This window comes from Microbacterium sp. NPDC090014, assembly GCF_044748285.1.
Taxonomy (GTDB): domain Bacteria; phylum Actinomycetota; class Actinomycetes; order Actinomycetales; family Microbacteriaceae; genus Microbacterium.
In genome coordinates this window covers 1635977-1746727 of sequence record NZ_JBIVFS010000001.1, presented here as the reverse complement: position 1 = coordinate 1746727, position 110751 = coordinate 1635977, and the positions used below count along the sequence as shown (strand labels likewise).

Below are 110751 nucleotides of genomic sequence, written 5' to 3'. Positions count from 1 at the left end.
GCCGATGTCGGATGCCGCACGCTTGCGCCCCTTCACCTCGAAGGTGTGACCGCCACCCTCGATCCAGACGACGCGGGCGTCCTGACACGTGGAGACGACGTCATCGAACTGTGTCAGAGGTTGGATGAAGGGGTCGTTCGTGCCCTCGATGAACAGCTGCGGCGCAGCGACCGCCGGCAGGTGCTCAGCTCTCGGCTTCTCCGGTCTGCCCGGAGCGTGCAGCGGGTAGCCGAGGTAGACGAGACCGTCGACCGCCAGTCCCTCGGCCACGGCCATCGATGCCATGCGTCCGCCGTAGGACTTGCCTGTGGCCCAGATGGCGGCCTCCGCGTCGAGATCGCGCGCGAAGGCCACAGCCGCGTTCCACGTCGCGATCGCGTGCGCCGCAGGCCCCGGCATCCTGCGCCCCTGCTCCACGTAGGGGAAGTTGAACCGCAGGGTGGAGAATCCCCGGTCCGAGAGCGCATCCGAGAATCCCACGAGGAATGGATGGTCCTTGCCCGCACCGGCGCCGTGGGCGATCAGGACTGTCGCGCCGTTGTCGCCGGGCGCCCAGTCGGCAGAGACCGTCGTCACCCCGGAGGGCAGCTCGACAGGGATCTCGATCATCAGGCCCGCAGGTACGGGATGGCGAACGGCACGCGCATGACCTTGCCGCTCGACGCACGCACCATGCCCACGATCACGAGCACGACGTGCAGCACCGAGAGCGCGAAATAGAGCGTGATGGGGATGCCGAGCGGGTAGAAGCCGGTGGTCGGCGAATCGGAGGTCAGCGCGAACAGCAGCACGAAGTGCGTGACCAGGAGCACCGTGGAGACCAGAAGGTACGTCAGCCCCCAGTTCAGCGCAGCGCGAGCGTTCTCACGCGCGACCCCGCCGTATCGACGGGACGCCCCGCCGCTCACGGCCATGGCGAGTCCGGACGCGAGTCCGCCGACGAACGGGAACGGGATGAGGATCAGCAGGCCCAGTGCCCACGGAAGCAGACCCCGCGGGGGGACGGCCGCAGGGTAGGCGCCGACGGGGTACCCCTGTACGGGGTAGGCCGGCGGCGCGTAGCCCGGTGCCGATTGCTGCGGCGCGTAGCCCGGCGCCTGAGGCGGCGCATACCCCGGGGCCTGCGGCGGTGCGTACCCGGAGCCCTGCGGCGGTGCGTACGCGGAGCCCTGTGGCGGTGCGTAGCCGTGCGACTGCTGCGGGGCTGAGCCGGGCGCCGGCGGCGGGGCGTACGGGTTCAGCGGACGGGCCGGCGCCGCGGGCTGCTGCCCGTCAGGGAAGGGCGGAACGGGAGGCACGGGCGGCGGTGCGGGCTGCGCCGATCGCTCGGACGGGGTCGACGGATCGCGGGGTGCGTCTGACATCAGGCGGGCTCCGCAGACTTCGGAGGAACCCCCGCGCCACCGGTCCCGGGCGCCGCGGGAGACGGCGGCTCCGGATCCGCGGGCCTCGGCGGGACGGCCGGCTCTGCAGGCGGAGTCTCACCGCCGCCCAGCGGCGGTGTCGGCTCGCTGCCGGGAGTCGGATCGGCTCCGGGCGTCGGCTCTTCGGGCGTCGGCTGTGTCGTGGTCGTCGGCTGTCCGGCCGGTTCGTGCGCGCCGGGGGTGATGCGCTCGCCGTACCGCGGCGGCTCGTCGAGGTTCACCGGTGCCCGCGCCGGTGCCGGCGTGGCCGCACCCAGGGCGAGACGGGCCTTCGCGAGCGAAGCGGCCTGGACGCGGACCTCGTAGTGATCGGCCGCGAACTGCGTGACGCTCGCGAAGTCGCGGCGTCGCCGCACGATCGCATACGTGACGAGGCTCAGAAGCATCCCGAGTGCGACGCCGATGAAGACGAATCCGACGAACAGCTGGATCGGAACCTCCGGGTTGCCGATCACGAGGATCGCAGAGAGGAAGAGACCGATGAGCACGCCGTTGATCGCTCCCGATCGGGCGGCTGCTGCATAGCCCAGACGCCCGGTGATGCGCTCGACCGTCCGGACGCTCTGTCCGATGATCGCGATGTCCCGGGCGGGCACCTCCTGGGCGATCAGTTTCGACACCGTCTTCTGGGCGCCTTCGTAATCGCGTGTGGAGGCGACGATCTCGCCCTCATCGCGGCTGTCGGCTGGACGGTTCAGCATACTCATCCCGCCATTGTTCCATGCCGTGTGGTGACAGGGCCGGGAGTGTGTCGTGCAGCGGTGCCGCCGGGGGCCACCCCTGCGACACCGGCGACTACGCTGGACGAGTGAGCACACAACGGGTATTCGCCGCGCGCCTTGCTGGCTGCGCCGTCTTCGACCCCGTGGGCGACCGGCTCGGCAAAGTCCGTGATGTCGTCATCGTGTACCGAAGTACGGGTGCTCCCCGCGTCATCGGCCTCGTCGTCGAGATCCCCGGGCGCAGACAGGTCTTCCTCTCCATCGGACGGGTGACGTCGATCCGCGCGGGCCAGGTGATCAGCACCGGTCTCATCAATGTGCGCCGATTCTCACCGCGCGCCGGCGAGGTGCGCGTTCTCGCCGAGCTCCTCGGGCGTCGGGTGAGCCTCGTCGACGGCAGCGGCACCGCCGTGATCGAAGACGTCGCCATCGAGCCGAACCGCATCGGGGAATGGGCGATCAGTCAGCTCTTCCTGCGTCGACCGAAGACCAGCGCCTCTCCGTTCGCGAAGGGACCGACCACGTTCGCAGCCTGGAGCGAGGTCGCCGAGCAGCACTCCCCCGGCGAGTCCCAGTCGGCCGAGCAGCTCGTCGCGTCGTACTCGGAGCTCCACGCAGCCGACCTCGCGAACACCCTGCTCGACCTCCCCCAGCAGCGCATGATCGAGGTCGCCGAGGAGCTCTCGGACGACCGCCTGGCCGATGCCCTGGAGGAGATGCCCGAAGACGAGCAGGTGCATATCCTCGATCGACTCGGCGACGAGCGCGCCGCCGACATCCTCGACCAGATGGAACCGGACGACGCCGCGGACCTCCTCGCGCAGCTTCCGCCGAATCGTCTCGAGCAGCTGCTCGAGCTGATGGAGCCCGAAGAGGCCGAGGACGTCAGGATGCTGCTCCGTTACGGCCCCGACACGGCCGGTGGACTCATGACGCCCGAGCCGATCATCCTGTCGGCCGACGCGACGGTGGCCGAGGCGCTCGCCCTCATCCGGCGCCACGAGCTGCACCCCGCCCTTGCAGCCGCGGTCTTCGTGACCCTGCCGCCGTTCGAGACGCCGACCGGTCGGCTGCTCGGCATGGTGCACTTCCAGCGGATGCTGCGCTACCCGCCGCACGAACGTCTCGGGGCCATCATGGACGACAGCCTCGAGCCGGTGCGGGTCACCGCGTCCGCCGCTGAGGTCGCCAGGATGCTGGCGAGCTACGACCTCGTCTCGCTCCCCGTGATCGATGCCGCCCACCGACTGGTCGGCGCGATCAGCATCGACGACGTCCTCGACTACCTGCTGCCCGATGACTGGCGCACGCACGACAGCGACGAGCCGACGGTCTCCAAGGAGGTGCGCTGATGCCCCGCTCCCGCTCGCGCTCGCCTCGGCTCGACGCACCCCTGGGCCGCGGCACCTCCCGCCAGCGCTCGACGTCGCGTGATCGCTTCGGCCGTTTCACCGAGTGGGTCGCCCGCGCCATGGGCACCCCCGCGTTCCTGCTGATCCTCACACTGTTCTGTGTGCTCTGGATCTGCTGGAACACACTGCTGCCCGACCACCTGCGCTTCGATGACGCGGCGCTCGGTTTCACGGCCCTCACCCTCATGCTCTCGCTGCAGGCGTCGTACGCGGCCCCTCTGATCCTTCTCGCGCAGAACCGCCAGGACGACCGTGACCGAGTGCAGATCGAACAGGATCGTCAGCGGGCCGAGCGCAACCTCGCCGACACCGAGTACCTCGCCCGTGAGATCGTCGCGCTGCGGATGTCGCTCGAGGAGCGCAACAACCAGGTCGTGACCCGCGATGTGCTGCGGCAGGAGCTCAAGTCGCTGCTCGCCGAGCTCGGAGACCATGACGACGAGCCGGTCGAGCGACGCCCCCGCGGCCGCGCCGCATCATCATGAGCACCGCTGATTCCGTGCGGGCGGCCGTAGCCGCGGTCACAGATCCCGAGCTGCGACGCCCCATCGGCGATCTCGACATGGTCAGGGAGATCGACGTCGACGGTCCGCGCGCGCACGTCGCGATCGTCCTCACGATCGTCGGCTGCCCGGCTGCCGCCCGCATCGAATCGGACGTCCGCGCGGCCGCCGCCTCCGTGCCGGGGATCACCGAGGTGGACGTCGAGGTCGGTGTCATGACGCCCACCGAGCGCAAGGCGCTCACCGAGAAGCTGCGCGACGGCCGGCCGCCGCGCCAGATGCCCTTCGGCCCGGACTCGCTCACGCGGGTGATCCTCGTCTCCAGCGGCAAGGGCGGGGTCGGCAAGTCCACGGTGACGGCGAACCTCGCGGTCGCACTCGCCGCGCAGGGTCTCGCAGTCGGTCTCGTCGACGCCGATGTGCACGGCTTCTCGATCCCCGGGCTCCTCGGCATCCCCGCGGGGACACAGCCCACGCGCATCGACGACCTCATGCTCCCGCCCGTCGCCCACGGAGTGAAGACGATCTCCATCGGCATGTTCCTGCGCGACGGCGAGGCCGTGGTGGCCTGGCGCGGTCCGATGCTGCACCGCACAGTGCAGCAGTTCCTGACGGACGTGTTCTTCGGCGACCTCGACATCCTGCTGATCGACATGCCCCCCGGCACCGGCGACATCGCGATCTCGATCGGGCAGCTGTTGCCGCACGCCGAGGTGCTCGTCGTGACGACCCCGCAGGCGGCCGCATCCGACGTGGCGATCCGCAGCGGGCTGGTTGCGCGTCAGACCGGTCAGCGGGTGATCGGCGTGGTCGAGAACATGGGCGCGCTCACCCTGCCGGACGGCACCGTGATAGACCTGTTCGGCTCGGGTGGAGGTGCTGCCGTCGCAGAGGCGCTGTCCGAGACGCAGTCCGTCCCGCTGCTGGCGTCGATCCCGCTCAGCCCCGCGCTGCGCTCCGGAGGCGACGACGGTGTGCCGGTCGTCCTGAGCGACGGCGCCGATGCGGCGGCGACGGCGATCCGTGATCTGGCCCGCACTCTCGCCGGACAGGGGCGCGGACTCGCCGGCCGGTCGCTTCCCATGAATGTCGGATAGGCCCGACCATGACTGTCACCGTCGATGAGCGGTTGCTTCGGGGAATGGCTCGAGATGCCGCGGTCTACGCGCTCACTCGTCCTGCGGCGATCGTGATGTGGATCGCCCTCGCTGCAGCGCTCGCGCTGAGCATCCTGAATCTGAGCGCGACCGGAGGCAACCCGGGGCTGTCGGATCTGCTCCCCGTCGCGAGCATCGGTCTGATGGTCTATGCCGTCGTGATGACGATCGTCGGAGCACGGCGTGCCGTGCATTCGGCGACCCCGCCAGGCACCGTCGTCTGGGTGCGACTGGGCGACACTGCCCTGCACATCGGCGCGGGGCATCGCTCGTCCGACATCGACTACAGCACCTTCCAGAGCGTGCGAGCAGGCGCTGACGCGGTACTGCTCAAGCTGCGTGGCGCGTCGGCGATCACCGCCATCCCCCGGTCACTGGTGACGGACGACGACCTCGCCACGCTGCGCGCGCGCATCGGCTGAGCCTTCGCAGCGGAGCTCCGCCGGGCGGAGACTCGGGCTATGTCGCTTCGGAATCGTACGGCGGAGGACTCGCGACCGAGAACTCCGGTCGCACCCTCGCCGTACGCACCGGTTTCACCGTCGGCTCCGCAACGACTGCCTCCGCACGGGCGGGACCGGGCGCAGCGTCGTCTTCGAAGAGCGCGTCGCGGATGATGCGCCGGGGGTCGTACTGCCGTGGATCGAGTTTGCGCCAGTCGACGTCGTCGATCTCGGGACCCATCTCGTCGCGGACACGCGATTTGGTGTCGCGGAGGAACTCGCCGGCGCGCCGAGCGAGCTTGGCGACGCTCTCGGCGTAGCGGGGCAGCCGCTCCGGTCCGATGAGAAGCACAGCGATCAGACCGATGAGCAGCAGCTTCTCGAAGGTGATCCCGAACTGCATCTGTCCAGGCTACCGCCGCGCCTGCCGTTGTGCCGCGCACCGAGCGCATACCCTGGGAGAACACATATCTCAGTCGGGAGAATCAGGCAATGAGCGAGAACGATGCGAATGCACGTTTCATCCGCGAGTCCATCGCGGAGCCGTCGCCGATCGCCCGCGCGCGTGCGCACGCCATCGAACTCGGCGCGTCGCCGATCAGCGCGGCCGTCGGCTCGCAGATCGCCGTGCTGGCCGCCGCGACCGGTGCCAGATCGATCGTCGAGATCGGCACGGGCGCCGGAGTCTCGGGTCTCTGGCTGCTGCGCGGCGCGCCGCAGGCGGTGCTGACCTCGATCGACAACGAGCCCGAGCACCTCGCCGCCGCCCGTCAGGCCTTCTCCGACGCACGCGTCCCCGCGACGAAGGCGCGTTTCATCACAGGTCGCGCGGCTGACGTGCTGCCCCGCATGAACGAGGCGTCATACGACATCGTGCTGGTCGATGCCGACCCCGAGAACGTCATCGACTACGTCGAGCATGGCCTGCGGCTGGTGCGTCGAGGCGGAATGGTTCTCGTCCCCCACATTCTCGGAGGCGGCCGTGTCGCCGATCCGGTGCAGCGCGACGAGGTGACCTCCGCCTACCGCTCGCTCGTGCAGGAGACTCAGGAGTCATCAGCCGTGCTCGCGACCGTCTCTGCCTCCGGCGAGGGGCTGCTGCAGCTGATCAGCGTCGGCGAGAGCTGAGCCGAACACCGTCGTGAACGGACGGAAGAGGGCGACGGATCATCGATCCGTCGCCCTCTTCCGTGAATCCGCGTGCGCGAATTCGAGTTCGATCAGGCGGGCGTCACGACGGCTGCCAGCACGTCGTGAAGCTCCTTCGCCTCTGCGTCGTTCACGGAGACGACCAAACGGCCGCCGCCTTCGAGCGGGACGCGCACGATGATGAGTCGCCCTTCTTTCACGGCCTCCATGGGTCCGTCTCCGGTCCTCGGCTTCATCGCTGCCATCGTGGGCTCCTTTTCCTCCGGTGGTATGCGATCAGTTTATCGGGTGTTACCGGAACCTGGATGTCCCCTATGAAGAAATGCATCAAGCCTTAACATTCACGGCACCTGCCAGAAGGTGTTCCCCAGGGCGTAGATGTGGAATATCCACAGCCACTGCCCCAGCAGGCAGACGGCCAGGACCCCGAGCCGCCAGACGCGCGAGCGCGGCACCGCGAGTGCTCCCCAGATCGGGCTCACGGGCAGCAGCAGCCGGAAGGTGCTCGACTGAGGGAAGAACACCGCGAGCAGGTAGAGGAGGTAACTCGCGCTCCACAGCCGCAGGTCGGGACCCAGCGCACGCACCTGCGGCACGTAGAGCAGGGCGGCACCCGCTGCCACCACCAGGAGCGCGACGGCGACCGGCCCCCACGAGCCGGGGAGTCCCCACTGACCGAACCAGAACTGGGATGCCTGGACCCACCCTTCGAAAGGCACGAACCCGTCGACACCGCCCACGAGCCAGTTGCGACGCCAGGAGAGCTCGGTCGCCAGGTACGCACCGGGATCGCCGGTCACGACGCCGGCGATGACCTGCCACGAGAAGCCCGCGACCGTGGCGAGTGCGCCGAGCGCCACGATGTGCACGATCTCCCGCGGGGCGAGCGGATCATCCCTGCGATGCCACCAGCGGAGGATGCCGTGCAGACCCAGGTACAGCGCGAACGCGAGAATCCCCGGTCTGGTGAACGCCATCACGGGGATGAGGAGATACAGCCATGCGTAGTTCCGTCGCACCGTGGCATCGAGAGCCAGGAAGAGGAACAGCAGGAACAGGGTCTCGGCGTACCCCACCTGGAACATCGCCGCGATCGGTCCGGAGGCGAAGAACACCACCGCCCACATCGCCGCACGCGCGCCGATCCGATCGCGCAGCAATCGGTGCAGCGCGAGACAGGCGAGGTAGCCGGCCACGAATGACAGCAGGAAGGCGCCCATCCCCCAGGACCCGAACACGAAGCCGATCGCCTTGGCGGCGAAGGCGAACACCGGCATGAACGCCCAGGCGTTCTCAGCGACGTCACCCGATTCGGTGAGCGGCAGATCCGAGGGGTATCCCTCTTCGGCGACGAGCCAGTACCACTGCGCGTCCCACCCGACGATGAAATCGGCGAGGCCCGGTTCTGCGCCGAACCTCGACAGCGATGTCGACTGCGTCGCCGCCGCGATCATCATCGCGGTCGTCACCGCGCGAGCGGCGAGGTAGATCAGGGCCACGCGCAGCGCCAGTGGCGCTGCGGCCCACCGGCGGGTCGCGGTCAGCGCGAGCTGAGCCATGCGCGCAGTCCTCGCTCGACGGCGTCGATCTGCGCGAGCGGCACGCGCTCCTCGTCATGGTGCGCGAGGTGCGGGTCTCCCGGTCCGTAGTTCACGGCGGGGATGCCGAGGGCGGAGAACCGAGCGACATCGGTCCAGCCGTACTTCGGGCGAGGCTCGGCGCCGACGGCGGCCACGAAGTCTTGGGCGATCGGCGCGTCGAGGCCCGGCCGCGCGCCTTCTGCGGCGTCCGTGATCTCCACGTCGAAGCCGGCGAGGAGGTTGCGGATGTGCGCTTCTGCATCTGCTGCCGACTTGCTCGGAGCGAACCGGTAGTTCACCTCGACCTCGCAGGCATCGGGGATCACGTTGCCTGCGACCCCGCCTGTGATGCGCACGGCGCTCATGCTCTCCCGATACAGGAGTCCGTCGACCGCGATCTCTCGTGCACGGTACTCGGCCAGGCGCGCGAGGATCGGGGCTGCCCGATGGATGGCGTTCTCACCGATCCACGCACGTGCCGCGTGCGCACGCACGCCGGTGGTGCGCACGATCGCGCGCATCGTGCCGTTGCAGCCACCCTCGACCTCGCCGTTGGACGGCTCGCCGAGGATCGCGAAGTCGGCCTGGAAGAGATCCGGCCGCACCGCGGCGAGGAGCGCCAGCCCGTTCTTCGAGGCCTCCACCTCTTCGTTGTCGTACCACATCCAGGTGATGTCGACCGAGGGCTCGGTGAGCTCGGCGGCGAGCTTCAGCTGCACAGCGGTGCCGCTCTTCATGTCGACGGTTCCCCGGCCCCAGAGGTACTCGACGCCGTCGATCTCGACGTCCTTCGTCGGCACGTTGCCGTTGATCGGCACGGTGTCGATGTGTCCGGCGATCGCGACCCGCTGCGCTCGCCCGAGATCGGTGCGCGCGACGATCGTGTTGCCGTGGCGGATCACCTCGAGATGGGGATACGCGGAGATCGCCTGCTCGATGGCATCCGCAAGCGCCTTCTCGTCACCCGACACGCTCGGGATGTCGCAGATCGCACGGGTCAGGTCGACGGAGGACGCGGTCAGATCGAGCATCATGACCCCAGCCTACTTACCCCGACATCTGGACCATCCCCCGTCGCCGGTAGCGATACCGTGGAGGTATGACTGAGGCGCGCACCGTGTGGGGTACTGGACTGTCGACGATCGCCGGTGACGGCACCGTACTCGATGCCTGGTTCCCCGAGGTGACGGCCGTCGAGCCCGGTGCCGACGACGCGGCCACCGCGCTCGCGGCGCTCGAGGAGTTCACCGGTCCGGACGAACGTCGAAACGTCTCGGTGCAGACGGTACAGCTGCAGATCGATCTCGACGCGGCGCCGGCCTCGACCGCTGACGCCTATCTGCGGCTGCACACACTGTCGCACCTCCTGGTGCGACCGAACGAACTCAACCTCGACGGCATCTTCGCGCATCTGCCGAACGTGGCGTGGACGAACGCCGGCCCCATGCACCCCGTGGATGCCGCGCGGCTTCGACCCGTGCTCCAGCGCTCAGGGATCCAGGTTCAGGGGCTCGACAAGTTCCCCCGGCTCACCGACTACGTGCAGCCTGCCGGTGTGCGCATCGCAGATGCGTCGCGCGTCCGCCTGGGCGCGCACCTCTCCCCCGGCACGACCGTCATGCACGAGGGCTTCGTGAACTTCAACGCAGGCACCCTCGGTGCGTCGATGGTCGAAGGACGTATCTCCCAGGGCGTCGTGGTGGGCGACGGCAGCGACATCGGCGGCGGCTCGTCGATCATGGGCACCCTGTCGGGCGGCGGCGCACACCGCGTCTCCATCGGGGCACGCACGCTGCTGGGAGCCAACGCGGGCATCGGCATCTCGCTCGGCGATGACTGCGTCGTCGAGGCCGGACTGTACGTGACGGCCGGCACGAAGGTCGTGCTGGTCGACGGCCCGGCGACGCCTGACGGCGGCAGGAAGACCGCCAAGGGTTCCGAGCTGTCCGGACGCGACGGACTGCTGTTCCGCCGCAACTCGCTGAGCGGCGCGGTCGAAGCCGTGCAGCGCGCCGGCGTCGGTGTGACCCTCAACGACGCACTCCACGCCTGATCGCACGACTCGCTGAGAGCGGGCCGTCTCAGCCTTCTCCGGGACTGCCGTGATAGTGTCGCGGTGACGCCACTCGCACTGCGAGACGTCTGCGTCGTCGACACGCTCCCGCGCCACTTGCCTGGTTCTGGCCATTTCGAACGGCGAAACGATGCGCGATCCCGCGCCGTCGCCCACCTTCCGCACCCGGCCCCTCGGCTCGTGCGTGCATTTCTCGGAGATACTTCATGACTTCCTTCCTCGATCTCGGCGTGCCCGCCGACCTCGCCGCCGTCCTCGCGAAGGACGGCAAGACCGAGGCGTTCGCGATTCAGCGCGACACGCTTCCCGACTCGCTCGGCGGACGCGACCTCCTCGGCCGCGGCCGCACCGGCAGCGGCAAGACGATCGCCTTCGCGCTCCCCCTCGTCGCCCGCCTCGCCGCCTCGTCGCGCAAGAGCCGCCCCGGGCACCCCCGAGGACTCGTCCTCGCTCCGACCCGTGAGCTCGCGACCCAGATCGCCGCGACCATCGCGCCCCTCGCCGAGGCGAAAGGCCTGCGCGTCACCACCGTGTTCGGCGGCGTCAGCCAGCGTCCCCAGGAACAGGCCATGCGCAACGGCGTCGACATCGTCGTCGCGTGCCCCGGCCGCCTCGAAGACCTGATGAAGCAGCGGGTCGTGCAGCTCGACTCCGTCGAGGTGACTGTGCTCGACGAGGCCGATCACATGGCCGACCTCGGCTTCCTGCCGGGTGTCACCCGCATCCTCACCGCCACGCCCGCCGGCGGACAGCGCCTGCTGTTCAGCGCCACGCTGGACCGCGGCATCGACACCCTCGCCCGCCGGTTCCTCTCGAACGCCGTGAGCCACGAGGTGGACGAGGAGAGCGTTCCCGTCGGCGAGATGACGCACCGCGTGCTCGTCGTCGATTCCACCGACAACAAGACCACTCTCGTGCGCGAGCTCGCCTCGGGCACCGGTCGTCGCATCCTCTTCACCCGCACGAAGCACCAGGCGAAGAAGCTCGCGAAGCAGCTGACCGCGGCGGGCATCCCCGCTGTCGATCTGCACGGAAACCTCTCGCAGAACGCGCGTGAGCGCAACCTCGGCGCCTTCTCGTCAGATCCCGCCGACGGAGGCGTGCGCGTCCTCGTCGCGACCGACGTCGCCGCCCGTGGCGTGCACGTCGACAACGTCGACCTCGTCGTCCACGTCGACCCGCCCATGGAGCACAAGGCATACCTGCACCGCTCCGGCCGCACCGCCCGTGCGGGAGCCGCGGGAACCGTCGTCACGGTGGTCCTCCCCGAGCAGCGTCGTGATGTGAAGGACCTCCTGCGCAAGGCGTCGATCACCGCCGCACTCGAGCCCGTCACGTCGAACGCCGTCACCGAGCTCGTCCCCGAGCGTGCGCCGCACGTGCGTCCGGCTCCGGTTCAGCCCCAGCAGCAGCAGCGTCAGTCGTCGAAGCAGCGCCCCGCCGGCGGCGAGCGCAATTCAGCGGCAAACCCGCCGTCGCGCCGCAGCCGTCGTCCCCGCTCGGGCCAGGGCGGCCAGGGCGCCACGGCCGGCAGCCGTCAGGGTGGCCAGGGCGGATCCCGCTCCGGTGGCCAGGGCGGCCGTGGTCGCGGCTCGCAGGGCCGCTGACCCGAGAGACATACAGGCGGGTGCGCCGACGCTCAGCGTCGGGGCACCCGCCTTCTTCGTCCCGCCTGCGCGAGGTCAGCCGCGAACGGCGGCCAGCACCTGCGGGTCTGAGCACCCTCGGGCGAAACCGGCGATGCGCCGACGGATCTCGAACCCGAGCACGCGCGCGCCGATCCACTCGGCGATCGGCGCGAGCCAGGTCGGCTGACACGAGAAGTTGTACTTCCAGACGGCGAGCGTGCCCTCAGGCACCTCGGTGAACCGCCAGCCTCCGCCGAGCTTCGTGAAGAACCACGGCCCGGTCTCCATGACCATCCCGACGTTCCTCGGCGGGGCGTAGGACACATACCGGCTCACCATCGACAAGCCGAAGCGCTGCCTGGTGAACGTCCGCACATCCTTGGCCGCGACATCGGCGCCATCGAGGAAGTGCTGCTCACTGATGAACGGATCCCACCGGCGTCGGATCGCACCCGTCGTCTGTGAGACGGCGAAGGCCGTCGCCGGATCCACCGGCACGACGGCCTCCGCGCTCACGACAGGCATCGCGAGTCGATTCAGCGGGTCTGGAAGGTGCGCTCGGGAGATCCTGTGTAGAGCTGCTGCGGGCGACCGATCTTGGTCTGCGGGTCGAGCTGCAGCTCGCGCCACTGTGCGAGCCAACCGGGCAGACGGCCGATCGCGAACAGCACGGTGAACATGCGCGTCGGGAAGCCCATCGCCTTGTAGATCACGCCGGTGTAGAAGTCGACGTTCGGGTAGAGACGACGCTCCTTGAAGTAATCGTCGGCGAGAGCCAGCTCCTCGAGCTCCTGAGCGAGGTCGAGCAGCGGATCCGTGACGCCGAGCTCGGCGAGCACCTCGCCCGCCGCCTCCTTGACGAGCTTGGCGCGCGGGTCGTAGTTCTTGTAGACCCGGTGCCCGAAGCCCATCAGCTTCACGCCCTCTTCCTTGTTCTTCACCCGCTCGACGAAGCGCGAGACGCTCTGACCGGAATCGCGGATCTGCCCGAGCATGGTGAGCACGGCTTCGTTCGCACCGCCGTGCAGCGGGCCGGAGAGAGCCTGGATGCCGGCGGAGATCGAGGCGAACTGGTTCGCGCCCGTCGAGCCGACGAGACGCACAGTCGAGGTCGACGCGTTCTGCTCGTGGTCCTCGTGCAGGATCAGCAGCAGCTCGAGGGCCTTCGACATCACGGGGTTGACCTGATACTCCTCGGAATGCACGCCGAAGTTGAGCTTCAGGAAGTTCTCGACGAAGCCGAGCGAGTTGTCGGGGTACAGGAACGCCTGGCCGATGCTCTTCTTGTGTGCATACGCCGCGATGACCGGCAGCTTGGCCAGCATCCGGATCATGTTCAGCTCGACGTGCTCGGGGTTGTGCGGGTCGGTCTGACCCTCGTAGTAGGTCGAGAGGGCTGCGACGGCAGACGACAGCACCGACATGGGGTGCGCGGTGTGCGGAAGCGCCGAGAAGAAGCGCTTGAGGTCTTCATGCAGCAGTGTGTGCCGACGGATCTTCTCGTCGAACTCGGCGAGCTCGGCGGCGGAGGGAAGCTCGCCGTAGATGAGGAGCCAGGCGACCTCGAGGTAGCTCGTCGAACCGGCAAGCTGCTCGATCGGATACCCGCGGTAGCGCAGGATGCCCTTGTCTCCGTCGATGAACGTGATCGCGGACTTCGTCGACGCCGTGTTGACGAACCCGTAGTCGAGTCCCGTGTAACCCGTCTGCCGCGTCAGCGTCGAGAAGTCGATGCTGTCGTTGCCGGCCGTGCCGCGCACGAGTGGGAATTCAGCGGTCGTATCGCCGATCGTCAGCTTCGCCGTCGCCTGCTGCTCTGCCGCTGCGCTCACGCGGGCCTCCTCATGGATCTTCATCAAGTCGGATGTGGCGATGTCACGGCGCTGTGCACCAGGTCAGTTCGAGATCGTCGATACACGACCGAATCGCCTTTACAGCCTAGTAGGCACACAGGCCTACTGTGACAACCGACAAAAGAACCACTGATCTGAGGCCAGAACCTACACGGCCTGTGCGTGCAGACGCCGCGCGCCCTCAGCGATCCTGTCGGAGGGAGCCGTCAGAGCCAGTCGCACGTGCTGGGTCGAGAACTCACCGTAGAACGGACCCGGACCCGCCAGGATGCCGAGATCGGCGAGCCGCTCGATGCTCGCCCAGGCGTCCTGCCCCTCCGTCGCCCACAGGTAGAGCCCGGCCTCCGAGCCGTCGATCCGGAACCCCGCCGCCTCGAGCGCAGGCCGCAGCATGTCGCGTCGCGCTCGGTAGAGCGCCTTCTGAGCGGCGACGTGCTCGTCATCGCCCAGCGCCACTGCCATGGCGTGCTGCACCGGCTCTGGCGGCATCAGGCCCAGGTGCTTGCGCGCGGTGAGCAGTTCGCCGACGATGCGCGCGCACCCTGCGACGAATGCCGCACGATAGCCGGCGAGATTCGACTGCTTGCTGAGCGAGTAGACGCTGAGCAGATTGGCCCTGCTGCCACCGGTCACGCGAGGGTCGAGGATCGAGGGAATCGGCTCAGTCGCCCATCGACCGTCCCAGCCGAGCTCGGCGTAGCACTCGTCGCTCGCGAGCACGGCTCCCAGCTCTCGAGCCCGCTCGACCGCAGCAGCCAGTTCCTCCACGGTCCAGGTACGGCCGTCCGGATTCCCGGGCGTGTTGATCCAGATGAGCTTGGTGCCGTCAGGCCACTCCGTCGGATCGTCGGACGGCAGCGGGGTCGCTCCCACGACGCGAGCACCCACCTCATAGGTCGGGTAGGCGATTCGGGGATGCACCACGATGTCGCCCTCCCCCAGGCCCAGAAGGGTCGGCAGCAGAGCCACCAGCTCCTTCGAGCCGATGGTGGGCAGGACGTTGGCGACGGTCAGGTCGCTCACTCCCCTGCGCCGCGCGTACCACTCGACGATCGCCTCACGAAGGGCGGGAGTGCCGACGGTCTGAGGATAGGCGTGCGCATCGGTCGCCTCCGACAGCGCCCGGCGGATCAGCTCGGGCGTCGGGTCGACGGGCGAACCGACCGACAGGTCGACGATTCCGTCCGGATGACGCGCGGCGCGTTCGCGGTAGGGAACGACCGCATCCCACGGGTAGTCGGCGAGGTCGCGAACACTCACGGACTACTCGCCCTGCGGCGGGAGAGCGGCGATGATCGGGTGATCGTGTGCGATGACGCCGACCTTGGCCGCACCGCCCGGGGAGCCCACCTCGTCGAAGAACTCGACGTTGGCCTTGTAGTAGTCCTGCCATTCATCCGGCAGGTCGTCTTCGTAGTAGATCGCCTCGACGGGGCAGACGGGTTCGCACGCGCCGCAGTCGACGCATTCGTCGGGGTGGATGTACAGCGAGCGTTCGCCCTCGTAGATACAGTCAACGGGGCACTCGTCGATGCAGGCGCGATCCTTGACATCGACGCACGGGAGGGCGATCACATACGTCACCCCTCCAGTCTACGACTCGCCGCCGGTCCGATCGCCCAGGACGGGGGCACGAGGGGCGGTCGCCTCGTCTGCGCCGGGCGCCGTGCCGGATGCCGCGGCCGTCGACGCCTGCGCCTCGGTGCGAGTCGGAAGCCGCGAGAACGAGGGCCATGCGACAGCGAGGAGCACGAGCCCCGCGACGAGATAGGTCCAGATGCGACCGCTGAGCGTGTCTTCGACCACCACCGATCCCCCGGGCCCGACGCCGGAGATGAGCACCAGCATGCCGAGCATGCCGAGCCCCGCGGCGAGAGTCGCGCCTCGGTCGTGGGTGAGCGCGCGGATCGCGACGAGGATCGCGCCGCACGCGATCGCTCCGACGATGAGTCCGACGGGCACGGGACCCCACATGAGGCTGTGACCGATCGTCCCTGCGACGCCGAACACGCCGCCGACGAGAGCCGCGGCGATCCAGGAGAGCACCCGGGAGATCCATCCGATACGCACGAGTCGATCCTACGCGCGCCGCCGCGAGGGGGCGCTCAGACAGCGAGCCCGAACAGGCGCAGGAGAGCCGCGACGAGGGCGGCCGCGACCACCACGACGAGGAACGACTGACGCAGCCAGAGAAGCCCGGCCGCGACGAGCAGAGCGGGAACCCGTGCATCGACGACGACGGCCTGCCCTGCTCCGAGGGTCTGCACGGCCACGAGCGCGGCGAGCAGGGCCACGGTGAGCAGATCGGAGATGCGCGCCGGTCGCGGTGCCTCGAGCACCGAGGGCGGCACGAGGTACCCCGCGGCCTTCAGAGCGAGGCAGATCACCGCAGCGAGAAGGATCGCACTCCAGATGCTCACGCGGCGGCCTCCCCACCGTCGGGTGCGGAGGCATCGACTCGACCGAGCCAGTTGAACCAGCCCACGATGATCGCGACGACGGCTGCCACGAGCACGGGCAGCCCGGGCATGAGGAACGGCGTGAGGGCGGCCGCCACCACCGCCGCAGCCACCCCGACCGCTATGGCCTGACGTTCCTTCAGGCGCGGCCAGAGCAGAGCCAGGAACGCCGCGGCCGCCGCAGCATCCAGCCCCCAGGTCTTGGGGTCACCGAGCACGTCGCCGACGAGTGCCCCGATCAGGGTCGTGATGTTCCAGCCGATGAAGATGCCGATCCCGGTGACCCAGAAGCCGACCTGCCTCAGCCGCGGATCAGTCTGCGAGATGGCCACGGCGGTCGACTCGTCGATCGTGAAGTGCGCCGCCGCTATCCGCCGTCCGGTGGTCGTGCCGACGACGGGTGACATCCGCATGCCGTATGCGGCATTGCGCACTCCCAGCAGCGCGGCCGACGCGATCGCCGATGGCAGTGCGGACACTCCTCCGGCGGCGAAGACTCCGACGAAGGCGAACTGCGACCCGCCCGTGAACATCAGCAGGCTCAGCACGCACGCCTGCCAGACGTCGAGTCCGGATGCCACGGCCAGCGCGCCGAACGAGATGCCATAGGCGCTGGTGGCGAGCACGACTCCCAGCGCTTCACGCCAGACCTCGCGGTCGGCGCTCATTGCACGATCGTTCGCTGCGGTGAACACATGACCATCATTCTGAACGCGGTGTCCGGGATAGTCAAGCGAACGATCGTTTGACATGATGAACACATGGAGGAACTCCGAACGCGCATCGCCCGCACTCTGCGCAGAGAGAGGGAGAGAGCCGGACTATCCGTGTCGGAGTTGGCGCGTCGAGCGGGAATCTCGAAGGCGACCGTCTCCCAACTGGAGTCCGGTGCCGGCAACCCCAGCGTCGAGACGCTCTGGGCGCTCGGCGTCGCGCTCGGGGTGCCGTTCGCCGTCCTCGTCGATCAGCAGAGCAACGCGCCGACGCTCATCCGCGCCGATGACCTCACGGGTGTCCCGTCGTCGGTCGCCGCGTACAGCGCGACCCTGCTCTCAGCGAGCCCGCCGGGTGCGAGGCGGGATGTGTACCTGATCCACGCGGATCCGGGGGATCCACGCCGCTCCGATCCGCATCACGTGGGAACGACCGAACACGTGATCCTCATCTCCGGCCAGGCTCGGATCGGTCCGTCGGACGCCCCCGTGCTGCTGAACCCGGGCGACTATCTCTCGTACGCCGGAGACGCGCCCCACGTGTTCGAGGCGACCGTCGCCTCGACCAGTGCGGTGCTCATCTCGGAGCTGCGCTGAGCATCACTTCGGCGCGGAGCCCGAGACCGGTGACGGGTCCGGGATCTCGTCCGGCTTGTACTTCGGCAGCCGGGATGCAGGCAGGATCGCCACGGCACTGAGTCCCGCGAGCAGCAGCAGGCCGAGTCGCAGCGTCCCCAGACGCGACTCCTCGTTGACGGCCACCGCCTCGTCGACCTGCTCGGGCGTCGCATCCGTCTGCTCGAGTGCTGCGCGCAGGTCGTCGTTGCTGACGAAGTTCAGGTTGTCCATGTCGACCTGCGCGACGAGCGACGGCGGCAGCTCGGGGTGCTCGACGACCGCGCGGCCGATGCTCACCCCGAGGAGCGAGACGAGGAGTGCGCCGGCCAGAGCGGTCCCGACCGCCGAGGCGAGATTCTGCGTGGTGCCGCGCAACGAGCCGACATCACCCGCGAGCTCAGCCGGCGCCGCGGTGACGAGCACGTTGAAGACGAGGGTCACGAGCGCACCCTGACCGATGCCGAACACGACCAGCCCGAGGATCGTCGGAAGCGTCTCCCAGTTGTTGTTCACCACGAAGGACAGCCAGACGAGCGCGACCGTGGTGAGGATGAAGCCGAAGACGCCGATGACCCGCGGCGGGTAGCGCTTGTAGAACCGGACGACGAGTGTGGCGGTGATGAACACGGTCAAGTTGAAAGGCATCATCGCGAGCGACGTGTCGAAGGGCGTCCTTCCCTGCACGATCTGGATGTACAGGGGGATGGTGAAGTTCACGCACGCCTCGAGCGCCACGACGATGAACATCGCGTACACGGCAGCGCGCTCCTTCGACGAGTCGAGGATGCTGAGGTCGATCAGCGGCACCTTGCCCTCGGCCATCCGACGGCGAGTCCAGACGAAGAAGCATTGACCGAGCACGATCCCGACGACGACGAAGGCGGGCGCAGGCGAGAGCCCGAGGATGTTGAAGGGTGCGGCCTCGGTCGCAGCGACGGCACCCCACCCGTTGAGGTTGTTGAAACCCAGGGTCAGAAGCACGATGGCCGCGCCGATGAGGAGCGACGCCACGAGGTCGATGCGGATCGACGCGTCTCCCCCATCACCTCGCAGCGTGAAGCTGAACGCGAAGACGACCACGGCGATGCCGAACACGATGAAGAACATCGGCCGCCATCCGACCAGGGTGCCGAGCGTGCCGCCGATGAGGAACGCGGTGACTCCCGAAATGGCTCGGGCGGACCCGATCGCACCGATCGCCGTCGCCTGCTGCGCGCCCCGATAGTTCTCGGCGATCAGCGCCACGATCGAGGGGACGATGATCGCTGCGGCGGCGCCGGCGACCGCCTGACCCGCGATGGCCCAGCCCACGCTCGGAGACACGATCATCAGCACCGACGACGCGGCGAACAGGCCGATCACGATCCGGAAGATGAGGACCCAGCCGACCCGCTGACCGAGCTTCGCGCCGGTCATCACGAGGGCGGCCACGGCGAGGCCGTACATCACGATGGTGGTGCTGGCGACCGTCGGCGGCACGCCGAACTCACTGACCATGCCACCGAGGGATATCGGCAGGGCTGCCACGTTGAACGACATGAGCACCTGGGCGAGGAAGAGACTGACGAGCGGCATCCAGGAGGTCTTCGTGGATGCCGGAGAAGTGAGTGTCATGGCAGGGTCCTCTGAGCGGGAAGGAGGTCAGTCCGTCGACCGAGCGGTCGGCGCGGGCGCGGAGGCGAACAGGTTCAGTCCGAGAGCGCGGGAGAGGTGACCGATGGCGAGCTGCGATCGCACGGAGTTTCCCGCCGCGTCGAGGCGCGGTGAGAATCCGGCGACGGCACCCTTGCCCGGCGCGACGGCGACGATCCCTCCTGCCACACCCGACTTGGCGGGCAGCCCGATCTCGAACAGCCACTCACCCGAGGCCTCGTAGAGGCCCGTGGATGCCACCACTGCGAGAGTGTCGCGGCAGACGTCCGCAGAGACCACCCGCTCGCCCGTTATCGGATTCACGCCGCCGTCGGCGAGCGTCGCCCCCATCACCGCGAGGTCGTGGGCCGTGACGCTGAGAGCGCACTGACGCGTGTAGACGTCGACGACCTCGTCGGGGTCGCCGACCAGCCGTCCGTAGCTGCGGAGCAGCCAGCCCATCGCCCGGTTGCGCTCGTTGGTCGCGGCTTCCGAGGCGTACACCACGCCGTCGAGGCTCAGCGCGCGGCCGGCGAAAGCAGAGAGCCCCTCGCGCACGCGCTCCCACTGCTCGACAGCCGTCTGCCCCGGCATCAGTGCCGTCGTCGCGATCGCACCGGCGTTGACCATCGGATTCATGGGGTGTCCGCCGTTGAGCTCGAGCGCCATCAGGGAGTTGAAGGCGAGGCCGGTGTTGTTGACACCGACGATGTCGCGCACCCGCTCATGGCCGTTCTCCTGGATCGCCAGGGCGTAGACGAACATCTTCGAGATCGACTGGATCGAGAACGGATGCTGCGCATCCCCGGCGTCATGCAGGCCGCCGTCGACCTCGATGACCGCGAGACCGAACAGCTCGGGGTCGGCGTCGGCGAGGACCGGGATGTAGTCGGCGACCGCGCCGCCTTGGTCCTGCGCATACAGGCGATGAGCCTCACGCACGAGCTGGTCGACCCTGTCCCACCCGGGCAGCCCACCCGTCGAGACCTGCTGCGGGATGCCTGCCAGCGCCGCGACGTCCATGCGTTCTCCTTCGAGTCCACGACCCCCCAGCCGTCATCGCTCACCGTAGTGCCAATGCGTCGCGCTGCCTAGGGCAGGCAGTGCCCTGTTGCGACACATGTCCGGAGACACCGAGACCCACCGCCGCACGCAGGCGGGGTGGGTCTCGGAGGGAGGGTGTGCGGAGCTGCGACTCAGTACCAGTTCACCGACTGGGAGTGGCCCCACGCACTGCAGGGGGTGCCGTAGACCGACGAGATGTATCCGAGGCCCCAGCGGATCTGAGTGGCCGCGTTGGTCTGCCAGTCGGAACCGGCTGACGCCATCTTGCTCCCGGGCAGAGCCTGCGGGATCCCCGTCGCGCCACCCGAGGCGTTGTACGCCTTGTAGTTCCAGCCGGACTCCTTGGTCCACAGCGAGTTCAGGCAGGAGAACTGGTCCTCGCCCCAGCCGTACTCACTCGACGCGATGTCGCGAGCCGCGGCCTTCGCGCCGTCGACGGTGTTCGTCTGAGCGAGCGCCGCGGCTTCAGCCGCCGCCTGGGCCGCAGCCGCGTCCGCAGCGGCCTTCGCCTCCTGGGCCGCGACATAGGACGCCTGCAGCGCAGCGGTCTCCGCGACGATCTCGTCGGTTCCGGTGACTGCGTACGCGGTCAGGCTCGAGAGCTCCCTGTTCGAGAAGTCATCACGGTCCGCCAGCTGATCGACCCACGTGGTCACGTCAGCGGTGTCGACGCTCGAGGGTGCGGCGCCCAGATCGAGGCCCGATGCCGCGACCTCTGCGTTCAGCGCCTCAGCTGCCGCGACGGCATCCTGAGCGGCGACCATCGTGAGCGCCGAGTCATCCGCGCTCTTGGCCGGGGCGTCCGGCTCGCCGGTGACGAACGAGGTGACGCCTGCGACGGCGTCCGGCAGCTCGGCGCCGGCCGCGGGGGCGGACACGATGCCGACCGTCAGAGCGAGGCCGAGCACGCCGCCGGTGATCGTTCCGAGAATCAGTTTCGGGCGACGCGCCGTGATGGCGTTACGAGCTGTCGCCGCCGCGTGGGCGCGCCGAAGCGCACGGGTGGTGTGAAGCATTGGGTTCGACTTTCGGGTCGTCGTACGCCCGTCACAGGACACTCATCGGGAGATCGCCCCAGGCGCAAGGTAACGATTCTGCAACGGCACTCCTGGACGTTTCGTGAGAAAGGGGCCCTGTACCGCCGTTCCGGCGGTACAGGGCCCCTTCTCTCAGACGATTCTCAGACGTTCGCGTCCTGGCGCTTCAGGCGAGCGGTCTCACGCGCACGAGTGTTCGCGTCGAGATTCACCTTGCGGATGCGGACGACCTCGGGCGTGACCTCGACGCATTCGTCGTCACGGGCGAACTCGAGGCTCTCCTCGAGCGTCAGCTGGCGCGGGGGCGTCATCGACTCGAACGTGTCGGAGCTCGCCGCACGCATGTTGGTGAGCTTCTTCTCCTTCGTGATGTTGACGTCCATGTCGTCGGCGCGGGAGTTCTCGCCGATGACCATGCCCTCGTAGACCTCCTGCGTGGGCTGCACGAAGAACGACATGCGCTCCTGCAGGGCGATCATCGCGAACGGAGTCACGACGCCCTGACGGTCGGCCACGATCGAGCCGTTCTGACGGGTCGTGATGGAACCGGCCCACGGCTCGTAGCCGTGCGAGATCGCGTTCGCGATGCCGGTGCCTCGGGTCGTCGTGAGGAACTCGCTGCGGAACCCGATGAGACCGCGCGACGGGACGATGAACTCCATGCGCACCCAGCCAGTGCCGTGGTTCGTCATGTTCTCCATGCGGCCCTTGCGGTTCGCCAGAAGCTGCGTGATCGCGCCGAGGTGCTCCTCCGGCGTGTCGATCGTGAGATGCTCGAACGGCTCGTACGTCTTGCCGTCGATCTTCTTCGTGACCACCTGCGGCTTGCCGACGGTGAGCTCGAAGCCCTCACGGCGCATGTTCTCGACGAGGATGGCCAGCGCCAGCTCTCCGCGGCCCTGCACCTCCCAGGCGTCCGGGCGTCCGATGTCTACGACCTTGAGCGAGACGTTGCCGATCAGCTCCTTGTCGAGACGGTCCTTGACCATGCGAGCGGTGAGCTTGTGACCCTTGACCTTGCCCATGAGCGGCGAGGTGTTGGTGCCGATCGTCATCGAGATGGCCGGGTCGTCGACGGTGATCGCAGGAAGCGGCCGGACATCCTCGGGGTCGGCGATGGTTTCGCCGATCGTGATGTTCTCGAAGCCGGCGATGGCGACGATGTCGCCCGGGCCCGCCGAATCGGCCGGGTAGCGCTCGAGCGCCCGCGTCTTGAGCAGCTCGGTGATGCGTGCGTTCTGGTGCGTGCCGTCAGCGCGTACCCAGGCGACCGTCTGGCCCTTCTTCAGCGTGCCGTTGAAGACGCGCAGCAGAGCGAGACGACCGAGGAAGGGGCTGGAGTCGAGGTTGGTGACCCAGGCCTGCAGCGGGTGCTCGTCGTCGTAGGCGGGAGCGGGGACGTGCTCGAGGATCGCCTCGAACAGCGGCTCAAGGTCGTCGTTGTCGGGCAGCGATCCGTCGGCGGGGCGGTTCTGCGAGGCCGCGCCGGCACGGCCGGACGCGTAGACGACGGGAACGTCGAGCAGGGCGTCGACATCGAGGTCGGGCACGTCGTCGACGAGGTCGGACGCGAGGCCGAGCAGCAGGTCGTGAGCCTCTTCCTCGACCTCGGCGATACGAGCGTCGGGACGGTCGGTCTTGTTGACCAGGAGGATGACGGGCAGCTTGGCCTCGAGAGCCTTGCGCAGCACGAAACGGGTCTGCGGGAGCGGGCCCTCGCTGGCGTCTACGAGCAGCACGACGCCGTCGACCATCGACAGGCCGCGCTCGACCTCACCACCGAAGTCGGCGTGGCCGGGGGTGTCGATCACGTTGATCGTGATCTCCTTGCCCTGAGCATGCTTGCCCTTGTAGGTGATCGCCGTGTTCTTGGCGAGGATCGTGATGCCCTTCTCGCGCTCGAGGTCGTTCGAGTCCATCGCGCGCTCATCGACGTGGGCGTGTTCGCCGAACGAGCCGGTCTGACGCAGCATGGCGTCGACGAGAGTGGTCTTGCCGTGGTCGACGTGCGCGACGATTGCGACGTTGCGGAGGTCAGAGCGAAGGGCGTGCGCCATGCAGATGTCCTAAAGAGTGTGGGGTTTTGCCGAGAAGCCGACGTTCCAGACTATCGTATTCGGGCGAGTCGTTCCTGAGCGCTCTCGAAGTAGCATCGTGATCGTGACCGTCGCCGACCTCTCCCCCGCTCCCTCACGCAGTCGTCTGTGGTGGGAGGTGGCGATCGTCCTCGCGCTCGGCCTCGGTCAGTCAGCGGTGTATGCGGTCGTTCAGCTGGCGTACCGCCTCACCGACGAGACGCCGCTCGCCGACCAGACCGCGACCCTGAACCCCTCCCGGAGCGATCGGGAGATCTTCGACCTGATCTACCAGATCCTGTCGATCGGCTTCTCCCTCGTCCCGGTGCTGCTGGTGTGCTTCCTTCTCTGGCAATCCTCGAGGCCGCACCTCGCGCGCCTGGGTCTCGACGGCACCCGGGTGGGTCCGGACGTCGGTCGCGGGATCCTCCTGGTGGCAGCCATCGGCATCCCGGGCATCGGGCTGTATCTCGCCGGCCGCGCACTCGGGCTGTTCGTCGCGGTGAATCCCGCGGGGCTCGACAGCCACTGGTGGACCATCCCGGTGCTTCTCCTCGCTGCAGCGCGCGCATCGCTGCAGGAGGAGTTCGTCGTGCTCGGATATCTCTTCGCCCGGCTCAGGCAGCTCGGCTGGGGTCCGTGGGCCATCATCGTCGCCACATCGCTGCTGCGCGCGAGCTACCACCTCTACCAGGGGCCGGGAGCCTTCATCGGGAACCTGGCGATGGGACTGCTCTTCGGATGGCTGTTCCAGCGCAGCGGACGGCTGATGCCGTTCCTCGTCGCGCACTTCCTGATCGACGCGACCGTGTTCGTCGGCTACCCGTGGGCTGCGGCGACCTGGCCGGCGCTGTTCGGGTTGCCCGGCTGAGAGCCGAGGCGGGGTCAGCCGTTCGCGACCAGGATCGACGCCACGGCCCAGAGCACGATGACACCGAGGGCGATGAGCGCCCGATAGTCCCACGTGCGGCGGATCGGCGCGTCCGCACCGGAGAGAGCCGCCTGCCAGCGGTCACGGACGTCGGTGAGGTCGCGGAGCGCGACGGGGGCCTTGGCCTCGTCGTCGCCGGTCGCGCGTCGCACGGGCCGCGCTCGAGCCGGCCCTCCGTAGCTCGACAGGTCGGTGCCGTCGTCGAGCGAGAAGACGAGCTGCCAGCGCAGGTCGACGTCGCGCACGCGGCTCCAGCCGAACGAGGTGCGACGCAGCATGTTCTGCACCATCGCTCCCTGGTCGTCGATGCGGACGACCGAGACGAACGCGATCTCGTAGACCACCCAGAGTCCGAGCAGCACCCAGGGTGCGAGCAGGAGCATCTGGCCCCAGCCGGCGCGTACGACGGCGTCGCCGAGCAGGAAGATCGCGAGCAGCGAGCACAGCACGAGGGAGACAGGCCCGGAGGCCGCACGGAAAGTCCGTGCGGCCTCCGGTCGAGGGTCGATGCTCACTCTCAGTGACCGCCGAGGGTGATGGTCGCCCCGGGGATCGCCTTGAGCAGACGATCGGTGTACTCCTGCTGGGGATTCGCGAAGATCTCGTCGACAGTGCCCTGCTCGACGATCTTGCCCTTCTCCATGACGCACACCAGATCGCTCGACACTCGGACGACCGCGAGGTCGTGAGTGATGAACAGGTAGGTGAGCCCGAGCTCCGACTGGAGCTCGGCCAGCAGCTGCAGCACCTGATCCTGCACCAGCACGTCGAGCGCCGACACCGCCTCGTCGAGGACGATGATGTCGGGCTTGAGCGCGAGAGCGCGTGCGATCGCGACACGCTGACGCTGACCGCCCGAGAGCTCGTTCGGATACCGAGTCGCGAGGACGCGCGGAAGCGAGACCTGGTCGAGCAGCTCCTCGACCCGCTCGCGCTGCGAGGCGCGATCGCCGACGCCGTGGATCTGCATCGGCTCGGCGATCGTGTTGCCGATGTTGCGCAGTGGATCGAGCGAGCCGTACGGGTCCTGGAAGACCGGCTGCATGCGCCGACGCAGACCGAACGCCTGCGCATTCGACAGCCTCGACACATCCTGCCCGTCGATCTCGATGGTTCCGCTGGTCGGCTCTTCGAGCTTCAGCACCATCTTGGCGACCGTGGACTTGCCAGAGCCCGACTCGCCCACGAGCGCGAGCGTCTTGCCGCGAGGGATCTCGAAGGACACGTCGTCGACAGCGCGGAACGCTTCACTGCGGAAGTTCCCCTGGCGGATCCGGTAGTCCTTCGTGAGTCCGGCGACGCGCACCGTCGGCGGGATGTCGGCGAGGTCGTCGAGCGTCTCGATCCCCCGGTCCTCCACCACCGCCTGGATGCGCTGCGATGCGACGCTGGGCGCCGCGGCGACCAGTCGCTTCGTGTACGGGTGCTGCGGGTTCTCGAGGATCTCGCGGCTGGGACCGGACTCGACGATGTTGCCGCCGTTCATCACGATGATCTTGTCCGCACGCTCGGCTGCGAGACCGAGATCGTGCGTGATCAGGAGCACCGAGGTGCCCTTGTCACGGGTGAGCGACGCCATGTGGTCGAGGATCACGCGCTGCACGGTGACGTCGAGAGCCGAGGTCGGCTCGTCGGCGATGAGCAGCTTGGGGTCGGCCGCGAGGCCCATCCCGATGAGCGCGCGCTGGCGCATGCCTCCCGAGAACTGGTGCGGGAACTGGTGCAGACGCTTCTCGGCGTCGGCGAGTCCGGCCTGCTGCAGCACCTCGACGGTGCGCGCCTTGGCCGCGTCGCGCCCCTGGGCGATGCCGTTCGCACGGATCGCCTCTTTCACCTGGAAGCCGATGCTCCAGACGGGGTTGAGGTTCGACATCGGGTCCTGCGGCACGAAGCCGATGTCCCGGCCTCGGACGGCCTCGATCTCGCGACGGTTGAGCGTCGTGAGCTCGCGCCCCTCGAGGGTGATCGATCCCGCGGTGACCTGGCCGGTGCCGGGCAGCAGGTTCACGATGGCCGTGGCCGTCGTGGACTTGCCCGAGCCCGACTCGCCCACGATCGCGACGGTCTCTCCGGGCATGACGTCGAAGCTCACTCCGTGGAGCACTTCGCGCAGACCCTCCTGCGTGCGGAACGCGACGCTCAGGTCGCGGATGCTCAGCAGCGGGACCTGTTCGGTGATTCGCTCGCTCATCGGCGTGCCCTCGCCTTCGGGTCGAGGGCGTCTCGGATGAGCTCGCCCAGGGTGACGAACGCCAGCACCGCGAGGGTGAGAGCGATCGACGGATAGATGAGCGCCATCGGCGCGACACGCAGCGATGCCTGAGCCTTCGCGATGTCATTTCCCCACGACATCACGTCGCTGCCGAGACCCACCCCGAGGAACGAGAGCGTCGCTTCCGCGACGATCGCGGCGGCGAGGCCGAGCGTCGAGACGACGAGCAGCGGAGCGATGGCGTTCGGGACCACGTGGTTCAGGAGGATCTTGAACTTCGACTGACCGAGCGCCTGCGACGCCATCACGAAGTCCGCCTGACGCACACGGAGCACCTCGGCCCGCACGACGCGAGCCGTGGACGCCCAGGCGAACGCTCCGATGGCGAACGCGAGCGTCCACACCGAACGGGAATCCCGGAACACGGTCATCACGACGACGGCCGCGAGGATGTACGGGATGGCGAAGAAGATGTCGCCGATGCGCGAGAGCACCGAGTCGAGCCATCCGCCGTAGAAGCCCGCGAGAGCTCCCATGATCAGGCCGAGAACGGACGAGATCAGCGTCGCGATGAGGCCGACGGCCAGCGACGTCTGCGCGCCCCAGACGATGCGCGCATAGATGTCGCAGCCCTGGAACGTGAACCCGAGCGGGTGTCCATCCGTCGGACCGCCGTTGCTGTTCGACAGCTGGCAGTCGTTGTTCGGCGGCGTCGCGGTGAACAGAGTCGGCCACAGCGCCATCACGAGGAAGAACAGCGCGAGGACGACCGAGAACCAGAACAGCGGACGACGACGCAGGTCGAACCAGGCGTCACGCCAGAGGTTGCTGGGCTTGTCCGAGATCCGAACGGCGTCGACCGCGATCGACTCCGTCTCGATCGGAGCGACGTAGTGCTTCTGAGATGTGGGATCAGGCATAGCGAATCCTCGGGTCGAGCAGACCGTAGAGCAGGTCGATGAGAAGGTTCACCAACACGTACAGGATGACGAACACGGTCACGAACGAGACGACCGTGGGTCCCTCGCCGCGCTGGATCGCCTGGAAGAGCGTGTTTCCCACACCGGGGACGTTGAAGATGCCCTCGGTGACGGTGGCGCCCACGAGCAGCACGCCGAAGTTCGTGGCGGAGTTCGTGATCACCGGGATCAGGGAGTTGCGCAGCACGTGCACGGGCAGCACGCGGTTGCGCGAGAGCCCCTTGCTGTACGCCGTGCGCACCCAGTCCTGGTTCAGGGTCTCGATGACCGAGCTGCGCATGAGACGCATGCTCACCGCATAGAGGCTGAAACCGAGCACGATCGCCGGCAGCCACAACCCGCCCCAGTCGTTGTCCGCACCCACCGTGGGCTTGAACCAGCCGAGCTGGATCGCGAGGAAGTACTGCGCGAGGAACGCCACCACGAAGATCGGGATCGCGATCGCGACCAGCGCCACGACGAGCGAGACGTTGTCGAACAGCTTGCCCTTGCGCAGCGCCGAGATGGTGCCGATGACGATGGCGAGCACGAACTCGATGGCGATGGCCATGACTGCGAGTCGGCCGGTGACAGGAAGCGTGGCGGCGAGCACAGCCGAGACCGGGCGGCCCGAGTAGGTCGTGCCCAGGTCGCCCTGGAAGACGCCGGTGATGTAGTACCAGTACTGCACGATGAACGGCTGGTCCAGGTGGTACTGCGCGCGCAGCTGCTCGACGACCGCCGGGTTGGGCGTCTTGTCGCCGAACAGGGCGAGGATCGGGTCGCCGGGCATGGCGAACACGAGGAAGTAAATGAGCAGGGTGGCTCCGAAGAAGACCGGGATCACCTGCAGGAGACGTCTCAGAATGTAACCGAGCATCCGCTTGTCCCTTCTTGAGGGGAAAGAAAGCTACGTGAACACAAGCCTGTGAGGCGGTGACGAAGAATCGTCACCGCCTCACAGGTGAAGTGCCGTCAGACTTACTCGCCGGCCTTCGTGATCTCGTAGTACAGCGGAACCGAGTTCCAGCCGAACGTGACGTTGTCGACGTTCTCGCTGAAGCCACCGGTCACGTTCGAGTACCACAGCGGGATCGCGGGAAGGTCCTGGAACAGGACCTCCTGCGCCTTGGTGAAGTCCTCGATCTGAGCCTCGGCGTCGGGGTTGCTGATGCCGGCGGAGATGAGCTCGTCGAACTCGGGGTTCGTGTAGTCACCGTCGTTGGAGCCTGCGCCGGTGGCGTAGAGCGGTCCGAGGAAGTTGTACAGACCCGGGTAGTCGGCCTGCCAGCCCGAGCGCGCAGCCGTGGTGATGGTGCGGTCGTTGATCTTCGTGCGAAGGTCCTGGAAGGTCGGGTACGGGTCACCCGATGCCTCGATGCCGAGCGTGTTCTTGATGCTGTTGCTCACCGCGTCGACCCAGGCGTCGTGGCCGCCGTCGGAGTTGTACGCGATCTTGAACTCGCCGTCCCACGGTGCGATGGCGTCGGCCTCAGCCCACAGCTCCTTCGCCTTCTCGGGGTCGAAGTCGAGGACCTCGCTGCCGGGAACCGAGTCGGACCAGCCGTCGATGACCGGAGAGGTGAAGTCGGATGCCGGGGTGCGGGTGCCCGAGAAGATCGTCTCGGTGATCTCCTCGCGGTTGATCGCCATCGACAGCGCCTGACGACGCAGCTGGCCCTCTTCGCCGCTGAAGTGCGGGAGGAACTGGCCGATGGTGAAGGACTGGAACACAGCGGAGGGCTGGTTCACAGCACGGTCGCCGAGCTCGTCGGTGAAGACCGGGAGCGAGTTCGTCGGGATGGCGTCGATGACGTCGACCTCGTTCGACAGCAGGTCGGCGTATGCGGCCTCCTGCGTGGCGTAGAACTTGATGGTCAGACCGCCGTTGGCGGCCTGACGGCCACCGTCGTAGTCGTCGTTGCGGACGAGGTCGATCTGGACGTCGTGCTGCCACGCGTCTTCGCCGTCGATCATGTACGGACCGTTGCCGATCGGGTTCTGACCGAACGCTTCCATGTCCTCGAACGCGACGTCGGGGAGCGGGTAGAAGGCCGAGTAGCCGAGACGCAGAGCGAAGTCGGATGCCGGCTTGTTCAGCGCGATCGTGAAGGTGTAGTCATCGACCTGCTTGAGACCCGTGAGCTCGGAGTCGGTGTCGTAGCTGAAGCCCTCGATGTCCTCGAAGAAGTAGCTGGAGAGGTGAGCGTTCGACGCCTTGGCGCCCTCGTTCCACGCCTTGATGAAGTTGTCGGCGGTGACTTCTTCACCGTCGGTGAAGGTCAGGCCTTCCTTGATCTTGACGGTGAGGTTCTGCGGGTCCTCCGTGGTGATCTCCTCAGCCACGTCGTTGACGGGCTTGCCGTCGGCGTCGTAGTAGATCAGACCGGCGAAGATCTCGTCGAGGATCTTTCCGCCGCCCACCTCGTTGGTGTTGGTGGGGATCAGCGGGTTCTCGGGCTCCGAGCCGTTCGTGGTGATGATGGCGTCGGCGTCGGTGTTCGCACCGGAGCCGCCGTCGCCTTCATTGCCGCTTCCACCGCTCGCGCAGCCCGCGAGCGCCAGGGCGCCGATCGCGAACAGCGCAGTGCCCGCAAGGGCGATCTTGTTGCGCTTCACTTTGTGTCCTCCTGTGGACGGGTATTCATCAGACTGCGCGCTCATCGTCGAACGCGTAGGGATAGTTGACTGTAACCCGCGGTTTCGTGGACGCCGCTCTCGGCTAATGAACCGTTACTGAGTGGTGACCAACTGAAACATCCCCGAAACACGCGGAAATGCACGGAAACGAGTGACGGCGTCGTGTCCGCATGGACACGACGCCGTCACCCCTCAGGATTCGGTTCAGGCGAACGCCTCGATCGGCGGGCAGGCGCACACGAGGTTGCGGTCACCGTACGCCTGGTCGATGCGGCGCACGGGCGGCCAGTACTTGCCTGCCACCAGGGCGTGCACCGGATAGGCGGCGTCTTCACGGCTGTAGGCGTGCTCCCACTCCCCCGCGATCAGCGAGACTGCGGTGTGCGGAGCGTTGACGAGAGGGTTGTCGTCCGCGGGCCAGCGCCCGGCGGCGACGGCATCCGCTTCGGCCTTGATCATGATCATGGCCTCGATGAACCGCTCGATCTCGCCGAGGTCCTCGGACTCGGTGGGTTCCACCATCAGAGTCCCCGCGACCGGGAACGACATGGTCGGTGCGTGGAAGCCGAAGTCGATCAGTCGCTTGGCGACGTCGTCGACGGTGATCCCGGTCTCCTCGCGAAGCGGACGCAGGTCGAGGATGCACTCGTGCGCCACCCGGCCGTCCTCCCCCGCGTACAGCACGGGGAAGTGCTCGCCCAGGCGCGCGGCGATGTAGTTCGCGGACAGCACCGCGGCCGCGGTCGCGTGACGGAGGCCGTCGGCGCCCATCATCCGCACATAGGACCAGGAGATCGGCAGGATGCCCGCAGATCCGTAGGGTGCCGCCGACACCGCGCCGCCTTCGAAGACGAATCCGCCCGCATGCTCCGCCCGCTGCGCGAGCGGGTGCGACGGCAGGTAGGCCGCGAGGTGCGCCTTGGCTGCGACGGGGCCCACACCGGGGCCGCCGCCGCCGTGCGGGATCGCGAACGTCTTGTGCAGGTTGAGGTGCGAGACGTCGCCGCCGAGATCGCCGAACCGGGCGTAGCCGAGCAGCGCGTTGAGGTTCGCTCCGTCCACGTACACCTGGCCGCCGGCGTCGTGCACCGCGGTCGTGATCTCGACCACGTCCTGCTCGTAGACGCCATGCGTCGACGGGTAGGTGATCATCAGCGCCGAGAGCTCGTCGGCGTGCGCCGCGATCTTCGCCCGCAGGTCGTCGAGGTCGACGTTCCCGAGCTCATCGCACGCCACGACGACGACCTTCATTCCGGCGAGCACTGCGGAGGCCGCGTTGGTGCCGTGCGCGGACGACGGGATCAGGCACACCGTGCGCTGCGTGTCGCCGTTCGCGAGGTGGTATCCGCGGATGGCGAGGAGGCCGGCCAGCTCGCCCTGCGAGCCGGCGTTCGGCTGCAGCGAGACGGCGTCGTACCCCGTGACCTCGGCGAGCCACGCTTCGAGCTGCGTGATCATGTCGAGATACCCCGCGACATCGGATGCCGGCGCGAACGGGTGGATGCCCGCGAACTCCGGCCACGTGATCGATGCCATCTCGGTCGCCGCGTTGAGCTTCATCGTGCAGGACCCGAGCGGGATCATGCCGCGGTCGAGCGCATAGTCACGATCGGCGAGGCTCTTGAGATAGCGCATCATCGCCGTCTCGCTGCGGTGCGCGTGGAAGACGGGGTGCGTGAGGTACTCGTCCTGACGGAGCAGATCGCCGGGGAGGCCGCCCTGCGAACCGGAGCCGAAGAATCCGAATGCGCGCTCCCGGGCACCGCCGAAGACCTGAGCGACCTGATGGAGCTCGGCGACCGTCGTGGTCTCGTCGATCGAGATGCCGATCGTGTCGGCATCCGCGGCGTGCAGCAGGATGCCGAAACCGTGATGGGCCTGCTCCACGAACTCGGCAGCGCGCCCCGGCACCCGCACCTGGAGGGTGTCGAAGAACGAGTCGTGCACGACGTCCGCACCCGCATCGGCGAGCCAGTCGCGCAGCATCGCGGTCTTGGCCGCGACCTCCCGGGCGATCGCCTTCAGTCCATCGGGACCGTGGTAGACGGCGTACATCGACGCCATCACGGCGAGCAGCACCTGAGCCGTGCAGATGTTGCTCGTCGCCTTCTCGCGGCGGATGTGCTGCTCGCGGGTCTGCAGCGACAGCCGATACGCCGGCTTGCCGTCGGCATCGACAGAGACGCCGACGAGACGGCCGGGCAGCTGACGTTCGAGCCCTGCGCGCACAGCCATGTAGCCCGCGTGCGGGCCTCCGAAGCCGATCGGCACGCCGAAGCGCTGCGTCGTCCCGACCGCGACATCGGCCCCGAGCGAGCCCGGCGACGCGATGAGGGTGAGCGCGAGGAGGTCGGCCGCGACGACGGCGAGCCCGCCCGCGAGGTGCGCCGCATCGATCACGGCCGCCGGGTTCCAGACTCGCCCGGAGGCCCCCGGGTACTGCACGAAGACTCCGAACAGCTCGGCGGGCAGCTCTTCACCCGCCGCGAAGTCGACGGACACCAGTTCGATGCCCACGGCCTCGGCACGGGTCTCGAGCAGTGCCTTCGTCTGCGGGAACGCGTCGGCGTCGACGGCGAAGACGTTCGACGCCTTCTTCGACGCGCGGCGTGCCAGCAGCATCCCCTCGACCACAGCGGTCGATTCGTCGAGCATCGACGCGTTCGCGGTGGTCAGGCCGGTCAGTTCGGCGACCATCGTCTGGAAGTTGATGAGTGCTTCGAGGCGACCCTGCGAGATCTCGGGCTGGTACGGCGTGTACGCGGTGTACCACGACGGATTCTCGAGCACGTTGCGCTGGATCACCTGAGGGGTGATCGTGCCGTAGTACCCGAGACCGATCATCGGCCGGTTCACCGTGTTGCGGGACGCGAGCGCTCGCAGCTCGGCGAGCGCCTCGGTCTCGCTCGCTGCGCGCGGGATCACGGACTCCGTGGAGGCGGGGGTGAAGATCGAAGCGGGCACGGCCTGACGCATCAGCGCCTCGACCGGGCTCCAGTCCTCGAGCTTCGACTCGACGCCCAGCGTGTCGAGCATCTGGCGCTGGGCGGCGGCGGTGGTTCCGATATGACGATCGGCGAAAGAGACCACTGGACGATCAGCCCTCCGTGAGAGCGACGTACGCGTCGCGGTCCATCAGGCCCTCGAGCGCACCGGCGGCGACGGAGACCTTGATGAGCCAGCCTCCGTCGAACGGCTCAGCGTTCACGAGCGACGGGTCGTCGACGACGGCGTCGTTGATCTCGACGACCGTGCCGGTGACCGGGGCGTAGAGCTCGCCGACCGACTTGGTCGACTCGATCTCACCGACGACCGAGCCTGCGGCGATCTCGGTGCCGACGGCGGGGAGTTCGACGAACACGACGTCTCCCAGCTTGTCGGCCGCGTAGTCGGTGATCCCGATGGTGACGGTGTCACCGCCAGCGGCGATCCACTCGTGCTCGTCGGTATAGCTGAGTGCGTTGAGATCGGTCATTTGGTCCTCCGGTAGAAAGGCAGGGCGGTCACGGTCGCGGGGATCCTGGTCCCCCGCACATCAAGGAATACTGCGGTTCCCGCGGCAGCGGAAGAAGGTGCCACGTAGGCCATCGCGATCGGGTGGCCGAGCGTCGGGCTCAGTGCACCGCTGGTGACCTCGCCCAGCACGATGCCGTCCGCGTCGACCACCGAGTAGCCCGCGCGTCCGGCACGTTTGCCCTCGGCGACCAGGCCGACGAGCACCGGAGCGTCGGATGCGGCATCCACCGCTCCCTTGCCGATGAAGTCATCTTTGTCGGACACCACCACTCGCCCGAGACCGGCCTGAGACGGCTTCGTCTCGCGCGAGAGCTCGTGACCGTAGAGAGGCATCCCCGCTTCGAGCCGGAGGGTGTCGCGCGCGGCGAGGCCCGCGGGGACGAGCCCGTGCGGCTGACCCGCCTCGACGAGGGCGTCCCACAGGGCGGGTGCGTCGGCGGCTCTCACCAGAAGCTCGAATCCGTCCTCGCCCGTGTAGCCGGTGCGGGCGAGCAGCAGCGGTGCACCCTGAAACAGCGCATCGGCCCAGGCGTAGTACTTCTGTTCCGCCCATGGGGTGCCGAGATCGGTGATGCCCGGCGTCGACGAGACGATCGCCTCGGAGGCGGGGCCCTGGACCGCGAGCAGGGCATAGTCGTCGGAGACGTCTTCGACGTCCACGCCCCTGTCGCCGATGAACCCCGCGAAGCTGCGATCCTCTCCCTCGGCCCTGGCGGGCATCTCGCGTTCGATCCGCGATGGGAACGAACGGACGCGCGATGCGAACGCCTGGTCGACGAATCCGCGGTTTCCCGCGTTCGCGATCACCAGGAAGCGGTCGTCTGCGAGCCGGTAGACGATGACGTCGTCGATGATCCCGCCGTCGTCGGCGAGCATCAGGGAGTACTTCGCCTTGCCGACCGCCATCGCCGACAGCCGGCCCGCGAGCGAGTAGTCGAGGAACTCCCCGGCGAAGTCGCCGGTGACGAGGAACTCCGCCATATGGGAGATGTCGAAGATGCCGGCCGCCTGCCGCACGGCGTGGTGCTCGGCGAGGTCGGACGTGTATCGCACCGGCATCTGCCAACCGCCGAAGTCGGTGAACGATGCACCGAGCGCCTCGTGGCGCTCACGCAGCGGGGTGTAGCGGGGGTCGGACATGGAGTTCTCCCGGGCTGGATCGGGCGGAACAGCGACGCTGCTCCTGGGAACTCCCCCTCTGTCATGAGCCTGAGAGCTTCGCCCAGAGACTGGGCTTTCACCGTCGGCGGATCCGAGCTGACGCGGCGTCGCTCGAGATCGCTTTTCAGAGTGGCCGGAACCGCGCGGTACGCGTACCTGAGAGATTGGCGGGGAGGCTTGCTCCTTCGGTGCCCGGCTGCATTCGCCGGGGCTCTCCCGCGTGGGTCATTCGGCCTGTCTTCACTTGTGGCCTCAGTCTAGCGGGTCGACGTCGTCGGCACAGGCCGCAGAAAGCCGCGCTCCCCCGACGCCCCGAAGGTGGGGCGCCAGGCGAGCGCGGCGTCATCCACTGGAGGTCAGCGACCCGCCAGCTCGGCTCTGACCTCGTCTCGCAGACGCCCGAGGTTCTCGGGCTCGGGCGCGGCGCCCAGCAATGTCCTGGTGTACTCGTGCTGCGGATTGAGGATGACCTCGTCGGCGGGGCCGCGCTCGACGACATCACCCTTGTAGAGCACCATGATCTCGTCGCTGAAGTGACGTGCCGTCGCGAGATCGTGCGTGATGTAGAGCACGCCGAGGTTCTCCTCCCGCTGCAGGTCTGCCAGCAGGTTGAGCACTCCCAGTCGGATCGAGACATCGAGCATCGAGACCGGCTCATCCGCGACGATGAACCGCGCGCCCGGGGCGAGCGCACGAGCGATCGCCACCCGCTGCCGCTGACCACCGGACAGCTCATGCGGGCGACGTTCCGCGAAGCTCTCGCCGGGCGACAGCCGCACGCGCTCGAGCAGCTCGATCGCCCGCGCCCGCACCTGGGAGCCAGACAGCTTGGGGTGGTGGAGCCGGATCGGCCGCTCCAGGTGATGGATGATCGTGTGGAACGGGTTGAGTGACGCGAAGGGGTCCTGGAAGACCATCTGCACCTGGGAGCGGTAGTCCTCCACGGCGCGGCCTCGCATGCCCGAGTCCTTGCCGTCGAGCAGGATCTGCCCGCCCGTCGGCGTCTCGAGCTTCATCAGCATCCGGGCGATCGTCGACTTGCCCGACCCGGATTCGCCGACGAGAGCGACCGTCTTCCCCGCTTCGATGGTGAACGAGACGTCCTTCACCGCGTGCAGGACCGACGTCTTGAGGCCGGATCGCAGCGTGAAGTCCTTCACCAGGTTGCGGGCTTCGAGGGTGGGAGCACTCATCGGACCTCCTCCTGACTGGGCTGGTTGCCGGTGCGGACGAAATCTCCGCGCTCGCCGGTCAGACTCGGGAAGCTCGACAGGAGCTTCTTGGTGTATTCGTGCTGGGGCGTGCGGTAGATCTCCTCCGCGGTGCCCTCCTCGACGATCTGCCCCTGCAGCATCACGGCGATGCGGTCGCTGATCTCGATCAGCATGGGCAGGTCGTGCGTGATGAAGATCACCGCGAAGCCCAGCCGCTCACGCAACCGCATGATCTCGCGGATGATCCCGCGCTGCACGACCACGTCGAGCGCCGTGGTCGGCTCGTCCATGATCATCACCTGAGGGTCCAGCGCGAGCGCCATCGCGATCATCATGCGCTGACGCATGCCACCGGACAGCTCATGAGGGAAGCTCGTCAGTCTCGACGGGTCGACCCCGACCAGGGTCAGCAGCTCTTCGGCCCGCGCCTGCTTGTCCTTCTTGGACATGCCGGGGCGATGGGTCTCGAAGATGTCGAAGATCTGCGCCTTGACGCTGATGACCGGATTGAGCGAGTTCATCGCTCCCTGGAACACCATCGAGATCTTGTCCCAGCGGAAGGCCCGCAGCCCATCGCCGTCGAGAGCGACGATGTCGATGTCGTGGCCGTCGCGGTCATGGAACACGATCTCGCCGCTGGTCATGAGCGCAGGAGCCTTGAGCAGCCGATTCATGCCGTAGGCGAGCGTCGTCTTGCCGCAGCCGGACTCACCGGCGAGGCCGAGGATCTCGCCTCGGTTGAGTGTGAGAGAGACGTTGCGGACCGCCTTCACGGGCGGATCCACCTCGTACTCGATCGACACGTCGCGTGCGGTCAGCACGGCATCCGGAGCGCTCATGCGGCGACCCCCTTCGTCTTGGCGGCCTTGCGCACGCGCCGAGCGGCGTCGGGTGCATTGCGGAGCTTGGGGTTGATGACCTCGTCGATCGCGAAGTTGATGAGCGAGAGTCCCGCGCCGAGCATGGCGATCATGATTCCCGGTGGGACGAACCACCACCAGGCGCCTCGTCCGAGCGCCTGCCCTGACTGCGCGTCGTTGAGGATCGTCCCCCAGGTGATGGAGGAGTTGGGGCCGAGACCGAGGTATGAGAGTCCGGCCTCGCCGAGGATCGCGAAGATGATCGCGAACAGGAACTGCGCGGTGAGCAACGGCAGCAGGTTCGGCATGATCTCGACCAGGATGACGCGGAAGGATCGCTCTCCCGCGACCTTGGACGCGTAGACGTAGTCACGCGTGCGCAGAGATCGGGTCTGCAGCCTGAGCACGTAGGCGGCACCGGCCCAGGACGTGATGCCGAGCACGAACGCGACGAGCTGCCAGCTGCGCTGCGGGACGAAGGAGGAGATCACCATCACCAGCGGCAGGCCGGGGATCACGATCATCACGTTGGTCAGCAGCGCCAGGGTGTCCTCGCGCCATCCGCCGAGGTACCCCGCGAGGACTCCGAAGACAAGCGACAGGATGATGGCGATTCCGCCCGCTACCACGCCCACGAGGAGCGAGCCCTGGGCGCCGATGGCGAGCTGGGCGAACATGTCGTTGCCGAGCTTGGTGGTGCCCAACCAGTGCTCCGGCGAGGGCGGGAGCAGTGCGGGGTTGTCGGTGCTTCGAGGGTCCTGCGAGAAGATCGGCGCGATGATCGCGAACAGCACGATCGCGATCACGATGCTCGCGCCGATGATGAATTTCGTCGATGAGGTGGGAAGGACGCGGCGGCGTCTGCGGCCCCGCTGGGTGGCGAGAGAGATCGTGCTCGCAGGCTGGGTCATGGGCTGATCCTTCGTGATCAGCACTGTGTTCTCGGTGTCAGACATTCTGGCGAGCCCTCGGGTCGATGAAGCCATAGACGAGGTCCATGATGAAGTTGGCGGCGAGCACCGTGATCGTGATGACGAGGAAGAGTCCCTGCATCAGCGCGTAGTCGTTGTTCGTGACCGCCTGGAACATCAGCTTCCCGATGCCCGGGTAGGTGAAGACCTGCTCCATGACGATGGAGCCGGCGACAACGAATCCCAGGGTGATCGAGAAGCCGGCGATCGACGGGATCGCGGCATTGCGGGCGGCGTACGTCGTCATGATGCGACGCGGACGGAGCCCCTTGGCCTCGGCCGTGAGCACGTAGTCCTCGGCCATGGTCTGCACCATCATGTTGCGCATCCCGAACATCCAGCCGCCCACCGACGAGATCACGATCGTCAGTGCGGGCAGGATGGCGTGCGAGAGCGCATCCATGAAGAACGCCCAGGTCGGCTCGGGACCGTCCGGGAAGTCGAACACGTCGTAGCCGCCGAAGATCGGGAACCAGCCGAGCCCGACCGCGAACACCGAGACGAGCAGCAGCGCCATCCAGAAGTACGGGATGGACTGCAGCACGGTGGTCGCCGGGATGAGGTGGTCGACCCACGTTCCGCGCTTCCATCCCGCCCAGGCGCCGAGGACGACGCCGAGGATGAAGGAGATCACGGTCACCGTGCCGACGAGGATGAGCGTCCAGGGCAGCGCCTGCCCGATCAGCTCGCTCACCGGCGCGGGGAACTTGGTGACGGAGATGCCCAGGTCGCCCTGGAACATGCGCCCCCAGTACGCGATGTACTGATCCCAGAGGGACGAGTCATCACCGCCGAGAAGCAGCTTGATGTTGCGGATCGTGGTCTCGGAGACCTCGCCGCCCGCTCGCTGCATCTTGGCGATCATGATGTCCGCCGGGTTCCCCGGCATGAGCCGGGGAAGCAGGAAGTTGAGTGAGATCGCGGCCCATAGCGTGAACGCGTAGAACCCGATTCTTCGTGCATAGAACTTCATGTCACTGACCGTGCTTCCTGCTCCCCCGACTCCATGTGCTTAGTTCGCCGGCTCGAGCTGCGTCAGGACGTAGCCCGCCGCGATCGCACCCCAGGACGGCGGGAAGGCGTAGAGGTCCTCCTCCGTCGGCCATCCCGTGAAGTCCTTCGTGTTGTAGAAGGTCTGCGTCGCGTTGATCACGAGCGGGATGTAGGGCAGATCACGGACGATCTCGGTCTGGATCGTGCCGTACAGCTCCTTCTTCTCTGCCTCGTCGTTCGTGCTGATCGCGGCCTGGACGGCCGTGTCGACGACGGGGTTGCTGTATCGGCTGAAGTTCCAACGCCCCGCGGGCACCTCCGAGCCCACCGCTGCGGTCGAACCGACGGTCGTGCCGCCGAACCAGTCGCGGTAGATCTGGAACGGGTCGGCCACCGAGGTTCCGACCACACCGCCGACGATCAGCTGGAAGTCACCGCCCTGACGGGCGTCCGAGAATTCCTGCCACTGCACCGTGGATGCCGTGATCTTGATGCCGGCAGCCTGTGCCTGCTCGGCGATCAGCTTCGCCGCATCGTTGTAGTCGGTCCAGCCGTCGACCGAGATCAGGCTGAGCTCGAGCGGCACGCCGTCCTTCGCGTAGAAGTCGCCGTCCTTCGTGTAGCCGGCGGCCTCGAGGATCTCGCCCGCCTCGTCGGCGTTCGCCTCCTGGGGGCTGATCTCGTTGGCGGAGTCCGCGACCCACTTCTCGTCACGGGGCAGCAGCGCGAAGGTCGGCGAGATGTCGCCGGTCAGACCGACGAACGCCTTGTCCTTGATGGCCGTGCGGTCGATCGCGACGTTGAGCGCCTGTCGAACCGCGACGTCGGTCTGGGGACCCGTGCAGCCGAGCTCGGCGTTCGAGCACGTGTACAGGACGGTCGGGTCCTGCGGCGTGTTGATCCAATCGATCGCTCCGTTGCCCGTGACGTCGTCCGGGTTCGGGATGAACATGCCCGTCCAGTCGAGCTTGCCGGCGGCGAGCAGGTCCTGTGCGGTCTGGTTGTTGTCGACCGCGATGTACTGGACCTTCTTGACTCCGAGCTCGTCGGCGTCGCGGAAGTTCTCGTTCGCGACGAGCGTGTACGACTCGCTCGTCGTCTTGTCGACCACGTAGGCGCCGGAGCCGACCGGCTCTTCGTTGGCGAAGTTCGCGAAGTCGGTGACCTCCGCCCACACGTGCTCGGGGAGGATGTAGGTCGAACCGAGGCGCTGGAACTCGGTCGTGTACTGCGCGGTCGTGTACGTGAGGACGACCGTGGTGTCGTCCGTAGCCTCCGCCGAGACGAGACCGTTGCCCTCAGGGTTGTTGGCCTCGTAGGTGAAGGAGAACGCGACGTCGGCGGCGGTCAGCGGCTCTCCGTCGCTCCACTTGAGATCGGGCTTGATGGCGATCGTGATCACCGTGCCGTCCTCGTTGTATTCGTACGAGTCTCCGATCAGACCGACGGGCTCGGAATCCGCCGTCTTGTTGAAGAAGAACAGCGGCTCGTAGATCGGCCCGAGTGCACCGTGGAGCACGGTCGGGGCGAACGGGTTGTAGTTCGCGGTGATGGGGGTCTGGCTGCCGGCCCAGACACGAAGAGCACGGTCGCCATCGCCACCGCTCCCCTCGTTGCCTCCGCCTGCGCCACAGGCCGTCAGGCCCAGGGCGAGGACGGATGCCCCCGCCACAGCGGTGAGCGCGATCTTGCGCCTTCCGTTACGGATCATTCTGTATTTCCTCTCGGTGCTGCACTGCAGGAGGGATTTCTCCGGGTGGAGTCGAACTCCGGACGGAGTTCGCAACAGATCCCGAAAGGGATTTGTTAGGACAGTAACCTAACAAATCCCTTTCATAGCGACAAGAGTCCAGAACGCTGGTATATAACGTTTCGGCCTCAGGGGCGGTGGCGTCACGAAGATGCACTAACAGTCGAGATGACACTAAGATCAGAACAGGAGGTTAAGGTATATATGACCCAAAGCAGAGGCATCGACGTCGCCGTGTCGACCGTGATCCTCACCCTTCGACGCACCGAGAACGGCTCGGCGGTGCTCGCGCTGCCACTCGTGCTGCGCACGCGCGAGCCGTTCGCCGGCCAGTGGGCCCTCCCCGGCGGCTGGCTCACCGAGACCGAATCGGCTGTCGACGCCGCAGCCAGGACTCTGGCCGAGACGACGGGACTGACGCCGAGCTATCTCGAGCAGCTCTACGCCTTCGGGGCCGTCGACCGCTCCCCCACCCGCGTCGTGTCGATCGTGTACTGGGCACTGCTCCGCCAGGATGACGTCGACGCGCAGAGCGCGGCGCATCGGGCATCCGGCAAGGCTCCGGAGAACGTGCGCTGGGTCGACCTCGATGAGCTCCCGGCGCTGGCCTTCGATCACACGAAGATCGTCGAGTACGCCCTGTGGCGACTGCGGAACAAGGTCGGCTACAGCCGCGTCGCCCACGGCTTCCTTCCTGCCGAGTTCACCCTGGCGGATCTCCGCGAGGCGTACGAGGCCATTCTCGGCAAGCACCTGGATCCAGCCAACTTCCGCCGCCAGGTCGAATCCGCCGGCAACCTCCTTCCCACCGACCGGTTCCGCACCGGCAACCACCGACCCGCCCGCCTGTACCGCTACAACACCGACGTCGAGCTGGCCGATCACGGCCCCCTCGGCCCCGAGGAGACGAGCACCCGATGAGCATCACCTTCGTTCCCACACCGGTCGTCCAGCCGATCGACGCCTCTGTCGATCACGCGATCCAGTCGATCGTGTCCGGCGCCTCGACCGACGCGACGTGCGCGACCGACCTCGCCGCCGGCCCCTGGGACTTCGACTCCCGCCCCGGATACGGTCCCGGGTCGTCGATGGGCGACGTCATCCCCACCGGCGCTCCGCGGCAGGGAGAGCTCCCCGCCGAGTACCGAGAGGCCGGCGAGGCCGACCTCGACGAGCGCATCCGCATCGCGAAGGCCACCCTCGGTGACCGCGCCGTCGTGCTCGGGCACTTCTACCAGCGCGAAGAGGTCGTGCGGCACGCCGACTACGTGGGCGACTCGTTCCAGCTCGCGACCGCGGCGAAGGAGCGTCCGAACGCCGAGGCGATCGTGTTCTGCGGAGTGCACTTCATGGCCGAGACGGCTGATCTGCTCTCGGGACCCGACCAGGCCGTGATCCTGCCCAATCTGGCGGCCGGATGCTCGATGGCCGATATGGCGGACATCGATCAGGTCGAGGACTGCTGGGAGCAGCTCGCAGACGTGCTGGGCGACCTCGACACACCCGATGCGGGTGGACGGGTGCCGGTGATCCCCGTCACGTATATGAACTCGTCGGCCGCGATCAAGGGCTTCGTGGGGCGCCACGGAGGAATCGTGTGCACCTCCTCGAATGCGCAGACCGTACTCGAGTGGGCATTCGAGCGCGGTCAGCGCGTGCTCTTCTTCCCCGACCAGCACCTCGGCCGCAACACCGCGAAGGCGATGGGCGTACCGCTCGAGCGGATGCCGATGTGGAACCCGCGCCAGGCGCTCGGCGGATCCTCCGCGGCACAGCTCGTCGACTCGCAGGTGATCCTCTGGCACGGGTTCTGCTCGGTGCACCGCCGTTTCACCGTGGATCAGATCGACCAGGCGCGGGCCGAGCACCCCGGGGTCCGGGTGATCGTGCACCCCGAGTGCCCGATGGCCGTCGTGGACGCGGCGGACGAGGCGGGATCGACCGACTACATCCGTCGGGCGATCGCCGCGGCGACCACGCCGACCACCTTCGCGATCGGCACCGAGATCAACCTCGTCCGTCGCCTCGCGGCGCAGTTCCCCCAGCACGAGATCTTCTGCCTGGACCCGGTGGTGTGCCCCTGCTCGACGATGTACCGCATCCACCCCGGGTATCTCGCCTGGGTGCTCGAAGAGCTCGTCGCGGGCCGCACGCCGAATCGGATCACGGTGACGGCGGACGTGGCCGACCCCGCCCGCATCGCCCTCGAACGGATGCTGGCGGCGAAGCCGCCCGTGGCGGCGAGCGCCCGGTGAACGTCGTCGTCGTCGGCTCGGGCATCGCCGGACTCACGACGGCCCTGCACGCGCACGAGACCGGCCACTCGGTCACGATCGTGACGAAGGGTGCGCTGGGCGACGGCTGCACGGGGTACGCGCAGGGCGGCGTCGCCGGAATCTACGGCGTCGGCGACTCGGCGGCACAGCACGCCGCAGACACCATCGATGCCGGAGCAGGACTCTCGGATCCCGCCGCGGTCGATGTTCTCGTGCACGAGGGCGCGACCAGGATCGCGGAGCTGATCGCCCGAGGCGTCGCGTTCGACCGCTCACCCGACGGGCGGGTGCTGCTCGGGCGGGAGGCCGCGCACCGTCACGCACGCATCGTGCACGCCGGAGGGGATGCCACGGGAGCAGCGATCACCCGGGCGTTGGTGGCCTCGGTCCGCGACGCGGATGTCACCGTCGTGGAGGGCGCCTTCCTGGCCGACGTGATCGCCGAGGACGGCGTCGTGCGCGGCGTGCGTGTCCAGGTCGGCGGGGCGGTCTCGGAGCTCTCCGCCGACGCGGTCGTGCTCGCCACGGGCGGCGCAGGGCACCTGTATGCGCACACCACGAATCCCCTCGGCACCACGGGTGACGGCATCGCCGCCGCCGTGCGGATCGGGGCCGCGGTGGCCGACCTCGAGTTCGTGCAGTTCCATCCGACGACCCTGGCCGAGGGTTCCGCCTTCCTCGTCTCGGAAGCGGTCCGCGGCGAAGGGGCGACGCTGGTGGACGCCGACGGTCGGCGATTCGTCTTCGACAGCCACCCGGACGGCGAGCTCGCCCCGCGCGACGTCGTCGCGCGGGCGATCGCCCGCCAGTCCGCCCGACAGGGCTCCCCCGTGCGTCTCGACGCGACCAGGATCGGCGGACTCAGGCTCGCGCAGCGGTTCCCGACGATCGATCGAGTGACGCGGGAACGCGGTCTCGACTGGGGCTCCGCTCCGATCCCGGTGACACCCGCCGCCCACTATCTGATGGGAGGCGTCGTCACCGACCTCGACGGGCGCACCTCCGTCCCCGGGCTCTTCGCCGTGGGCGAGGTCGCGCGCACCGGCGTGCACGGTGCGAATCGTCTCGCCTCGAACTCGCTGCTCGAAGGCGCGGTCTTCGGAGCCCGCGCGGCAGCCGCGCTCGGCACGCCCTGGCAGCATCCTCCCGTCAGCTCGCAGCGCGGCTCGGCGCCTCGCGCACCTCTGTCCGAGGAGTCGGAATCCACCGGCGAGATCGCTGTCGGCGCCGACTTCAGTCGCGCAGCGCTGCAGCGCCTGATGTGGGACCACGTCGGCCTGCTGCGCTCGGAAGAGGGTCTGCGACACGCCGCAACCATCGTCGGCCGCTGGCTCGCCGCGATTCCCGAGCCGGCCACCGTCCGCGAGCGCGAGGATGCGAACCTCCTCCTGCTCGCCCGCGCGACCGCGTCTGCCGCGCTCGCTCGCACCGATTCCGTCGGTGCGCACTTCCGCGAACCCCTCGCCTCACCTCTCCTGGAGACAGTCTGATGCTCACCGCCGCCCACATCACCCGCGTCGTCAGCGCAGCCCTCGAGGAAGACGCCCCCTGGGGCGACCTGACGAGCGCGACCCTGCTTCCCGCGGATGCCACCGCCACTGCCGACCTCGTCGCCCGCGAAGCGGGCACCTTCAGCGGCGGCGAGGTGTTCGCGGCCGCGTTCCACCTCACCGATCCGGCGATCGCGGTCGACGTGCATGTGGGCGACGGAGACGCCTTCGATGCGGGCGACGTGCTCGCCTCGGTATCCGGCTCGGCCCGCGGCATCCTCACCGCCGAGCGCATCGCTCTGAACTTCACCCAGCGGATGAGCGGTGTCGCGACAGCCACCGCCGCCTACGTGCGCGCGGTCGAGGGGACATCGGCGCGGATCGCCGACACGCGGAAGACGACCCCGGGCATGCGAGCGTTCGAACGGCATGCGGTGCTCTCGGGCGGTGGTCACAACCACCGGTTCTCGCTGTCCGATGCGGTGATGGCCAAGGACAACCATCTCGCGGTGCTGAAGCGCTCGGGCGTCGACCTCGCCTCGGCTCTGCGGGATGCGCTCTCCCGGCTGCCTCACACGACGCACGTGGTCGTCGAGGTCGACCGGCTCGATCAGATCCCCGCCGTGCTCGACGGGGGTGCGCACACGGTGCTGCTCGACAACTTCTCTCTCGACGACCTGCGCGCCGGGGTCTCGATGATCGGCGATCGCGCGCAGGTCGAAGCCTCGGGCGGGGTCGCTCTCGACACGGTCGGGGCGATCGCGGCGACCGGGGTCGACGTCATCTCGGTCGGCGCCCTGACGCACTCCGCCCGGGCGCTCGATCTCGGTCTCGACGTGCGGATCGACTGACGGGGATGCTCTATCTCGATCACGCCGCAACGGCTCCGGTGCGACCGGAGGTCGTCGAGGCCATGCGCCCGTTCCTGACCGGGGTCTTCGGCAATCCGTCGAGCCACCACACGTACGGTGAGGCCGCGGCGAGCGCACTCGATGACGCACGGTCGCGGGTGGCCCGAGTGCTGGGCATGCGCGCGGGCGATGTGATCTTCACATCCGGTGGAACGGAATCGAACAATCTCGCGGTGAAGGGCATCGTGCTGGCAGCCCTCGCACGCGGTCGCCGGCATCTGGTCGTCTCGCCGATCGAGCACGAGTCGATCCTCGAATCCGCCGACCACCTGCGGCGCTTCCACGACGTCGAGGTGACGCCGATCCCCGTCGACGGCCTCGGCAGGATCTCCGTCGCCGCTCTGACGCAGGCCCTGCGCGATGACACCGCACTGGTCGCCTTCGGACACGCCAACAACGAGATCGGCACGGTCCAGGACGTCGCCTCCCTCGCAGCAGCCGCGAGGGAGGCAGGCGTCCCGGTGCATGTCGACGCCGTGCAGTCTGCGGGGTGGCTGCCGCTCAGCGGCCTCGGAGCGGATGCCGTCGCCATCGCCGGGCACAAGCTCGGAGCTCCGAAGGGGATCGGAACGCTCGCCGTGCGGGGGCGCGTCGCGCTCGAGCCGCTCATGCACGGGGGCGGCCAGGAACGAGGACGCCGTTCGGGCACCGAGAACGTCGCGGGCGCGGTGGCTCTCGCGACAGCGCTGGAGCTCGCCGACGCGGAGCGCGAAGAGGCGAGCGCCCGGGTCGCTGAGTCGACGGGGCGCTTCATCGCCGCGGTGCACGCACTCGTGCCGCAGGCGGCCCTCACCGGCGACCCCGTGGCACGGCTGCCCGGCACGGCGAGCTTCACGTTCGCCGGAGTCAGCGGGGAGGCTGTCCTGCTCGAGCTCGAGCGTCGGGGAGTGGTGTCGTCGAGCGGCTCTGCCTGCACCGCCGGAAGCGACGAGCCCTCGCATGTGCTTCTCGCATGCGGGATCTCCCCCGCGGTCGCGCAGACCTCTGTGCGGTTCACCTTCGGACGCGAGGCGCTCCCGCACGACCTGGCCGAACGGCTCGCCGGGCTGGTCGCCGAATCGGTGCGCGCGGTCACCCACCCCTGAACGACGAGCCCGACCGGCCGGCCATAGACTCGGCTCGTGACCGCCTCCGCCCCGATCGTGACCCTGATCGTCCCCGGCCGCGACATCGGCGCCTTCGCTCCTGCCGCACTCGAGTCGCTGCGCTCGCAGACCGAGACGAGGTGGAACGCGATCCTCATCGACGACGGATCCAGAGACGACACGGCGGAGATCTTCGCCGCGGCCGCCGCATCGGATCCACGGTTCCGGGCGGTGCATCACGAGGCGTCCCGAGGCCTGGGTGCCGCGCGGAACGTCGGCATCGACCTCGTCGACACTCCCCTGATCGGCTTCCTCGACGCAGACGACGAACTCACGCCCTCGGCCCTCGAACGACTCGTCGGGACGCTCGCCGAGACCGGCAGCGATTTCGTCGCCGGCGCCTACGTGAGGTCGCGCTTCGACGGCGAGCGCTACGTCGCGGGGCGCGTGCAGCCGTGGGTGTCGGCAGCGACGTCGCCCGAACGACTCGCCACCACGATCGCGGAGCACCCTCGAGCGAGCGCGAACATCGTGGCTTGGTCGAAGGTCAGCCGCACCGAGTTCTGGAACGACCTGAGGTTCCCCGAGGGCGTCGCCTACGAGGATCAGGTGGTCGCCCAGCTGATGTACACACGGGCGCGCAGCTTCGATGTCATCCCCGACACCGTGGTGCGCTGGCGCCTGCGCGCGGACGGCACCTCGATCACGCAGGGGCGTGCGAAGCTCCCCGTGCTGCGCGACTATCTCACGGCTCTGCGCGGAGGAATCCGCGTGCTGCACGAGGCGGGAGCACAGGCCGCCGTCACCGCCCGTCTCGAGCTGATCCTGGCCATGGACATTCCGCCGCTGCTCGAGATCGCGCGCACGCACACCGAACCGGACTACTCAGACGAGGTCGACGCGTTCGTCGCCGAGATCGAAGCACTCCCCGAGCACGCCGCCGCCCGCCCCGATCCCGCCCTCACCGCCGCGCTGGCGTGGTGAGACCCGCACTCTGGAGACCGATGAACCAGTACCTCGCCGACCTCTTCTCGCTCGAGGGGCGCACCGCCGTCGTCACGGGTGGCAGCTCGGGCATCGGACGCGGCATCGCGACGGCACTCGCGAGCGCGGGCGCCTCGACCGTGATCGTGGCGCGCGGTGAAGCGCGGATTGCCGAGACCGTGGCGGAGCTCACCCGCGCCGGATGCCGGGCGGCAGGAGTCGCCGGAGACCTCGGCACGCGGGAGGGAATCCGAGCCCTCGCTGAAGCGGCCGTCGAGCCGTTCGGCGAGCCGGACATCCTGGTGAACTCCGCAGGGATCAACATCCGCCCGCCGTTCGCCGAGATCACCGAGGACGACTGGGACGCGACGATGACGGTGAATGCGCTCGCCCCTTTCCTGCTCGGCCAGCGCTATGCCACCGGCATGGCCGAGCGGGGCTACGGGCGCCTGATCCACATCAGCTCCCAGCAGGCCCATCGCGCGTTCGTCGGCAGCGGCGTCTACGGCGCCTCGAAGGGAGCCGTGGAGTCGCTGATGCGCTCGGAGGCCGAGGCATGGGGAGGCACCGGAGTCACGAGCAACAGTCTCGTCCCCGGGTTCGTGCTCACCCCGCTCAACGCCCGGCTGCAGGAGGACCCCGAGCAGATCGCCGCCCTCGCCGCACGGACCATGATCGGACGCAACGGACTGCCGTCGGATTTCGCCGCCGCGGCCGTGTTCCTCGCCGGCGCCGGCTCGAGCTACGTCACCGGGCAGTCGATGTTCATCGACGGCGGCCTGTCGGTGCACTGAGCACGTCTCACCCCTCGGCCGGGTAGACCCGCTCGTCGGCACGGGACACGTCGAGCAGCGGAACCGGAGCGGTGAGCGCGTCGACCGCATCCGCCCCGGCGGAATCCTCCGGAGCCCGGTCGGCCCGACGGTGGGCGAGGGCCGCGCGCACGCCTCCCGAGACGGCCGTCTCGACGGCCCTCTCCGTATCGAGCACACGCGAAGCGGCCACCTGCTGCGCGGCGAGCTCGGCATAGAGACCGCCCCGCGCGAGGAGCTCTGCGTGAGTGCCCGACTCCACGATCAGGCCGGCTTCGACGACATGGATGACGTCGGCCCCCATGATCGTCGAGAGTCGATGCGCGATCGTCAGCGTCGTGCGCCCCTTGGCCGCTTCGTCCAACGCCTCCTGCACGACGCGCTCCGACACCGTGTCGAGAGCGGACGTCGCTTCGTCGAGCAGCAGCACGGGCGGATCCTTCAACAGCACTCGGGCGATCGCGATGCGCTGCTTCTCACCGCCCGAGAGACGGTATCCCCGTTCTCCGACCACGGTGTCATAGCCGTCTTCAAACCCGCTGATGATGTGATGGATGTTCGCTGCGGTGCAGGCGGCGATCATCTCCTCGTCCGTCGCGTCGGGTCTGGCGTACAGCAGGTTCTCGCGGATCGTCGCGTGGAACAGGTACGTCTCCTGCGAGACGATGCCGACCTGGTCGATGATCGACTCCTGCGTGAGGGTCTTCACGTCCGCTCCCGCGAACAGCACCGCGCCGCCATGCGCCTCGTACAGTCTCGGCGCCAGATACAGCACCGTCGTCTTGCCCGCACCCGAGGGACCGACGAATGCGACGTGCTGACCGGGCTCGGCCACGAAGGAGACGCCCTGCAGGGTGGGGCGAGCATCGGGTGCCGCGTCCGGATAGCGGAAGACGACGTCGGCGAACTCGATCCGTCCCCGTGGCCCCGGCGCTTCAGCGACCGTGATCGCATCCGGGGCGTCCTGGATCTCGGGCACCAGGTCGAGGTACTCGAAGATGCGCGCGAACAGCGCGGACGACGTCTGAAGGTCGAGCGACACCCGCATGAGGCCCATCAGCGGCTGCAGCAGACGGGCCTGAACGGTCGTGAAGGCGACGACGGTTCCCGCGGTGATCGCGCCGGTGCCGCCGGCGATCAGGTAGCCCGAGACGAGGTAGATGACCGCGGGGACGCTCGCCATCAGCACCTGGACGACCGCGAAGAAGCCCTGCCCGCTCATCGCCCGCCGTACCTGCAGCCTCACCTGGTTGCGGTTCTCGGCCTGGTATCGCTGCGATTCGGTGCGCTGTCGGTTGAACGCCTTCGACAGGAGCATCCCCGACACGCTCAGAGTCTCCTGCGTGATGGAGGTGAGCTCGGACAGCGACTCCTGGGTCTCGCCGGCGATGCGCGCACGGACCTGCCCCACGCGTCGCTGCACGATGATGAGGAACGGCATGAGCACGACAGCGATCAGCGTGAGCCGCCAATCGATCAGGATCATCGCGACGAGGGAGGCGATGACCGTCACGACATTGCCGAGGATGCTGGTCACGGTGTTGGTCAGGACGCCCGAGACGCCGCCGACGTCGTTCTGCAGACGCGACTGGATGACGCCGGTCTTCGTCCGGGTGAAGAATCCGAGCTCCATGGCCTGCAGATGCTCGAACAGCCGGACCCGCAGATCGCCCGTGACGCTGTTGCCGACGGTCGAGGTGAGCCAGGTCTGCGCGACGCCGAGGACGGCGGAGAGGAGGAAGAGCCCGACCATCGCCGAGACCAGCCAGATCAGGAGCTGCAGCTGGGGGCCACCGCCGTCGACGGGGAAGAGCGCGTCGTCGAAGATGCGCTGCACGATCAGCGGTGGGATCACGGCGATGGCGGCGCCGATCACGACCAATACGCCGGTCCAGAAGATGCGCCAGCGGTACGGACGGAACAGCGCGATCACCCTGGATCCGAGCCCGCTGATGCGCGGTGCCTCGGCGTTGAGCCGACGCTGTGCGCTCTCGTCCACACCGCGGAATCCCCCGCGTCCACCACCCATGCTCATGTCGCCAGCGTAGTCAGCACGCATGACCCCGGGACGCGCTCAGCGCGGGCGTCCGTCCGCTGAGAGCGGATTCAGAGGGATCCGGAATGAAATGTCCGAACCTGTGGTTACGCTGAGTGGTCCCCGCGCACTCGCGCGATCTCCCCCTCTCTTCAGTGCCTTGGAGGCCGTATGTCTGCCGTCGACACCGGGTCGATCACCACGCCCCCTCCCGCGCGCAGCGGCGAGATCGCCCGCAGCGACATGCGCGTGATCTGGCTCCTGCTCGTCGCCGCGTTCGTCGCGATCCTCAACGAGACCACGATGGGCATCGCGATCCCCCATCTGAACGTCGATCTGGGCATCCCGCCCGAGCTCGGCCAGTGGCTGACGAGCGCATTCATGCTCACCATGGCGGTCGTCATCCCGACGACCGGGTTCATCCTGCAGCGCTTCACGACCCGTCAGGTCTTCATCGCCGCGATGATCTCGTTCTCGCTCGGAACCCTGGTCGCCCTCGTGGCGCCCGGATTCGAGATCCTCCTCGCCGGCCGCGTCATCCAGGCCGCCGGCACGGGCATCATGATGCCGCTCCTCATGACCACCATCATGAACGTCGTCCCCGCCCAGTCGCGCGGACGCATGATGGGGCGCGTCGGACTCGTCATCTCGCTCGCTCCCGCGATCGGACCGACGCTCGCCGGTGCGGTCCTCGAGACGCTCCACTGGCGTGCGCTGTTCGCGATCATCCTGCCCATCGCGCTCGTCTCGCTGCTCATCGGCGTCAAGTGGATGACCAACCTGGGTGAGACCCGCGTGGTCCCCCTCGATGTCGTCTCCATCCCGCTCGCCGCTCTCGGATTCGGCGGCATCGTCTTCGGTCTCAGCCAGTTCGGCGGCGAAGGCGGATCCGGCGAGACCGCCGGTGTCGTCGCTCTCGTCGTGGGTGCCGTCGCACTCGCGCTGTTCGTGTGGCGCCAGCTGGTGCTGCAGCGGGTCGACGACGCACTGCTCGACCTGCGCGTGTTCCGCTCGGCGAACTTCACATTCTCGGTCGTCATCATGACGATCCTCGCGCTGTCGATGTTCGGGACGCTGACCCTTCTGCCGCAGTACCTGCAGAACGTCGCCGGCCTCAACGCCCTCGAGTCCGGTCTCATCCTGCTTCCCGGTTCGGTGCTGATGGGTCTGCTCGGCCCCATCATGGGTCGGGTGTACGACGCACGCGGCACTCGCCCGCTGCTGATCCCCGGAACGATCCTCGTGTCGGCCGCGCTGTTCTACTACTCGACCGTCGGCGAGCACACCGTGTGGTGGGTCCTCATCATCGTGCAGGCGGCCATGTCGGTCGGACTCGCGATGTCGTTCACGCCGTTGTTCTCCGCGTCGCTCGGGTCGCTGCAGCGTTCGCTGTACTCACACGGCTCCGCTGTGCTGAACACCCTCCAGCAGGTCGGTGGCGCGGCGGGCGTGGCGGTGCTGACGGTGACGTACTCCGCCATCCTGCACGCCGGAGAAGCCGAAGGGCTCCCCACGGCGGTCGCCGGTGCGCCGGGTGCCCGCATGGCATTCCTCATCGCCGCGATCATCTCGCTGGCTGCGGTGGCGCTGAGCCCCTTCGTCCGCAAGCCCGCTGACGACGTCTCCGGCGGAGCGCACGGCGGACACTGATCGTCCCGCTGCGGCGGCGTCTCCTGCTACTGCGTCTTCGGCGCAGGGAGGTGGCAGACGCCGCCGCTGCAGTACCCGGCGGCGTCGTCATCAAGCAGGTTCGGAGTTCCGGTCAGCGGCTGAAGCACGGTCGGTGCGTCCTGCTCGGCGGAGTCCTGTGTCTTGGCCATCATTCGATCGTACGCCTGTGGCGACGGCATGGCGCGGAAATGCGGCGGCGGCCGGGGCGGCTGATCATCAGACGTTCTGCCCTACGGTGGACGAGTGCTCAAACGACTCCTCGCCCGCTTCTTCTGGGCAGTCAGCCGCTGGACCCTCTCCGCCGAGGCCACTCCTCAGAGACCCACCATCCTCATCGGTGCGCCGCACACGTCCAACTGGGACTTCGTGCTCATGCTGGCGATCGCGTGGAGACTGGGCATCGAGGTGCACTGGCTGGGCAAGAACAGCCTGTTCCGCGGGTGGCGGGGTCCGATCATGCGTCGTCTCGGCGGCATCGCCGTCGACCGCGCCGACCCGGCGCGGGTCGTCAACGACGTCGTGGCGCAGGTCCATTCCGGCGGCGTCTTCGGCCTCGTGATCACGCCCGACGGCACTCGCGGGGGCAACGAGTACTGGAAGTCCGGCTTCTATCGGATCGCACGAGAGACCGGGATGCCGGTGACTCTCGGTTTCGTCGACCGCACCACGATGACCACCGGACTCGGCCCCACGATCGAGCTGACGGGGGACGTCGCCGCCGACATGGACAGGATCCGCGCGTTCTACGCAGACAAGGCCGGTCTCCGTCCCGAACGCCGCACCGTTCCGCGGCTGCGCGAGGAGCACGCGAACGGCGACAGCTGACAACGCCGTTTCAAGCCGAGTCCTCCTGCTCGATCTCCGACCGGGCCTCGGAACGGGCGTACTCCAGATCGTCGTCGGACAGCGTCTCGGCCATGCCGACCACAGCCCCGGTGATCGTCCTGATCTCATCCCGCGTCCGCTCGCCGAGGTGCGGCGCGGTGTCTCCGAGCACCTCGACTCGCGCCTCGAGCGACAGCCCGGGCCACCACTCGCGGATCGGTGGAAGCGTCATCCCCTGCTCCTCGAGTGCATCTGCGCAAGAGTCTGGACAGACTCCGAGCGGTGCCGCAAAACTGACTCCATGAAACCCGACCACCGATCTGCACCGTCGAGCGAGCTCGACGACCGACGAGACGGACGCGACGAGACTCGGAACGAGCGCGCCGACCGCAACTGGGAGGAACTCCTGCAGGAGCTGCGAGTCATGCAGACCGGTACGCAGATCCTCACCGGATTCCTGCTGGCCGTCGCCTTCACTCCCCGCTTCGAGGACATGGACGAGGTCCAGAGGGATCTGTACGTGGTGCTGGTGGCACTCGCCGCGCTGGCGACGATCCTGGCGCTCGCGCCGGTGGGCATGCACAGGGCGCTGTTCGGTCGCCGCCGCAAACCCGAACTCGTCCGGGTGGCCGCTCGGATCGTGAAGATCGACCTCGTGGCGATCTCCGCACTGACGATCGGTGTGACCACCCTCATCATCGACTTCACCGTCGATCGCGCCGCCGGGCTCATCGCGCTCGTCTCCTCACTGGTCGCCGTCCTCCTTCTCTGGCTCGTCCTCCCGCGCCTGGTCCGGCGAGAGGCCGACCGTACGCGGGAGGACGAACGAGAGTGAGACGTCAGCTCAGCTGGTCGCGGGAGTGCGGTTCTCGGCACTCACCATCCACGCGAACTGCTCCAGGCTCTCGAGCACCGCGTGCAGGATGTCGGCCGACGTGGGGTCTTCCTCGTCGACGGCATCGTGCACGTCGCGGATCGTCCCGATCGTCGCCTCGAGGCGCGCGGTGATGAGGTCGATCGTGTCGGTCGTCGAGACCTCGCCCATCGGGAACGCGGGAAGAGAGGTCGATTCCGCGATCGTGTCCGTGCGTCCGTCGGGCACCGCGTGCAGTGCCCGCATCCGCTCGGCGACCGTGTCGCTGAACGTGCGCGCGGCGTCGATGATCTCGTCGAGCTGACGGTGGGTGTCGCGGAAGTTGCGTCCGACGACGTTCCAGTGAGCCTGCTTGCCCTGCAGTGAGAGCTCGATCAGGTCGACCAGCACGAGCTGCAGGTTCGCGGCGAGGGTGGGCGACGCCGCGAATCCCTTCTCGGCGTTCTGCCTTCTCGTCGTCTTCGCTCCGCGCTTGGATGCGGTGCCGGTCTTGGACGCGCTCTTGGACGTGCTCTTCTCAGCCATGAGTCCTCCTGGGGTTGGAAACTGCGAGACTAGCTCCGCTCGCGACCCGTATCGAGGGGGTTGACAGTCCCCCCGGTCTCATCAGATCGTGGCGCAGTGACGAAATCAGAGAGAGCACAGACCGAGATCGACGACCACGCATCGGATGTGGTGATCGGCCCGACCTCGGAGTCGGATGCGGGTGAGGTGCTCACCCTGCAGCGCGCGGCGTTCGTGTCGGAGGCGCAGATCTACGGCAGCGCCGATATGCCCCCGCTGACCCAGACGCTCCCCGAAGTGGAGGCCGAGCTGCGTTCCAGCAGCGGCCTCGCGGCGCGGAAGGACGGACGGCTGGTCGGGGTCATCCGGTTCGTCGAGGACGACGGCGTGCTACTGATCGGCAGGATCGCGATCGCGCCCGACATGCAGGGAGAGGGCATCGGGCGCACGCTGCTCGACGCGGCGGAACGCGCGTCGAGCGCGGATGTGGCCGAGCTCTTCACCGGCAGTCTGAGCGAGGCCAACATCCGCCTGTACGAGTCATGCGGATACGAGGAGGCCGAGCGCGTGCCGCAGGGCGACGGAACCGAGCAGGTGTTCCTGAGAAAACCTCTGCATCAGGTGTGAGACCCCTCTGAACGGGCGCGTCGGGTTGAATCGTCCCGCCGAGTGCGGAATCGTGGCCCGTCACGCCGCACCCGCGTCGTGACCGCAACCGGAAGGAGAGTCTTGTGCTCACCCTCACCGATAACGCCACCGCAATCGTGAACACCCTCGTCAGCCGTCAGACCGACGCTGACGACGCCGGGCTTCGCATCCACTCCACGCCCGCCCCTGGACCGGATGGGGGTGCGCGCCTCGCCGTCCTCGTGACGCCGGACCCGGAACCCGACGACCAGGTCGTCGAGGTGTCGGGCACCCGACTCTTCCTCGATGAGACCGCCGCAGCCGCGCTCGATGACAAGGTGCTCGACGCCGGCGTCGATGACGAGGGATCCGTGTCCTTCGCCGTGCTTCCGCAGGTCTCCTGAGGAGATCCGCCACCGGATGCCGCGGCTCATCGAGCCGCGGCATCTGGGACTGCCGCGCATCCGCCTCGCGTAGGTTAGACGGAGACCCGTGATCGTCGCGGATCCAGAAGGACCGTTCCCCCGCATGAAGCTGGCATTGCTCCGTCGCTACGTCGTCCTCGCTGAGACGCTGCACTTCCCCCGAGCCGCTTCCCAGCTGGGCATTCCCCTGGCCTCCCTGTACACCTCTCTCGACAAGCTCGAGGACGAGGTCGGACACACGCTGATCAATCGCGAAGGGACGCCGCGACTCACGAACGTGGGAGAGCTGTTCCTCGCTGAAGCGCAGGCGACCGTGGCCGCCGCTCCCCCGCCCGCGCCGAAGACGGCGGGCCCGGCGGGCGGCAAGGCCAAGGCGTCCAAGGGCAAAGGTCGCGCGCCCATCGTGAAGGGTCAGCCGAAGCCCTACAAGAAGCGTCAGGGTCGCTGAGCCTCAGCGTTCGGTGACCTGGCCGCTCTCGACGGACCACCGCCGATCGGTCTGGACAGCCTCCAGCATCCGTCGGTCGTGCGTGACCAGCAGCAGAGTTCCGGTGTACGACTGGAGCGCCTGCTCGAGCTGTTCGATCGCCGGCAGGTCGAGGTGGTTGGTCGGCTCGTCGAGGACGAGCAGATTGACTCCCCGCGCCTGCAGCAGCGCCAGTGACGCCCGCGTGCGTTCACCCGGTGACAGGGCTTCGACGGAACGCGTGACGTGGTCTGCCCTCAGACCGAACTTCGCCAGCAGAGTGCGCACCTCGGCCGACGACATCTCGGGCACGAGAGCCTCGAACGCATCGGCGAGCGCAGAATCGCCGATCAGCAGCGACCGAGCCTGGTCGATCTCGCCGATCTGCACGCTGCTCCCGAGCGCCGCGGTCCCCTCGACGGGTTGCTGTCGTCCGAGGAGCCCACGGAGCAGTGTCGACTTGCCGGCGCCGTTGGGACCGGTGATTCCGATGCGGTCGCCGACGTCCACCTGCAGCGACAGCGGCCCCAGCGTGAACGCGCCCTGCTGGAAGACCGCCCCGTTGAGTGTCGAGACCACGCTGCTCGATCGGGGCGCCGAGCCGATCGTGAACTCCAGCTGCCATTCCTTGCGCGGCTCCTCGACCTCGTCGAGGCGGGCGATCCGGCTTTCCATCTGACGCACCTTCTGCGCCTGCTTCTCGCTCGACTCCGTCGATGCCTTGCGCCTGATCTTGTCGTTGTCCGGAGCCTTCTTCATCGCGTTCCGGACGCCCTGGCTCGACCATTCTCGCTGGGTGCGCGCCCGCGCGACGAGGTCCGCCTTCTTGTCGGCGAACTCGTCGTACTTCTCCCGCAGGTGCCGACGCACGACGGCGCGTTCCTCGATGTAGGCGTCGTAGCCGCCCCCGTAGAGACGATTCGATCCCTGGGCGAGATCGAGTTCGAGCACGCGGGTGACACTGCGAGCCAGGAACTCGCGGTCGTGGCTGACGAGAACGACGCCGCCGCGGAGACCGCGTACGAACGCCTCGAGGCGCTCCAGCCCATCGAGGTCGAGGTCGTTGGTCGGCTCGTCGAGGAAGACGATGTCGAACCGCGACAGCAGCAGTGCGGCGAGTCCGACGCGAGCCGCCTGGCCGCCGGACAGGCCGGTCATGAGCGCGTCCTCCGCGACGCCGCTCGTGCTCGGGAGTCCGAGGTCGGCGAGCACCGCAGGGATGCGCTCCTCGAGATCGGCGGCACCGCTCGCGAGCCACCGATCGAGCGCCTGAGAATAGGTGTCGGCGGGGTCCGTGCCCGCCGGGGCGAGCGTGGGATCGCCGAGCGCCGCTGCAGCGGCATCCATCTCACTCGTCGCCGTCGCGCAGCCCGTGCGGCGCGCGATGTATCCCGCCACCGTCTCGCCGTCGACGCGCTCATGCTCCTGAGGCAGCCAGCCGACGAAAGCGTCGGTGGGCGCGAGCGAGATCGACCCACCCATCGGCGCATCCACACCGGCGAGCAGGCGGAGCAGAGTCGATTTCCCCGCGCCGTTCGCGCCTACCACGCCGATGACGTCGCCGGGAGCGACGGTCAGGTCGAGGCCCTCGAAGAGGATGCGGTGGCCGTAGCCGCCTGCCAGGTTCTGGGCGACGAGGGTGGCGGTCATCAGACCAGTCTGTCAGGCTCACGGCTGGTCCACGCCCGCCCCGGCCCGGTGACCGTCAGGCCACGGCGCGGAAGAAGAGCGAGAACCAGAGGATGAAGAAGGCGACCTGAGCGAGCGTGCCGAGGATGCCGATCACCATCGCCCACCGAGCGAGGCCCCGGCCGGACTCGGTGTTCCCGGGAGCGTCCAGCTGTCGGCGCGCGAAGATCGACAGGATCACACCCGCGAGAGGGATCACGAACGCGGCGATGAAGCCCACCAGGGCGAGCAGGTTCGTCTTGGCCTGAGCTGCATACTGGGTCACGAGATCAATATAGGGCGCGACTCTCGTCAGAGCGCGACCTGATCATGCGTCGCGATCGCGAACTCCTGCCCGGGATACCGCAGTCCCGAGAAGTACATGTTCGTGTGCGCGACGATCTGCTCACCTGAGATCGGCACGCCGTCCCACTCCGTGTCGACCGTCGTGTGCGCGTCACTCACGAGGGTCACGTCATAGCCTTCCGCCGCCGCGCGCTGCATCGTGGTGCGTACGCAGAAGTCGGACTGCGCGCCGGTGATCACCAGTCGTGTCGCGCCGAGGGCGTCCAGGGTCTCGCGCAGGTTCGTGTCGGCGAAGGAGTCGCGGTAGCTCTTGCGAACCAACGGCTCTCCTTCGTCCCGCCGCAGCGGCGCGGCGAGCTCCCACTCGGGTGTGCCCACTCCGACGGGGTCGTGGTGGACCCAGACCACGGGAACCCCACCGTCGCGAGCGCGCTCGACGAGGCTTGCGGCACGCGCGAGCACACTGTGCTCGTCGAAGCATCCCGGCATCACGCCGGCCTGCAGGTCGATCGCGAGGACGACAGTGCGGCCAGATGATGGCATCCGAGTCAGTCCCAGTCCAGGTATTCCTCGATGATCACGCCGGTCTCGATCGGGTGGTGCATCGGGAACAGGTGGTCGCCGGCGATCGTCTTGATGCTGGAACGGTCGGGCATCGTGGCCTGCAACGCCTCGGCAGTGGCGGCGGGGGTGTCGGTGTCTTCGGTTCCCTGCACGATCAGCACGGGGATCGCCGGTGCGACGGCGATGTCGACGTCCTCGACGCCGAGCAGCAGCAGACCGTTGGCCCGGTCGCTGTGCGCTGCCACGAGGGCGCGTGCGATCGTCCCACCGAAGCCATGACCGCCGACCCAGGTGTCCTCGATTCCGACGTGATCGATCACGTCGATGACGTCGTCGACGCGCTCGTCGAGCGAGGCATCGGATGCCGCGCGGTGGCCGATCCGCAGCACATGGAAACCCGCCTCTTCGGCGAGATAGTGCGCGGCGACGCCCAGCACGTCCGCGGCGAGTCCCTTCTCCTGGATCAGAACAAGCTTGACCGGACCGTCTCCCTCATCCACGAAGGGGATCGCGCGGCCCTCTGGCTCGAAGATCTGGGTATCGGTCATGGGCGCGCGGCTCCTCGTTCGGATGTCAGGGATCGCTTTCCAGCGTAGTCGAGCCCGTCGGCGGAGATCCGCCCCGCCCACCTCAGGCGCGCAGGGGCGTAGAGTCAGGCCAGGAGCTGACTCTGGTTCCCCGAAGATGGGAACCCGTTGTCAGACACGACACGCTCGTCCGTCCATACCCAGACCTCCGGCCCGGAGCTTCTGACCCTCGGCCTGCTGGCGAACTCCTCGATGGAGAACGAACGGCGCCTCCCGATCCATCCCCGCCATCTCGACCGCATCGACGCGGATGTGCGCGCTCGCATGATCGTCGAGCACGGGTACGGCGCCGACTTCCAGCTGGAGCCCGGCTATGTGGAGTCCCGCGTGGGCCGGGTCGCCGCGCGGTCTGACGTGCTCGCCTCCGCTGACGTGCTGCTGCTGCCCAAGCCGCAGCTCGCGGATGTCGCCGAGATCAGCGCTGGCGGCATCCTGTGGGGCTGGCCGCACTGCGTGCAGGACGTCGCTCTCACGCAGACCGCGATCGACAGCCGTCTCACGCTGATCGCCTTCGAGGCCATGAACCACTGGACCCCGCAGGGAGACATGAGCCTGCACGTCTTCCACAAGAACAACGAGCTGGCCGGCTACTGCTCGGTCATCCATGCGATGAGCCTCGTCGGCTCGACCGGGGACTACGGCCCGCGCCTGCGCGCAGTCGTCATCGGCTTCGGGGCGACGGCACGCGGCGCGGTGACGGCATTGAATGCTCACGGGGTGCACGACATCGAAGTCCTCACTCAGCGCGGGGCGGCCGCCGTGGGCTCCCCCATCCACAATTCGCACCTCACTCAGCTGAACACCGACGACGGACCCACGCACCTCAGCGAGGTCGAGACGGAGGACGGCTCCGTGCTGCTCCCCGACTTCCTGGCGACGTACGACATCGTCGTGAACTGCACCCTGCAGGATGTCGCGGCGCCGTTGACGTATCTGCGCACCGAGGACCTGTCCCGTTTCGCCTCGGGCAGCCTGATCATCGATGTGTCGTGCGACGAGGGCATGGGCTTCGAGTGGGCGAGCCCGACGACCTTCGACGAGCCGATGTTCACGGTGGGTCAGGGCGTGAACTACTACGCCGTCGACCACAGCCCGTCGTATCTCTGGAACTCGGCCACGTGGGACATCAGCGAAGCTCTCCTGCCTTTCCTCCGCACTGTGCTCGAAGGCCCCGACGCGTGGGCCGAGAGCTCGACGCTCACACGCGCGATCGAGATCCGCGACGGAATGATCCAGAACCCGAGCATCCTGAGCTTCCAGGGACGATCGACGGATTACCCGCACGCCCTGGCGGTGTGACGCGCGCTAGATGTTCCGTTTGAGCCCGACGTGGGCCGTCTGGTAGCCGAGCCGGGTGTAGAACGCGCGGGTGCGATCCCGAGCCTCGTCTGTGGTGATCTGTGACAGCGTCGCCCCCCGCGCACGACCGAACTCGTGCGCCCACTCCAGCATCGCCGCGCCCAGGCCCCGTGATCGCTCCGCCGTCGCGACACGCAGTCCCTCGATCTGCAGTCGGGTCGACCCGCCGCGAGAGAGCCCCGGGATGACGGTCAACTGCATGGTGGCGACGATGCGGTCGGCGCTGTCCCGGACGACCCCCAGGTAGTTGGATGCGTCGCGGATGACGGCGCGGAAACCCGCCTCGTATCGGTCGAGTTCGACACTCTCACGGTCTGCACCGAATCGATCGTCCGACAGCAGCGCTGCGATCGCCTCGATGTCATCCCGAGTCGCCCGCTCGACACGGAAGGTTCGGCCCGCCACCTGCAGTCGTCCCCGCACTGAGGACCGCGCGTCGGCCTGCATCCTGGCTACGAGCAGGTCGAGCCATCCGCCGACATTGGTGCGAGCCTCTGCGGTGTCGGGATAGCGGCATCTCAGGTGCAGACCGGACTCGTCCAGGATGAACCACAGCATGACGCCGTCGGTGTCGGTTGCCGCGCTGACGTACTGGGCGTCGAGCCCGACGGAGTCGATCCGCACGGGCAGCCTGCGCAGATCCAGCCACGAGATCGCGAACATCCCTGGAGCCACCGGCATCCCACCCCACGGTGCGAGCACATCTGCGAGCGGCCACGCACCGAGTTGTACTGCTTCCTTGACGGCCGCTGCTGCGGCGTGCGGTTCGGCGAGCTCCGATTCGAGGACGGAATTCGTGATGAACCAGCCGACTGAGTCATGCCAGTCGTCCTCGAAGCGACTGTGCACGGGAAACACGGCTCGCAGCGCAGTACCCGCGACTTCGCGCGTCACCGCGGTCATCGCGACGACCGCAGATGCGAGCGTGGAGACGCCATCGTCACGGGCCTGCGCGGCGAATGCCGCGGCGTCGTCGACATCGAAGACATCGCGCACTTCCACGCGCTCGCGATGCGGCTCGGGTGCGCCGAGAGATAGAGGGAACTGCGGCATCACCCCGCCGCTGTCCGCGATGATCGCTTCCCATCGGCGCCGCACGTGGTCCGGTGCAGGGTCCTTGTCCAGCAACGCCTGCGTGTGTTCGACGAACGCCGGCGCCGACCTCGGCGTCGACATCGGCTTCGCGCCCGTCTTGCCCGCGTCCAGCGCGGACAGCAGATCGCGCACGATCACGAGCATCGACCACATGTCGACGTGCGCGTGGTCCGCCGCGATCACGACCGTGAGCCCCGCAGCGGTCTCCAGCACGCACAGCCGATGGGACGGACGTCCGTACGGGGAGCACTCCGCGTCGAGGATGTCGCGCAGCGCGTCATTGACCGCCTGACCAGGGCCCACCTGATGCTCGACCCAGCTTCCGGGGCTGATCTCGATCTCGTGAAGCGTCGGATCGCCGTCCGCACCACGTGCGAAGGCCGATCGCAGCGTGCCATGTCGAGCGACGACAGCCAGCCACGCATCCGCGATCGATTCACGATCGGTCTGTGCGGGCAACCGGAACGACAGAGCCATCCAGGAGCCGGGTCGGTCACCCGCCCCGACATGCAGTCGCTGGTCGAACGACACGGGCAGGGGTCGTCCGAGCGCGGACGCGCTGACGTCGTACCCCCAGAGCCGTCCGAAGGGGAGGCGGAGGTGCGTGACGTTGGTCAGTCGCATGGGTAGCACCATATCGTCCGGATAACCTGATCACTCAACACGACTGCCCGAGCAGACTCGCTCAGTCATCGATCGAGGAGCCTGATGCCCACCTTCGAGGTACCCGGAGCCGAGCTGGCTGTCGCCCTGAGCGATGAAGGCGGGCACCCCGTTGTCCAGCTGCATGGCCTCACGTCGAGCCAGGCCCGCGACCGGGTGCTCAATCTCGACCTCGGTCGCGGACTGAGCGGAACTCGACTCCTGCGGTACGACGCACGCGGCCATGGCCGTTCGACCGGGCGGAAGGTTGCCGACGACTATCGCTGGCCGAACCTGGCGGATGATCTTCTGCGGTTGCTCGATCATTGGTTCCCCGGCGAGCGCGTCCACGGGGTCGGCCCCTCGATGGGTGCCGCGACCCTTCTGCACGCTGCGTCGCTCGAGCCGGACCGCTTCACGGGACTCACACTCATGGTGCCGCCCACCGGGTGGAAGACCAGACCCGCTCAAGCGGATATCTACCGAGCCGCGGCTGCGCTGATCGAAGCCGATGGTGTGGAGGCGTTCCTCGCCGGCACGCGCGGATCGACGCCACCCCCGGCCACCGTCTCGGCCCCGGAGACATGGCCCGACGTCGCCGATGCCCTTCTGCCGTCGTTGCTTCGCGGTGCAGCGCTCAGCGACCTGCCCGCCCCTGAGATGGTCGCAGGGATCGATGTGCCGACGACGATATTGGCCTGGGTGGACGACCCCGGCCACCCGCTGTCGACCGCAGAATCCCTCGCCGAGCTGCTCCCGCACGCGACCCTGGCGGTCGCCCGCACTCCTGAAGATGTCGAAGCCTGGCCCGAGCTCTTGAGTCAGGATGTCGAGCGTCGCAGCTAGACCGGCTGTGCGCGCCGAGTTCGCTCGCGACTCCACGGCATGGCGATCATCGCCCGTCGCTGTCACGCTCGTATCCGCACCGACCGCGCAGTGATATCTTCATGCGGTGAGGCCAGAATTCGGGGATACCGCAGACGCGACTTTCGCCGTCACCCTCGTGGTGGACATGCCGATCACCAAGCTCCATGCGCTGGACGTCATCGCTTTCGCGGCCGACAGCGCCATCCGAGACGCCCGCACCGCGTCCCCTCGGGTACCGCTGTCGCCCGAGGCCTGGGCAGAGGTGCAGATCCCACGTTTCGCCGATCCGCCGCCGATCGCCATCGACGTCTGCTCTGACGCAAGCGTCGACGTCGCGAGCGCTGCCGCCGACCGCCTCACGGAGGCACTGACGCAGGTCGGCTGGACCGTGCGTGCTCGACGTAGCGACGAGATCTGATTCGCACCCCGCGGCTTCGTAGGCGCCGGTGCCGATCTCCTCAGCACTCGGGCAGAACCTCGCTCAGTTGTTGAAACGGAACTCCACGACGTCGCCGTCCTGCATGACGTAGTCCTTGCCCTCGAGGCGCGCCTTGCCCTTGGAGCGGGCTTCGACGACGGACCCGGTCTCGACGAGGTCGTCGAACGAGACGATCTCAGCCTTGATGAAGCCCTTCTCGAAGTCGGTGTGGATGACTCCGGCGGCCTGCGGCGCCTTGGATCCCTTGGGGATCGTCCACGCGCGCGCCTCTTTCGGGCCAGCCGTGAGGTAGGTCTGCAGACCCAGAGTGTCGAACCCGATGCGGGCGAGCTGGTCGAGACCGGACTCGTCCTGCCCGGTCGACGCGAGCAGCTCTGCGGCATCCTCGGGGTCGAGGTCGATCAGCTCGGACTCGATCTTGGCGTCGAGGAAGATGGCCTTCGCCGGGGCGACCAGCGCGGCGAGCTCCGCCTTGCGGGCGTCGTCGGTGAGCACGCCCTCGTCGACGTTGAAGACGAAGATGACCGGCTTGGCGGTGAGGAGTCCGAGCTCGCGGATCGGCGTCAGATCGATGCCCGCGACGGACAGCAGCACACCGCGCTCGAGCGCATCCTTCGCCGCGTTGGCGGTCTCGAGGACGACGGGCTCGATCTTCTTGCCGCGGACCTCCTTCTCGTACCGCGTGATCGCCTTGTCGACGGTCTCGAGGTCGGCCAGCATGAGCTCGGCGTTGATGGTCTCCATGTCGGATGCCGGATTGACCGCACCGTCCACGTGCACGACATCGTCATCTGCGAACCCGCGCACGACCTGGGCGATGGCATCCGCCTCGCGGATGTTCGCGAGGAACTTGTTGCCGAGTCCCTCTCCCTCGCTCGCGCCGCGCACGATGCCGGCGATGTCGACGAACGACACCGCGGCGGGCAGGATGCGCTCGCTGCCGAAGATCTCGGCGAGCTTGTCGAGTCGAGGATCGGGCAGGTTCACCACCCCGACGTTCGGCTCGATCGTCGCGAACGGATAGTTCGCCGCGAGCACGTCGTTCTTGGTCAGAGCGTTGAAGAGGGTGGACTTGCCGACATTGGGCAGGCCGACGATTCCGATAGTGAGAGCCACGGGGGTCGAGTCTACCGGTCGCAGGTGCGCAGCCCCTGCGGGTGTCCGCGTCAGGCTCGCACGGCGCGGAATGCGTGCGTCACGTAGGGCAGGTCGATCGTCCCCTCACCGTCGAGTCCGAGCTCGTCGAACAGCTCGTCCATCTGCCGGGTGATCTCTGAGCGTTCGTCGTCCGACGCCGCGATCAGGTAGCTGCGCGAGCGCGCCATCTGATGCAGCTGCGTCCGGCTCATCGCCCGGGTCCACCCCCACTGCTGCTTCTCGATCCCTGTGAAGGGGGCCTCGATGCGCGGGCCGTCGGAGCCGGGTCCGTTGACCATGTCCTCCGCCGGACTGCTGTGCATGATGTCAGTGAGACGGCGCACCCAGTCCGCGCGTTCGTCGCGGATGTTCCAGATCAGCCCCAGCACTCCCCCGGTGCGGACGACTCGTCCGAGTTCGAGGGACGCCGCAGACGGCTCGACCCAGTGCCAGGCCTGACCCAGCACGGCGGCGTCGAGGCTGGCGTCGGGCAGCGGCATCCGTTCGGCTGTTCCCTGGAAAGTCGGAACACCGGGAACGCTCCGCCGCAGTGTCGCGAGCATGGCGGCGTCCGGATCCACGGCGACGACCTCGGCATCCGGGGCCTGCGCGAGCACACGTGTGAGCTTTCCGGTGCCCGCGCCCACGTCGGCGATGCGACGGGAGCCGTGAGGCATCGGATCGAGCATCCACGACACGGCCTCGAAGGGATACTCGGGTCTTCCCGCCTCGTAGTTCGCGGCCTCGGCGCCGAAGGATGTCGCTCGGTCGGTACTCATGTCGCCAGCCTACGGCGCGTCATCCTGGAGCGTCTCGGATGCCGGGAGAGAGTGGGGATGTGCCACTGGATTTCACCGCAATCGACTTCGAGACGGCGAACTCCAGCCCCGCCTCGGCCTGCTCCGTCGGCCTCGTACGGGTGCGCGACGGCAGGATCGTCGCCACCGCCGGATGGTTGATCCGCCCGCCCGCCGGTCACGACGAGTTCCAGGAGTGGAACACCAAGATCCACGGCATCCGCGCCCACGACGTGATCGACGCGGCCACCTGGGCCGATCAGTTCGACCGCCTGTGCGCCTTCGCCGGCGCCGACGTGCTCGTGGCGCACAACGCGGGCTTCGACCTCAACGTGCTCCGCCGGGCGTCCGAGGCCACCGGCGGCGACTGCCCACCGTATCGCTCGCTGTGCAGCCTGCAGGTGGCTCGCAAGACCTACGACCTCGAGTCGTACCGACTCCCGAAGGCCGCAGAGGCTGCGGGCTTCACCGGCTTCTCGCACCATGACGCGCTTGCGGACGCGCTCGCGTGCGCCCACATCATCATCGACGCCGCTCGCCGACACGGCGCGTCCGACGTCTTCTCCCTGGCGGATGCCTTGTCGCTGCGAGTGACCGAGCCGGTCCTCGCCACCCCGGAGCGCGCGGTCGCCTGAGTCGCACCGGACGAATGTCCGTGGCCGAGCGCATCATGGAGCACATGGATGCTCTCACGCTCGTTCTTCTCCTGGTCGCGCTCGCGGCCGGCGCCGCCGTGGGGTGGTTCCTCCGCGGATCGCGCGGAGCAGCAGACCTCGCTCGCGCCGAGGCCGAGCTCGCCGCAGCTCGAGACGATCGCGACCGACAGTACGACCTGTATCGGGATGCCGTCGAGCACGCGAGGCTCGAGCAGCGCGCCGAGGCGCAGCGGGTGCAGCAGCAGAATGCGGTGCTCACCGCTCTCGCTCCCGTGCGCGAGAGTCTCCAGCAGATGCAGCAGAAGGTCTCGGCGATCGAGCAGGAGCGTCATGCGCAGTTCGGATCGCTCGCGGAGCAGCTCAGGCGCGCGCAGGAGTCCGACGAGGCGTTGCGCTCGACGACCGAGTCGCTCGCCGGAGCACTGCGCTCGACAGCCACACGAGGGGTCTGGGGTGAGACGCAGCTGCGACGGGTCGTCGAGGCCGCAGGGCTGATCCGACACGTCGACTTCGATCTGCAGTCCAGCATCTCGTCGGACCGGGGTCAGGGACGGCCCGACATGGTGATCCGTCTCGCCGGCGGCACATCGATCGCGGTCGACGCCAAGGTTCCGCTCGATGCCTACCTCGAGGCATCGGCACTGCCGATCGGGGACGCGCATGAGACACAGCGTCGCTCCCACATGCAGAAGCACGTGAAGGCCGTTCGCGCGCACGTGGACGCACTCGCGAAGAAGGCGTACTGGACGGGCCTCGACGCCAGTCCTGAGTTCGTCATTTGCTTCCTGCCGAGCGAGTCGCTGCTCGCCGCAGCCATCGACGAAGACCCGACGCTGCTGGACTACGCATTCACGAAGAAGGTGGCGCTCGCGTCCCCGGTGAATCTGTGGGCCGTGCTCAAGACCGTGGCCTACAGCTGGACGCAGCAAGAGGTGTCGACCGAGGCGCGCGCACTGCTGAATCTCGGCACCCAGCTCTACGACCGACTCGGCGTCCTCGCGGGGCACGCCGACGATCTGCGCCGCGCACTCGAGCGCACGGTCGACAGCTACAACAGATTCGCGGGTTCGCTCGAGAGCCGTGTGCTCGTGACGGCCAGGCAGTTCCCCGGAATCAGCGCGTCGACGCTCGGCTCCGCCCCACCGGCGATCACCGCGCAGACGCGACGCTTCACCTCGGCAGAGCTCATGAGCGGCTCCGGTGCGGAGATCGGCTCCGAGCTCCGCATCCCCCATGCTGCTGACGATGCGTCCGCTGCGCCGGGTACGTCGATCCAGGCCGATGTCGGAGACGTTCGCGGCCGGGTCAGCGACGACGAATCGGCGAACTCGGATTCGGCATCCCGACAGGTCGAGGCGGAAGAGCCCCGCCGCTGAGATCAGGCGACGCCCGGTACGCCGCTGAGCAGCAGGATCACGAGGCCACTGGTCACGACGAAAGCTCCGACCATCCACCAGGAGCTGATCTCGTGCCCCTCGTCGAGGCGCTTGCGGAACAGCACGTCCGCACGTCGAGCGGGATCTGAGACAGCCGTCTTGACGACAGGCGCCGCCGGAGTCGCGATCGGCAGAGGCACTCCGGCCTCGTCGACGTTGATCCGCATGATCCGGCCGGTCGGCGTCGTCACGATCTTGGTCGGCGTGCCCTGGGAACCATTCGTGTGCTGCGTTGTCATCGGTCTGCCCTCCTGTGCCTGCGGTGCCTGGCGGCTCCGTCGACGGCGACAAATCCAGTGTCAATTGTCACACGAACCCACGAGAAAGCTCGGCTCAGCACCGCACAGGCGGTACCGGGTCGGTAACGATGAGGGGCCCGTTCCCGACCCGCGCTCTCAGGTCGCGGCAGTCAGAGCCACTTCGAGACGAGGTGCTCCGAGGCGATCCGGCGAAGGGTTCCCGAGGCACCGCGCAGCACGACGCTCTCGGTGTAGATGTAGCCGCCCTCGCGTCGGACGCCGGCCACCAGCTGGCCGTCCGTGACGCCGGTGGCGACGAAGATCGTGTTGTCCCCGCGCACGAGATCGTCGGCCTCGTAGACCTTGTCCATGTCGAGGCCGGCGTCGATTCCGCGCTGGCGCTCATCGTCGTCGCGAGGCCAGAGACGCCCCTGGATGTGACCGCCGAGAGCCTTGATCGCACACGCCGTCACGATTCCCTCGGGGCTGCCGCCCACCCCGACGCACATGTCGGTTCGGGCCGCGTGACGCGCCGCGTTGATCCCGCCGGCGACGTCGCCGTCGCTCATGAGTCGCGTCCCGGCACCGGCATCCCGGATCTCCTGGATCAGCTGCTCGTGACGCGGACGGTTCAGCACCGAGACGACGATCTCGTCCACCGGCTTGCCGAGAGCCCCCGCGAGCTTGCGGATGTTCTCGCCGATCGGCAGGCGGATGTCGACCACTCCGACACCGGCAGGGCCCGTGACGAGCTTGTCCATATAGAAGACGCTGGACGCGTCGAGCATCGATCCGCGATCGGAGACGGCGATGACGGAGAGCGCATTCTGACGTCCTGCTGCGGTCAGCGAGGTGCCATCGATCGGGTCGACCGCGATGTCGCACTCCGGGCCGCTGCCGGTGCCGACCTCTTCGCCGTTGAAGAGCATCGGAGCATTGTCCTTCTCGCCCTCACCGATGACCACTCGCCCCTGAAAGGCCACTGTCCCGAGGAAGGCACGCATCGCATCGACGGCGGCGCCGTCCGCCGCCTCCTTCGCGCCACGACCGATGAACGGAACGGCGCGGATGGCGGCCGCTTCAGTGGCCCGCACCAGCTCCATCGCGAGGTTTCGATCCGGACGAAGGGGGCTGAGATCCGCTGTAAGACTAACCATGCGGTCAGCCTAACCAGCGTGAACGTCTGAAACGGCAGTTTTCGGTCGAGTGACGACGAAGGAATCCCGATTCTTAACACACGGGTAGGAGGGCGTGCTCGCCCCGTCGCCGCCGACAGCATCCGACAGTCAGCCCCGATAGAGTGACTGCTGTCCCGGCTTCCCCAAATCGCAGGAGTTCTCATGCCCGTCGCCACCCCGGATCAGTACGCCGAAATGCTCGACCGCGCGAAGGCCGGCGGCTTCGCGTATCCGGCTTTCAACGTCTCGAGCTCGCAGACCATCAACTCCGTCCTCCAGGGCCTGACCGAGGCAGGTTCCGACGGAATCATCCAGGTCACCACCGGCGGCGCCGACTACTTCGCCGGCCACACGGTCAAGGCCCGCGCGACCGGCGCACTCGCCTTCGCGCGCTTCGCGACCGAGGTCGCGAAGAACTACCCGATCACCGTCGCGCTGCACACCGACCACTGCCCGAAGGATGCTCTCGCCGGCTTCGTCGAGCCGCTGATCTCCGCCTCCGAAGACGAGGTCAAGGCGGGACGCAACCCGATCTTCCAGTCCCACATGTGGGACGGCTCGGCCGTGCCGCTCGCGGAGAACATCGAGATCGCCAAGGATCTCCTGCCCCGCATGAAGAACATCAACGCCATCCTCGAGGTCGAGATCGGCGTCGTCGGCGGCGAGGAAGACGGTGTGGCGCACGAGGGATCCAACGATGCCCTCTACACGACGTTCGCGGACGTCGACCAGGCCGTACAGGCGCTCGGTCTCGGCGAGCAGGGGCGCTACATCGCAGCCCTCACGTTCGGCAACGTCCACGGCGTCTACAAGCCGGGCGGAGTGAAGCTGCGTCCCGAGCTCCTCGGAGAGATCCAGCAGCAGGTCGCCGCGAAGTACAACACCGGCGCGAAGCCGCTCGACCTCGTCTTCCACGGCGGTTCTGGTTCGACCGATGAGGAGATCGCCCTCGCGGTGGCCAACGGCGTCATCAAGATGAACATCGACACCGACACGCAGTACGCCTACACGCGTGCCATCGCGGACTACATGTTCAAGAACTACGACGGTGTGCTCAAGGTCGACGGCGAGGTCGGCAACAAGAAGCAGTATGACCCGCGCGCCTGGGGCAAGATCGCAGAGACGGCCATGGCCGCTCGCGTCGTCGAGTCCACGCGCCAGCTCGGCTCGTACGGCCAGTCCCAGAGCTGATCCAGCCTGACAACGCAGATGCCCCCGACCGAACGGCCGGGGGCATCTCCTGTTTCACGGGGTCATCCACCCGCCGTCTGGGCGACGAAGTCGATGAACGCCGGGTCGTTCATCAGCGGAATCGCGGCGCATACAGACGCCACGAGCAGGGTCACGGCCGCACCGACCAGCGGAACCCACCACGAGAGCTTGCCGGCGCGCAGGCGTCGGATCGACAGGAAAGCGGTGAGCGACCAGCCCACGGCGAGCACGATCGCCGCGACGGTGCCCCAGATCCGGCCCTCAGCGAAGTTGGTGAACTCGCCGTCCACGCCGAGCACTGTCATCATCTGATTCATCGCGGTGGAGAAGTCGAGGTATGACAGTCCTGTCATCACGACATTGATCAGCCCGTAGGCGAGCAGTGCGATGGTCACGAAGCGATCGACGGGACGCGGACGAGCCGCTGCCGATGCGGACGGGACTCGGTCACCGGGAGCGGGCGCGTTCTCGGTCCCGCTCACATCCACAGCCGGCACCTCGCCCAGCGGCGGCAGCCCTGCTGCCCTCCGCTGCTCTTCGAGGGTCGCGATTTCGCCGTACTGGGGACGCTGATCGGTCATTCGGCCATGGTATCCGCCCGGTCTCTGCACGACTCACAGACTGCGGGCGTCAAAAGAATGGCGGCCCCGGAGGAGTGGGGACTCCTCGGGGCCGCGGACTCGGAACGCTGGGGACGCTCGTCATCCAAGTGGGGTGAGGAACGCTGGGGACATTCCTCCACCTGTAGCGCCGATTGCACAGACGACTACACCTCACATGGTAGGAAAGCGCGTGCCCGAGCACCAGAGGCACTTCTTCAGATAGTGAAGAGCATCAGACGGGCGACACGTGCTGCGTCAGATCGGCGTCGCCAGACGGGCTGCGCCGCCGCCCAGAGCGTCCGCCCCCAACTGCATGGACAACCGCCTCGCCACGAGCTTGAGCTTCCCGACCAGGCCGCGATCGAAGCGCGGGTGTCCCACAGGAAGCGAGACGGCGAGTGAGGCTCTGACGCTCGGGGCGATCACGGGAACGGCGATGCAGGTGTTGCCGATGGCATACTCCTCGCGGTCCACGGCGAATCCCGGAGAGCGGTCGAGCTCCGCGATCAGCGCACGCCGGTCACTGATCGTGCGAGACGTGAGTTCCTCCAGCGGATGCCGCGAGAGATAGTCGTCACGCTCCTCTCCGCTCAGATCGCTGAGGATCTGCTTGCCGAGCGCCGTGGCATGCGCGCTCGAATCCAGACCCACCCACAGATCGAGCCGAGGACTGCGCGGGGCATCCACGATGTCGATGAGGTGCACTTCGCCGTCCTGATAGCGGGACAGGTATGCGGAAGCACCCACCTCGTCGGCGGTCTGACGCAGGGCCATGCGGACATGCGCGAAGAACACGCCCCCGGCGTCGGACTGCAGCCGGAAGGCGGGGAAGTTCTCGCCGAGGACCAGACCGTCGGGCTCGCTCACGAGATACCCCTCATGCACCAGTGTGCGCACGAGGTTGTAGGTCGTGCCCGGGGTGAGGCCGGTTCGCATGGCGAGAGTCTTGACCGGCACCGGGCGCGGAGAGTTCGCGACCATGTCGACGAGTCGGAGCGCGCGCTGCACCGAGCCGATCAGCGTCGGCGCCGCCTCTGTGGCGGCCACCGTCAGGCGTTCCCGCTGGAGGAACGGCCTCCCAGCGCACGCGCATCTCGCTGACCCGCGGCATCCTGTCGCAGCTCCTTGGGCAGGGAGAACATGAGGTCCTCCTCCGCCGTCTTGACCTCTTCGACGTCGCGGTAACCCGCTCCGTCGAGTGCGTCGAGGACCTCGCGAACCAGCACCTCGGGCACGGAGGCGCCGCTGGTGACACCGACAGTCGCAACGCCGTCGAGCCACTCCTGCTTGACCTCTTCGGCGTAGTCCACGCGATAGGCGGCCTTCGCGCCGTATTCGAGCGCGACCTCGACGAGGCGCACCGAATTCGACGAGTTCGAGGAACCGACGACGATCACGAGGTCGGCGTTCGCCGCGACCTTCTTGATGGCGACCTGGCGGTTCTGCGTGGCGTAGCAGATGTCATCGGACGGCGGATTGTGCATCTCGGGGAACCGGGCCCGCAGTCGGTTCACGGTCTCCATGGTCTCGTCGACCGAGAGCGTGGTCTGCGAGAGCCAGACCACCTTCGAGGGGTCCTTCACCTGCACGGTGTCGGCTTCGGCGGGCGAGTTCACGATGGTCACGTGCTCGGGAGCCTCTCCCGCGGTACCCTCGACCTCTTCGTGCCCCTCGTGGCCGATGAGCAGGATCTCGAAATCGTCGCGGGCGAAACGCACTGCCTCGCGGTGAACCTTGGTGACCAGCGGGCAGGTCGCGTCGATGGCGTGCAGGCCGCGGTCCGACGCCGCCTCGACGACCGCGGGCGAGACTCCGTGCGCACTGAAGACGACGTGAGCGCCCTCGGGAACCTCGTCGACCTCCTCGACGAAGATCGCGCCCTTCTCCTCGAGCTCGGTGACGACGTGGATGTTGTGCACGATCTGCTTGCGCACGTAGACCGGCGCGCCGTAGCGCTCGAGCGCCTTCTCGACGGCGACCACAGCCCGGTCGACGCCGGCGCAGTATCCGCGCGGAGCGGCGAGCAGAACACGCTTGTTCCCGACGACCGGGTTATCCTGAAGCCGCCCGGCCGCCCCACGTACTCGGGGGATGCGCGGCAGAGGCAGATGAACGGCAGTCGAGGTCACCCTTGAATTCTACCGCCGAGAACCTGAGCAGGAGCGGGAAGGGGCACCGAGCGCATGACGGTCTTCGAAGCATCGACGCGTCCTGGCGAGACTCCGCCGGCGGATGCGGTCGCCCCGCGCGACTCCTCGGCCGACGCACCGACCTCGGTCGCACGCCTGAACGCGACGATCCGCGACTTCGTGGCGCGCTGGAACACGGTGTGGGTCGAAGGCGAGATCACCTCCTGGAACGTGCGCGGGGGCAACATCTTCGCCCGGCTCAAGGACACCCGCTCCGACGCGCAGATCTCCATCAGGATCTGGTCGAGTGTGCGCCCGCGGATCCCCGGTGATCTGGCTGTCGGCGACCATGTCGTCGCCGCCGTCAAGGCCGACTACTTCGTCAAGGCCGGCGATTTCAGCTTCGCCGTCTCCGCGATGAAGCACGTGGGCCTCGGCGATCAGCTGGAGAAGCTGGAGAAGCTGCGACTGCAGCTGCGCCAGGAGGGCCTGTTCGACGCGTCGCGCAAGAAGCGCCTCCCGTTCCTCCCCCACGTGATCGGCCTGATCACGGGAGAGAAGTCGGATGCCGAGAAGGACGTGCACCGCAACGCCGAGTTGCGGTGGCCCCAGGTGCGCTTCCGCACGGAGTATGCGGCTGTTCAGGGCGACCGGTGCGTCCCCGAGACCCTCGCCGCTCTGGCACGACTGGACGCCGACCCGGATGTCGACGTGATCGTCATCGCCCGCGGCGGCGGCGATCCGCAGACGCTGCTCGGGTTCAGTGACGAACGGCTCGTGCGGGCTGTGGCCGCGGCAACGACTCCGATCGTCAGCGCGATCGGACATGAGAACGATCATCCGCTTCTGGACGACGTGGCCGACCTGCGCGCATCGACTCCGACGGATGCCGCGAAGCGCGTCGTACCCGACGTCAGCGAGCAGCGGGCGCTGATCGCGCAGCTGCGATCCCGAGCCACGTCCCGGCTGACGCAGCGGCTGTCGCACGACATCGCGCAGCTCGAGCAGCTGCGGTCCCGTCCCTCGCTGCGCTCCCCCGACCCGATCATCGAGTCGCGTTCTCAGGACGTGTGGCTGCTGCTCTCGCGGGGACGCGACACGATCACCCGTCAGCACGATGCGGCGGGCCGTGCGACGAGCGAGCTGCGAGCCTCACTGCGGGCGCTCTCGCCCGCGGCCACGCTGTCGCGCGGCTATGCGATCGCCCATCTCGCGGGCGGAGTGATCCTCCGCGACGCCGCCGACGCTCCGGCCGGCAGCAGCCTGACGATCACGGTCGACCGCGGCTCCGTCGCGGCCCGTTCCGAGGGCGAGATCGCGGAAGCACCGGTGCCCCGCTCCGGATGAGCGGGTCCCGCGCACCGCGTAGGATGGAGGCGTGAGTGCGCCGAACGACACCCCTGTGGACACGCTGTCATTCGAGGCCGCTCGCGATGAGCTCGTGAAGGTCGTCTCCGAGCTCGAACAGGGCGCTCCGACCCTCGAGCAGTCGCTCGCTCTCTGGGAGCGCGGCGAGGCCCTGGCGGCCCGCTGCGAGGAATGGCTGCTCGGCGCCAAGCGTCGCCTCGAGGCCGCCCGTGCGACGTCGACCGGTGCCGCCGACGGAGACGACTCATGAGCAAGCCCGCTCCCATCGTCGCCGAACTGGGCCGGCCGGAGACCCCCGAAGAGACGGCGGCCCGCAAGGCCGCGTCGAGCAAGGCCTATCGCTCGAGCCAGACGGTGCGCAGCCTGGTGGCCGCTCTGATCGTCACGCTGGCCATCGTCACGGTGATCGTGCTCGCAGTTCCCCGTGGCGAACCCGCGACCGCCCAGAAGATCGACGTGGTCGGCGTAGCCGCGGACGTGGAGTCCACCATGGATCGCCCGGTGATCGTGCCCGACCTGGCCGACTTCTGGAGAGTCAACACGGCCGAGCTCACGAGCGGCGCGACGACGGTCTGGGATGTCACCCTCGCCCCGTCAGCCGAGGATGAGCGCGGATTCATCAAGCTGGCACAGGCCTTCGATGCTGACGCAGCCTGGGCCCCGCAGCGCCTCAACGGAACCGCGCCGACGGACACGACGTCGATCGGCGGGCTGGAGTGGGACGTCTACGACCTCGGCGATGCCGGTGCGAAGCAGAACATCACCTATGCGATCGGCACCCAGGCGGGTGACGACTACCTGCTGCTCTACGGCTCACGCTCCGCCGACTCCACCGCCGAGCTCGCCGAGTCCCTCGTCCCCCAGATCCGCGACCTCTCGGAGTAGCCCTCATGACAGACACGCTCACGCCCGCCGCCGCCTGGAAGCAGATGCAGGAGGGCAACCAGCGATTCGTCGATGACGCCCCGCGGCACCCGAATCAGGATGTCGCCCGACGCAAGCACCTGGCTGCGGCGCAGCATCCTGTCGCCACCCTGTTCGGATGCTCCGACTCCCGGCTGGCCGCGGAGATCATCTTCGACCTGGGGCTCGGCGACCTGTTCGTCGTCCGCAATGCCGGTCAGGTGATCGGCGAGTCGATCGTCGCGAGCCTCGAGTACGCGGTCGCGGTGCTGAACGTCCCCCTGATCGTCGTGCTCGCACACGACTCGTGCGGTGCTGTGCGCGCCGCCATCGACGGCACCGCGATCGACGCGGCGCCGCTGCCGCCGCACATCTGGAAGCTCATCGCACCGATCGTGCCTGCGGCCCGGAAGGTGCTCGTCGAGAGCGGCGGGACCACGGTCGCCGAGATCGACGCCGACCTGGTCGGCCAGGAGCACCTGCGCAACACGGTCCGCGACCTGCTGCAGTCGTCCGAGGTGATCTCCCACGCCGTCGCCGAGGGTCGTCTGGGCATCGTCGGCGCCAACTACCGTCTGGCCGAGGGAACCGCGATTCCCGTCATCACGGTCGGACTCGACACAGACGGAAACGACACCGAGGGGCACAGCCCCGCAACCAAGGAGGGTTCGGAATGACCGACCAGCACAGCGGCGCAGACGCGCAGGGCTACCGCATCGAGCACGACACGATGGGCGAGGTGCGGGTTCCCGTGAGCGCGCTCTACGGCGCACAGACGCAGCGCGCCGTCGAGAACTTCCCGATCTCGGGCAAGGGCCTCGAATCCACGCAGATCGCCGCCCTCGCGCGCATCAAGAAGGCCGCCGCGCTCGCGAACAAGGAGCTGGGCACGCTCGATGGGGCGATCGCGGACGCGATCGCCCAGGCCGCCGACGAGGTCGCATCCGGTGCACATGACGGCGAGTTCCCCGTCGACACCTACCAGACGGGCTCCGGCACGTCGTCGAACATGAACATGAACGAGGTGCTCGCGACGCTCGCGACGCGCATCCTCGGTGCGGATGTGCACCCGAACGACCATGTGAACGCCTCGCAGTCGTCGAACGACGTGTTCCCGACCTCGGTGCACATCGCAGTCACGCAGGCGCTCATCGACACCCTCATCCCCGCGCTCGACCACCTCGCCGTCGCCTTCGAGGCGAAGGCCGAGCTGTGGAAGGACGCGGTGAAGTCGGGTCGCACGCACCTCATGGACGCCACTCCCGTCACCCTGGGCCAGGAGTTCGGCGGCTACGCCCGTCAGATGCGCCTCGGCATCGAGCGCGTGCAGTCGGCGCTCCCCCGCGTCGCCGAGGTCCCGCTCGGCGGCACCGCCACCGGCACCGGCATCAACACGCCGCTCGGGTTCCCGCAGAAGGTCATCGAGCTGCTCGCAGCCGAGACCGAGCTTCCGATCACCGAGGCCAAGGATCACTTCGAGGCACAGGCCAACCGCGACGGTCTCGTCGAGGCGTCCGGCGCGCTGCGCACGATCGCCGTCTCGCTGACCAAGATCAACAACGACCTGCGCTGGATGGGCTCCGGCCCCAACACCGGACTCGGCGAACTGCACATCCCCGACCTGCAGCCGGGTTCCTCGATCATGCCCGGAAAGGTGAACCCGGTCGTCCCCGAGGCCGTGCTGATGGTGTGCGCACGAGTGATCGGCAACGACGCGACCGTCGCCTGGGCCGGAGCATCCGGCTCGTTCGAGCTCAACGTCGCGATCCCGGTCATGGGCACCGCCGTTCTCGAGTCGATCCGTCTGCTCGCCAACGCCTCGCGCGTGCTCGCCGACAAGACCGTCGACGGACTGCAGGCGAACCTCGACCGCGCGGCGGCTTTCGCCGGAATGAGCCCGTCGATCGTCACCCCGCTCAACAAGCTCATCGGCTACGAGGCTGCGGCGAAGATCGCCAAGCACTCGGTCGCGAAGGGCATCACGGTGCGCGACGCCGTGATCGACCTCGGCTATGTCGAGCGCGGGGACCTGACGCTCGAGCAGCTCGACGAGAAGCTCGACCTGCTGTCGATGACCCACCCGGGTTGATCACCGGATACTGACACGACGGATGCCGCAGGGACTCGTTCCCTGCGGCATCCGTCGTCTCTGCCCCCTCAGCAGCAGCGGGCTCCGGGGTCGGCATCCTGCTGGGCGTAGTGCGCCCGCCAGAACTCGCGTTCGGTGAGCGGCTCTCGCTCGGGATGCCGCTCCCGTTCGTGCGCGACGTATGCCGTGTACCGCGACTGCCCTGTCACGCCGTTCATGTACCAGGCGACGGAGTGCCAGATCCTGCGCGCCGCCTCGGCCACCGCCGCAGACATCAGTGCCCCCTCGTCGGCTGGGCGGACGAGGGCAGCGCGTTCCACTCCTTCTCGACCGCGCGCTCCTCCGGTGAGGCGATGAGTCCTGCCGGAGCGAACCGACGCGACGGCACCTCCGGGTCCTCGTGGTCGATGATCGGCCCGGGTCGCACCGCCTGGATGACCTTGACGATCGAGATCGTGATGACGATCACAGACAGCACGAGGAAAGTCACCGACAGGATGCCCTGGATCATCGTGTTGCGCACCACCGCCTCCATCGCGGCGACGCTGGTCGCCGTGCCGAACGACGTCTCGCCCGCAGCGAGCGCGTCGCGGAAGGCGACGTGATTGGCGAAGTACCCGACCTGCGGCACGCTCGAGAAGATCTTCTGCAGCGACGCCGTGACGGTGACGACCGTCACGAATGCCAACGGCAGAGCGACCACCCAGAGAACCGTGAACGTGCGCCTGCGGGCGACGATGGTGAGCACCACGGCGAGCGCGATGGCCGCCAGCAGCTGATTGGCGATGCCGAACAACGGGAACAGGGTGTTGATGCCGCCGAGAGGGTCCGTGACGCCCATGATCAGCACCGCGCCCCAGCCCGCGACCATCACCGCCGTGCAGATCCAGGCCCCGGCCCGCCACGACGTGTCCTTGAAACGGGGGATGACGTTGCCGACCGAGTCCTGCAGCATGAATCGCGCGACACGGGTGCCGGCATCCACCGCGGTCAGGATGAACAGCGCCTCGAACATGATCGCGAAGTGATACCAGAACGCCATCATCCCGGTGCCGCCGATCCACTGCTGCATGATGTGCGCGAGGCCGAGAGCGAGGGTCGGCGCACCGCCGGTGCGGGAGACGATCGACTCCTCCCCCACAGCTTCGGCCGTGCTCGTGAGCATCTCGGGGGTCAGGTTCACACCCGTCAGCCCGAGGCTGTTGACGAACTGCACGGCGCCTTCGACGGTGCCGAGGGTCGCGGCCGGCGAGGAGTTCATCGCGAAGTACAGACCACGGTCGATCGAGATCGCGGCGACGAGCGCCATGATCGCGACGAACGACTCCATGAGCATGCCGCCGTAGCCGATGAAGCGGGTCTGCTTCTCCTTCTCGATCATCTTCGGCGTGGTGCCCGACGCGATGAGCGCATGGAATCCGCTCAGCGCCCCGCAGGCGATCGTCACGAACAGGAACGGGAAGAGGGAACCCGCCCAGACCGGCCCCGTCTCCCCCGCCGCGAATTCGCTGAAGGCCGGGACAGTGATCTCCGGCCGCACGAAGAGAATCGCGACGGCGAGTGCCACGATCACGCCGATCTTCATGAACGTCGAGAGGTAGTCGCGCGGAGCGAGCAGCATCCACACCGGCAGCACCGCGGCGATGAAGCCGTAGATGATGATCCCCCACGCGATCGTCGTGCGGTCGAGGGTGAAGACCGCCTGACCCCAGTCGGTCTCGGCGACCATCCCGCCGCCGATGATCGCCGCCATCAGCAGCACGAACCCGATGAGCGACACCTCGGTGATCTTGCCTGGTCGGACCCACCGGAGGTACGCGCCCATGAACAGGGCGATCGGGATCGTCATGGCCACGGAGAACACGCCCCAGGGGCTCTCGCCGAGGGCGTTCACCACGACGAGAGCGAGGATCGCCGTGATGATGATCATGATGAGGAGTGTGGCGACGATGGCCGCCGTGCCGCCGAATCGACCGAGCTCGTCGCGGGCCATCTGGCCGAGAGAGCGCCCGCCCCGGCGCATCGAGAAGAACATCACGAGGTAGTCCTGCACGGCACCCGCCAGGACGACTCCGACGATGATCCAGATCGTGCCCGGCAGGTAGCCCATCTGCGCGGCGAGCACGGGTCCCACGAGAGGGCCGGCACCCGCGATCGCGGCGAAGTGGTGACCGAACAGCACCCGACGGTCGGTCGCGACGTAGTCCTTGCCGTCCGCCTTGTACTCGGCGGGTGTCGCGCGTCGGTCGTTCGGCTTGACGAGGTTGCGCTCGATGAACTTCGAGTAGAAACGGTAGAAGACGAGATAGGTGCAGACCGCCGCGAACACGAACCAGATCGCGTTCACCGTCTCGCCTCTGACGATGGCGAGCATCGTCCAGGCGACACCGCCCAGTAGCGCGATCGCCGCCCAGAGGACGATCTTCAGCGGTGTCCAGCGCGGCTTCTCATCGACAGCCACCGGGGGAAGCGAGTGGTCTTCGACAGTCTTCGTTGTGTCACTCATGGCGCATCACTCCATCGTCTGCGTTCGGTGCCACGAGCGTAATCCGACGACCACGCCGACGGAAGCGAATCGCCGACGCATCCGCCGGAACATGCGACAGCGGATGCCGTGACACCACGGCATCCGCTGTCGGACCACTCAGGTCAGCTGAGTTCGCCCCCTTCGAGAAGCTCGGTCACCAGGGCGGCGATCGCGGAGCGCTCGGACCGCATCAGCGTCACGTGGGCGAACAGGTCATGCCCCTTGAGCGTCTCGATCACGCTGGCGATGCCGTCATGACGGCCGACACGGAGGTTGTCGCGCTGGCCGACGTCGTGGGTCAGGATCACGCGCGAGTTCTGCCCCATGCGGCTGAGGACGGTCAGCAGCACGTTGCGCTCGAGCGACTGCGCCTCGTCGACGATCACGAACGCGTCGTGCAGCGACCGACCGCGGATGTGCGTGAGCGGGAGCACCTCGAGAATGCCCCGTTCGACGACCTCCTCCATGACGTTGCCTGACACGACCGAACCGAGCGTGTCGAACACCGCCTGCCCCCACGGGCCCATCTTCTCGCCCTGATCGCCGGGCAGGTAGCCGAGCTCCTGGCCTCCGACGGCGAACAGCGGGCGGAAGACGATGATCTTCTTCTGCTGCTGTCGTTCGAGCACCGCCTCGAGGCCGGCGCAGAGAGCCAGGGCGGACTTTCCGGTGCCCGCGCGCCCGCCCAGCGAGACGATGCCGATGTCCGGGTCGGTGAGCAGGTCGATCGCGATCCGCTGCTCGGCGGACCGCCCGTGCATGCCGAAGATGTCGCGGTCGCCGCGGACGAGCTTGTACTCGCCGTCTCCCGTGATCCTGCCGAGTGCGGAACCGCGCTCGGAGTGGATGATGAGCCCGGTGTTCACCGGCAGGCCCCTCGCATCTTCGCTGATGCCCACCTCGCTCTCGTAGAGATCGCTGATCTCGTCACCGGACAGGTCGAGCGTGGTGATTCCGGTCCATCCCGAATCGACGGCCTGCTCGGCGAGGTACTCCTCGGCACGCAGACCGAGCGAGGCCGCCTTGACGCGCATCGGGAGGTCCTTCGAGACGATCGTGACGTCCTGACCGTCCTGCGCGAGGTTCATCGCGACCGAGAGGATGCGGGTGTCGTTGTCGCTCAGCCGGATGCCGGCCGGGAGCACCGAGGAGTCCGTGTTGGCCAGCTCGACCCGAAGCGTGCCGCCCTCGCCGACCTCGACGGGGAAGTCCAGCCGTCCGTGCTCGACGCGAAGGTCATCGAGGTGGCGAAGCGCCTGACGGGCGAAGTATCCGATCTCCGGGTCGTGCCGCTTGCCTTCGAGTTCGGTGATGACCACCACCGGAAGGACGACCGAGTGCTCGGCGAACCGGAAGAACGCCTGCGGATCGCTCAGCAGGACGGACGTGTCGAGCACATAGGTCCGAAGATCCTGATCAGGACCCTCCGCCCCCGCTCGCATCGTCGTCTTACGGGTGGACTGCTGCGCGGTGCTGGTGGACTGCTGCGCTGTACGTGAGGTCACGACCCACTCCCGACCCGGGGAACTCCCGGTTATTCGAACGAGTCGACCAGGGGGTCACGAGTCGTCATCCTGAGGCCGACCCGACGGGCACCTTGCCCGATGCCTAGAAGCTACGACCAGCCGCCGACATTTGACGAACTCGACACGCCACGAGTTCGTTACGTGTTGGTTAACGCGGGGTGGCGTCGTCGGCGAGGTCAGCGGCCGAAGCGCCGGTCACGGTCGGCGAAGTCGCGGATCGCGCGGAGGAAGTCGACCTGTCGCAGGTCCGGCCCGAGCGCCTCCACGAAGTAGAACTCGCTGTGGGCGCTCTGCCAGAGCAGGAAGTCGCTCAGACGCTGCTCGCCGCTCGTGCGGATGACGAGATCGGGGTCCGGCTGGCCGCCGGTGTACAGATGCTCCCCGATCATCTCGGGGGTCAGATGAGCGGCGAGGTCCTCGATCGTGCCGCCGGACGCCTGATGCGCCGTGACGATGCTGCGCACCGCATCGACGATCTCGTTGCGTCCGCCGTAGCCGACCGCGAGGTTGACGTGGAGGCCGGTGTGGTCGCGCGTGCGCTCCTGTGCGTCGTCCAGCACCTTCGCGAGCTCCGCGGGAAGGATGTCCGAGCGTCCGACGTGCTTCACACGCCAATTGCCCTCGCGCGACAGTGCCTCGGCGAGCTCGGCGATGATCTCGATCAGATCGGCGAGCTCGGCGGAGTCGCGCTTTCGCAGGTTGTCGCTGGACAGGAGATACAGCGACACGACCCGAACCCCGAGTTCGTCGCACCAGCCGAGGAACTCGCGCATCTTGGCGGCACCCGCCCTGTGTCCCTCCGCGGGAGTCTCGTAGCCGAGCTGCCTGGCCCAGCGCCGATTGCCGTCGATCATCATGGCGACGTGATGGGGAACGGTCGCCGGATCGAGATGGCGGCGCAGCCGGCTGGTGTAGAGGCGGTACAGCGGCCCCCGCCCCTGACCATCGCGTGTCATCACCTCCCTACGCTATCGCGTCGGCGTCGGCGGACCCAGGGCCGACGCTCAGGATATGTACGCTCGCCTGCATGGGCGCCCGCATAGAGTGAAGGCGTGAGCACTCCCGACTCCTCGGTACCTGACGTCCCCCAGCTGCCCCTCCTGGAGGAGGCGGCGCACGACGCCGCCGTCGAGATCAAGCCGACCTGGCGCGGCTGGATCCACGCGGCCACGTTCCCCGTCGCGATCGTCGCCGGGGTGGTGCTGATCACCGTCGCGCAGGGCGGCGCGGCCAAGTGGGCCGCCGCCGTGTTCATGGCCACCTCGCTGCTGCTCTTCGGCAACTCCGCTCTCTATCACCGGATCGACTGGAGCCCGAAGGTCAAGGTGATCCTCAAGCGGATCGACCACGCGAACATCCTGCTGCTGATCGCCGGCACCTATACGCCGCTCGCCGTGCTCGCTCTGCCCCCTCAGAAGGGCGCCCTGCTGCTCGTGTTCGTGTGGAGCGGGGCGCTTCTCGGCATCCTGTTCCGGGTGTTCTGGATCAATGCTCCGCGGTGGCTGTACGTCGCCCTCTACCTGCTTCTGGGCTGGGCTGCGGTGATGTACCTCGCCGACCTCTTCGTCGCGAACGCCACGATGATGGTGCTCGTCATCGTCGGAGGGCTCCTCTATACGGGCGGCGCGGTCGTCTACGCGATCAAGAAGCCCAACCCGTGGCCCGGCCATTTCGGGTTCCACGAGATCTTCCACGTATGCACGGTGCTCGCTTTCCTGTGCCACTGGGTCGCGTGTCTGCTCATCGCCCTCGCACCGCTGTCCCCGTCACTCGGGGCCTGACCCGCCGAAGGCTCGGTCAGCGCTTCTCGGGGTCGTCGTCGCCCTCGCGCACGATCGGCAGGTCGGCATCCGTCTCGGTCGCCTCGTCAGCCGCCCGCGCGGCCTCTTCGGCGTCGAGCTCATCCCTGACCTCTTCGCGGTAGCGGACCCGACGGATGCGACGGTTCATGTCGAGGATCAGCAGGATCACCGCGATCAGGATGATCACGACGGCGGCGAAGCCGACGAATCCGGGCGTGACCAGCTCCGGTGCCACCGTCATCGTGGGCGTCGGCATCGGTGTCTCGGTCAGAGCGAGCATGGAGTCTGCCTTTCATGCGCAGGTCGCATAACCTGGAGTTACCAGCCTAACGACCGGAAGACCCACCCCGTGACGACCGCACAACAGCTCGATGACCGCTACGGTCGCACCCGCTCCCGCCGGGGGCCATGGATCGTCCTGATCGCCATCGCGGCACTTCTCGTCGGAGCGTTCGGCTGGATGATCGTCGCGGCGCAGATGAACGCGGTCGACTCCGACGATCTCGGCTTCGATCTGGTGGATGAGCACAGCGTCACCGTGCGCTTCCAGATCACCGGGGTGCAGGGCAAGGACGTGGCCTGCATCGTCGAGGCGCTGGACGAGGAGTTCGGGGTCGTCGGCTGGAAGGTCGTCGAGATCCCCGCCGGAGATGCCCATTCGCAGGCGCTCTCTGCCACGGTTCCCACCGTCTCGAGCGCCACGACAGGTTTGGTGAACAGCTGCTGGGTCGCTTAGACTCGAGCCAGACAGATGACGCCCTGGCACCGTGCCGGGGCGTCTTGGCATATCCCCCGCGGAACGTCGCCGGGTACCTAACGAAGGAGCTTCGTCATGTCTACTGACGCTCAGGTTCCCTTCCTCACGCAGGAAGCGTATGACCGGCTCGTCGCCGAGCTCGAGCACCTCTCCACCACCGGTCGCGAAGAGATCGCCAAGCGCATCGAAGCGGCACGCGAAGAGGGCGACCTCAAGGAGAACGGCGGTTACCACGCCGCCAAAGACGAGCAGGGCAAGCAGGAGGCGCGGATCCGCACCCTCGAGAACCTTCTCAAGACCGCCAAGGTCGGCGAGGCGCCCGCGAGCCGCGGCATCGTCGAGCCCGGCACGGTCGTGACGGCCGTGGTCGCCGGTGGCGAAGAGGTCTTCCTCCTCGGCAGCCGTGAGATCGCCGTGGGCAGCGACCTCGACGTGTACAGCGAGGCCAGCCCGCTCGGACAGGCGATCCTCGGACTCAAGGTCGGCGAGAAGTCCTCGTACGAGGCGCCGAACGGCCGCGCGATCTCGGTCGAGATCGTGAACGTCGAGACCTACACCGGCTGACGCGCTCCGATCACGCGCGCGTTCCGCGACGACAGAAGGCCCCGTCCGAATGGACGGGGCCTTCTGTCGTCGCGGGTCAGTCCGGAACGATCATCGGCTGGAAGCCGGCACGACGGAGGGTGTCGAGGGTGTGCTCGGAATGCTCGGTGCCCCGCGTCTCGACGCTGAGCTCGAGGAAGACCTCGCTGATCTGCAGCCCGTGCCCGTGACGGGTGTGCATCGCCTCGATCACGTTGGCGCCGGCCTCCGCGATCAGCTCGGACACCCGCGCCAGCTGACCGGGACGGTCGGGCAGCGGGATGCGGATCGTCAGGTACCGGCCGGATGCCGCCAGACCGTGAGAGACCACGCGCTGCAGCAGCAGCGGGTCGATGTTGCCACCGGAGACCACGGCCATGGTCTTGCCGCTGGCCTTCACCTTGCCGGCGAGGATCGCGGCGACTCCGACGGCACCCGCCGGCTCCGCGATCACCTTGGACTGCTCGAGCAGCACGAGGATGGCGCGTGCGAGGTCGTCGTCCGTCACCGTGACGACCTCGTCGACGAGGTCCTTGATGATCTCGAACGGGATGGCGCCGGGGCGCGCGACCAGGATGCCGTCGGCGATCGTGGGCTTCGTCTCGATGTCGACCGGGTATCCCGCTTCGAGCGAGGGAAGCATCGCCGCGGCGTTCTCGGCCTGGACGCCGATGATGCGGACGGTGCGGCCCATCTCGGCGGCCTTCGCCTTCACCGCGGCGGCGACACCGGCGATCAGGCCTCCCCCGCCGATCCCCAGCACGATCGTGTCGACGTCCGGAGCATCCTCGAGCAGCTCGAGCCCGAGCGTGCCCTGGCCGATGACGACATCGCGGTGGTCGAACGGATGGATGATCACCGCTCCCGTGCGCTCGGCGAACTCGGCGGCGAGCCGCAGCGACGTCGCGACCGTCTCTCCCTCGAGCACGACCTCGGCGCCGTAGCTCCTGGTCGCCAGCAGCTTGGGCACCGGGATGCCGATCGGCACGAAGATGGTCGCCGGGATTCCGAGGGTCTGCGCCGCGAGGGCGACGCCCTGCGCGTGATTGCCGGCGGAGGCCGCGACCACGCCGCGCGCGCGCTCTTCGGCACTCAGCTGGGAGAGGCGATATGCGGATCCCCGGATCTTGAAGGACCCCGTTCGCTGCAGGTTCTCCATCTTGAGTACGACCGGCGCTCCGAGGACATCCGACAGAGCGCGCGAAGGCAACGTCGGCGTCCGCGTGATCACCTCAGCCAGACTCTGAGCTGCCTTCTCGAACTCGTCCAGGCTGGGGACTGCGCTCATCGATTCCTCCGTCTCCGCTCGCGCGGAACTGTGCTCCAGATTAGGTCTGCGTTCGGGACGTCGCCGGTCTTCCACGACCCCGTGCTGACGGTCACCGCTGCGACGTTGACGAACGCTGCGAGAGGCACCGCGAACAGCGCTCCGGGGATGCCGCCGACCATCGAGCCGCCGGCGACCACGAGCACGACCGCGAGCGGGTGCACCTTCACCGCGGAGCCCATCAGGATCGGCTGCAGGATGTGCCCCTCGAGCTGCTGCACGCCGAGCACGACGGCCAGCATCGCCAGAGCGATCCACGGCCCGTTGTAGACGAGGGCCAGCAGGACCGCGATCGCGCCGGTCACGACCGCACCGACGATCGGCACGAAGGATCCGAGGAAGACGAGCACGGCGACCGGTATCGCCAGCGGGACGCCGAGCAGAGCGGCACCCACGCCGATGCCGACCGCGTCGATCGCGGCCACCAGCAGCTGCGTGCGGGCGTAGTTGACGATCGTCGCGAAGCCGTTGCTCGCGGCTGCGTCGGCGGCCGGTCGCGCCGCGCGCGGGAACAGGCGCAGCGTCCAGCGCCAGATCCCCCGACCGTCGGCGAGCAGGCAGATCAGGATGAACAGTGAGAGGACCGCTCCGGTCACCACATGCGCGGCGGTCGTGCCGACCGCGAGAGCCCCGTTGAGGAGCGTCTGCGTCTGCTCGTTGATGATGCCGAGGCCCTGATCGATGTAGTCCTGGATCTGCGTCTCACTCAGGTGCAGCGGTCCGTTGAGAAGGAACTGCCGGAACTCCTCGATCGCCTGGGAACTCCGCGCCTGCACGTCGGGCAGCTGGGCGCGGACCTGCCAGATGACGAGCCAGAGCAGCAGGGAGACGATCGCGAGCGTGCCGATGATCGACAGCGCCACTGCCAGCCAGCGCGGGAACCGGTGGCGCAGCATCCACTGGAATCCCGGCCACAGCAGAGCCGTGATGAGGATGCCGACCATGAGCGGGATCACGAGGAGCTTCAGCTCGATCACGAGCCAGATGAATCCGGCCACCACCGCTGCGATCAGCAGGATGCGCCAGGAATATGCGGCCGTGATGCGGAGTCCTCGCGGGACGGCTTCATCGGCCTCGGTGGTCACCGTGCGATCCGGCGAGACCGGGCGCGGACGGAAGAGGTCTCTCAGCCGTGGACGCAGCTCTTCGCTCATCGCCCAAGTCTACGGCGCGGGCGCCGCGCGTCCGGACGTACGAGGCCCGGATGTCGGCGCTCGGAGATACCCTGACGAGGTGACCGAGACCCTCAGCTCCGCCCAGGCCCGTCGCATCGCGCTGGCCGCGCAGGGCTTCTCCCGCGCACGCCCCGCATCGGTGTCGGCCCGGCACATCCACCGGGTGATGGATCGGCTGGGCGTGCTGCAGATCGACTCGGTCAACGTGTTCGCGAGGTCGCACTACATGCCGCTGTTCTCGCGTCTGGGAGCCTACGATCCGGCGCTGTTCGATCGGGTGTTCCACTCCCGGACCACCCACTACGTCGAGTACATGGCTCATGAGGCGACGTTCATCCCCATCGAGGATTGGCCGCTGTGGCGATTCCGGATGGATCACTTCCGCGCTCGATGGGCGGCGGCCGACTCGTGGATGAGCCTGAACACGCGGACGCTGCGCTGGGTGCAGGACGAGCTCAGGGCGCGGGGCCCACTGCGACCGGCGGATCTCCGAGAAGATGCGCCCCGCGAGCGCGGCACATGGTGGGACTGGGATGACGTCAAGCTCGCGCTCGAGCATCTGTGGCGCACCGGGGACGTCGCGATCAGCGGTCGGAAGGGCTTCGAGCGCAACTACGCTCTTGCCGAGCAGGTGATCCCCGACGCCATCCTGTCGCGCCACGTGCCGCGGGACGATGCGATCCGCGAGCTCACACGTCGGGCGGCGCGCTCGTCGGGAGTCGCGACGCAGTCGGATCTCGCCGACTACCACCGCATCCGCGATCGCGCGGCGGTCTCGCAGTCGATCGCCGATCTGGTCGACACGGGCGAGCTGCTCCCGGTGTCGGTGCGGGGCTGGGACCGCGGTGGGCGCCCGCTCCCGAGCTGGCGACATCGGGATGCCGTGCTGCCGCGCCGCATCGACGCGTCAGCGCTGCTGACACCGTTCGATCCCGTCGTCTGGTTCCGCGACAGAGCGCTGCGCGCCTTCGAGCTCGACTACAGGATCGAGATCTACGTCCCCGCCGACAAGCGGCGATACGGCTACTACTCGCTGCCCGTGCTCGTCGGCGACCGGATCGTGGCCCGCGTCGATCTGAAGGCCGACCGCGCGACGTCGACGCTTCAGGTGCAGTCGGCCTGGTGGGAGCCTCAGGCCAGGCCTGACGCCGACGCTGAGCGGATCGCCGCAGAGCTGGCGCTCGCAGCGGAATGGCAGGGCCTCGCGCATGTCTCGGTCTCGCGGTGGGGCACCGCGGCAGAGGCTCTTCACGCCGCACTCTCGGTTCGCCCGGACACGTCCGTGCGTCGCCATGTGCACGCGAGAGAGGTGCCCTCGTGAATCGCCGCAGGGCATGGGCGATCGGCGGCGTCGGTGCCGCTCTCGTCGTCGTGGTGACGGCATCATGGCTGTGGCTGTCATCCGGCGATGTGTCCCCTGCTGCCGGTCCCCCGGCGACGAGCAGCGCACCGACGCCTGAGATCGATGTGCGCACGACCGCACAGCGGGCGCTGGACGACCACCTCGAGGAGTGCACGTCTGCGGAGGTCTCCGATGACGCCGTTCCCGACGGATGCGGGATCAGGATCCCCTGGGGCACCGAGTTCGCCTCGGTCGACGACGTCCGGTTCCGCATAGAGCAGCTGCCGGTCCTGGAGCTCACGGACGGTGGATTCGCCGCCGACGGGGGCGTCCTCGTCGCCACCGTGTCGGGCACAGGTCAGGACGGCAGTCCGAGGACCGAGACGTATCGCACGGACTCCTGGACGCTCCGCGGTGGCGTGACCGTCGAGGGTGACGTTGTGGAGCTCGACGTCTGGTGAGCGTCGCTCAGGCCCCGCGATCGACTCGCCACAGGCGGCCGGACATGCAGAAGGCCCGATGCGCTGGTGCGCATCGGGCCTTCTGACACATCAGAACTGCACGCGTGGCGGCTCCGAGATCGCGCCGCTGTCGGCGACCTCGAAGAACTCGCGCTCGGTGAATCCGAGTCCCTTGGCGAAGAGATTGTTGGGGAAGACCTTGATCTTGGTGTTCAGCTCGCGGACCCCGCCGTTGTAGAAGCGGCGCGCAGCCTGGATCTTGTCCTCGGTGTCGACGAGGGCCTGCTGCACCTGAAGGAAGTTCTGGCTCGCCTGCAGCTGCGGATAGGCCTCGGCGACCGCGAACAGGCTGCGGAGCGCCTGCTGCAGATGACCTTCGGCGATGCCCGCCTCGCCGGGGCTGCCGGCAGACAGCGTCTCCGCTCGCGCACGCGTGACGTTCTCGAACACCGCCTTCTCGTGCGAGGCGTAGCCCTTCACCGTCTCGATGAGGTTGGGTATCAGATCCGCTCTGCGCTTCAGCTGAACCGTGATGCCGCTCCAGGCCTCGTCGACGCGGACGTTGAGCTGCACCAGCGAGTTGTAGGTCGCCCAGAGGTAGATTCCGATGAGCAGAATCACACCGACGACGATCAGTACCGGCACGAGCCATTCCATCAGAGGCCCACCCTTCCTCGTGTTTGTCTCATCCTATCGGCGCAGCCTGCGCGTCGACTGGGTGTGCGACGGTCAGCTGCAGCCCCGTCATGCGCCGAGAACGCGATCCAGGTATCGGTTCGTGAATCGGCGATCCGGGTCGAGCCGGTCGCGCACGGCGGTGAAGTCGTCGAACCGCGGATAGCGCTCTCGCAGCTGCTCCGCGGTCAGCGTGTGCAGCTTGCCCCAGTGGGGGCGTCCGCCGTGCTCGAGCATGATCTGCTCCACGGCCTCGAAGTACACCGACGGATCGGCGCGCCAGTAGCGGTGGACCGCGATGTACCCCGTGGCCCTGCCGTACGCCGTCGACAGCCACCTGTCGTCGCCCGCCGCGAAGCGCACCTCGATCGGGAATTCGATGCGCCATCCTCGTCGCTCGATGAGCTCGCGCACAGCGCGGAAGGCCGGCACGACGTTCTCGACGGGCAGCGCGTACTCCATCTCGCGGAACCGCACCGTGCGGCTCTGTGTCAGGACGCGGTGCGACAGCTCGGTGTAGCGCCGGTCGCCCGTGAGCTTCACCGCGAGCCTGTTGAACGGCGGAGTGATGACGGGTGCCACCTGCCCGGCGGCGCATACCGCCCGGTATACGCCGTTCGAGAGCAGGGTCTCATCGATCCAGCGCCCTACGACGGGGAGAGGCTGCCGCCGAGTCGACTCCGGCAGTCTGGTCTGTCTCTTCGTCAGAGCGATGTCCGTGTGCGGGAACCAGTAGAACTCGAAGTGGTCCGATTCCTCGACCCGACTGTGCAGGGTCTCGAGAACGTCGTCGAGAGGCGCCGGCTCGTCGACTGCCTCCATGAGGAGGTTCGGCACGCACTGCAGCGTGATGTCGACCAGGATCCCGAGCGCGCCGAGCCCCAGTGTGACCGCGGGCAGCAGATCGGTGTTCTGCCTCTCGTCCACTCTCAGGAACTCGCCGGCTGCGGTCACCATGGTCGCCGCGACGACCTGTGTGGCGAGTCCCCCGAACCCGGACCCGGTGCCATGCGTCCCGGTCGAGATCGCGCCGGAGATGGACTGACGGTCGATGTCGCCGAGGTTCTCCATGGCGAGACCGAACGGCGCAAGCAGTGAGGGGATGCGGTGCAGCCGGGTTCCCGCGAGCAGGGTCGCGCGGCCGGTGGACGCGTCGGCCGATACGAGTCCTTGCATGTCGTCGAGTTCCAGGAGCACCCCGGGGGCGACGGCGATGCCCGTGAAGCTGTGCCCCGCTCCGACCGCCTTCACGGTGAGCCCTTGCGTCACAGCCGCCCGGACGGCGCGCTGCACGCCTTCCGGCGTGCGCGGGCGCTCGACGCGGAGCGGCTTCACCTGCGCCGACCGCCCCCAGTTCTGCCAGGTTCCGCCGATCCGGGTCACAGGAACGCCTTCCCCTCGCCGCGATACGTGGGAAGCTCGTCGACGATCTCGTCGCCGGAGACGAGCTGGTAGCTGTCGATGCGCTCGGCAGGCTCGCCGCTCTTCGCGTGGCGGAACCAGACCCGATCGCCCACTCCGAGGTGCTGGGCCTCTCGCCCCTGCAGCGGTGTCTGCACCTCGCCCGCGGCCTCGCGCGACAGAGTGCGCAGTCCCTGCGGCCAGACGGGCGACGGCTGTCGCGACGTCACGGCGGGGCCCGAGGCGATCCATCCGCCACCGAGCACGGTCGCGATGTCGGCGGCCGGCCGCCGCACCACGTCGAACGCGAACGCCGACGCCGGTGCCGGGCGAAAGGATCGGTACCCGTCGAAGAGGTGCCCTCCGAGCAGTCCGCTGCCGGCACTCGCCTCGGTCAGCGATTCGTCGCTGCCGGTGAACTCGAGGGAGCCGGTCCCTCCGCCGTTGAGGAACTCGAGAGGGGCGATCTCCGAGAGTGCGCCGACGATCGCGGCTCGTCGGTCTCGCAGCTCTGACCGGGAGCGCGCCTGCATCAGACGGATCACCGGCGCGTCCGGTCCCGCGTTGTCGCCCTGCCCGGCGATCTGGGCCTCGTACATCTGCAGGCCGACGAGCGTGAAGCCGGGGCGGCGGACGATCGTACGAGCGAAGGCCGCCACCTCTCCCGGAGTGAACAGCGCGGACCTGCGGACGCCGATATGACCGAGCGCCGCCGATCGCAGTGAGGCGTCCGCGTCGATCGCGACACGGATGTCGGGGCGATGGCCGGCAGGCGCGACGCTGTCGACGATGTCGAGATGCGCCGGGTCGTCGACCATGAGCGTGATGCGCCGCACCGCCTCTTCTGATTCGAAGAGCTGCGCGAGTCCCGCGCGATCGACCGTCGGGTAGCCGATCACGATGTCGTCATGGGTCTCGGCGAGCCAGAGCGCTTCGGCGAGGGTGAACGCGAGAATCCCCCGGTAGCCGGGAAGCTGCAGCACCGCGTCGAGCACCGAGCGCACGCGCACCGACTTCGAGGCGACGCGGATCGGCAGTCCGCCCGCACGGACCAGCAGATCCAGGGCGTTGTGCCGGAGCGCTTCTCTGTCGATCACCGCCACGGGAGCAGAGAGGTGGCCGGTCGCCGCAGACAGGCGCGGCCAGTACCGTGACGGGTCGTGCCACTCGGGGGAGACTGCGTTTCGTCCCTGATCGGGGCTCATATCGGCGATGAGGTCGAGCACTCCCCCACCCTATGTCCAGCGCGGACGCGGATTCATGCTTTCTGAGATCGAGTCGCAGCGCAGTCGTACGGCCACGTCCGGAATCCCGGTACTTTAGCCGCAATGCTCGTAATGAACATCCACGGTCGCCGTCTCTATCACTGAGGCCGTCATTCGTGGCGGCTCACCGGCCGTGCCCGGCCGGTTGCCGGGGGGTAGCGATGCTGTCTCAGCAGCATCACAGGGAGACGGGCGCTGGGACGCCCGTCTCCCTTCGCCCTGTCCGTGCGGGATGCGGCGCCGGAGCGGCCGATATACCCGTGTAATCTGAGCCAGTCACATGGAGCCCCCGTAGCCCAATGGCAGAGGCAGGCGACTTAAAATCGCTTCAGTCTGGGTTCGAGTCCCAGCGGGGGCACAGCGCGCTTCTCAGCCATCCGCGCGTCCATCTGCCGCGCCGCGGGTCTGTCCGTTCGCGGATGCCGACCCGCGCGCCTCACGGATTCGGCGCAGGACCAGCACACCGACGGCGATCGCCAGCGCTGAATACACGGCGTAGTCGAGATACCCGAGCAGGTGCTCGAGCTGCTCGTGCTGGGTTCCCAGCAGGGCACCCACCCCGATGAGCAGAGTGTTCCACAGGCCGCTGCCCACGATGGTGTAGACGCTGAATCGCGCCAGGTTCATCCGCGTGGCACCCGCAGGGATCGAGATCAGGCTGCGGACTCCGGGGACCATCCGCCCCACGAGCACCGTCCACCCTCCGCTTCGCTGGAACCAGGCCACTCCCCGGTCCAGATCGCCGCGGCTGACCAGCTTGGTGGCCGCGAGAAGCCGCACGGCCCGCTCGATGCCGATGGCCGCCCCGAGCCAGTAGAGCAGGAGCGCCCCGATCCATGAGGCGAGGGTGCTCCACACGATCAGCCAGCCGAGCGTGAGGTCGCCGCTCTGACTCAGGTAGCCGGCGAACGGGAGAATCACCTCGCTCGGAATGGGCGGGACGAGCACCTCGAGGAACACCAGCACGCCCACCCCGATGTCGCCGAGCTGGGTGAGGACGTCGGCGGCGAACCCGGTGAGGCCGGAGAATCCGTGATCCGACGGCGATGACTCGGCGGCCGCCATGATCGCGCCGCTCATCGGCCGAACAGATCGCCGATTCCGGGGATGCCCAGGTCGCCGAGCCGCTGACCCCATTCGCTCGCGGCGTCGCCGAGGCCCGAGACGGTCTCACCGGCCGATCCGAGAACACCCTCAGCGGCTCCCGCGAGCTCCTCGCCGCCGAGTCCGCTCGCGATCGCCTCGACGTCGACACCCTGCGCGAGCGCGTCGAAGTCGACACCGAGCCCGGCCGCCTGCTCGAGAAGGGGGGCGGCGACGGCACTGCCGACGGCGCCGACCGCCACGATGCCCAACGCGCCCACGGCGGCGCCGCCGACGGCACCGGCAGTGCCGAACCCGCGCACCCGCGACAGGATGCCGCGCATGCGTCCGGGGTGCGCCGCCTCGGAGCGCCCGGCCGCACGTGCGAGATCCTCCGGCGAGGACGAGGTCGGGCGTTCGCCGGGCGCGAGCTCCGTGTTCATGCGCTCCTGCACCTGCGCGCGCTGCGCCGGCGTCAGCCGCGCGAACGCCTCGCGATGGATCTGCTCGATGCGGTGCGGATCGGCGGTCTCGAGCAGGTAGTCGTACCGTGCGATCGCGGCCCGGTCGGCATCCGACCCCGATCCAGCTGCACGGGAGGCGGAGGCGGCACCGGCAGGAGGCGGAGAGTACGGGTCACGCGACGTCCGGTGCACCGGCGGAGGAGAGTATCGATCATTCTCCGGGTGACGCCGTCCGGGCGCGGGAGGCGTCTGCCCCCGCGAGCCGTCGCGATCCGTGCGGGATCCGCTCTCGTCGAGATCGAGGGCGCGAGCGGCCATCCCGAGCAGTCGGTTGAGTTTTCCCATGGTGACGATTCCTTCGTGGTGTGGACGACCACGGGTCTCGACAGCGGTGCGGTGAGGGGTCCTTGGCCGTCCGCGGATACGGACGCCAGGTCTCCTCCACCCTCACGGGCCGGTGGGCCGGGACACGACCTCGTATCCGTAATGACGACACCACCGCAGACGGGAGTACTCCCCTTGCGCTGCCGACGGTAGCAAGCGCGCCTATGAACGGGGTGCGAGACACGCCCCGTCGGCGGAGACGACGAACGCCCCGACTCCGGAGGAATCGGGGCGTTCGAGGAGAGGACTACTTGGCGGCAGCCGTCTCGGCGGTCTTCTTGGCGGCCGGCTTCTTGGCACCGGTCTTCTGGCCGGCGGGCTTCTCGTCAGCAGCCTTGTCGACGGCGGTCGCCTGCGCGGCCGGAGCCGTGACGGCGGGAGCCGGCGCATCGGCGGCCGGACGCGGGCGAGCGGCGAACTCCTCGAAGACATAGCGCGGGTTCTGGACCGTCTCGAGGTTCACCAGGTCGCGACCGAGCCACAGGTTGTTCCACCAGCCCCACACCACGCGGAACTTGCGCTCCCACGTGGGCATTGCGAGGCCGTGGTATCCACGGTGGGCGACCCAGGCGACGAACCCCTTGAGGGCGATCTTGCCGGACTGGAAGACACCGTTGTAGAGCCCGAGGCCCGCGACGGCGCCGAGGTTCTTGTGGAAGTACTCCTTCGGGTCCTCGCCACGCAGCACGGCGACGATGTTCTTCGCGAGGAGCTTCGCCTGACGGACGGCGTGCTGGGCGTTCGGCACGCAGAAGCCGCCGACGCCACCACCGGACAGGTCGGGGACGGCAGAGACGTCACCGGCGGCCCAGGCCCCGGGAACGAAGGCCTCGGGGGTGCCGACACGGAGGTCTGCACGGGTCTGGATGCGGCCGCGCTCCTCGATCGGGAGGTCGCCACCGCGCACCACCGTCGGGTTCGCCATGACACCGGCGGTCCAGACGATCAGATCGGTGGGGATGACCTCACCCGTCGACAGCTCGACGTTGCCGTCGACCGCGCTGGTGAGCTGCGTGTCGAGGTGCACGTTGGCGCCACGCTTCGCGAGGTCCTTGAGCACCCACTCGCTCGTCTGCAGCGAGACCTCGGGCATGATGCGCCCCATCGCCTCGATCAGGTGGAAGTGGGTGTCGTCGAAGGTCAGCTGCGGGTACTTGCTGACCAGCGACGAGGCGAGCGAGCGCAGCTCGGCGAACACCTCGATGCCGGCGAAGCCACCGCCGACGACGACGACGGAGAGCAGGCGATCACGCGCGGGGCCCGCAGGCAGCGACGCCGCCTTGTCGAAGTTCGACATCAGGCGGTCACGGATAGCGACGGCCTCCTCGATCGTCTTCAGGCCGATCGCGTTGTCTGCGATGCCCGGGATCGGGAAGGTGCGCGAGACGGCACCCGCGGTCACCACGATCTGGTCGTACGCGAACTCGTACGGCTCGCCCACGGGAGGCGTGATCGTCGCGACCTTCTCGGCGTGGTTGATTCCGGTCACCTTGGCGGTGAGCACGTTCGTGCGCTTGAGGTGACGACGGTGGGCGACCACCGAGTGTCGGGCTTCGATCGAGCCGGCGGCCACCTCGGGGAGGAACGGCTGGTACGTCATGTACGGCAGCGGGTCGACCATGGTGACGTCTGCTTCACCCTTGCGAAGGTGCTTCTCCAGCTTCCACGCCGTGTAGAAGCCTGCATAGCCTCCACCGACGATCAGAATCTTGGGCACAGTGCTGTTCTGAGGCACAGGGGGACAACTCCTCGGGAGTCAGGAATGTGGCGTGCGTGCGCGCGCCGATCGGATGCGCCGGGCAGCTGCGGTGACGCCAAGCGCTATCAGGATACCAGGGACTGTGAGCGCGATGAGCGGCAGGGTACCGTAGCGCAGCGATTCAGCGCTGGGAAGCAGCGGTGAACCGGCTTCTGTCGGCGCGTCCGCATCCGGCAGAGGCGGCACCTCGACCGGCGCGGCGGTGGGTTCCGGCTGCGGGACCGTCTCCGCCCGACGGAACAGGCGGACCCACTCGGCGAGGTCTCCCATGGGGTTCTCGGAGACCTTGGGCACGTCCCCGCTGATCGCCGCCTCGGCATCCACCAGACCGTAGCCGTAGAGGGGGTCGGGCGGATCCGCCATGCCGGGGACCTCGATCGCCGTCTTGATGATGCGGTTGATGACGTTGGCGGCATCGAGCTCGGGATGCGCGGACCGGACGAGGGCCGCGATGCCCGCGACGATGGGCGCCGCACCGCTGGTGCCGCTCCAGGGCACGACCGTGCCGTCCGCCGAGACACCTCGCAGGCCCTCGCTGGGTGCCGCGATGCCGATGGTGATCCCCTGCGTCGAGGCCTCGATGCTCGCCGTGCCCGTCTGATCGACTCCGCCGACCGTGAGCACGCCGGGGATCGTCGCGGGGGCGCCGATGATGTCGGTGCCGCTCCCCCGATTGCCCGCCGCGACCACGACCACGACGTCGTTCTCGAAGGCGTAGAGGAACGCGTCGTCCCAACTCTTGTCCCAGTCCAGCGTGTTCGTGGTGAACGAGAGGTTGATGATGTCCGCCCCGTGATCGACCGCCCAGCGCATCGCCTTCGCCACCTGCTCGGTGAACGGCACGGCGGCAGCTGCACCGAACCCCACGGAGATCGAGAGCAGGTCGGCTTCGGGGGCGACGCCGATCATGCCCTTGCCGTCGGCCGCGCCGCGCCCGGCGGCGAGGGATGCGACCCACGAGCCGTGATTGCCGTCGATGGCACCCACCGGGGTGCGCCCGTCGGGTGTCCCGGTGCCGGACACGTCCGTGCCGCCGACGACGGCCCCGTCGAACACTCCCGGGACCTTGGCGATCCCGGTGTCGATGACGGCGATGGTCACTCCGTCGCCGCGTGTGGTCTGCCAGGCGTCTCGGATCCCGGCGCCATCGAGCCAGTATTCGGCGGCGCGCACCGGATCGGCAGGATCATCGGGCACCGGCGGCGGCGTCGCCGCTGCGCCGAGGAGCAGGACGGATGCCACGATCGTCGCCACCGCGACGCCGTTGCGCAGCATCCGCGTCGGCCTCATTCGGTCGACGCCTCGACGTCGCGTAGTGCCGCGCCCGGGGCGTCGCACCGGCACTTCTCGGGAGACCACGTCGAACGCTCGAGCGCCACGTCGCCGATCGGGTTCACGCCGGGGCCGGCCGCGAGAGCGTGACCGGCCAGAGCGTGCAGGCACTTGACGCGCGTGGGCATGCCGCCCGCCGAGATGCCGTCGATCTCAGTGACCTCGCCGAACTGCGCACGATCGGCGAGGTAGGCCTCGTGCGCCGCGAGGTAGGCCGCCGCGACCCCGTCGTCCTCGGAGAGGAGCGCCGCGAGCTCCGGCATGACCTGCGTGGCCTCGAGAGTCGACATGGCCGCAGTCGCGGCAGGGTGGGTGAGGTAGTAGAAGGTGGGGAACGGCGTTCCGTCCGGCAGCCTCGGCGTGGTGGCGACGACCGTGGGGTTGCCGCAGACGCAACGGGCTGCGATGCCGACGACGCCGCGAGCAGTTCTCCCCAACTGGGCCGACACCACGGCGAGTTCGGCGGTCGTGGGGGCGGGGAATGGCGGCGTGGTCACCCGACCAGCGTACGGGAGCCGACCGGGAGGATGCTCGGAGCACACGCCCCGTGCGGCGGCGGCGCAGGTCAGCGGGCGACTGCGGCCGTGTCGCTGAGTCCGGCGGACGTCAGAGTGCGCAGGAGCTGCGGCATCCAGTCGGAGGGCGTCTCCTCGAGCGTGTCGCTGACCGGGCCCTGCTGCTGCGGAAGCGCGGCGGGGTCGAGGTCGTTGTCGATCAGGTACACGACCTCGCCGGGCTTGACGTAATACAGGCGCTCACGCGCCTGGGTGGTGATGTACGCCGGGTCGTTCCAGCGTTCACGCTCTTTCTCGAGCGCGGCGATCTGGTCTTCGGAGACCTGGATCGACTGCTCCAGAGCCGAGATCTTCTGCCTCTGATCGATGAAGGTGCCGAGGGTCGGCACCAGCACCCATGCGCCGAGGACCACGAGAGACAGCATGATGACCGAGAAGGCCGACAGGCGGATGCCGGAGGCCCACTCGCGCACATCGACCCTGCGGTCCTGCGCGCCTCTGCTCGCCGCACCCCGGGGCGTCCGGCCCGCGGTGCGCTGTGCGGGCGACGGCGGCGCTGAGGCGGGCCGGGTCGCCCCCGGAGACGCCGAAGGAGGAGCCGGTCGTCGTGCCACGGCTCCTCCTCCGTTCGAGCCGCTCAGGCGGCTTCTGTCTGTCTCAGCTGTGTTCAGCCCTGGTAGCGCGGGAACGCGGAGCGGCCGGCGAAGACAGCCGCGTCGCCCAGCTCTTCCTCGATGCGCAGAAGCTGATTGTACTTCGCGACGCGCTCGCTGCGAGCAGGCGCACCCGCCTTGATCTGACCCGCGTTCGTCGCGACCACGAGGTCGGCGATCGTCGTGTCCTCGGTCTCACCCGAGCGGTGCGACAGCATGGCGGTGTAACCCGAGCGCTGTGCCAGGCTGACCGCGTCGAACGTCTCGGTGAGCGTTCCGATCTGGTTGACCTTCACGAGCAGCGAGTTGGCGACGCCGCGCTTGATGCCGTCAGCCAGACGCGTCGGGTTCGTGACGAACAGGTCGTCTCCGACGAGCTGGACCTTCGAGCCGAGAGCGTCGGTGAGGAGCTTCCAGTTGTCCCAGTCGTCCTCGGCGAGGGCGTCCTCGATCGTGACGATCGGGAAGTCGTTGACCAGACCCTGGTAGTACTCGATCAGCTCGGGGCCGGTCCAGTCCTTGTTGTCGAGGCGGTACACGCCGTCGCTGAAGAACTCGGTCGCTGCGACGTCGAGGCCGAGCGCGATCTCGGTGCCCGGCTTGAAGCCGGCCTTCTCGATCGCCTTGACGAGGAAGTCGAGACCCTCGCGGTTGCTGGGCAGGTCGGGGGCGAAGCCGCCCTCGTCGCCGAGGCCCGTCGCATAGCCGGCGGCCTTCAGCTCGCCGCGCAGCACGTGGTAGGTCTCGACACCCCAGCGAAGCGCCTCGGAGTACGTCTCGGCGCCGATCGGCGCGAGGAAGAACTCCTGCATGTCGATGCCGTTGTCGGCGTGCTCGCCGCCGTTGATCACGTTGAAGAGCGGCACGGGCAGCACGTGCGCGTTGGGGCCGCCCAGGTAGCGGAACAGGGGCAGATCGGCCGAGTCGGCCGCGGCCTTCGCGACGGCGAGGCTGACGCCGAGGATCGCGTTGGCGCCGGTGCGCTGCTTGTTCTCGGTGCCGTCGGTCTCGATCAGGATCTCGTCGACGATGCGCTGCTCGCTCGCCTCGATGCCCTCGAGCGCCGGTCCGAGCTCGTCGATGATGGCGTCGACGGCCTTGAGCACGCCCTTGCCGCCATAACGGCTCTTGTCGCCGTCGCGCAGCTCGTACGCCTCGAATGCGCCGGTGGATGCACCCGACGGGACGGCTGCCCGCTGGACTACGCCGTCGTCGAGGAGCACCTCCACCTCAACGGTCGGGTTTCCGCGCGAGTCGAGAATCTCGCGTGCGCCTACAGCCTCGATCAGTGCCACTGATGTGCTCCTTGCTCAGAGAAAAGGTGTGTGGAGCGTCGTCGATCCGCGCCCAGTCTAGCCCGCCGAACCTCAGCACCCGGGTCGGGGTCGGAGGTTCACACGACGACAGCGAGCGCGACGCCATCCCAGCCTTTGACACCGACCGTCTGCAGCGCGGTGGCGTCGAAGCGCGGGTCCTCGCCCAGCATCCGCAGTGCATCCCTGGTGCCGACGACCTTGGGGTCGGCCGCATCGTCGCGCACGATCTCACCCTCCCGTCCGATGTTGTCGAGCACGATCACGGTTCCGGGATGGCCCAGTTTCGCGGCCCAGTCGAGGTAGACCGTGTTCGACTCCTTGTCGGCGTCGATGAAGACCAGGTCGAAGCCGCCGACCAGCGTGGGGAGCACGTCGGCACCTCGGCCGATCCGGATGTCGACGCGGTCTCCGACGCCGGCGGCATCGATGCTCGCGCGGGCCACGGCGGCGTTGTCCGCTTCGGCCTCGACGGTGATCACGCGCCCCTCGGGACCCACCGCCCGTGCGAGCCAGATCGTCGAGTACCCGCCGAGCGTCCCGATCTCCAGCACGCGGCGAGCGCCGCTGATGCGGGCGAGGAGGTTGAGGAGCTTGCCGCCGACCGGCGCGACCTCGATCTCGGGAAGACCGGCATCGTGCTGAGCGGCCAGCGCCGCCTCCAGCTGCGGATCATGACCGACGAGGAGATCAGCGAGATAGGCGTCGGCATTCGACCAGGCGGCGGGAGTGGATTCCATGCCCTCAGCAAACCGTGAGCCCCGAAGAGCGTCAAGAGGGTTGCGGACCCCTCCCGGCTCGGGGAGCGGACAGCAGCCGCCCGGGCGCGCCCGCGAGCTCGGGCTGACGACGGAACTCGCCCGTGAGGGCCAATGCGGCGATCACCGCCGCCGCGACGATCCATCCCGCGACGCCGAGAGGTCCGGCGAGTGCGAGATCGGGCTGCGATGCGGCGAAGATGAGGACGAGTCCGGCGGCCGCGTTCAGCGAGCCGTGCGCGAGGACGGCGGGCCAGACCGATGCGGAGCGCAGACGCAGCCAGCCCAGCAGCACACCCCAGGCCATGCAGCCGCCGATCATGAACAGCACGCCGGTGATGTCGGTGCGCCCGAAGTTGTAGCCCAGCAGGATCACCGGGCTGTGCCAGAAGCCCCAGATCGCTCCGCTGATGAGGAGTGCCGGCCACGTGCCGAGCGGTCGCAGGGCCGGGACGAGCCACCCGCGCCAGCCGAGTTCTTCGCCGAACGCCAGCACACTGTTGATCAGGGCGCCGACAGGGATCATCACGATCTGCGAGATCACGATGAGCTCGATCGGGGGCATCGGCGCACCGGCGGGCAGCGACCTCGCGATCTCAGCGGAGAACGCCGAGAACGTCGGGTCGAGCTGCACCCATCCGAAGGCCGCCGCGACCACGATGCCGAGCGCGACGAGAACCGGAGGGACGAGCCAGCCCGCCACCATCAGCCAGACGACCCGCCTGGCCGGGCGCAGGGGCCAGATGCCCAGGAAGCGGAGCCGCTCCCCCGGTGCCGGCACACGCAGGGCGAGGGTGACCACGAGCGCGGCGAGAGCGGGGGTCAGCATCATCACGGGCAGCAGGAACCAGGTGCTGGGCTCGGCGAGGCCGTCGCCCAGCCACAGCGGCAGGGCGACGAGCCAGGCGAGCCCGCACGCGAGCGCGACGAAGAGGACGACGGATGCGGCTCTGAGGCGGGTCATGGATTGACTCCCGGTTCGGTGTCGATGTGCTGTTCGGTGTCGATGTGCTGTTCGGTGTCGATGTGCGGAGCGATCATCGGGATGCTGCGGAAGCGAGGACGGATGCCGCTGTGGAGGCGTCATCGACGGTGACGACGAACACGCGACCGTCTGTGCGGGTGATCTCGAGGGCCTCACCGGTGCGCAGCACGAATCCGCGCCGCCCGTCGGTGCCGATTCGGTAGCCCCAGCCGCCGAACTCGGCGAACGGGTCGACCTGCACCGCGCGAGCGCTGGCGATGTCGGCCGCGGCGATCTCGAGACGCGGCCATCCGGCGACGGAGCGCACCCGAAGGCCAGCGGTGCTCGCCCGCACCCGGAACGACAGACCGGTCGCCACGACGATGACGAGGACCACAGTGATGCCCGCCACGATCCACCCGGCGGCGATGCCCCGGGCGAGCAGCAGCACGCTCACGGCGACCGTGAAGAAGACGCTGATCCCGAGGACGACCTGGCCACTGCGGGCCACGTTCACGGTCTTCATCCACACGGCGCGCTCGTGGTCGGCGAGAGGGAGAGGTGCCGCCGGATCCGCGGACGCGACGGACGCGACGGGCACCTTCGGCTGCGCGAACCATCCGATCACCCCGAGGCCGGCGGCGATCGCGACGATGACCGGCACCCAGGGGGTGATGTCGGGCGCCTCGTTCGCATCGGAGAGCCCTCGCTGGGAGCCGGTCGTCGTGATCGCGAGCATGGACATCAGGCCCGCCATCGCGAGGCCGGCCGCTCCGAGCAGACGGGCGGTCGTCGACCACTGCGACTGAGGAAGCGGCCCGCCCGAGCCCCGTGGGGGCAGCCTGTGCGAGACCAGGACGATGATCGCGAACATCGCCACGATCCCTCCGCCCAGGCCGATCAGCATGACCAGTGGCGTCCACCGCGGCGCGAAGCCATCGGCCCCGTCGAGGCCCCAGTGGATCGCCGCAGGATCGGGGATGTCGGGCAGCCACGCCAGGACGATGACGGCGGCGAGCACGATCAGAGCGGCGGGGACGATGACCCCGACCCACCAGAAGGCGGTGCGGGCGCGGCGGATCTCGGGGGTCATGCGTCGGTCTCCTTGATGAGCGCGGCCAGTGTCGAGGAAGAGAGTCCTAGGGATGCGGCGCGGGCGACGAGCGCGGCGATGTCCTGTGAGAGCTCGGCGAGCGGAGATGCAGCAGCGGACACCACCGCTCCCCTGCCACGGCGCAGATCGATCAGCCCCTCGTCGCGCAGCTGCTGATAGGCACGGAGCACGGTGTGCAGGTTGATCTCGAGCGCCTCGGCGAGTTCACGGGCGGCAGGCAGCCGGTCACCCGGCACGAGACGTCCGGCGAGGACATCGGCGCGAACGGATGCCGCGACCTGATCGAAGAGCGGCCGAGCGCTGTCGGCGTCGATGCGGATCAGCATCCCGTCCTCCAATCTTCTAGTAGTTCTACATAAACTATAACAACTGTCGCAACCCTCCAGCGAGCTTTGTCCGGATGAGGCCGTCGGCCACACTGACCTCATGCGCATCACTCCCCGTCGTCTCGCCACGGGCATGAGCCTGTGGGTCCCCAATCTGTTCAGCGGCATCCGCATCCGCCGCTTCAGCGAGGACTGGACGCACGCCACGGTCGAGCTGCACGTCAACGTGTTCACCCGCAATTACGTGAAGACGGCATTCGGCGGCTCGATGTCCGCGATGACGGACCCGTACTTCTTCATGCTCGTGATGCATCAGCTCGGTCGGGACTATGTCGTCTGGGACACCCGGGGCGAGATCGAGTTCGTCAAGCCCGGGCGCGGGGTGCTGACCGCCGAGTTCGAGGTCAGCCGCGAGCGGGCCGAGGAGATCCGCGAGCGGGCGCACGGCGGTGCGAAGGTGCTCGAGTGGTTCGAGACCGTCATCACCGACCGCGACGGAGACGTCGTCGCCAGAGTCCGCCGACAGGTCTACATCCGCGAGAAGCAGCGCGTCACCGCCGCTCGGAGCTGACGGCGACGGCGATACCGGACGTTCACCCGGACGTGCCACGATGACGGGATGCCTCTCGCCCGCCGCCTGACACTGGTCGACGCCGTCGCGATCGGTCTCGGTTCGATGATCGGCGCCGGCGTGTTCTCCGTGTGGGCACCGGCCATGGGAGTCGCCGGAAGCGGCATCCTGATCGCCCTGGCGATCGCCGCGATCGTCGCCTACTGCAACGCGACCGCCTCGGCGCAGCTCGCCGCGGCGCATCCCGTCGCCGGCGGCACCTACGCGTACGCCCGCGCAGAGATCGGCCCGTGGTGGGGCTTCGTCGCCGGATGGAGCTTCGTGATCGGCAAGATCGCCAGCTGCGCGGCGATGGCCATGACCTTCGCCGCCTACGCGGCACCGGAAGGCTGGGAGGTGCCGGTCGCCGTCGCTGCCGTCGTCGCTCTCGCGGCGGTCAACTGCTTCGGCGTGACGCGAACCGCCCTCGTCACGCGCATCCTCGTCGTGTGCTCGCTGCTCGGACTCGCCGTGGTGGTCGCGGTGGGCCTCGGCGGTTCCTCGTCTACCGCCCCGGCTCCCCTTCCGGATGCCTCCGCGTACGGGGTGCTGCAGGGCGCAGGCCTGCTCTTCTTCGCGTTCGCGGGATACGCGCGCATCGCGACGATGGGCGAAGAGGTCGTCGACCCCGCCCGGACGATCCCCCGGGCGATCGCCCTGGCCCTCGGCGGCACGGTCGTCGTCTACACGCTCGTCGCGATCACGGTCGTCGTCGTGCTCGGCGGCGACGCGGTCACGAGCACCACCCCTCTCGCCGATGTCGTCACGGCCTCGGGGTGGACGGCTCTCACTCCTGTCGTCCGCGTGGCCGCGGCCGCCGCCTCGCTCGGAGCTCTGCTCGCCCTCCTGACCGGCATCGGTCGCACCACACTGGCGATGGCCCGCGAAGAGGATCTGCCGCGCTTCCTCGCGAAGGTCGACGAGCGTTGGCACGTACCCCGTCGGGCCGAGATCACGATCGCGGTCATCATCGTGATGATCGTGCTCGTCGCCGATCTGCGCGACGCGATCGGCTTCTCCTCGTTCGGTGTGCTGCTGTACTACCTCATCGCCAATGCGGCGGCATTCCGCCAGCGCACTGCGGCTCGCCGCTATCCGCGGGTGCTGCAGGTCGTCGGTGCGCTCGGGTGCCTCGTGCTGGTGAACACGCTGCCGGTGGTGGCTTCGGTGGTGGGTACCGCGGTCGTGCTGGTCGGTGTGCTCTATCGGATGATCCGGCTGCGGCTCGCGCGCTGATCAGGGTGGCGCGGCAGCGCTCCGAACGTCCTGCGCGGAGGACGCCCGGTACGCGCGGGGCGCGATTCCGAGCACGTTCCGGAAGTCGCGGGTGAGATGGGCGTGATCCGCGTACCCCAGGTCGGCGGCGAGATCCGCCAGATCGACCGATGGGTGCAGACGCAGGTGCTCCGCGGCCTCCTGCAGCCTGCGGCGCCGGATCATGGCGGCCGGCGACACTCCGACGTGACGATGGGCGAGGCGCTGCAGCGTGCGCAGCGAGACCGCGAGTCGGGTCGCGGCCTCCTCGACCGAGTCGGCCGCGCCCTCCTCCATGAGCACCTCGACCAGCGCGTTCGCATGCCTCGCACTGTCGTCGAGGGGTCCGACCCGACGAGCGAGCCACTCCGAGAACACCGCGACGGCGCGTTCGCGATGCCCCTCCCCCGACGCCATCGCAGCACTGACCCCGTCCGCGAGCTCGGGAGCGACGACCGGCTGCTCGGAATCGACGAGTGCGGCAGGGTCGTCGATGAGGGCCGCGACAGCTGCGGGTCGCAGCAGGGCGCCCACTGCCCAGCCCGTGCCGGTCAGCTCGCGATGCGAAGCCCGTGTCGTCGCCCCGGACAGACTCACGTCACCGTTCTCGACGACGAGGTTCAGCGCCGGGTAGCCGACGATCTCCTGGCGAGACGATCGAGCGGGCTCGATGCTCCACTCGGGGATCCAGAACCACACCGCGAGGTCCCGCGCGGCGGTCGCAGGCGGCAGACGATGGAAGTCCGGCAGCCGGGCCGGATACAGCACACCGCGGGTCGCACGCATCGCTAGCCGCCGGCGAGGATCGCCACGGTGACCCGCATGGCGGACACGGTCGGTCCGAGGTCGTCGACGTCCATGCCTCGACCCTATGACCCCGGCGCACGATCGTGTCGCGCAAGTTCAAGCGCGCGTCTGCGACTGCTCTTTACTGTGGCTGCATGAGCACCGAGAACAGGACCGGCGTGACCGGCGAGCACACGACGGACGGCCGACCGAACAGCGCGACCTCCCTCACTCCCTTCCTCGCGGTCCCCCGGGCGCGGGAGGCGATCGAGTTCTACCGGGACGTCTTCGGCGCTCGCGTCATCGATGTCACGGAGTTCGGCGGTGTCGTCGCCCATGCGGACCTCGACTTCGGGTTCGGCCACCTGCAGCTGGGCGAGCCGAGCCCCGACTATCATCTGGTCTCTGCGCCGTCGGGAGACGACGACTGCTACTCGATGGGACTCTATGTCTCGGACGTCGACGCCGTCGTCGAGCGTGCCGTCGCCGCGGGCGCAACCGTGCGCGAGGCTCCGTCGGCGTTCGTGTCGGGAGACCGATTCGCCAGCATCCGGGATCCGTTCGGCGTGCGATGGTCGGTGATGACCCGGGTCGAAGACCTCTCGGACGAGGAGAGCGCACGGCGGGTCGCCGACTGGGCGGCGTCCTTCAGTGCTGCCCCGTCTGACGGCGCGAGCTGAGCGCGGTCTCGGCAGCCCGACACGCGGCCGGGAGCAGTGCCTCCGCCGTGCGCCGATAGCCGAGCGGACTCGGGTGGAAGCGATCGAGGCTGAACATCGCCTCCGGATCGTCGAAGAACATCGGGCCGACGGCGCGGCGGAGGTCGACGGGGTGCGCGCCCTCGGCACGAGCGGTCTCGGCCTGTACCCTGGCGAGTCGACGGGACATGCTCGACATCAGGCGCCGCAGAGGCTGCGGTACGGGGCGGAGGGCTCCGAGATCGGGACAGGTGCCGACCACGACCTCCGTACCCCGAGCACGCAGCCGTCGGACGGCCTCCCGCAGGTGCTGCGTCGAGACGGCGACGGGGATGCGGTGCGTCACGTCGTTGCCCCCGACCACGATCACGGCGACATGCGGGGCGTAGTCCTCGGGCAGCGCGTCGAGCTGGGCGGCGAGGTCGGGCGATTCGGACCCGACGACGGCGGCCGTGCGCAGATGGACCGGTCGTCGCATCCGTCGCGCCAGACCCTTGGCGAGTCGTCCGCCCAGTGTCTCCTTGCGCCGCTCGGCGCCGAGGCCCGCCGCCAGCGAGTCTCCGAGCACGAGCAGATCGATCGGCATGCCGTCGAGCGAACGACGCCAGACGCGGTCGGCGTCGATCGACTCCTCACCGAGCGGCTTGCCGATGCGTCGACGTGCGATCGCGGCCTGTCGGGTGAGGACGACCCGGATTCCGGCGGTGGCCACCGCGGTGGCGACACCCACCGCCGCGACGGCGACGAACGGCGGTCGGCTCATGTCCCGATTCGACCGGAACGGCGTGAACGCCGAGTGAACGGCATCCGACGAACTCAGGAGAGGGGCTTGAGCTCCAGCTCCGAGGTGCCCGACGAGACGGTCGCGAACTCCGTGTATCCGTCGGCGGCCGAGCGCTCGAGCAGGGCTTTCACGTTCTTCGTGCGTCGTTCCAGCCGCACTCGCGCCCCGGAGCCCACGAGACCCGCCTTGTGCATGACGAGCTCGGCGACCGGCACGTCGGCGTCGTGGATGAGCACGACGGCGCGCTCGCCGGCATCCGCGCCCGCCGTCACGAGGTCGACGAGGCGCTCGAAGCCCAGCGAGAACCCGACGGCAGGGACCTGCTGGCCGAGGAAGCGGCCGATCATGCCGTCATAGCGACCGCCGCCGCCGAGCGAGTACGACACCGAAGGGTGGGCCAGCTCGAAGATCGTGCCCGTGTAGTAGCCCATGCCGCGCACGAGGAACGGGTCGAAGACCAGCGGGATGTCGGTCGCGCCTCGGCCGGCGGCGACGGCCTCGCCGATCGCGACGAGGTGTCCGACGATCTCGTCGGGGGCACCGTCGGGAAGCGCCTTGCGGATCTGACGTTCGCCGAAGGGGTTGTACTCCATGGTCTGCGGGCGCAGGAGGAAGGCTTCGAACGCGTCGACGGCCGATGGCGCCGAACCGCGCTCGCGCAGCTCGGCGGCGACGCCGTCGGGCCCGATCTTGTCGAGCTTGTCGATCGTGATGAGGACGCCGGGACGTTCGTCGCCCGTGAAGCCGAAGCTGTCGAGCATCCAGTCCAGCGCACGGCGGTCGTTGATGCGCACGGTGGCGCCCTCGAGACCCAGTGCGTCGACCGCATCGAGCGAGGCGACCATGAGCTCGGCCTCCGCGCGCGAGGAGTCGTCGCCGATGATGTCGATGTCGCACTGCACGAACTGGCGGTAGCGCCCCTTCTGCGGTCGCTCAGCACGCCAGACCGGACCGATCTGGATCGCGCGGAACACACCGGGGAGCTGAGCGCGATTGCTCGCGTAGAAGCGCGCGAGCGGAACCGTGAGGTCGTATCGCAGACCGAGGTCGGCCAGGGCGCCCTGGTCGTCGGCGGCGTCGCGGATGGCATCCGCATCGAGGCCGCGGCGCAGCACGTTGTAGGCGAGCTTCTCGTTGTCGCCGCCGATGCCGGCGTGCAGTCGCGAGTACTCCTCGAGCGCCGGGGTCTCGATCTCGTCGAACCCGTGCGAGCGGTAACGATCACGGATCACGGAGAGGACGCGCTCGCGGCGAGCCTTGTCGGCGGGGAGGATGTCGCGCATTCCGCGCGGCGGGTTCACAGTAGCCACGCCTCCATCTTTCCAGGTCGGCGGGCCAGGCCGTGGACTCAGGCTTCGGATTCCGCCTCGCGGACCTCGGCCTCGACCGCTCGGAGCCGTTCGCGCAGCGCTCGTTCGGCATCCCAGCCCTCGGCGCGCGCGACCGCCACGAGGCGGAGAAGTGCGTCGCCGAGCTCTGCTTCCGAGGAGGGCGCCGGTCCAGCCCCGTCCGCATCGGCCCGGGCGACGACGACGCCGGCCCCCTCGGCTCGACCGGCGACCTTCTGTGCCAGCGCGAGCGCCGGCATACCGCGCGGGATCCCGTCGAGGACGCTGCGTCTCGCGCGTTTCTCCGCCGCCTTCGCGGCGTTCCAGTGCACCAGGACCTCTTCAGGGGTCGTCGCGACCTCGTCCGCGAAGACGTGAGGATGCCGCCGCACCATCTTCTCGGTGAGCGTGGCCGCGACATCGTCGATGTCGAACGGGTCGTCGGGGTCCTGCGCGGCGATCGCGGCGTGGAACAGCACCTGCCAGAGCAGGTCGCCGAGCTCCTCACGCAGGTCGGCCCGTGAGCCGTCCTCGACGGCGTCGATCACCTCGTGCGACTCCTCGATGAGATACGGCACGAGATCACGATGGGTGATCTGCTGCGACCAGACGCAGCGATCCCGGACCTCGCGCATCGTCTCGGCTGCGGCGCGCAGCGGGTCGCGGGCGGGCTCTGCACTCACCGGTCCTCCTTCGAACGCCACTCGGGTCGCCTCGCGGTCACGAGGTCACGGCGCCCCGTCGTCGGTACGTACGGGCGCGGAGTGACACGATCACACCCGAGAGCACGAGAGCCACGAGCGAGCCGACGAGCACACCGAGGATGGCCTGATCGCGGGTGCCGGCGTCGTCCGCGAAGGCGAGGTTGGCGAGCAGAAGCGAGACGGTGAAGCCGATGCCGCCCAGCGCGCCGGCGGCGAAGATGTCGGCGAACGGCAGGGCCGGCGCCGCGCCTCGGGGCCGGATCCGCATCGCGAGCCACCCGAACAGGGAGATGCCGATGATCTTTCCGACGGGCAGCGCCACGACGATCCCCCAGAAGGCGGGAGAGAGCTCCGACGGTGCGAGGGCGGGGATCACCACGAAGGCGGCGACGAACGCGAAGATCGGCAGGATCGCGCCGTTCACGGTCGGTTCGAGCACGTGCCTGGTGCGCGCGGCAGGAACGGGCGACATCACGAGCCCGAGCATCACGCCGGCGATGGTGGCGTGGATGCCCGACGAGGCCACCAGGCCCCAGGCGACGACGCCGACGATGATCATCGCGACGGCCACCGCCGGATGCCCCTTGGCGTGGAGCAGTCTGCTGAGCAGCCAGAACGCGACGACGGCGGCGACGGCGAGCGCGAGGAACAGCCACTGCACGTCGTGCGCGAAGAGGACCGCGATGAAGATGATGCCGATGATGTCGTCGAGGATCGCGAGCGCGAGCAGGAAGACGCGGACGTTCGACGGAAGCCCCCGTCCGAACATCGCGAGCACGCCGAGCGCGAAGGCGATGTCGGTCGCCGTCGGGATGGGCCAGCCCGTGGCGGTCGCGGAGTCGCCCGCGATGAGCAGATAGACAGCGATCGGCACCAGCACACCGCCGGCGGCGGCGATGGCCGGCTGCACGGCCTTGCTGGGCGAATCGAGCTCGCCGTGGGTGAGCTCGTGCCGCAGCTCGATCGCCACCACGAGGAAGAACACGGCGAGAAGACCGTCGGACACCCAGTGCTCGATCGAGAGGTCGAGCACTGTGCCGGGCACGGCGATGTGGAAGTCGAGCACCGCGGCGAGCGCATCATGCGAGGGAAGATTCGCCAGCAGGATGCCGAGCCCTGCCGCGACGAGGAGCAGGACAGCAGGGAACTGCTGGCCACGGAGAGGGTTCGCGGAGATGCGCATCGCCCCCATGGTAGTTGCGAGCGCCCCGCACGTCTCACATCGTCATGCGTTCAGAGCACGACCCCGACCCGGGATACTCTCGAACGGTGACCCCCGAACACGCCTTCCCCGAGCCCACTGACACCTCGGCCATCCGCATCATCGGCCGTTTCGAAGCGGGCCGCGGCATTCCGGATGCCATGCGCACCGACGTCAGAATGCTCGGTGCCCTTCTCGGCCAGGTACTGCGCGAAGCAGGCGGCGACGACCTCTTCGAGGACGTCGAGCGGCTGCGGCTGGCGACGATCCAGGCCTATGACGAAGAGACCTCCGACGCCTTCGATCGGGCGGCCGCGATCGCCGAGTCGTTCAGCATCGTGCGCGCCGACGAGGTCGCCCGGGCGTTCACCTGCTACTTCCACCTCGTCAATCTCGCCGAGGAGCACCAGCGCGTGCGGGTGCTCCGTGAGCGCGCCGGCCAGCCGGGCCGCGAGGATGCGGCCGACACCGTCGCCACCGCCTATGCGCGTCTGAAGACCGAGGTCGGTGACGACGAGGCGCTCCGCCGTCTCGAGGGCCTGCGCTTCCACCCGGTGTTCACCGCCCACCCGACCGAGGCACGCCGTCGCGCGGTGTCGTCGAGCATCCGCCGCCTCTCCGAGCTGCTCACCCAGCACGACGCCGCGAGCGAGGGCGGGTCGGAGGAGCACCGCGCGCGCCGGAGGATGCTGGAGGAGATCGACACCCTCTGGCGCACCGCGCCGCTCCGCGCCGAGAAGCCCTCGCCGACCGACGAGGTGCGCACGGTCATGGGTGTGTTCGACGAGACCCTGTTCACCACCGTGCCGCACGTGTACCGGCGCATCGACGACGCACTCCGCGGCGACGACTCCGGCTCGAGCGCTCCGGTC

Annotated in this window: 115 protein-coding genes, 1 tRNA gene and 1 riboswitch (2 of these 117 only partly in view); of the genes, 43 read left to right on the top strand and 73 right to left on the bottom strand. The window is 68.3% G+C overall.

Going from position 1 to position 110751, the window contains the following annotated elements; genetic code table 11:
- The 3 genes in view from ACIPV5_RS08265 to ACIPV5_RS08255 are tightly spaced (each overlapping or abutting the next) and all read right to left on the bottom strand, a layout consistent with a single transcriptional unit that may run on beyond the window.
- On the bottom strand, positions 1–609 hold the 5' portion of the coding sequence (locus tag ACIPV5_RS08265; RefSeq protein WP_295100551.1) for an alpha/beta family hydrolase. 42 nt of this gene lie to the left of the window's left edge; 609 of the gene's 651 nt are visible here — the first part of the coding sequence; its start codon is at positions 607–609; the stop codon falls past the left edge of the window.
- Entirely contained in the window at positions 609–1364 is a 756-nt protein-coding gene (locus ACIPV5_RS08260; RefSeq protein WP_320487897.1) for a DUF4870 domain-containing protein, read from the bottom strand. The genes ACIPV5_RS08265 and ACIPV5_RS08260 overlap by 1 nt, the downstream gene beginning before the upstream one ends.
- Positions 1364–2131 (bottom strand): general stress protein, encoded by a 768-nt coding sequence (locus ACIPV5_RS08255; protein WP_230100666.1) that lies wholly within the window; start codon positions 2129–2131, stop codon positions 1364–1366. The genes ACIPV5_RS08260 and ACIPV5_RS08255 overlap by 1 nt, the downstream gene beginning before the upstream one ends.
- Positions 2132–2232: 101 nt before the next feature.
- On the opposite strand from ACIPV5_RS08255, the gene ACIPV5_RS08250 reads away from it, so the two are divergent.
- From ACIPV5_RS08250 to ACIPV5_RS08235, 4 genes are read left to right on the top strand one after another with little or no spacing between them, the layout of a single operon-like run.
- On the top strand, positions 2233–3498 hold the full coding sequence (locus ACIPV5_RS08250; RefSeq protein WP_053095585.1) for a magnesium transporter MgtE N-terminal domain-containing protein: 1266 nt from the start codon (positions 2233–2235) through the stop codon (positions 3496–3498).
- Positions 3498–4043 carry a DUF1003 domain-containing protein gene (locus ACIPV5_RS08245; RefSeq protein WP_053095584.1) on the top strand — a complete coding sequence of 182 codons (546 nt, stop codon included), beginning with the start codon at positions 3498–3500 and terminating at the stop codon, positions 4041–4043. The genes ACIPV5_RS08250 and ACIPV5_RS08245 overlap by 1 nt, the downstream gene beginning before the upstream one ends.
- Entirely contained in the window at positions 4040–5158 is a 1119-nt protein-coding gene (locus ACIPV5_RS08240; protein ID WP_056278087.1) for an Mrp/NBP35 family ATP-binding protein, read from the top strand. The genes ACIPV5_RS08245 and ACIPV5_RS08240 overlap by 4 nt, the downstream gene beginning before the upstream one ends.
- An 8-nt stretch (positions 5159–5166) precedes the next feature.
- A complete protein-coding gene (locus tag ACIPV5_RS08235) occupies positions 5167–5640 on the top strand; it encodes a YcxB family protein (RefSeq protein ID WP_400340698.1) in 474 nt (157 codons plus the stop codon).
- Between the two features lie 37 nt (positions 5641–5677).
- Here the strand turns inward: ACIPV5_RS08235 and ACIPV5_RS08230 are convergent, their stop codons facing one another.
- The gene (locus ACIPV5_RS08230; RefSeq protein WP_053095581.1) at positions 5678–6064 is read right to left on the bottom strand and encodes a twin-arginine translocase TatA/TatE family subunit; all 387 of its coding nucleotides are present in this window, start codon (positions 6062–6064) and stop codon (positions 5678–5680) included.
- An 89-nt stretch (positions 6065–6153) separates the two neighbouring features.
- Here ACIPV5_RS08230 and ACIPV5_RS08225 point away from each other — a divergent pair, with 89 nt between their 5' ends.
- Entirely contained in the window at positions 6154–6789 is a 636-nt protein-coding gene (locus tag ACIPV5_RS08225; protein WP_400340696.1) for an O-methyltransferase, read from the top strand.
- A gap of 92 nt (positions 6790–6881) precedes the next feature.
- Here ACIPV5_RS08225 and ACIPV5_RS08220 read toward each other — a convergent pair whose 3' ends face one another.
- The 3 genes from ACIPV5_RS08220 to dapE all read right to left on the bottom strand — a co-directional run bounded on the left by ACIPV5_RS08220 (position 6882) and on the right by dapE (position 9424).
- The gene (locus ACIPV5_RS08220; RefSeq protein ID WP_067122349.1) at positions 6882–7055 is read right to left on the bottom strand and encodes a DUF3117 domain-containing protein; all 174 of its coding nucleotides are present in this window, start codon (positions 7053–7055) and stop codon (positions 6882–6884) included.
- Positions 7056–7151: 96 nt separating this feature from the next.
- Positions 7152–8369 carry a hypothetical protein gene (locus ACIPV5_RS08215; protein WP_400340694.1) on the bottom strand — a complete coding sequence of 406 codons (1218 nt, stop codon included), beginning with the start codon at positions 8367–8369 and terminating at the stop codon, positions 7152–7154.
- Positions 8351–9424, bottom strand: a complete 1074-nt coding sequence (gene dapE / locus ACIPV5_RS08210) for a succinyl-diaminopimelate desuccinylase (RefSeq protein ID WP_394194315.1) — start codon at positions 9422–9424, stop codon at positions 8351–8353. The genes ACIPV5_RS08215 and dapE overlap by 19 nt, the downstream gene beginning before the upstream one ends.
- A 65-nt stretch (positions 9425–9489) precedes the next feature.
- On the opposite strand from dapE, the gene dapD reads away from it, so the two are divergent.
- Positions 9490–10443, top strand: a complete 954-nt coding sequence (gene dapD / locus ACIPV5_RS08205) for a 2,3,4,5-tetrahydropyridine-2,6-dicarboxylate N-succinyltransferase (RefSeq protein WP_053095577.1) — start codon at positions 9490–9492, stop codon at positions 10441–10443.
- Between the two features lie 227 nt (positions 10444–10670).
- The gene (locus ACIPV5_RS08200) at positions 10671–12071 is read left to right on the top strand and encodes a DEAD/DEAH box helicase (RefSeq protein ID WP_053095576.1); all 1401 of its coding nucleotides are present in this window, start codon (positions 10671–10673) and stop codon (positions 12069–12071) included.
- 75 nt (positions 12072–12146) lie between these two features.
- Here ACIPV5_RS08200 and ACIPV5_RS08195 read toward each other — a convergent pair whose 3' ends face one another.
- From ACIPV5_RS08195 to ACIPV5_RS08165, 7 genes are all read right to left on the bottom strand, one after another.
- Positions 12147–12617 carry an SRPBCC family protein gene (locus ACIPV5_RS08195; RefSeq protein ID WP_053095575.1) on the bottom strand — a complete coding sequence of 157 codons (471 nt, stop codon included), beginning with the start codon at positions 12615–12617 and terminating at the stop codon, positions 12147–12149.
- Between the two features lie 11 nt (positions 12618–12628).
- The gene (locus tag ACIPV5_RS08190; RefSeq protein WP_187249390.1) at positions 12629–13948 is read right to left on the bottom strand and encodes a citrate synthase; all 1320 of its coding nucleotides are present in this window, start codon (positions 13946–13948) and stop codon (positions 12629–12631) included.
- A gap of 144 nt (positions 13949–14092) precedes the next feature.
- Positions 14093–15205: a succinyldiaminopimelate transaminase gene (dapC, locus tag ACIPV5_RS08185; protein ID WP_400340690.1), complete on the bottom strand. Its 1113-nt coding sequence runs from the start codon at positions 15203–15205 to the stop codon at positions 14093–14095.
- Positions 15206–15208: 3 nt separating this feature from the next.
- Positions 15209–15529 (bottom strand): ferredoxin, encoded by a 321-nt coding sequence (gene fdxA / locus ACIPV5_RS08180; protein WP_042542002.1) that lies wholly within the window; start codon positions 15527–15529, stop codon positions 15209–15211.
- Positions 15530–15538: 9 nt separating this feature from the next.
- The gene (locus ACIPV5_RS08175) at positions 15539–16015 is read right to left on the bottom strand and encodes a histidinol dehydrogenase (protein ID WP_230100669.1); all 477 of its coding nucleotides are present in this window, start codon (positions 16013–16015) and stop codon (positions 15539–15541) included.
- A 35-nt stretch (positions 16016–16050) separates the two neighbouring features.
- The gene (locus ACIPV5_RS08170) at positions 16051–16365 is read right to left on the bottom strand and encodes an AzlD domain-containing protein (RefSeq protein WP_053095573.1); all 315 of its coding nucleotides are present in this window, start codon (positions 16363–16365) and stop codon (positions 16051–16053) included.
- Positions 16362–17072 (bottom strand): AzlC family ABC transporter permease, encoded by a 711-nt coding sequence (locus tag ACIPV5_RS08165; RefSeq protein WP_400340689.1) that lies wholly within the window; start codon positions 17070–17072, stop codon positions 16362–16364. Before ACIPV5_RS08165 ends, ACIPV5_RS08170 begins: the two co-directional genes overlap by 4 nt.
- A gap of 93 nt (positions 17073–17165) precedes the next feature.
- Between ACIPV5_RS08165 and ACIPV5_RS08160 the strand changes: the two genes are divergently transcribed.
- Positions 17166–17714: a helix-turn-helix domain-containing protein gene (locus ACIPV5_RS08160; protein ID WP_187249387.1), complete on the top strand. Its 549-nt coding sequence runs from the start codon at positions 17166–17168 to the stop codon at positions 17712–17714.
- Between the two features lie 3 nt (positions 17715–17717).
- Here the strand turns inward: ACIPV5_RS08160 and ACIPV5_RS08155 are convergent, their stop codons facing one another.
- From ACIPV5_RS08155 to typA, 4 genes are all read right to left on the bottom strand, one after another.
- On the bottom strand, positions 17718–19349 hold the full coding sequence (locus ACIPV5_RS08155) for an MFS transporter (RefSeq protein WP_400340687.1): 1632 nt from the start codon (positions 19347–19349) through the stop codon (positions 17718–17720).
- 27 nt (positions 19350–19376) lie between these two features.
- Positions 19377–20390, bottom strand: coding sequence for a glutaminase A (gene glsA, locus ACIPV5_RS08150; RefSeq protein WP_400340686.1), 1014 nt, complete (start codon positions 20388–20390; stop codon positions 19377–19379).
- 173 nt (positions 20391–20563) lie between these two features.
- A complete protein-coding gene (locus tag ACIPV5_RS08145; RefSeq protein WP_187249386.1) occupies positions 20564–21448 on the bottom strand; it encodes a phospholipase in 885 nt (294 codons plus the stop codon).
- 164 nt (positions 21449–21612) lie between these two features.
- Positions 21613–23526 carry a translational GTPase TypA gene (gene typA / locus ACIPV5_RS08140; RefSeq protein ID WP_053095568.1) on the bottom strand — a complete coding sequence of 638 codons (1914 nt, stop codon included), beginning with the start codon at positions 23524–23526 and terminating at the stop codon, positions 21613–21615.
- 103 nt (positions 23527–23629) lie between these two features.
- On the opposite strand from typA, the gene ACIPV5_RS08135 reads away from it, so the two are divergent.
- Complete coding sequence (locus tag ACIPV5_RS08135) at positions 23630–24415, top strand: CPBP family intramembrane glutamic endopeptidase (RefSeq protein ID WP_232224531.1); 786 nt, start codon at positions 23630–23632, stop codon at positions 24413–24415.
- A gap of 14 nt (positions 24416–24429) precedes the next feature.
- Here ACIPV5_RS08135 and ACIPV5_RS08130 read toward each other — a convergent pair whose 3' ends face one another.
- The 13 genes from ACIPV5_RS08130 to ACIPV5_RS08070 form a co-directional block, all read right to left on the bottom strand.
- Entirely contained in the window at positions 24430–24990 is a 561-nt protein-coding gene (locus ACIPV5_RS08130; protein WP_400340683.1) for a PH domain-containing protein, read from the bottom strand.
- A gap of 2 nt (positions 24991–24992) precedes the next feature.
- Entirely contained in the window at positions 24993–26666 is a 1674-nt protein-coding gene (locus ACIPV5_RS08125; RefSeq protein WP_053095566.1) for an ABC transporter ATP-binding protein, read from the bottom strand.
- On the bottom strand, positions 26663–27607 hold the full coding sequence (locus tag ACIPV5_RS08120) for an ABC transporter permease (RefSeq protein WP_053095565.1): 945 nt from the start codon (positions 27605–27607) through the stop codon (positions 26663–26665). Before ACIPV5_RS08120 ends, ACIPV5_RS08125 begins: the two co-directional genes overlap by 4 nt.
- Positions 27600–28526 (bottom strand): ABC transporter permease, encoded by a 927-nt coding sequence (locus ACIPV5_RS08115; protein WP_053095564.1) that lies wholly within the window; start codon positions 28524–28526, stop codon positions 27600–27602. Before ACIPV5_RS08115 ends, ACIPV5_RS08120 begins: the two co-directional genes overlap by 8 nt.
- Before the next feature lie 101 nt (positions 28527–28627).
- The gene (locus tag ACIPV5_RS08110) at positions 28628–30265 is read right to left on the bottom strand and encodes an ABC transporter substrate-binding protein (RefSeq protein WP_150115049.1); all 1638 of its coding nucleotides are present in this window, start codon (positions 30263–30265) and stop codon (positions 28628–28630) included.
- A gap of 225 nt (positions 30266–30490) precedes the next feature.
- Positions 30491–33322, bottom strand: coding sequence for an aminomethyl-transferring glycine dehydrogenase (gcvP, locus tag ACIPV5_RS08105; protein ID WP_400341258.1), 2832 nt, complete (start codon positions 33320–33322; stop codon positions 30491–30493).
- A gap of 61 nt (positions 33323–33383) precedes the next feature.
- On the bottom strand, positions 33384–33761 hold the full coding sequence (gene gcvH / locus ACIPV5_RS08100) for a glycine cleavage system protein GcvH (protein WP_320491344.1): 378 nt from the start codon (positions 33759–33761) through the stop codon (positions 33384–33386).
- Positions 33758–34942, bottom strand: coding sequence for a glycine cleavage system aminomethyltransferase GcvT (locus tag ACIPV5_RS08095; RefSeq protein ID WP_400340680.1), 1185 nt, complete (start codon positions 34940–34942; stop codon positions 33758–33760). The genes gcvH and ACIPV5_RS08095 overlap by 4 nt, the downstream gene beginning before the upstream one ends.
- Before the next feature lie 155 nt (positions 34943–35097).
- A riboswitch (glycine riboswitch) is annotated at positions 35098–35192 on the bottom strand.
- A 127-nt stretch (positions 35193–35319) separates the two neighbouring features.
- Complete coding sequence (locus ACIPV5_RS08090) at positions 35320–36156, bottom strand: ATP-binding cassette domain-containing protein (RefSeq protein WP_072590993.1); 837 nt, start codon at positions 36154–36156, stop codon at positions 35320–35322.
- Positions 36153–37016, bottom strand: a complete 864-nt coding sequence (locus ACIPV5_RS08085; protein ID WP_053095559.1) for an ABC transporter ATP-binding protein — start codon at positions 37014–37016, stop codon at positions 36153–36155. The genes ACIPV5_RS08090 and ACIPV5_RS08085 overlap by 4 nt, the downstream gene beginning before the upstream one ends.
- Positions 37013–37993, bottom strand: coding sequence for an ABC transporter permease (locus ACIPV5_RS08080; RefSeq protein ID WP_053095558.1), 981 nt, complete (start codon positions 37991–37993; stop codon positions 37013–37015). The genes ACIPV5_RS08085 and ACIPV5_RS08080 overlap by 4 nt, the downstream gene beginning before the upstream one ends.
- On the bottom strand, positions 37986–38981 hold the full coding sequence (locus tag ACIPV5_RS08075) for an ABC transporter permease (RefSeq protein ID WP_053095557.1): 996 nt from the start codon (positions 38979–38981) through the stop codon (positions 37986–37988). The genes ACIPV5_RS08080 and ACIPV5_RS08075 overlap by 8 nt, the downstream gene beginning before the upstream one ends.
- A 39-nt stretch (positions 38982–39020) precedes the next feature.
- A complete protein-coding gene (locus tag ACIPV5_RS08070; protein ID WP_400340677.1) occupies positions 39021–40712 on the bottom strand; it encodes an ABC transporter substrate-binding protein in 1692 nt (563 codons plus the stop codon).
- Positions 40713–40955: 243 nt separating this feature from the next.
- On the opposite strand from ACIPV5_RS08070, the gene ACIPV5_RS08065 reads away from it, so the two are divergent.
- The 7 genes from ACIPV5_RS08065 to ACIPV5_RS08035 are packed head-to-tail and all read left to right on the top strand — an operon-like array spanning position 40956 to position 48291.
- Positions 40956–41672, top strand: a complete 717-nt coding sequence (locus ACIPV5_RS08065; protein WP_400340676.1) for an NUDIX hydrolase — start codon at positions 40956–40958, stop codon at positions 41670–41672.
- A complete protein-coding gene (gene nadA / locus ACIPV5_RS08060) occupies positions 41669–43006 on the top strand; it encodes a quinolinate synthase NadA (protein WP_053095554.1) in 1338 nt (445 codons plus the stop codon). Before ACIPV5_RS08065 ends, nadA begins: the two co-directional genes overlap by 4 nt.
- A complete protein-coding gene (gene nadB / locus ACIPV5_RS08055) occupies positions 43003–44517 on the top strand; it encodes an L-aspartate oxidase (RefSeq protein WP_400340674.1) in 1515 nt (504 codons plus the stop codon). The genes nadA and nadB overlap by 4 nt, the downstream gene beginning before the upstream one ends.
- A complete protein-coding gene (gene nadC, locus ACIPV5_RS08050; RefSeq protein WP_053095552.1) occupies positions 44517–45368 on the top strand; it encodes a carboxylating nicotinate-nucleotide diphosphorylase in 852 nt (283 codons plus the stop codon). Before nadB ends, nadC begins: the two co-directional genes overlap by 1 nt.
- 5 nt (positions 45369–45373) lie before the next feature.
- Positions 45374–46513, top strand: coding sequence for a cysteine desulfurase family protein (locus tag ACIPV5_RS08045; RefSeq protein WP_400340672.1), 1140 nt, complete (start codon positions 45374–45376; stop codon positions 46511–46513).
- Between the two features lie 36 nt (positions 46514–46549).
- Complete coding sequence (locus ACIPV5_RS08040; RefSeq protein ID WP_400340671.1) at positions 46550–47497, top strand: glycosyltransferase family 2 protein; 948 nt, start codon at positions 46550–46552, stop codon at positions 47495–47497.
- Between the two features lie 20 nt (positions 47498–47517).
- Positions 47518–48291, top strand: a complete 774-nt coding sequence (locus tag ACIPV5_RS08035) for an SDR family NAD(P)-dependent oxidoreductase (protein ID WP_400340670.1) — start codon at positions 47518–47520, stop codon at positions 48289–48291.
- 7 nt (positions 48292–48298) lie between these two features.
- Here ACIPV5_RS08035 and ACIPV5_RS08030 read toward each other — a convergent pair whose 3' ends face one another.
- Positions 48299–50344, bottom strand: a complete 2046-nt coding sequence (locus ACIPV5_RS08030) for an ABC transporter ATP-binding protein (protein ID WP_053099050.1) — start codon at positions 50342–50344, stop codon at positions 48299–48301.
- A 171-nt stretch (positions 50345–50515) separates the two neighbouring features.
- Here ACIPV5_RS08030 and ACIPV5_RS08025 point away from each other — a divergent pair, with 171 nt between their 5' ends.
- Positions 50516–51994, top strand: a complete 1479-nt coding sequence (locus tag ACIPV5_RS08025; protein ID WP_053095548.1) for an MDR family MFS transporter — start codon at positions 50516–50518, stop codon at positions 51992–51994.
- Between the two features lie 26 nt (positions 51995–52020).
- Here the strand turns inward: ACIPV5_RS08025 and ACIPV5_RS08020 are convergent, their stop codons facing one another.
- On the bottom strand, positions 52021–52164 hold the full coding sequence (locus ACIPV5_RS08020; RefSeq protein WP_400340668.1) for a hypothetical protein: 144 nt from the start codon (positions 52162–52164) through the stop codon (positions 52021–52023).
- A gap of 94 nt (positions 52165–52258) precedes the next feature.
- Here ACIPV5_RS08020 and ACIPV5_RS08015 point away from each other — a divergent pair, with 94 nt between their 5' ends.
- Positions 52259–52840, top strand: a complete 582-nt coding sequence (locus ACIPV5_RS08015) for a 1-acyl-sn-glycerol-3-phosphate acyltransferase (RefSeq protein WP_400340666.1) — start codon at positions 52259–52261, stop codon at positions 52838–52840.
- Positions 52841–52850: 10 nt separating this feature from the next.
- On the opposite strand, the gene ACIPV5_RS08010 is transcribed toward ACIPV5_RS08015, so the two are convergent.
- Positions 52851–53072: a hypothetical protein gene (locus tag ACIPV5_RS08010; protein ID WP_053095546.1), complete on the bottom strand. Its 222-nt coding sequence runs from the start codon at positions 53070–53072 to the stop codon at positions 52851–52853.
- Between the two features lie 69 nt (positions 53073–53141).
- Between ACIPV5_RS08010 and ACIPV5_RS08005 the strand changes: the two genes are divergently transcribed.
- On the top strand, positions 53142–53675 hold the full coding sequence (locus ACIPV5_RS08005) for a DUF6328 family protein (protein WP_400340664.1): 534 nt from the start codon (positions 53142–53144) through the stop codon (positions 53673–53675).
- 9 nt (positions 53676–53684) lie between these two features.
- Here the strand turns inward: ACIPV5_RS08005 and ACIPV5_RS08000 are convergent, their stop codons facing one another.
- A complete protein-coding gene (locus ACIPV5_RS08000) occupies positions 53685–54239 on the bottom strand; it encodes a Dps family protein (RefSeq protein WP_295101954.1) in 555 nt (184 codons plus the stop codon).
- Positions 54240–54335: 96 nt separating this feature from the next.
- Here ACIPV5_RS08000 and ACIPV5_RS07995 point away from each other — a divergent pair, with 96 nt between their 5' ends.
- The 3 genes from ACIPV5_RS07995 to ACIPV5_RS07985 all read left to right on the top strand — a co-directional run bounded on the left by ACIPV5_RS07995 (position 54336) and on the right by ACIPV5_RS07985 (position 55718).
- Positions 54336–54845 (top strand): GNAT family N-acetyltransferase, encoded by a 510-nt coding sequence (locus tag ACIPV5_RS07995; RefSeq protein WP_372984305.1) that lies wholly within the window; start codon positions 54336–54338, stop codon positions 54843–54845.
- A 104-nt stretch (positions 54846–54949) separates the two neighbouring features.
- On the top strand, positions 54950–55249 hold the full coding sequence (locus ACIPV5_RS07990; RefSeq protein ID WP_053095543.1) for a Fe-S cluster assembly protein HesB: 300 nt from the start codon (positions 54950–54952) through the stop codon (positions 55247–55249).
- Positions 55250–55373: 124 nt separating this feature from the next.
- Complete coding sequence (locus tag ACIPV5_RS07985) at positions 55374–55718, top strand: LysR family transcriptional regulator (protein ID WP_053099048.1); 345 nt, start codon at positions 55374–55376, stop codon at positions 55716–55718.
- A gap of 3 nt (positions 55719–55721) precedes the next feature.
- Here ACIPV5_RS07985 and ACIPV5_RS07980 read toward each other — a convergent pair whose 3' ends face one another.
- Genes ACIPV5_RS07980 through ACIPV5_RS07965 form a run of 4 tightly spaced genes read right to left on the bottom strand, consistent with a single transcriptional unit; the run spans position 55722 to position 58822 of the window.
- The gene (locus ACIPV5_RS07980) at positions 55722–57386 is read right to left on the bottom strand and encodes an ABC-F family ATP-binding cassette domain-containing protein (RefSeq protein WP_400340661.1); all 1665 of its coding nucleotides are present in this window, start codon (positions 57384–57386) and stop codon (positions 55722–55724) included.
- A 55-nt stretch (positions 57387–57441) separates the two neighbouring features.
- On the bottom strand, positions 57442–57690 hold the full coding sequence (locus tag ACIPV5_RS07975) for a hypothetical protein (RefSeq protein WP_056278008.1): 249 nt from the start codon (positions 57688–57690) through the stop codon (positions 57442–57444).
- Between the two features lie 26 nt (positions 57691–57716).
- Positions 57717–58253: an isochorismatase family protein gene (locus ACIPV5_RS07970; RefSeq protein WP_187249371.1), complete on the bottom strand. Its 537-nt coding sequence runs from the start codon at positions 58251–58253 to the stop codon at positions 57717–57719.
- Positions 58254–58258: 5 nt separating this feature from the next.
- Entirely contained in the window at positions 58259–58822 is a 564-nt protein-coding gene (locus tag ACIPV5_RS07965; protein ID WP_400340658.1) for an alpha/beta fold hydrolase, read from the bottom strand.
- 231 nt (positions 58823–59053) lie between these two features.
- Between ACIPV5_RS07965 and ACIPV5_RS07960 the strand changes: the two genes are divergently transcribed.
- Positions 59054–60160 carry a N(5)-(carboxyethyl)ornithine synthase gene (locus tag ACIPV5_RS07960; RefSeq protein ID WP_295101968.1) on the top strand — a complete coding sequence of 369 codons (1107 nt, stop codon included), beginning with the start codon at positions 59054–59056 and terminating at the stop codon, positions 60158–60160.
- A gap of 6 nt (positions 60161–60166) precedes the next feature.
- Here the strand turns inward: ACIPV5_RS07960 and ACIPV5_RS07955 are convergent, their stop codons facing one another.
- Positions 60167–61939 (bottom strand): GNAT family N-acetyltransferase, encoded by a 1773-nt coding sequence (locus ACIPV5_RS07955; RefSeq protein ID WP_400340656.1) that lies wholly within the window; start codon positions 61937–61939, stop codon positions 60167–60169.
- An 84-nt stretch (positions 61940–62023) separates the two neighbouring features.
- Here ACIPV5_RS07955 and ACIPV5_RS07950 point away from each other — a divergent pair, with 84 nt between their 5' ends.
- Positions 62024–62803, top strand: a complete 780-nt coding sequence (locus ACIPV5_RS07950; protein ID WP_400340654.1) for an alpha/beta fold hydrolase — start codon at positions 62024–62026, stop codon at positions 62801–62803.
- 106 nt (positions 62804–62909) lie between these two features.
- Positions 62910–63242 (top strand): hypothetical protein, encoded by a 333-nt coding sequence (locus ACIPV5_RS07945; protein WP_400340652.1) that lies wholly within the window; start codon positions 62910–62912, stop codon positions 63240–63242.
- 63 nt (positions 63243–63305) lie between these two features.
- Here the strand turns inward: ACIPV5_RS07945 and ychF are convergent, their stop codons facing one another.
- Both ychF and ACIPV5_RS07935 read right to left on the bottom strand, forming a co-directional pair.
- On the bottom strand, positions 63306–64379 hold the full coding sequence (gene ychF / locus ACIPV5_RS07940; protein WP_056277996.1) for a redox-regulated ATPase YchF: 1074 nt from the start codon (positions 64377–64379) through the stop codon (positions 63306–63308).
- A 50-nt stretch (positions 64380–64429) separates the two neighbouring features.
- Positions 64430–65179, bottom strand: coding sequence for a class I SAM-dependent methyltransferase (locus ACIPV5_RS07935; protein WP_400340650.1), 750 nt, complete (start codon positions 65177–65179; stop codon positions 64430–64432).
- A 59-nt stretch (positions 65180–65238) separates the two neighbouring features.
- Here ACIPV5_RS07935 and ACIPV5_RS07930 point away from each other — a divergent pair, with 59 nt between their 5' ends.
- Together ACIPV5_RS07930 and ACIPV5_RS07925 are read left to right on the top strand one after the other, a co-directional pair.
- A complete protein-coding gene (locus tag ACIPV5_RS07930) occupies positions 65239–65832 on the top strand; it encodes an exonuclease domain-containing protein (RefSeq protein WP_053095533.1) in 594 nt (197 codons plus the stop codon).
- A 44-nt stretch (positions 65833–65876) separates the two neighbouring features.
- Positions 65877–67229: a DNA recombination protein RmuC gene (locus tag ACIPV5_RS07925; RefSeq protein WP_400341256.1), complete on the top strand. Its 1353-nt coding sequence runs from the start codon at positions 65877–65879 to the stop codon at positions 67227–67229.
- A gap of 2 nt (positions 67230–67231) precedes the next feature.
- Here ACIPV5_RS07925 and ACIPV5_RS07920 read toward each other — a convergent pair whose 3' ends face one another.
- Both ACIPV5_RS07920 and glpX read right to left on the bottom strand, forming a co-directional pair.
- Positions 67232–67528, bottom strand: a complete 297-nt coding sequence (locus tag ACIPV5_RS07920; RefSeq protein WP_053095531.1) for a hypothetical protein — start codon at positions 67526–67528, stop codon at positions 67232–67234.
- A 170-nt stretch (positions 67529–67698) separates the two neighbouring features.
- Positions 67699–68685: a class II fructose-bisphosphatase gene (gene glpX, locus ACIPV5_RS07915; protein ID WP_053095530.1), complete on the bottom strand. Its 987-nt coding sequence runs from the start codon at positions 68683–68685 to the stop codon at positions 67699–67701.
- A 183-nt stretch (positions 68686–68868) separates the two neighbouring features.
- On the opposite strand from glpX, the gene fbaA reads away from it, so the two are divergent.
- Positions 68869–69897, top strand: a complete 1029-nt coding sequence (fbaA, locus tag ACIPV5_RS07910; protein ID WP_053095529.1) for a class II fructose-bisphosphate aldolase — start codon at positions 68869–68871, stop codon at positions 69895–69897.
- 62 nt (positions 69898–69959) lie between these two features.
- Here the strand turns inward: fbaA and ACIPV5_RS07905 are convergent, their stop codons facing one another.
- The 3 genes from ACIPV5_RS07905 to ACIPV5_RS07895 all read right to left on the bottom strand — a co-directional run bounded on the left by ACIPV5_RS07905 (position 69960) and on the right by ACIPV5_RS07895 (position 72613).
- On the bottom strand, positions 69960–70499 hold the full coding sequence (locus ACIPV5_RS07905) for a DUF6264 family protein (protein ID WP_400340647.1): 540 nt from the start codon (positions 70497–70499) through the stop codon (positions 69960–69962).
- 276 nt (positions 70500–70775) lie between these two features.
- Positions 70776–71567: an IclR family transcriptional regulator gene (locus tag ACIPV5_RS07900; RefSeq protein ID WP_053095527.1), complete on the bottom strand. Its 792-nt coding sequence runs from the start codon at positions 71565–71567 to the stop codon at positions 70776–70778.
- 2 nt (positions 71568–71569) lie between these two features.
- Positions 71570–72613 carry a 4-hydroxy-3-methylbut-2-enyl diphosphate reductase gene (locus ACIPV5_RS07895; protein WP_053099044.1) on the bottom strand — a complete coding sequence of 348 codons (1044 nt, stop codon included), beginning with the start codon at positions 72611–72613 and terminating at the stop codon, positions 71570–71572.
- Between the two features lie 90 nt (positions 72614–72703).
- Between ACIPV5_RS07895 and xseA the strand changes: the two genes are divergently transcribed.
- The 5 genes from xseA to ACIPV5_RS07870 are packed head-to-tail and all read left to right on the top strand — an operon-like array spanning position 72704 to position 77009.
- Positions 72704–73996 (top strand): exodeoxyribonuclease VII large subunit, encoded by a 1293-nt coding sequence (gene xseA / locus ACIPV5_RS07890; RefSeq protein WP_400340644.1) that lies wholly within the window; start codon positions 72704–72706, stop codon positions 73994–73996.
- Between the two features lie 31 nt (positions 73997–74027).
- Positions 74028–74267, top strand: coding sequence for an exodeoxyribonuclease VII small subunit (locus tag ACIPV5_RS07885; protein ID WP_053095525.1), 240 nt, complete (start codon positions 74028–74030; stop codon positions 74265–74267).
- Entirely contained in the window at positions 74264–74902 is a 639-nt protein-coding gene (locus ACIPV5_RS07880) for a DUF4245 family protein (RefSeq protein ID WP_053095524.1), read from the top strand. The genes ACIPV5_RS07885 and ACIPV5_RS07880 overlap by 4 nt, the downstream gene beginning before the upstream one ends.
- Before the next feature lie 5 nt (positions 74903–74907).
- Positions 74908–75597, top strand: coding sequence for a carbonic anhydrase (locus tag ACIPV5_RS07875; protein WP_053095523.1), 690 nt, complete (start codon positions 74908–74910; stop codon positions 75595–75597).
- Positions 75594–77009 (top strand): class II fumarate hydratase, encoded by a 1416-nt coding sequence (locus tag ACIPV5_RS07870; RefSeq protein WP_400340641.1) that lies wholly within the window; start codon positions 75594–75596, stop codon positions 77007–77009. Before ACIPV5_RS07875 ends, ACIPV5_RS07870 begins: the two co-directional genes overlap by 4 nt.
- Before the next feature lie 68 nt (positions 77010–77077).
- On the opposite strand, the gene ACIPV5_RS07865 is transcribed toward ACIPV5_RS07870, so the two are convergent.
- The 4 genes from ACIPV5_RS07865 to ACIPV5_RS07850 all read right to left on the bottom strand — a co-directional run bounded on the left by ACIPV5_RS07865 (position 77078) and on the right by ACIPV5_RS07850 (position 82018).
- Entirely contained in the window at positions 77078–77284 is a 207-nt protein-coding gene (locus tag ACIPV5_RS07865) for a YbdD/YjiX family protein (RefSeq protein WP_053095521.1), read from the bottom strand.
- Complete coding sequence (locus ACIPV5_RS07860) at positions 77284–79515, bottom strand: carbon starvation CstA family protein (protein ID WP_400340640.1); 2232 nt, start codon at positions 79513–79515, stop codon at positions 77284–77286. Before ACIPV5_RS07860 ends, ACIPV5_RS07865 begins: the two co-directional genes overlap by 1 nt.
- Before the next feature lie 143 nt (positions 79516–79658).
- Positions 79659–80978 (bottom strand): PhoH family protein, encoded by a 1320-nt coding sequence (locus ACIPV5_RS07855; protein ID WP_053095519.1) that lies wholly within the window; start codon positions 80976–80978, stop codon positions 79659–79661.
- 260 nt (positions 80979–81238) lie between these two features.
- Positions 81239–82018: an isoprenyl transferase gene (locus ACIPV5_RS07850; protein WP_053095518.1), complete on the bottom strand. Its 780-nt coding sequence runs from the start codon at positions 82016–82018 to the stop codon at positions 81239–81241.
- 96 nt (positions 82019–82114) lie between these two features.
- On the opposite strand from ACIPV5_RS07850, the gene ACIPV5_RS07845 reads away from it, so the two are divergent.
- Positions 82115–82843 carry a hemolysin III family protein gene (locus ACIPV5_RS07845; RefSeq protein ID WP_072590976.1) on the top strand — a complete coding sequence of 243 codons (729 nt, stop codon included), beginning with the start codon at positions 82115–82117 and terminating at the stop codon, positions 82841–82843.
- A gap of 16 nt (positions 82844–82859) precedes the next feature.
- On the opposite strand, the gene ACIPV5_RS07840 is transcribed toward ACIPV5_RS07845, so the two are convergent.
- Positions 82860–83144 carry a hypothetical protein gene (locus ACIPV5_RS07840; protein ID WP_053095516.1) on the bottom strand — a complete coding sequence of 95 codons (285 nt, stop codon included), beginning with the start codon at positions 83142–83144 and terminating at the stop codon, positions 82860–82862.
- Between the two features lie 69 nt (positions 83145–83213).
- On the opposite strand from ACIPV5_RS07840, the gene ACIPV5_RS07835 reads away from it, so the two are divergent.
- Both ACIPV5_RS07835 and greA read left to right on the top strand, forming a co-directional pair.
- Positions 83214–83600 carry a DUF4307 domain-containing protein gene (locus tag ACIPV5_RS07835; protein ID WP_053095515.1) on the top strand — a complete coding sequence of 129 codons (387 nt, stop codon included), beginning with the start codon at positions 83214–83216 and terminating at the stop codon, positions 83598–83600.
- Between the two features lie 96 nt (positions 83601–83696).
- Positions 83697–84185, top strand: a complete 489-nt coding sequence (gene greA / locus ACIPV5_RS07830; RefSeq protein WP_053095514.1) for a transcription elongation factor GreA — start codon at positions 83697–83699, stop codon at positions 84183–84185.
- Positions 84186–84261: 76 nt separating this feature from the next.
- Here greA and ilvA read toward each other — a convergent pair whose 3' ends face one another.
- Both ilvA and ACIPV5_RS07820 read right to left on the bottom strand, forming a co-directional pair.
- Positions 84262–85491, bottom strand: coding sequence for a threonine ammonia-lyase (gene ilvA / locus ACIPV5_RS07825; protein ID WP_053095513.1), 1230 nt, complete (start codon positions 85489–85491; stop codon positions 84262–84264).
- Positions 85488–86684, bottom strand: a complete 1197-nt coding sequence (locus ACIPV5_RS07820; protein WP_082297766.1) for an AI-2E family transporter — start codon at positions 86682–86684, stop codon at positions 85488–85490. Before ACIPV5_RS07820 ends, ilvA begins: the two co-directional genes overlap by 4 nt.
- A gap of 79 nt (positions 86685–86763) precedes the next feature.
- On the opposite strand from ACIPV5_RS07820, the gene ACIPV5_RS07815 reads away from it, so the two are divergent.
- On the top strand, positions 86764–88026 hold the full coding sequence (locus tag ACIPV5_RS07815) for a winged helix-turn-helix domain-containing protein (RefSeq protein WP_400340638.1): 1263 nt from the start codon (positions 86764–86766) through the stop codon (positions 88024–88026).
- Positions 88023–88508 carry a hypothetical protein gene (locus ACIPV5_RS07810; RefSeq protein ID WP_400340637.1) on the top strand — a complete coding sequence of 162 codons (486 nt, stop codon included), beginning with the start codon at positions 88023–88025 and terminating at the stop codon, positions 88506–88508. The genes ACIPV5_RS07815 and ACIPV5_RS07810 overlap by 4 nt, the downstream gene beginning before the upstream one ends.
- 90 nt (positions 88509–88598) lie before the next feature.
- Here the strand turns inward: ACIPV5_RS07810 and ACIPV5_RS07805 are convergent, their stop codons facing one another.
- The 3 genes from ACIPV5_RS07805 to ACIPV5_RS07795 form a co-directional block, all read right to left on the bottom strand.
- Complete coding sequence (locus ACIPV5_RS07805; protein ID WP_042542063.1) at positions 88599–89165, bottom strand: LemA family protein; 567 nt, start codon at positions 89163–89165, stop codon at positions 88599–88601.
- 87 nt (positions 89166–89252) lie between these two features.
- On the bottom strand, positions 89253–90566 hold the full coding sequence (locus ACIPV5_RS07800; RefSeq protein ID WP_400340635.1) for a D-arabinono-1,4-lactone oxidase: 1314 nt from the start codon (positions 90564–90566) through the stop codon (positions 89253–89255).
- Positions 90563–91810 (bottom strand): alanine racemase, encoded by a 1248-nt coding sequence (locus tag ACIPV5_RS07795; RefSeq protein ID WP_053095509.1) that lies wholly within the window; start codon positions 91808–91810, stop codon positions 90563–90565. Before ACIPV5_RS07795 ends, ACIPV5_RS07800 begins: the two co-directional genes overlap by 4 nt.
- A 324-nt stretch (positions 91811–92134) precedes the next feature.
- Here ACIPV5_RS07795 and ACIPV5_RS07790 point away from each other — a divergent pair.
- Positions 92135–92207: transfer RNA gene (locus tag ACIPV5_RS07790), tRNA-Leu, on the top strand.
- 11 nt (positions 92208–92218) lie between these two features.
- On the opposite strand, the gene ACIPV5_RS07785 is transcribed toward ACIPV5_RS07790, so the two are convergent.
- The 11 genes from ACIPV5_RS07785 to ACIPV5_RS07735 form a co-directional block, all read right to left on the bottom strand.
- Complete coding sequence (locus ACIPV5_RS07785) at positions 92219–92929, bottom strand: DedA family protein (RefSeq protein ID WP_056277947.1); 711 nt, start codon at positions 92927–92929, stop codon at positions 92219–92221.
- A complete protein-coding gene (locus tag ACIPV5_RS07780; protein WP_400340632.1) occupies positions 92926–93741 on the bottom strand; it encodes a cation-transporting ATPase in 816 nt (271 codons plus the stop codon). Before ACIPV5_RS07780 ends, ACIPV5_RS07785 begins: the two co-directional genes overlap by 4 nt.
- A 286-nt stretch (positions 93742–94027) precedes the next feature.
- Positions 94028–95497, bottom strand: coding sequence for an NAD(P)/FAD-dependent oxidoreductase (locus tag ACIPV5_RS07775; RefSeq protein ID WP_053099042.1), 1470 nt, complete (start codon positions 95495–95497; stop codon positions 94028–94030).
- Between the two features lie 39 nt (positions 95498–95536).
- Positions 95537–96829 carry a S8 family serine peptidase gene (locus ACIPV5_RS07770; protein ID WP_400340631.1) on the bottom strand — a complete coding sequence of 431 codons (1293 nt, stop codon included), beginning with the start codon at positions 96827–96829 and terminating at the stop codon, positions 95537–95539.
- The gene (locus tag ACIPV5_RS07765) at positions 96826–97368 is read right to left on the bottom strand and encodes a DUF501 domain-containing protein (RefSeq protein ID WP_400340629.1); all 543 of its coding nucleotides are present in this window, start codon (positions 97366–97368) and stop codon (positions 96826–96828) included. Before ACIPV5_RS07765 ends, ACIPV5_RS07770 begins: the two co-directional genes overlap by 4 nt.
- Positions 97369–97436: 68 nt before the next feature.
- Positions 97437–98000: a septum formation initiator family protein gene (locus ACIPV5_RS07760; RefSeq protein WP_083569297.1), complete on the bottom strand. Its 564-nt coding sequence runs from the start codon at positions 97998–98000 to the stop codon at positions 97437–97439.
- A 53-nt stretch (positions 98001–98053) separates the two neighbouring features.
- A complete protein-coding gene (gene eno / locus ACIPV5_RS07755; protein WP_053095504.1) occupies positions 98054–99334 on the bottom strand; it encodes a phosphopyruvate hydratase in 1281 nt (426 codons plus the stop codon).
- Positions 99335–99432: 98 nt separating this feature from the next.
- The gene (locus ACIPV5_RS07750; protein ID WP_053095503.1) at positions 99433–100092 is read right to left on the bottom strand and encodes an O-methyltransferase; all 660 of its coding nucleotides are present in this window, start codon (positions 100090–100092) and stop codon (positions 99433–99435) included.
- A gap of 31 nt (positions 100093–100123) precedes the next feature.
- On the bottom strand, positions 100124–101074 hold the full coding sequence (locus tag ACIPV5_RS07745) for a lysostaphin resistance A-like protein (RefSeq protein WP_400340627.1): 951 nt from the start codon (positions 101072–101074) through the stop codon (positions 100124–100126).
- A 73-nt stretch (positions 101075–101147) separates the two neighbouring features.
- Complete coding sequence (locus tag ACIPV5_RS07740) at positions 101148–102167, bottom strand: DUF1648 domain-containing protein (protein WP_400340625.1); 1020 nt, start codon at positions 102165–102167, stop codon at positions 101148–101150.
- Complete coding sequence (locus tag ACIPV5_RS07735) at positions 102164–102514, bottom strand: GntR family transcriptional regulator (protein ID WP_072590965.1); 351 nt, start codon at positions 102512–102514, stop codon at positions 102164–102166. Before ACIPV5_RS07735 ends, ACIPV5_RS07740 begins: the two co-directional genes overlap by 4 nt.
- Before the next feature lie 100 nt (positions 102515–102614).
- Between ACIPV5_RS07735 and ACIPV5_RS07730 the strand changes: the two genes are divergently transcribed.
- Entirely contained in the window at positions 102615–103085 is a 471-nt protein-coding gene (locus tag ACIPV5_RS07730) for a PaaI family thioesterase (RefSeq protein WP_053095499.1), read from the top strand.
- A 48-nt stretch (positions 103086–103133) separates the two neighbouring features.
- On the top strand, positions 103134–104360 hold the full coding sequence (locus tag ACIPV5_RS07725) for an APC family permease (protein WP_372984285.1): 1227 nt from the start codon (positions 103134–103136) through the stop codon (positions 104358–104360).
- On the opposite strand, the gene ACIPV5_RS07720 is transcribed toward ACIPV5_RS07725, so the two are convergent.
- Positions 104361–105164, bottom strand: a complete 804-nt coding sequence (locus tag ACIPV5_RS07720; protein ID WP_072590962.1) for a helix-turn-helix domain-containing protein — start codon at positions 105162–105164, stop codon at positions 104361–104363.
- Positions 105165–105319: 155 nt separating this feature from the next.
- Between ACIPV5_RS07720 and ACIPV5_RS07715 the strand changes: the two genes are divergently transcribed.
- Positions 105320–105844, top strand: coding sequence for a glyoxalase/bleomycin resistance/extradiol dioxygenase family protein (locus ACIPV5_RS07715; RefSeq protein ID WP_056279003.1), 525 nt, complete (start codon positions 105320–105322; stop codon positions 105842–105844).
- Here the strand turns inward: ACIPV5_RS07715 and ACIPV5_RS07710 are convergent.
- The 4 genes from ACIPV5_RS07710 to ACIPV5_RS07695 all read right to left on the bottom strand — a co-directional run bounded on the left by ACIPV5_RS07710 (position 105813) and on the right by ACIPV5_RS07695 (position 109861).
- Positions 105813–106625: an SGNH/GDSL hydrolase family protein gene (locus tag ACIPV5_RS07710; RefSeq protein WP_400340624.1), complete on the bottom strand. Its 813-nt coding sequence runs from the start codon at positions 106623–106625 to the stop codon at positions 105813–105815. The genes ACIPV5_RS07715 and ACIPV5_RS07710 overlap by 32 nt on opposite strands.
- 53 nt (positions 106626–106678) lie before the next feature.
- Complete coding sequence (locus ACIPV5_RS07705; RefSeq protein WP_056277920.1) at positions 106679–107929, bottom strand: HisS family protein; 1251 nt, start codon at positions 107927–107929, stop codon at positions 106679–106681.
- Between the two features lie 65 nt (positions 107930–107994).
- Positions 107995–108609, bottom strand: coding sequence for a MazG family protein (locus ACIPV5_RS07700; RefSeq protein ID WP_400341253.1), 615 nt, complete (start codon positions 108607–108609; stop codon positions 107995–107997).
- An 85-nt stretch (positions 108610–108694) separates the two neighbouring features.
- Positions 108695–109861: a Na+/H+ antiporter NhaA gene (locus ACIPV5_RS07695; protein WP_400340622.1), complete on the bottom strand. Its 1167-nt coding sequence runs from the start codon at positions 109859–109861 to the stop codon at positions 108695–108697.
- A gap of 86 nt (positions 109862–109947) precedes the next feature.
- On the opposite strand from ACIPV5_RS07695, the gene ACIPV5_RS07690 reads away from it, so the two are divergent.
- A protein-coding gene (locus tag ACIPV5_RS07690) for a phosphoenolpyruvate carboxylase (protein WP_400340621.1) crosses the window boundary here: on the top strand, positions 109948–110751 show its 5' end (the start). Its footprint extends 1884 nt past the window's final position; only the first 804 of its 2688 coding nucleotides appear in the window; the start codon lies at positions 109948–109950; the stop codon falls past the right edge of the window.

Excerpts from the sequence above, each read along its gene's own strand:
- ACIPV5_RS08155 (WP_400340687.1), bottom strand. The coding sequence starts at position 19,349 with ATGACACTCACTTCTCCGGCATCCACGAAGACCTCCTGGATGCCGCTC.
- ACIPV5_RS07805 (WP_042542063.1), bottom strand. The coding sequence starts at position 89,165 with ATGGAATGGCTCGTGCCGGTACTGATCGTCGTCGGTGTGATTCTGCTC.
- ACIPV5_RS07730 (WP_053095499.1), top strand. The coding sequence starts at position 102,615 with ATGCGCATCACTCCCCGTCGTCTCGCCACGGGCATGAGCCTGTGGGTC.
- ACIPV5_RS08115 (WP_053095564.1), bottom strand. The coding sequence starts at position 28,526 with ATGCTCGGTTACATTCTGAGACGTCTCCTGCAGGTGATCCCGGTCTTC.
- ACIPV5_RS08235 (WP_400340698.1), top strand. The coding sequence starts at position 5,167 with ATGACTGTCACCGTCGATGAGCGGTTGCTTCGGGGAATGGCTCGAGAT.
- ACIPV5_RS08255 (WP_230100666.1), bottom strand. The coding sequence starts at position 2,131 with ATGAGTATGCTGAACCGTCCAGCCGACAGCCGCGATGAGGGCGAGATC.
- ACIPV5_RS07905 (WP_400340647.1), bottom strand. The coding sequence starts at position 70,499 with ATGACCGATCAGCGTCCCCAGTACGGCGAAATCGCGACCCTCGAAGAG.
- ACIPV5_RS08165 (WP_400340689.1), bottom strand. The coding sequence starts at position 17,072 with ATGAGCGCCGACCGCGAGGTCTGGCGTGAAGCGCTGGGAGTCGTGCTC.
- ACIPV5_RS08125 (WP_053095566.1), bottom strand. The coding sequence starts at position 26,666 with ATGAGCGAGCGAATCACCGAACAGGTCCCGCTGCTGAGCATCCGCGAC.
- ACIPV5_RS08005 (WP_400340664.1), top strand. The coding sequence starts at position 53,142 with ATGAAACCCGACCACCGATCTGCACCGTCGAGCGAGCTCGACGACCGA.
- ACIPV5_RS07705 (WP_056277920.1), bottom strand. The coding sequence starts at position 107,929 with ATGCGCGACATCCTCCCCGCCGACAAGGCTCGCCGCGAGCGCGTCCTC.
- fbaA (WP_053095529.1), top strand. The coding sequence starts at position 68,869 with ATGCCCGTCGCCACCCCGGATCAGTACGCCGAAATGCTCGACCGCGCG.
- ACIPV5_RS07850 (WP_053095518.1), bottom strand. The coding sequence starts at position 82,018 with ATGACACGCGATGGTCAGGGGCGGGGGCCGCTGTACCGCCTCTACACC.
- ACIPV5_RS07965 (WP_400340658.1), bottom strand. The coding sequence starts at position 58,822 with ATGACCGATACCCAGATCTTCGAGCCAGAGGGCCGCGCGATCCCCTTC.
- glsA (WP_400340686.1), bottom strand. The coding sequence starts at position 20,390 with ATGGACGTCGCGGCGCTGGCAGGCATCCCGCAGCAGGTCTCGACGGGT.
- ACIPV5_RS07695 (WP_400340622.1), bottom strand. The coding sequence starts at position 109,861 with ATGCGCATCTCCGCGAACCCTCTCCGTGGCCAGCAGTTCCCTGCTGTC.
- ACIPV5_RS07950 (WP_400340654.1), top strand. The coding sequence starts at position 62,024 with ATGCCCACCTTCGAGGTACCCGGAGCCGAGCTGGCTGTCGCCCTGAGC.
- xseA (WP_400340644.1), top strand. The coding sequence starts at position 72,704 with ATGACGGTCTTCGAAGCATCGACGCGTCCTGGCGAGACTCCGCCGGCG.
- ACIPV5_RS07770 (WP_400340631.1), bottom strand. The coding sequence starts at position 96,829 with ATGAGGCCGACGCGGATGCTGCGCAACGGCGTCGCGGTGGCGACGATC.
- glpX (WP_053095530.1), bottom strand. The coding sequence starts at position 68,685 with ATGGTTAGTCTTACAGCGGATCTCAGCCCCCTTCGTCCGGATCGAAAC.
- ACIPV5_RS08160 (WP_187249387.1), top strand. The coding sequence starts at position 17,166 with ATGGAGGAACTCCGAACGCGCATCGCCCGCACTCTGCGCAGAGAGAGG.
- ACIPV5_RS07875 (WP_053095523.1), top strand. The coding sequence starts at position 74,908 with ATGACAGACACGCTCACGCCCGCCGCCGCCTGGAAGCAGATGCAGGAG.
- ilvA (WP_053095513.1), bottom strand. The coding sequence starts at position 85,491 with ATGAGCGCAGTCCCCAGCCTGGACGAGTTCGAGAAGGCAGCTCAGAGT.
- ACIPV5_RS07725 (WP_372984285.1), top strand. The coding sequence starts at position 103,134 with ATGCCTCTCGCCCGCCGCCTGACACTGGTCGACGCCGTCGCGATCGGT.
- ACIPV5_RS07820 (WP_082297766.1), bottom strand. The coding sequence starts at position 86,684 with ATGAGCGAAGAGCTGCGTCCACGGCTGAGAGACCTCTTCCGTCCGCGC.
- ACIPV5_RS08215 (WP_400340694.1), bottom strand. The coding sequence starts at position 8,369 with ATGGCTCAGCTCGCGCTGACCGCGACCCGCCGGTGGGCCGCAGCGCCA.
- ACIPV5_RS08245 (WP_053095584.1), top strand. The coding sequence starts at position 3,498 with ATGCCCCGCTCCCGCTCGCGCTCGCCTCGGCTCGACGCACCCCTGGGC.
- ACIPV5_RS08030 (WP_053099050.1), bottom strand. The coding sequence starts at position 50,344 with ATGAGCATGGGTGGTGGACGCGGGGGATTCCGCGGTGTGGACGAGAGC.
- ACIPV5_RS08260 (WP_320487897.1), bottom strand. The coding sequence starts at position 1,364 with ATGTCAGACGCACCCCGCGATCCGTCGACCCCGTCCGAGCGATCGGCG.
- ACIPV5_RS07720 (WP_072590962.1), bottom strand. The coding sequence starts at position 105,164 with ATGCGTGCGACCCGCGGTGTGCTGTATCCGGCCCGGCTGCCGGACTTC.
- ACIPV5_RS08065 (WP_400340676.1), top strand. The coding sequence starts at position 40,956 with ATGACCCAAAGCAGAGGCATCGACGTCGCCGTGTCGACCGTGATCCTC.
- dapE (WP_394194315.1), bottom strand. The coding sequence starts at position 9,424 with ATGATGCTCGATCTGACCGCGTCCTCCGTCGACCTGACCCGTGCGATC.
- ACIPV5_RS07780 (WP_400340632.1), bottom strand. The coding sequence starts at position 93,741 with ATGGGAAAACTCAACCGACTGCTCGGGATGGCCGCTCGCGCCCTCGAT.
- ACIPV5_RS08145 (WP_187249386.1), bottom strand. The coding sequence starts at position 21,448 with ATGCTTCACACCACCCGTGCGCTTCGGCGCGCCCACGCGGCGGCGACA.
- ACIPV5_RS07920 (WP_053095531.1), bottom strand. The coding sequence starts at position 67,528 with ATGACAACGCAGCACACGAATGGTTCCCAGGGCACGCCGACCAAGATC.
- ACIPV5_RS07985 (WP_053099048.1), top strand. The coding sequence starts at position 55,374 with ATGAAGCTGGCATTGCTCCGTCGCTACGTCGTCCTCGCTGAGACGCTG.
- ACIPV5_RS07750 (WP_053095503.1), bottom strand. The coding sequence starts at position 100,092 with ATGGAATCCACTCCCGCCGCCTGGTCGAATGCCGACGCCTATCTCGCT.
- ACIPV5_RS07865 (WP_053095521.1), bottom strand. The coding sequence starts at position 77,284 with ATGTCTGCGGCGGTGGCCGAGGCGGCGCGCAGGATCTGGCACTCCGTC.
- nadA (WP_053095554.1), top strand. The coding sequence starts at position 41,669 with ATGAGCATCACCTTCGTTCCCACACCGGTCGTCCAGCCGATCGACGCC.
- ACIPV5_RS08225 (WP_400340696.1), top strand. The coding sequence starts at position 6,154 with ATGAGCGAGAACGATGCGAATGCACGTTTCATCCGCGAGTCCATCGCG.
- ACIPV5_RS08080 (WP_053095558.1), bottom strand. The coding sequence starts at position 37,993 with ATGTCTGACACCGAGAACACAGTGCTGATCACGAAGGATCAGCCCATG.
- ACIPV5_RS07935 (WP_400340650.1), bottom strand. The coding sequence starts at position 65,179 with ATGAGTACCGACCGAGCGACATCCTTCGGCGCCGAGGCCGCGAACTAC.
- ACIPV5_RS07970 (WP_187249371.1), bottom strand. The coding sequence starts at position 58,253 with ATGCCATCATCTGGCCGCACTGTCGTCCTCGCGATCGACCTGCAGGCC.
- gcvH (WP_320491344.1), bottom strand. The coding sequence starts at position 33,761 with ATGACCGATCTCAACGCACTCAGCTATACCGACGAGCACGAGTGGATC.
- ACIPV5_RS07715 (WP_056279003.1), top strand. The coding sequence starts at position 105,320 with ATGAGCACCGAGAACAGGACCGGCGTGACCGGCGAGCACACGACGGAC.
- ACIPV5_RS07925 (WP_400341256.1), top strand. The coding sequence starts at position 65,877 with ATGGATGCTCTCACGCTCGTTCTTCTCCTGGTCGCGCTCGCGGCCGGC.
- ACIPV5_RS08120 (WP_053095565.1), bottom strand. The coding sequence starts at position 27,607 with ATGCCTGATCCCACATCTCAGAAGCACTACGTCGCTCCGATCGAGACG.
- ACIPV5_RS08190 (WP_187249390.1), bottom strand. The coding sequence starts at position 13,948 with ATGAAGATCCATGAGGAGGCCCGCGTGAGCGCAGCGGCAGAGCAGCAG.
- ACIPV5_RS08010 (WP_053095546.1), bottom strand. The coding sequence starts at position 53,072 with ATGACGCTTCCACCGATCCGCGAGTGGTGGCCCGGGCTGTCGCTCGAG.
- ACIPV5_RS07840 (WP_053095516.1), bottom strand. The coding sequence starts at position 83,144 with ATGCTCGCTCTGACCGAGACACCGATGCCGACGCCCACGATGACGGTG.
- dapD (WP_053095577.1), top strand. The coding sequence starts at position 9,490 with ATGACTGAGGCGCGCACCGTGTGGGGTACTGGACTGTCGACGATCGCC.
- ACIPV5_RS08230 (WP_053095581.1), bottom strand. The coding sequence starts at position 6,064 with ATGCAGTTCGGGATCACCTTCGAGAAGCTGCTGCTCATCGGTCTGATC.
- greA (WP_053095514.1), top strand. The coding sequence starts at position 83,697 with ATGTCTACTGACGCTCAGGTTCCCTTCCTCACGCAGGAAGCGTATGAC.
- ACIPV5_RS07855 (WP_053095519.1), bottom strand. The coding sequence starts at position 80,978 with ATGCGAGCGGGGGCGGAGGGTCCTGATCAGGATCTTCGGACCTATGTG.
- typA (WP_053095568.1), bottom strand. The coding sequence starts at position 23,526 with ATGGCGCACGCCCTTCGCTCTGACCTCCGCAACGTCGCAATCGTCGCG.
- ACIPV5_RS07735 (WP_072590965.1), bottom strand. The coding sequence starts at position 102,514 with ATGCTGATCCGCATCGACGCCGACAGCGCTCGGCCGCTCTTCGATCAG.
- ACIPV5_RS07710 (WP_400340624.1), bottom strand. The coding sequence starts at position 106,625 with ATGAGCCGACCGCCGTTCGTCGCCGTCGCGGCGGTGGGTGTCGCCACC.
- nadC (WP_053095552.1), top strand. The coding sequence starts at position 44,517 with ATGCTCACCGCCGCCCACATCACCCGCGTCGTCAGCGCAGCCCTCGAG.
- ACIPV5_RS07740 (WP_400340625.1), bottom strand. The coding sequence starts at position 102,167 with ATGACCCCCGAGATCCGCCGCGCCCGCACCGCCTTCTGGTGGGTCGGG.
- ACIPV5_RS08240 (WP_056278087.1), top strand. The coding sequence starts at position 4,040 with ATGAGCACCGCTGATTCCGTGCGGGCGGCCGTAGCCGCGGTCACAGAT.
- ACIPV5_RS08025 (WP_053095548.1), top strand. The coding sequence starts at position 50,516 with ATGTCTGCCGTCGACACCGGGTCGATCACCACGCCCCCTCCCGCGCGC.
- ACIPV5_RS07745 (WP_400340627.1), bottom strand. The coding sequence starts at position 101,074 with ATGACCCGCCTCAGAGCCGCATCCGTCGTCCTCTTCGTCGCGCTCGCG.
- ACIPV5_RS07980 (WP_400340661.1), bottom strand. The coding sequence starts at position 57,386 with ATGACCGCCACCCTCGTCGCCCAGAACCTGGCAGGCGGCTACGGCCAC.
- ACIPV5_RS07955 (WP_400340656.1), bottom strand. The coding sequence starts at position 61,939 with ATGCGACTGACCAACGTCACGCACCTCCGCCTCCCCTTCGGACGGCTC.
- ACIPV5_RS07870 (WP_400340641.1), top strand. The coding sequence starts at position 75,594 with ATGACCGACCAGCACAGCGGCGCAGACGCGCAGGGCTACCGCATCGAG.
- ACIPV5_RS08085 (WP_053095559.1), bottom strand. The coding sequence starts at position 37,016 with ATGAGCGCTCCGGATGCCGTGCTGACCGCACGCGACGTGTCGATCGAG.
- ACIPV5_RS07880 (WP_053095524.1), top strand. The coding sequence starts at position 74,264 with ATGAGCAAGCCCGCTCCCATCGTCGCCGAACTGGGCCGGCCGGAGACC.
- ACIPV5_RS08220 (WP_067122349.1), bottom strand. The coding sequence starts at position 7,055 with ATGGCAGCGATGAAGCCGAGGACCGGAGACGGACCCATGGAGGCCGTG.
- ACIPV5_RS08070 (WP_400340677.1), bottom strand. The coding sequence starts at position 40,712 with ATGATCCGTAACGGAAGGCGCAAGATCGCGCTCACCGCTGTGGCGGGG.
- gcvP (WP_400341258.1), bottom strand. The coding sequence starts at position 33,322 with ATGCTCGACACGCTGGGCGTCGAGTCGAAGCTCGAGGACTGGAGCCCG.
- ACIPV5_RS08090 (WP_072590993.1), bottom strand. The coding sequence starts at position 36,156 with ATGAGTGCTCCCACCCTCGAAGCCCGCAACCTGGTGAAGGACTTCACG.
- ACIPV5_RS07960 (WP_295101968.1), top strand. The coding sequence starts at position 59,054 with ATGGAGAACGAACGGCGCCTCCCGATCCATCCCCGCCATCTCGACCGC.
- ACIPV5_RS08045 (WP_400340672.1), top strand. The coding sequence starts at position 45,374 with ATGCTCTATCTCGATCACGCCGCAACGGCTCCGGTGCGACCGGAGGTC.
- ACIPV5_RS08000 (WP_295101954.1), bottom strand. The coding sequence starts at position 54,239 with ATGGCTGAGAAGAGCACGTCCAAGAGCGCGTCCAAGACCGGCACCGCA.
- ACIPV5_RS08095 (WP_400340680.1), bottom strand. The coding sequence starts at position 34,942 with ATGTCCGACCCCCGCTACACCCCGCTGCGTGAGCGCCACGAGGCGCTC.
- ACIPV5_RS07785 (WP_056277947.1), bottom strand. The coding sequence starts at position 92,929 with ATGAGCGGCGCGATCATGGCGGCCGCCGAGTCATCGCCGTCGGATCAC.
- ACIPV5_RS08035 (WP_400340670.1), top strand. The coding sequence starts at position 47,518 with ATGAACCAGTACCTCGCCGACCTCTTCTCGCTCGAGGGGCGCACCGCC.
- ACIPV5_RS08075 (WP_053095557.1), bottom strand. The coding sequence starts at position 38,981 with ATGAAGTTCTATGCACGAAGAATCGGGTTCTACGCGTTCACGCTATGG.
- ACIPV5_RS08195 (WP_053095575.1), bottom strand. The coding sequence starts at position 12,617 with ATGCCTGTCGTGAGCGCGGAGGCCGTCGTGCCGGTGGATCCGGCGACG.
- ACIPV5_RS08020 (WP_400340668.1), bottom strand. The coding sequence starts at position 52,164 with ATGGCCAAGACACAGGACTCCGCCGAGCAGGACGCACCGACCGTGCTT.
- ACIPV5_RS07700 (WP_400341253.1), bottom strand. The coding sequence starts at position 108,609 with ATGCGCGAGGTCCGGGATCGCTGCGTCTGGTCGCAGCAGATCACCCAT.
- ACIPV5_RS07860 (WP_400340640.1), bottom strand. The coding sequence starts at position 79,515 with ATGAGTGACACAACGAAGACTGTCGAAGACCACTCGCTTCCCCCGGTG.
- ACIPV5_RS08200 (WP_053095576.1), top strand. The coding sequence starts at position 10,671 with ATGACTTCCTTCCTCGATCTCGGCGTGCCCGCCGACCTCGCCGCCGTC.